The sequence below is a fragment of the Trichocoleus sp. FACHB-90 genome, assembly GCF_014695505.1.
GTDB classification, from domain to species: Bacteria; Cyanobacteriota; Cyanobacteriia; order Cyanobacteriales; family FACHB-T130; genus Funiculus; species Funiculus sociatus.
Window position 1 is genome coordinate 1 of the sequence record NZ_JACJOK010000051.1, and the last position, 115,343, is coordinate 115,343.

General features: G+C 44.8%; 99 protein-coding genes and 1 pseudogene (1 of these 100 running past the window's edge). 47 read left to right on the plus strand and 53 right to left on the minus strand.

Features of this window, described 5'->3' with window-relative positions; all coding sequences use genetic code 11:
* Positions 1-125: 125 nt before the first annotated feature.
* Together H6F74_RS14035 and codB are read right to left on the minus strand one after the other, a co-directional pair.
* A complete protein-coding gene (locus tag H6F74_RS14035; RefSeq protein WP_199301221.1) occupies positions 126-1,085 on the minus strand; it encodes an isopenicillin N synthase family oxygenase in 960 nt (319 codons plus the stop codon).
* A 109-nt stretch (positions 1,086-1,194) separates the two neighbouring features.
* Positions 1,195-2,484 carry a cytosine permease gene (gene codB, locus H6F74_RS14040; RefSeq protein ID WP_190442084.1) on the minus strand — a complete coding sequence of 430 codons (1,290 nt, stop codon included), beginning with the start codon at positions 2,482-2,484 and terminating at the stop codon, positions 1,195-1,197.
* A gap of 284 nt (positions 2,485-2,768) precedes the next feature.
* Here codB and H6F74_RS14045 point away from each other — a divergent pair, with 284 nt between their 5' ends.
* The 5 genes from H6F74_RS14045 to H6F74_RS14065 all read left to right on the plus strand — a co-directional run bounded on the left by H6F74_RS14045 (position 2,769) and on the right by H6F74_RS14065 (position 8,399).
* The gene (locus tag H6F74_RS14045; RefSeq protein WP_190442086.1) at positions 2,769-3,833 is read left to right on the plus strand and encodes a BMP family protein; all 1,065 of its coding nucleotides are present in this window, start codon (positions 2,769-2,771) and stop codon (positions 3,831-3,833) included.
* A gap of 152 nt (positions 3,834-3,985) precedes the next feature.
* Positions 3,986-5,488, plus strand: coding sequence for an ABC transporter ATP-binding protein (locus H6F74_RS14050; RefSeq protein ID WP_190442088.1), 1,503 nt, complete (start codon positions 3,986-3,988; stop codon positions 5,486-5,488).
* A 214-nt stretch (positions 5,489-5,702) separates the two neighbouring features.
* Positions 5,703-6,746 (plus strand): ABC transporter permease, encoded by a 1,044-nt coding sequence (locus tag H6F74_RS14055; RefSeq protein ID WP_190442090.1) that lies wholly within the window; start codon positions 5,703-5,705, stop codon positions 6,744-6,746.
* Positions 6,747-6,807: 61 nt separating this feature from the next.
* Entirely contained in the window at positions 6,808-7,740 is a 933-nt protein-coding gene (locus tag H6F74_RS14060) for an ABC transporter permease (protein ID WP_190442092.1), read from the plus strand.
* On the plus strand, positions 7,737-8,399 hold the full coding sequence (locus H6F74_RS14065) for an HAD family hydrolase (protein WP_190442094.1): 663 nt from the start codon (positions 7,737-7,739) through the stop codon (positions 8,397-8,399). The genes H6F74_RS14060 and H6F74_RS14065 overlap by 4 nt, the downstream gene beginning before the upstream one ends.
* Here H6F74_RS14065 and upp read toward each other — a convergent pair whose 3' ends face one another.
* From upp to uraH, 4 genes are all read right to left on the minus strand, one after another.
* A complete protein-coding gene (gene upp, locus H6F74_RS14070) occupies positions 8,400-9,035 on the minus strand; it encodes a uracil phosphoribosyltransferase (protein ID WP_190442096.1) in 636 nt (211 codons plus the stop codon).
* Between the two features lie 277 nt (positions 9,036-9,312).
* The gene (locus H6F74_RS14075) at positions 9,313-10,521 is read right to left on the minus strand and encodes a URC4/urg3 family protein (RefSeq protein ID WP_190442098.1); all 1,209 of its coding nucleotides are present in this window, start codon (positions 10,519-10,521) and stop codon (positions 9,313-9,315) included.
* Between the two features lie 87 nt (positions 10,522-10,608).
* On the minus strand, positions 10,609-11,874 hold the full coding sequence (locus H6F74_RS14080; protein WP_190442100.1) for a GTP cyclohydrolase II: 1,266 nt from the start codon (positions 11,872-11,874) through the stop codon (positions 10,609-10,611).
* A gap of 335 nt (positions 11,875-12,209) precedes the next feature.
* Complete coding sequence (gene uraH / locus H6F74_RS14085; RefSeq protein ID WP_190418123.1) at positions 12,210-12,572, minus strand: hydroxyisourate hydrolase; 363 nt, start codon at positions 12,570-12,572, stop codon at positions 12,210-12,212.
* A 492-nt stretch (positions 12,573-13,064) separates the two neighbouring features.
* Here uraH and H6F74_RS14090 point away from each other — a divergent pair, with 492 nt between their 5' ends.
* Positions 13,065-13,280: an NAD(P)H-quinone oxidoreductase subunit O gene (locus H6F74_RS14090; RefSeq protein ID WP_190442102.1), complete on the plus strand. Its 216-nt coding sequence runs from the start codon at positions 13,065-13,067 to the stop codon at positions 13,278-13,280.
* 229 nt (positions 13,281-13,509) lie between these two features.
* Here the strand turns inward: H6F74_RS14090 and H6F74_RS14095 are convergent, their stop codons facing one another.
* The 3 genes from H6F74_RS14095 to H6F74_RS14105 form a co-directional block, all read right to left on the minus strand.
* The gene (locus H6F74_RS14095; protein WP_190442104.1) at positions 13,510-13,791 is read right to left on the minus strand and encodes a hypothetical protein; all 282 of its coding nucleotides are present in this window, start codon (positions 13,789-13,791) and stop codon (positions 13,510-13,512) included.
* Positions 13,792-13,895: 104 nt separating this feature from the next.
* Complete coding sequence (locus H6F74_RS14100) at positions 13,896-14,015, minus strand: photosystem II protein Y (RefSeq protein ID WP_190418116.1); 120 nt, start codon at positions 14,013-14,015, stop codon at positions 13,896-13,898.
* Positions 14,016-14,112: 97 nt separating this feature from the next.
* Positions 14,113-14,649: a gamma carbonic anhydrase family protein gene (locus tag H6F74_RS14105; RefSeq protein ID WP_190442283.1), complete on the minus strand. Its 537-nt coding sequence runs from the start codon at positions 14,647-14,649 to the stop codon at positions 14,113-14,115.
* Positions 14,650-14,764: 115 nt separating this feature from the next.
* Here H6F74_RS14105 and H6F74_RS14110 point away from each other — a divergent pair, with 115 nt between their 5' ends.
* Both H6F74_RS14110 and H6F74_RS14115 read left to right on the plus strand, forming a co-directional pair.
* A complete protein-coding gene (locus tag H6F74_RS14110; RefSeq protein WP_190418112.1) occupies positions 14,765-15,274 on the plus strand; it encodes a TIGR02652 family protein in 510 nt (169 codons plus the stop codon).
* Between the two features lie 25 nt (positions 15,275-15,299).
* Positions 15,300-15,740 (plus strand): VOC family protein, encoded by a 441-nt coding sequence (locus H6F74_RS14115; RefSeq protein WP_190442105.1) that lies wholly within the window; start codon positions 15,300-15,302, stop codon positions 15,738-15,740.
* 74 nt (positions 15,741-15,814) lie between these two features.
* Here H6F74_RS14115 and H6F74_RS14120 read toward each other — a convergent pair whose 3' ends face one another.
* Genes H6F74_RS14120 through H6F74_RS14135 form a run of 4 tightly spaced genes read right to left on the minus strand, consistent with a single transcriptional unit; the run spans position 15,815 to position 17,915 of the window.
* Positions 15,815-16,156, minus strand: a complete 342-nt coding sequence (locus H6F74_RS14120) for an AAA family ATPase (RefSeq protein ID WP_190442107.1) — start codon at positions 16,154-16,156, stop codon at positions 15,815-15,817.
* A gap of 26 nt (positions 16,157-16,182) precedes the next feature.
* Positions 16,183-16,917 (minus strand): 2-phosphosulfolactate phosphatase, encoded by a 735-nt coding sequence (locus tag H6F74_RS14125; protein ID WP_242022093.1) that lies wholly within the window; start codon positions 16,915-16,917, stop codon positions 16,183-16,185.
* Positions 16,917-17,666 carry an SDR family oxidoreductase gene (locus tag H6F74_RS14130; RefSeq protein ID WP_190442109.1) on the minus strand — a complete coding sequence of 250 codons (750 nt, stop codon included), beginning with the start codon at positions 17,664-17,666 and terminating at the stop codon, positions 16,917-16,919. The genes H6F74_RS14125 and H6F74_RS14130 overlap by 1 nt, the downstream gene beginning before the upstream one ends.
* A 9-nt stretch (positions 17,667-17,675) precedes the next feature.
* On the minus strand, positions 17,676-17,915 hold the full coding sequence (locus H6F74_RS14135) for a hypothetical protein (RefSeq protein ID WP_190442111.1): 240 nt from the start codon (positions 17,913-17,915) through the stop codon (positions 17,676-17,678).
* Positions 17,916-18,235: 320 nt separating this feature from the next.
* On the opposite strand from H6F74_RS14135, the gene H6F74_RS14140 reads away from it, so the two are divergent.
* From H6F74_RS14140 to H6F74_RS14155, 4 genes are read left to right on the plus strand one after another with little or no spacing between them, the layout of a single operon-like run.
* On the plus strand, positions 18,236-18,937 hold the full coding sequence (locus tag H6F74_RS14140; protein WP_199301223.1) for an energy-coupling factor ABC transporter permease: 702 nt from the start codon (positions 18,236-18,238) through the stop codon (positions 18,935-18,937).
* Positions 18,938-18,940: 3 nt separating this feature from the next.
* Positions 18,941-19,303 (plus strand): PDGLE domain-containing protein, encoded by a 363-nt coding sequence (locus H6F74_RS14145; protein WP_190442116.1) that lies wholly within the window; start codon positions 18,941-18,943, stop codon positions 19,301-19,303.
* A 16-nt stretch (positions 19,304-19,319) separates the two neighbouring features.
* Entirely contained in the window at positions 19,320-20,093 is a 774-nt protein-coding gene (gene cbiQ / locus H6F74_RS14150; protein ID WP_190442118.1) for a cobalt ECF transporter T component CbiQ, read from the plus strand.
* Positions 20,094-20,118: 25 nt separating this feature from the next.
* Positions 20,119-20,928, plus strand: a complete 810-nt coding sequence (locus H6F74_RS14155; protein WP_190442128.1) for an ATP-binding cassette domain-containing protein — start codon at positions 20,119-20,121, stop codon at positions 20,926-20,928.
* A 61-nt stretch (positions 20,929-20,989) separates the two neighbouring features.
* Here H6F74_RS14155 and H6F74_RS14160 read toward each other — a convergent pair whose 3' ends face one another.
* Positions 20,990-21,133, minus strand: coding sequence for a hypothetical protein (locus H6F74_RS14160; protein WP_190442130.1), 144 nt, complete (start codon positions 21,131-21,133; stop codon positions 20,990-20,992).
* Positions 21,134-21,140: 7 nt separating this feature from the next.
* Between H6F74_RS14160 and map the strand changes: the two genes are divergently transcribed.
* The 3 genes from map to H6F74_RS14175 all read left to right on the plus strand — a co-directional run bounded on the left by map (position 21,141) and on the right by H6F74_RS14175 (position 24,276).
* Positions 21,141-21,968, plus strand: a complete 828-nt coding sequence (map, locus tag H6F74_RS14165) for a type I methionyl aminopeptidase (RefSeq protein WP_190418099.1) — start codon at positions 21,141-21,143, stop codon at positions 21,966-21,968.
* A gap of 122 nt (positions 21,969-22,090) precedes the next feature.
* Entirely contained in the window at positions 22,091-22,771 is a 681-nt protein-coding gene (locus H6F74_RS14170) for a Uma2 family endonuclease (protein WP_190442131.1), read from the plus strand.
* 104 nt (positions 22,772-22,875) lie between these two features.
* Positions 22,876-24,276 (plus strand): amidase, encoded by a 1,401-nt coding sequence (locus tag H6F74_RS14175; RefSeq protein ID WP_190442133.1) that lies wholly within the window; start codon positions 22,876-22,878, stop codon positions 24,274-24,276.
* A 98-nt stretch (positions 24,277-24,374) separates the two neighbouring features.
* Here H6F74_RS14175 and H6F74_RS14180 read toward each other — a convergent pair whose 3' ends face one another.
* Entirely contained in the window at positions 24,375-25,463 is a 1,089-nt protein-coding gene (locus tag H6F74_RS14180) for an EndoU domain-containing protein (protein WP_199301225.1), read from the minus strand.
* A 197-nt stretch (positions 25,464-25,660) separates the two neighbouring features.
* On the opposite strand from H6F74_RS14180, the gene H6F74_RS14185 reads away from it, so the two are divergent.
* Positions 25,661-27,457 carry a tetratricopeptide repeat protein gene (locus tag H6F74_RS14185; protein WP_190442135.1) on the plus strand — a complete coding sequence of 599 codons (1,797 nt, stop codon included), beginning with the start codon at positions 25,661-25,663 and terminating at the stop codon, positions 27,455-27,457.
* A gap of 30 nt (positions 27,458-27,487) precedes the next feature.
* On the opposite strand, the gene crtW is transcribed toward H6F74_RS14185, so the two are convergent.
* Together crtW and H6F74_RS14195 are read right to left on the minus strand one after the other, a co-directional pair.
* Positions 27,488-28,261 (minus strand): beta-carotene ketolase CrtW, encoded by a 774-nt coding sequence (gene crtW, locus H6F74_RS14190; RefSeq protein ID WP_190442137.1) that lies wholly within the window; start codon positions 28,259-28,261, stop codon positions 27,488-27,490.
* 369 nt (positions 28,262-28,630) lie between these two features.
* Complete coding sequence (locus H6F74_RS14195) at positions 28,631-28,834, minus strand: chlorophyll a/b-binding protein (RefSeq protein ID WP_190442138.1); 204 nt, start codon at positions 28,832-28,834, stop codon at positions 28,631-28,633.
* 269 nt (positions 28,835-29,103) lie between these two features.
* Here H6F74_RS14195 and H6F74_RS14200 point away from each other — a divergent pair, with 269 nt between their 5' ends.
* The gene (locus H6F74_RS14200) at positions 29,104-29,925 is read left to right on the plus strand and encodes an SDR family oxidoreductase (RefSeq protein WP_190442140.1); all 822 of its coding nucleotides are present in this window, start codon (positions 29,104-29,106) and stop codon (positions 29,923-29,925) included.
* A gap of 324 nt (positions 29,926-30,249) precedes the next feature.
* On the opposite strand, the gene H6F74_RS14205 is transcribed toward H6F74_RS14200, so the two are convergent.
* Complete coding sequence (locus H6F74_RS14205; RefSeq protein WP_190442142.1) at positions 30,250-32,640, minus strand: CHAT domain-containing protein; 2,391 nt, start codon at positions 32,638-32,640, stop codon at positions 30,250-30,252.
* Between the two features lie 123 nt (positions 32,641-32,763).
* Here H6F74_RS14205 and H6F74_RS14210 point away from each other — a divergent pair, with 123 nt between their 5' ends.
* Positions 32,764-32,982, plus strand: coding sequence for a hypothetical protein (locus tag H6F74_RS14210; RefSeq protein ID WP_190442144.1), 219 nt, complete (start codon positions 32,764-32,766; stop codon positions 32,980-32,982).
* Between the two features lie 64 nt (positions 32,983-33,046).
* Here the strand turns inward: H6F74_RS14210 and ilvC are convergent, their stop codons facing one another.
* Positions 33,047-34,174, minus strand: coding sequence for a ketol-acid reductoisomerase (gene ilvC / locus H6F74_RS14215; RefSeq protein WP_277875801.1), 1,128 nt, complete (start codon positions 34,172-34,174; stop codon positions 33,047-33,049).
* Between the two features lie 59 nt (positions 34,175-34,233).
* Here ilvC and H6F74_RS14220 point away from each other — a divergent pair, with 59 nt between their 5' ends.
* The 3 genes from H6F74_RS14220 to H6F74_RS14230 all read left to right on the plus strand — a co-directional run bounded on the left by H6F74_RS14220 (position 34,234) and on the right by H6F74_RS14230 (position 38,450).
* Positions 34,234-35,169, plus strand: a complete 936-nt coding sequence (locus H6F74_RS14220; protein WP_190442146.1) for a DUF4349 domain-containing protein — start codon at positions 34,234-34,236, stop codon at positions 35,167-35,169.
* 832 nt (positions 35,170-36,001) lie between these two features.
* A complete protein-coding gene (locus tag H6F74_RS14225) occupies positions 36,002-37,513 on the plus strand; it encodes a SagB/ThcOx family dehydrogenase (protein WP_190442287.1) in 1,512 nt (503 codons plus the stop codon).
* 550 nt (positions 37,514-38,063) lie between these two features.
* Positions 38,064-38,450 (plus strand): response regulator, encoded by a 387-nt coding sequence (locus H6F74_RS14230; protein WP_190442149.1) that lies wholly within the window; start codon positions 38,064-38,066, stop codon positions 38,448-38,450.
* A gap of 142 nt (positions 38,451-38,592) precedes the next feature.
* Here H6F74_RS14230 and H6F74_RS14235 read toward each other — a convergent pair whose 3' ends face one another.
* Positions 38,593-39,144: a class I SAM-dependent methyltransferase gene (locus H6F74_RS14235; protein WP_190442150.1), complete on the minus strand. Its 552-nt coding sequence runs from the start codon at positions 39,142-39,144 to the stop codon at positions 38,593-38,595.
* 138 nt (positions 39,145-39,282) lie between these two features.
* Positions 39,283-40,674 (minus strand): tRNA uridine-5-carboxymethylaminomethyl(34) synthesis GTPase MnmE, encoded by a 1,392-nt coding sequence (mnmE, locus tag H6F74_RS14240; protein WP_190442152.1) that lies wholly within the window; start codon positions 40,672-40,674, stop codon positions 39,283-39,285.
* A 176-nt stretch (positions 40,675-40,850) separates the two neighbouring features.
* Here mnmE and H6F74_RS14245 point away from each other — a divergent pair, with 176 nt between their 5' ends.
* Positions 40,851-41,819: a mechanosensitive ion channel domain-containing protein gene (locus tag H6F74_RS14245; RefSeq protein WP_190442154.1), complete on the plus strand. Its 969-nt coding sequence runs from the start codon at positions 40,851-40,853 to the stop codon at positions 41,817-41,819.
* Entirely contained in the window at positions 41,794-42,930 is a 1,137-nt protein-coding gene (locus H6F74_RS14250; RefSeq protein ID WP_190442156.1) for a mechanosensitive ion channel domain-containing protein, read from the plus strand. Before H6F74_RS14245 ends, H6F74_RS14250 begins: the two co-directional genes overlap by 26 nt.
* Before the next feature lie 165 nt (positions 42,931-43,095).
* Here H6F74_RS14250 and H6F74_RS14255 read toward each other — a convergent pair whose 3' ends face one another.
* Positions 43,096-43,623: a hypothetical protein gene (locus H6F74_RS14255; protein WP_206756319.1), complete on the minus strand. Its 528-nt coding sequence runs from the start codon at positions 43,621-43,623 to the stop codon at positions 43,096-43,098.
* 719 nt (positions 43,624-44,342) lie between these two features.
* Here H6F74_RS14255 and H6F74_RS30035 point away from each other — a divergent pair.
* Entirely contained in the window at positions 44,343-46,166 is a 1,824-nt protein-coding gene (locus tag H6F74_RS30035; protein WP_190442160.1) for a family 10 glycosylhydrolase, read from the plus strand.
* Positions 46,167-46,213: 47 nt separating this feature from the next.
* Here H6F74_RS30035 and H6F74_RS14265 read toward each other — a convergent pair whose 3' ends face one another.
* From H6F74_RS14265 to H6F74_RS14300, 10 genes are all read right to left on the minus strand, one after another.
* Positions 46,214-46,669 carry a hypothetical protein gene (locus H6F74_RS14265; protein WP_190442162.1) on the minus strand — a complete coding sequence of 152 codons (456 nt, stop codon included), beginning with the start codon at positions 46,667-46,669 and terminating at the stop codon, positions 46,214-46,216.
* 367 nt (positions 46,670-47,036) lie between these two features.
* Entirely contained in the window at positions 47,037-49,646 is a 2,610-nt protein-coding gene (mutS, locus tag H6F74_RS14270; protein ID WP_190442164.1) for a DNA mismatch repair protein MutS, read from the minus strand.
* 113 nt (positions 49,647-49,759) lie between these two features.
* Positions 49,760-49,933, minus strand: a complete 174-nt coding sequence (locus tag H6F74_RS29355) for a hypothetical protein (protein WP_199301227.1) — start codon at positions 49,931-49,933, stop codon at positions 49,760-49,762.
* Complete coding sequence (locus H6F74_RS29360) at positions 49,934-50,275, minus strand: aminotransferase class IV (RefSeq protein ID WP_206756320.1); 342 nt, start codon at positions 50,273-50,275, stop codon at positions 49,934-49,936. It lies immediately after the preceding gene.
* 57 nt (positions 50,276-50,332) lie between these two features.
* The gene (locus tag H6F74_RS29365) at positions 50,333-50,500 is read right to left on the minus strand and encodes a hypothetical protein (protein WP_199301231.1); all 168 of its coding nucleotides are present in this window, start codon (positions 50,498-50,500) and stop codon (positions 50,333-50,335) included.
* A gap of 132 nt (positions 50,501-50,632) precedes the next feature.
* Complete coding sequence (locus H6F74_RS14280) at positions 50,633-51,148, minus strand: hypothetical protein (RefSeq protein ID WP_190442166.1); 516 nt, start codon at positions 51,146-51,148, stop codon at positions 50,633-50,635.
* Positions 51,149-51,155: 7 nt separating this feature from the next.
* Positions 51,156-52,397, minus strand: a complete 1,242-nt coding sequence (locus tag H6F74_RS14285) for an ATP-binding protein (protein WP_190442288.1) — start codon at positions 52,395-52,397, stop codon at positions 51,156-51,158.
* A gap of 107 nt (positions 52,398-52,504) precedes the next feature.
* Positions 52,505-53,629: an AI-2E family transporter gene (locus H6F74_RS14290; RefSeq protein ID WP_190442290.1), complete on the minus strand. Its 1,125-nt coding sequence runs from the start codon at positions 53,627-53,629 to the stop codon at positions 52,505-52,507.
* Positions 53,630-53,727: 98 nt separating this feature from the next.
* A complete protein-coding gene (locus H6F74_RS14295) occupies positions 53,728-54,174 on the minus strand; it encodes an NUDIX hydrolase (RefSeq protein ID WP_190442168.1) in 447 nt (148 codons plus the stop codon).
* Positions 54,161-54,637, minus strand: a complete 477-nt coding sequence (locus tag H6F74_RS14300; RefSeq protein WP_199301234.1) for a hypothetical protein — start codon at positions 54,635-54,637, stop codon at positions 54,161-54,163. The genes H6F74_RS14295 and H6F74_RS14300 overlap by 14 nt, the downstream gene beginning before the upstream one ends.
* 142 nt (positions 54,638-54,779) lie before the next feature.
* Between H6F74_RS14300 and folD the strand changes: the two genes are divergently transcribed.
* The 3 genes from folD (at position 54,780) to H6F74_RS14315 (ending at position 57,332) form a co-directional block, all read left to right on the plus strand.
* Complete coding sequence (gene folD, locus H6F74_RS14305) at positions 54,780-55,652, plus strand: bifunctional methylenetetrahydrofolate dehydrogenase/methenyltetrahydrofolate cyclohydrolase FolD (protein WP_190442170.1); 873 nt, start codon at positions 54,780-54,782, stop codon at positions 55,650-55,652.
* Positions 55,653-55,855: 203 nt separating this feature from the next.
* Entirely contained in the window at positions 55,856-56,785 is a 930-nt protein-coding gene (gene crtE / locus H6F74_RS14310) for a geranylgeranyl diphosphate synthase CrtE (RefSeq protein ID WP_190442172.1), read from the plus strand.
* Positions 56,786-56,876: 91 nt separating this feature from the next.
* The gene (locus tag H6F74_RS14315; protein ID WP_190442174.1) at positions 56,877-57,332 is read left to right on the plus strand and encodes a divergent PAP2 family protein; all 456 of its coding nucleotides are present in this window, start codon (positions 56,877-56,879) and stop codon (positions 57,330-57,332) included.
* 66 nt (positions 57,333-57,398) lie between these two features.
* Here H6F74_RS14315 and H6F74_RS14320 read toward each other — a convergent pair whose 3' ends face one another.
* Positions 57,399-58,001 carry a hypothetical protein gene (locus tag H6F74_RS14320; protein WP_190442176.1) on the minus strand — a complete coding sequence of 201 codons (603 nt, stop codon included), beginning with the start codon at positions 57,999-58,001 and terminating at the stop codon, positions 57,399-57,401.
* A gap of 192 nt (positions 58,002-58,193) precedes the next feature.
* The gene (locus H6F74_RS14325) at positions 58,194-58,523 is read right to left on the minus strand and encodes an MgPME-cyclase complex family protein (protein ID WP_190442184.1); all 330 of its coding nucleotides are present in this window, start codon (positions 58,521-58,523) and stop codon (positions 58,194-58,196) included.
* An 8-nt stretch (positions 58,524-58,531) separates the two neighbouring features.
* Here H6F74_RS14325 and H6F74_RS14330 point away from each other — a divergent pair, with 8 nt between their 5' ends.
* Positions 58,532-58,705: a hypothetical protein gene (locus H6F74_RS14330; protein WP_190442185.1), complete on the plus strand. Its 174-nt coding sequence runs from the start codon at positions 58,532-58,534 to the stop codon at positions 58,703-58,705.
* Positions 58,706-58,757: 52 nt separating this feature from the next.
* Here H6F74_RS14330 and H6F74_RS14335 read toward each other — a convergent pair whose 3' ends face one another.
* Positions 58,758-59,483 carry a pyridoxine 5'-phosphate synthase gene (locus H6F74_RS14335; RefSeq protein ID WP_190442187.1) on the minus strand — a complete coding sequence of 242 codons (726 nt, stop codon included), beginning with the start codon at positions 59,481-59,483 and terminating at the stop codon, positions 58,758-58,760.
* A gap of 139 nt (positions 59,484-59,622) precedes the next feature.
* Complete coding sequence (locus H6F74_RS14340; RefSeq protein ID WP_190442189.1) at positions 59,623-60,099, minus strand: CRR6 family NdhI maturation factor; 477 nt, start codon at positions 60,097-60,099, stop codon at positions 59,623-59,625.
* A 357-nt stretch (positions 60,100-60,456) separates the two neighbouring features.
* Between H6F74_RS14340 and H6F74_RS14345 the strand changes: the two genes are divergently transcribed.
* Together H6F74_RS14345 and H6F74_RS14350 are read left to right on the plus strand one after the other, a co-directional pair.
* Entirely contained in the window at positions 60,457-60,816 is a 360-nt protein-coding gene (locus H6F74_RS14345; RefSeq protein WP_190442191.1) for a LuxR C-terminal-related transcriptional regulator, read from the plus strand.
* A gap of 138 nt (positions 60,817-60,954) precedes the next feature.
* Entirely contained in the window at positions 60,955-61,413 is a 459-nt protein-coding gene (locus H6F74_RS14350) for a Fur family transcriptional regulator (RefSeq protein WP_190442193.1), read from the plus strand.
* Between the two features lie 126 nt (positions 61,414-61,539).
* Here the strand turns inward: H6F74_RS14350 and H6F74_RS30040 are convergent, their stop codons facing one another.
* Entirely contained in the window at positions 61,540-64,773 is a 3,234-nt protein-coding gene (locus H6F74_RS30040; RefSeq protein WP_190442196.1) for a pentapeptide repeat-containing protein, read from the minus strand.
* 549 nt (positions 64,774-65,322) lie between these two features.
* Here H6F74_RS30040 and H6F74_RS14360 point away from each other — a divergent pair.
* Positions 65,323-67,245 (plus strand): hypothetical protein, encoded by a 1,923-nt coding sequence (locus H6F74_RS14360; protein WP_190442198.1) that lies wholly within the window; start codon positions 65,323-65,325, stop codon positions 67,243-67,245.
* A 41-nt stretch (positions 67,246-67,286) separates the two neighbouring features.
* Here H6F74_RS14360 and H6F74_RS14365 read toward each other — a convergent pair whose 3' ends face one another.
* Entirely contained in the window at positions 67,287-67,823 is a 537-nt protein-coding gene (locus H6F74_RS14365; RefSeq protein ID WP_190442200.1) for a peptidoglycan-binding domain-containing protein, read from the minus strand.
* 520 nt (positions 67,824-68,343) lie between these two features.
* Between H6F74_RS14365 and H6F74_RS14370 the strand changes: the two genes are divergently transcribed.
* Together H6F74_RS14370 and H6F74_RS14375 are read left to right on the plus strand one after the other, a co-directional pair.
* A complete protein-coding gene (locus H6F74_RS14370) occupies positions 68,344-70,107 on the plus strand; it encodes a DUF3685 domain-containing protein (RefSeq protein WP_190442201.1) in 1,764 nt (587 codons plus the stop codon).
* A gap of 119 nt (positions 70,108-70,226) precedes the next feature.
* Positions 70,227-73,631 carry an ATP-binding protein gene (locus H6F74_RS14375; RefSeq protein ID WP_190442209.1) on the plus strand — a complete coding sequence of 1,135 codons (3,405 nt, stop codon included), beginning with the start codon at positions 70,227-70,229 and terminating at the stop codon, positions 73,629-73,631.
* A gap of 77 nt (positions 73,632-73,708) precedes the next feature.
* Here H6F74_RS14375 and H6F74_RS14380 read toward each other — a convergent pair whose 3' ends face one another.
* The 5 genes from H6F74_RS14380 to H6F74_RS14400 all read right to left on the minus strand — a co-directional run bounded on the left by H6F74_RS14380 (position 73,709) and on the right by H6F74_RS14400 (position 80,148).
* Positions 73,709-74,653, minus strand: coding sequence for a DUF4351 domain-containing protein (locus H6F74_RS14380; protein ID WP_190442212.1), 945 nt, complete (start codon positions 74,651-74,653; stop codon positions 73,709-73,711).
* A 174-nt stretch (positions 74,654-74,827) separates the two neighbouring features.
* Positions 74,828-75,610 (minus strand): type 1 glutamine amidotransferase, encoded by a 783-nt coding sequence (locus H6F74_RS14385; RefSeq protein ID WP_190442214.1) that lies wholly within the window; start codon positions 75,608-75,610, stop codon positions 74,828-74,830.
* 58 nt (positions 75,611-75,668) lie between these two features.
* Complete coding sequence (locus H6F74_RS14390; RefSeq protein ID WP_190417858.1) at positions 75,669-77,003, minus strand: MurT ligase domain-containing protein; 1,335 nt, start codon at positions 77,001-77,003, stop codon at positions 75,669-75,671.
* 457 nt (positions 77,004-77,460) lie between these two features.
* Positions 77,461-79,230, minus strand: coding sequence for an adenylate/guanylate cyclase domain-containing protein (locus tag H6F74_RS14395; RefSeq protein WP_190442216.1), 1,770 nt, complete (start codon positions 79,228-79,230; stop codon positions 77,461-77,463).
* Between the two features lie 60 nt (positions 79,231-79,290).
* On the minus strand, positions 79,291-80,148 hold the full coding sequence (locus H6F74_RS14400) for a FecR family protein (RefSeq protein WP_190442218.1): 858 nt from the start codon (positions 80,146-80,148) through the stop codon (positions 79,291-79,293).
* Positions 80,149-80,434: 286 nt separating this feature from the next.
* On the opposite strand from H6F74_RS14400, the gene H6F74_RS14405 reads away from it, so the two are divergent.
* From H6F74_RS14405 to H6F74_RS14430, 6 genes are all read left to right on the plus strand, one after another.
* Positions 80,435-81,046, plus strand: coding sequence for a thylakoid membrane photosystem I accumulation factor (locus tag H6F74_RS14405; protein ID WP_190442219.1), 612 nt, complete (start codon positions 80,435-80,437; stop codon positions 81,044-81,046).
* Positions 81,047-81,320: 274 nt separating this feature from the next.
* Positions 81,321-81,932, plus strand: coding sequence for a hypothetical protein (locus H6F74_RS14410; RefSeq protein ID WP_190442221.1), 612 nt, complete (start codon positions 81,321-81,323; stop codon positions 81,930-81,932).
* Positions 81,933-82,459: 527 nt separating this feature from the next.
* The gene (locus H6F74_RS14415) at positions 82,460-84,673 is read left to right on the plus strand and encodes a polysaccharide biosynthesis tyrosine autokinase (RefSeq protein ID WP_190442222.1); all 2,214 of its coding nucleotides are present in this window, start codon (positions 82,460-82,462) and stop codon (positions 84,671-84,673) included.
* 891 nt (positions 84,674-85,564) lie between these two features.
* Complete coding sequence (locus H6F74_RS14420; RefSeq protein ID WP_190442224.1) at positions 85,565-86,812, plus strand: glycosyltransferase family 4 protein; 1,248 nt, start codon at positions 85,565-85,567, stop codon at positions 86,810-86,812.
* Complete coding sequence (locus H6F74_RS14425) at positions 86,809-87,984, plus strand: glycosyltransferase family 4 protein (RefSeq protein ID WP_190442227.1); 1,176 nt, start codon at positions 86,809-86,811, stop codon at positions 87,982-87,984. Before H6F74_RS14420 ends, H6F74_RS14425 begins: the two co-directional genes overlap by 4 nt.
* A 397-nt stretch (positions 87,985-88,381) precedes the next feature.
* Positions 88,382-88,588, plus strand: a complete 207-nt coding sequence (locus tag H6F74_RS14430) for a hypothetical protein (protein WP_190442228.1) — start codon at positions 88,382-88,384, stop codon at positions 88,586-88,588.
* A gap of 35 nt (positions 88,589-88,623) precedes the next feature.
* Here the strand turns inward: H6F74_RS14430 and H6F74_RS14435 are convergent, their stop codons facing one another.
* Positions 88,624-90,840 (minus strand): hypothetical protein, encoded by a 2,217-nt coding sequence (locus H6F74_RS14435; RefSeq protein ID WP_190442230.1) that lies wholly within the window; start codon positions 90,838-90,840, stop codon positions 88,624-88,626.
* Between the two features lie 390 nt (positions 90,841-91,230).
* Between H6F74_RS14435 and H6F74_RS14440 the strand changes: the two genes are divergently transcribed.
* The 7 genes from H6F74_RS14440 (at position 91,231) to H6F74_RS14470 (ending at position 98,445) form a co-directional block, all read left to right on the plus strand.
* On the plus strand, positions 91,231-91,413 hold the full coding sequence (locus tag H6F74_RS14440; protein WP_190442232.1) for a hypothetical protein: 183 nt from the start codon (positions 91,231-91,233) through the stop codon (positions 91,411-91,413).
* The gene (locus tag H6F74_RS14445; RefSeq protein ID WP_190442234.1) at positions 91,410-92,804 is read left to right on the plus strand and encodes an oligosaccharide flippase family protein; all 1,395 of its coding nucleotides are present in this window, start codon (positions 91,410-91,412) and stop codon (positions 92,802-92,804) included. The genes H6F74_RS14440 and H6F74_RS14445 overlap by 4 nt, the downstream gene beginning before the upstream one ends.
* A 249-nt stretch (positions 92,805-93,053) precedes the next feature.
* Positions 93,054-94,295, plus strand: a complete 1,242-nt coding sequence (locus H6F74_RS14450; RefSeq protein ID WP_190442236.1) for an O-antigen ligase — start codon at positions 93,054-93,056, stop codon at positions 94,293-94,295.
* A 206-nt stretch (positions 94,296-94,501) separates the two neighbouring features.
* Positions 94,502-95,470: a methyltransferase domain-containing protein gene (locus H6F74_RS14455; protein ID WP_190442238.1), complete on the plus strand. Its 969-nt coding sequence runs from the start codon at positions 94,502-94,504 to the stop codon at positions 95,468-95,470.
* Between the two features lie 46 nt (positions 95,471-95,516).
* Positions 95,517-96,611, plus strand: coding sequence for a glycosyltransferase (locus tag H6F74_RS14460; RefSeq protein WP_190442240.1), 1,095 nt, complete (start codon positions 95,517-95,519; stop codon positions 96,609-96,611).
* A gap of 183 nt (positions 96,612-96,794) precedes the next feature.
* A complete protein-coding gene (locus H6F74_RS14465) occupies positions 96,795-97,745 on the plus strand; it encodes a glycosyltransferase (protein ID WP_190442241.1) in 951 nt (316 codons plus the stop codon).
* Between the two features lie 160 nt (positions 97,746-97,905).
* Complete coding sequence (locus tag H6F74_RS14470) at positions 97,906-98,445, plus strand: retropepsin-like aspartic protease (protein ID WP_190442243.1); 540 nt, start codon at positions 97,906-97,908, stop codon at positions 98,443-98,445.
* Between the two features lie 22 nt (positions 98,446-98,467).
* Here H6F74_RS14470 and H6F74_RS14475 read toward each other — a convergent pair whose 3' ends face one another.
* From H6F74_RS14475 to H6F74_RS14515, 9 genes and pseudogenes are all read right to left on the minus strand, one after another.
* On the minus strand, positions 98,468-99,703 hold the full coding sequence (locus tag H6F74_RS14475) for an acetate kinase (protein ID WP_190442245.1): 1,236 nt from the start codon (positions 99,701-99,703) through the stop codon (positions 98,468-98,470).
* Between the two features lie 182 nt (positions 99,704-99,885).
* Positions 99,886-102,276, minus strand: a complete 2,391-nt coding sequence (locus H6F74_RS14480; RefSeq protein WP_190442247.1) for a phosphoketolase family protein — start codon at positions 102,274-102,276, stop codon at positions 99,886-99,888.
* Between the two features lie 389 nt (positions 102,277-102,665).
* Positions 102,666-103,832, minus strand: coding sequence for a hybrid sensor histidine kinase/response regulator (locus H6F74_RS14485; RefSeq protein WP_190442250.1), 1,167 nt, complete (start codon positions 103,830-103,832; stop codon positions 102,666-102,668).
* 209 nt (positions 103,833-104,041) lie between these two features.
* Positions 104,042-104,488, minus strand: coding sequence for a response regulator (locus H6F74_RS14490; RefSeq protein ID WP_190442252.1), 447 nt, complete (start codon positions 104,486-104,488; stop codon positions 104,042-104,044).
* A pseudogene (locus tag H6F74_RS14495) lies at positions 104,433-106,739 on the minus strand (ATP-binding protein). The gene H6F74_RS14490 and the pseudogene H6F74_RS14495 overlap by 56 nt, the downstream one beginning before the upstream one ends.
* A 905-nt stretch (positions 106,740-107,644) precedes the next feature.
* Positions 107,645-108,775, minus strand: coding sequence for an ISAs1 family transposase (locus H6F74_RS14500; protein ID WP_190442255.1), 1,131 nt, complete (start codon positions 108,773-108,775; stop codon positions 107,645-107,647).
* A 263-nt stretch (positions 108,776-109,038) separates the two neighbouring features.
* Entirely contained in the window at positions 109,039-110,823 is a 1,785-nt protein-coding gene (modB, locus tag H6F74_RS14505; protein ID WP_190442263.1) for a molybdate ABC transporter permease subunit, read from the minus strand.
* A gap of 338 nt (positions 110,824-111,161) precedes the next feature.
* A complete protein-coding gene (gene modA / locus H6F74_RS14510; RefSeq protein WP_190442265.1) occupies positions 111,162-111,950 on the minus strand; it encodes a molybdate ABC transporter substrate-binding protein in 789 nt (262 codons plus the stop codon).
* A 295-nt stretch (positions 111,951-112,245) separates the two neighbouring features.
* Positions 112,246-114,174 (minus strand): heavy metal translocating P-type ATPase, encoded by a 1,929-nt coding sequence (locus tag H6F74_RS14515; protein WP_190442267.1) that lies wholly within the window; start codon positions 114,172-114,174, stop codon positions 112,246-112,248.
* Positions 114,175-114,431: 257 nt separating this feature from the next.
* On the opposite strand from H6F74_RS14515, the gene H6F74_RS14520 reads away from it, so the two are divergent.
* On the plus strand, positions 114,432-115,343 hold the 5' portion of the coding sequence (locus tag H6F74_RS14520; RefSeq protein ID WP_190442269.1) for a precorrin-8X methylmutase. It continues 195 nt past the right edge of the window; only the first 912 of its 1,107 coding nucleotides appear in the window; its start codon is at positions 114,432-114,434; the stop codon falls past the right edge of the window.

The window sequence follows — 115,343 nt, forward strand, 5'->3', positions numbered from 1 at the left end:
CACGCTATCAATTACTATTACTAATTTGAGTAAGAGCCTCTTTGGCGGTTCGCTGTAAATAATACATCCGTACTATTGAATGGCGCTCGCGTGAGCCAGTTGCGTAAGTCCTGTTTTCAGTTTCTTTAGTAGGTTGCTTGTAATCTACTCAGGAGATAGTCTCCCGCTGAAATGGGTGGATAAAGTGGGGGACGATTTTCTCCTTGACAACTCTCAATACAGGCAATTTCCGCGTCGTTGTTGGGATGGCAGAAAAAAGCAACGGAATAACGCGATCGCTTGACTCTATCATCGCTGGGAACCATTACCCGATGCTTGGTCGAGCAAAATTCGTGATTCGTCCACTGTTGCATCAAATCCCCTGTATTCACGACAACAGTACCCGGAATGTAGGGTGCAGCGATCCACTCGCCATCAGCAGTGCGAACTTCTAAACCGCCAACTTCATCTTGAAATAGTAAGGTGAAACTGCCATAGTCGGAATGTTCGCCAGCACGCACTTGTCCGGGTTTGGCTACTTGCTCCAGTGGGGGATAATGAAGTAGCCGTAGAGTATAATTTTGCTGATCGTGCTTGTCAGCGAAGAAGGACTCTGGTAATTCGAGAGCGATCGCAAATGCTTGACATATCTTATCAGCAGCTTCAGCACAAGCTTGATAAAATTCCAAAACCGTCTGGCGAAACTTTTCTTCTCCAACAGGCCACTGATTCATAATTAAAGAAGACTTATCCTGCGTTGAGATTTCTTCAGGATTAACTTCTTTCCCTACATTAAATGCTTCTTTCAAATCTCCTGGCTTATCCGGATTGAGGCGTTCTCGCTCTACACCAACATAACCGCGATTGCTGAATTTATCAACCCACGCTAGTTTATTTTTTACGTCAAATGGTAGCTCAAAAAATAATTTTGTTTGAGCAAATAAATGGTCTATTAACGTTGCTGGTATTCCCAAATTCAGGTACATAAACCCGATTTCATGGCAAGCATGATAAATCTGTCTGGCAACAGCTTGCCGCGCTTCGGCATCACCGCTGAGAAAAGGTTCAAAATCAATGATAGGAATATTAACCAATGTTTTAGTCATCGTTTTATTTTCTTGCAGATATGATGTTATACGTATAGCGCAGGCGAATGAGAGATTATACAACGGCGTCCAATCGCAATAATTGTTGCAAAAATTCTAACTTCAAGAATCAATAAATTGCCTTTTTTGACGAAGATTGCGGAATAACCTTGCTCAGAACAAAGTAGAGAATTACCGCTGCAATAATGCCGTTAACCGGCTTAACTCCAGGTGCGACGTATGCGATCGTGCTGGCTAACACATAAGCAATAATTCCAGCCCAATTAAACGCGGGTTGCCGTTCTTCTAAAGATGGAAACTCACCCCGATGACGCAACCAATAATCTGCCATCACCACCCCACCAATGGGAGGAATGAAGGTTCCGAGAAGGATTAGGTAAGGAATTAGCATATTATAAATACCACCCCAAGCCAAAACTAGCGCCACCGTCGCCCCACCCAATACGAAAGCAGTCCGCTTGTTGGTGCGAAACATATGAGCGCCTGCTACTGAAAAAGCATAAATAGTATTATCTTGCGTTGTCCACATATTCAAAAACAACAGCACCAAACCCCAAAATAATAATCCTTGTAGTGCCATTACTTGTACAATATCTTCGTTGCCGTAAACCAATGCGCCGAAGGCACCACAAAAGATTAAAAAGCCATTGGCAAAGAAGAAAGCTGCTAGAGTGCTAATCGCGGCTGTTTTACCATTTTTAGCGAAACGACTCCAGTTAGTTGCTTGAGTTCCGCCTGAGACAAAGGTGCCGACAATAATTGTCAAAGCTTCGCCAATTCCTAGCTGTTTTGATGGCACGATAGCTTGCAAACCATTATAACCGCCGACTTTACCGAGTGCGATCGCTAAACTCCAAAACATCAAAATCAGCATCGCGGGAACGGCTATGCGCGAAAGCCAATCCATCGCCCGATAACCAATATAAGCGGTGGAACAGAAAAAATAGGTAAAAAATAGGATAATTAACCAGTTCCATCCTGTCGGAATTCCTAACAGCTTATTTGCTAATTCAGCCATCAGCGCCGACCCCCACGCATACCAGCCAATTTGCGTAAATCCCAAGATAAAATCTACCCAGCGAGAACCAATGCTACCAAAACTAAAACGTGCCATCAGAACTGTAGAAAGTCCTGTATTGGCAGCAATGTAACTGAGTGCGGCGGCGTAGACACCAAGAATTAAGTTACCGATGATAATCAAGCCTACTAAATCGGGAAAAAAGCGGTAGGCGGGGCCAACTAAACCCCCGGCGAATAATGTCCCCGAATATAGTGTAAAACCCATCAGCAGGGGAGCCAACGACCAGAAAGATTTACGCGCCTCCAGGGGAACGGCGCTTAGAGGATAATCTTCATTGGCTTGCGATTGTACTAACTCTGGTTCTGAGGTGGTACTCATATAACTAATAGGTAATGCTTAATTAAGGACTAAAGGCAATTAAGTCATTTTGAAGGCGATCGCGCAGCCGATCCGTATCCTAGTTAACTTCAGCAGTCTCTGACACGGTTAAATGTATATCAGAATACCATCTGTAACTACAGAAGTATTAATTTAACTACATCAATGCTTATTTTGTCTTAACTCAGTCAAATAATGGTGACATACACGATTTTGTTTTAGTGCAATACTCAAATTGCTAAATCTTAGACGCGATCGCTACCAGCTCAGTAGGAGGAAAAAACATGGCTTTCAGGTATAATCGGCGTGACTTTATCATTTATGGTTCAGCTGCTTTTGGCACCAGTTTACTGCTGAAAGCTTGTAGTGCTAATCAAAATTCCACAACACCGACAGCAGAAAATTCTGCCGTCGGTGATGCTAAAAATTTCAAGACAGCTATTGTGCTACCAGGAATTATTACTGATAAAGCTTGGAATCAAACAGGTTATCAAGGCGTGACAACTGCTAAGGAGAAACTAGGAGTTGAAACCGCTTATGTTGAGAAAGTAGAACAAGCAGATCAGGCAGAAGCTTTATCAGATTTTGCGCGACGTGGTTACAACTTAGTGTATGCTCACGGCGGACAATTTGATGCAGCAATTCAACAGGTAGCACCACAATTTCCCAAGACGTTTTTTGTGGGTGTCAATGGTGCGGTGACTGGGGCGAATATGGCATCTTTGCGGATAGATCACTTGCAAGCAAGTTATTTGTGCGGCATCCTGGGAGCTTCGATGTCAAAATCAAATAAAATGGCTTATCTTGCTGCCCAATCTTTTCAAGCAACGGATGAAGAATTGCGGGGATTTGAGTTAGGTGCAAAGTCGGTTAAGCCTGATATTAAAGTAGCTGCAAGTTATACGGGTGACTGGAACGATGCTGCTAAGGCGAAGGAAGCAACGTTGGCGTTAATTTCTTCTGGGGTGGATGTAATTTATCAGTGGTTGGATAATGCTTCGCCAGCGGTGTTGCAAACTGCTGCTGAGAAGGGAGTTTACACCTTTGGCAATACAGCGGATCAGTTGGAGGTTGCGCCGAAATCGGTGTTAACCAGTGCGGTGAAGCGAATTGATTTAGCGATCGCATACTTAGCCGATCTCGCTGTGAAAGGTAATCTCAAAGGGGAAATTTACACTCTTGGTTTGGAAAAACCAGATATTCTTTATATTGGGAAATACAATGAGGCAGTATCAACAGATTTGCAGCAAAAAGTAGCCCAAACGAAAGATGCAATTTTAACTAAAAAAGTCACGTTTGAAGCTTGCAAAGATGGTGGGAAAGATACTCGCTGCCTGAAGCAAGCGTAATCAAGGCGAATATAATTCGCGGCTAAACATTTTCTCGTTCCCAGGCTGGGGACTGGGAACGCATATATAAGAGGCTCTGCCTTTCGTTCTATACTGAAGGCTGGAGTCTGCTGAAAAGCATTACTAGGCGACAGCCCAGTAACGAGGAAAAAATGACTTATTTACGTCTTAATGGCATTACAAAACGTTTTGGCAATTTTATTGCTAATGATAACATTAGCGTGGGTGTTAATCGCGGTTCTATTCATGCGTTACTGGGGGAAAACGGCGCTGGTAAAACTACTTTGATGAATATCCTTTGCGGACTTTACCAGCCTGATTCTGGGGATATTTATCTGCAAGATAAGTTAGTAAAAATTGACTCCGCAAGCGCTGCGATCGCGCACGGTATTGGCATGATTCACCAGCATTTTATGTTGGTGCCGCAGTTGACAGTAACGGAAAATATTATACTGGGAACCAAGTTTGATTGGCGGTTAGATTTAAAGGAGAAAAGTCAAGCGATCGCGCAAATGTCGCGCTTTTACAATCTTGATGTAAACCCCTTAGCCAAAGTCGGAGATTTACCTGTAGGAGTTCAGCAACGGGTTGAAATTCTCAAAGCACTTTACCGTCAAGCAAAACTGCTAATTTTAGATGAACCAACAGCGGTACTAACGCCGCCAGAGGTGAAAGTTTTAGCTGCTATTTTGCGTCAGTTGGCAGTTGATGGACGCACGATTATTTTTATCAGTCACAAATTAGAAGAGGTGATGAATCTTTGCGATACTGTCACCGTATTGCGGCGGGGTGCGGTGGTGGCGACAACAACAACCTCAGATACCAACAGTCAGGAATTAGCCCGATTGATGGTTGGTAGAGAGGTCTTATTTAAACTTGATAAATCTGCGCGTGATTCTGGCGAAGTGGTGTTAGAAGTTGAAAATTTACAGGTGCAGGATGAGCGGAATTTTCCGGTTGTGAAAGATGTATGTTTTCAACTTCGTGCGGGCGAAATTTTGGGAGTTGCTGGCGTTGACGGGAATGGACAGAGGGAGTTGGCGGATGCGATTTCAGGGTTACGTGCTATTACTTCGGGTAGAATAACCAACCACTCTTTAAACTCAAAGAAAAGACGGAAAGAAAGAATTACAGCTTATATTCCAGAGGATAGGCAGAAAATGGGCTTGGTGATGGGATTTAGTATTGCCAAAAATCTCATTCTTAAGACTTTTAAATTTATGCCGTTTTGTCGTCGCTGGTTTCTCCAGTATGAAGCGATTAATCATCGTGCTATGGAGGCGATGCAAAATTTTGATATTCGGGGCGAAAATCACTCTATTAAAGTTAGTCAATTGTCGGGAGGAAATCAACAAAAAGTAGTTTTGGCACGAGAACTTTCTGGTAAACCAAGTTTAATTGTGGCGATGCAACCTACACGCGGCTTGGATGTGGGCGCGACTGAATATGTGCAGCAACGCTTGTTAGCTGAAAGAGAACGAGGTGCGGCAATTCTCTATATTTCCACAGAGTTAGAAGAAATTATGGCGATGAGCGATCGCATTGCTATTATGTATGAAGGTCAATTTGTTGATATTTTAGATGCTGCTACTGCCATGATTGAACAAGTTGGTTACTTAATGACTGGTGGTAATTTAAAAGGTATCTCCAGGTAAAAATTTAAATAGATTGCTGGATATGTAAATTCTGAGCTTTCTATCTTACAATCCTAATCTGCGTTTGCCGAGTGCCGAATATCTTTAGACGGGTTTTCTCGGTTGGATACATACAAAAGTATTATATGTAACTTTCAAAGAAATTCAGACGTAATATCGAGATTTATGCTAAACGAACATACAGTGAATGCAATTACATCCGGCAAATTGTAGCATGACGAAAACTAATCGCATTCAACCCGTTTTGCTACCAATTCTATCGCCCATCATTGCGATCGCATCTGCGCTGATTGTCGGCGCTATCCTCATCTCTCTCTCCAACGCCAACCCGATCACCGCCTACAGTATTCTCTTTCAAGAATCCCTAGCCAATTACTACGGCTTTGGCAATACCATCACCAAAACCGCACCCTTGCTATTAGCCAGCCTGGGAGTTCTGGTGGCGTTGAAAGCGGGTTTGTTCAACATTGGTGCTGAAGGGCAAATTTATATGGGGGGACTTGGTAGCGTCTTGGTGGGTTTATATCTGCAAGGATTACCCGCCTTGATTCACGTACCGCTAGCGTTGCTGGGAGGATTCCTCTTAGGTGCCGTTTGGGGATGGATTCCCGGATATCTTAAAGCGGTGCGGGGTGTGAATGAGGTGATTACCACCCTATTACTCAATTATGTGGCGCTCAACTTTGTGGGATACCTGGTAAACAATCCCCTGAAGCAGCCGGGTGCGCCAAGTGCCTATTCCGCGCTAATTGCCGAATCCGCCCGATTACCCCTGATTTTGCCGCAAACACAGACACACGCCGGGATTTTTATCGGGTTATTCGCTACCGGATTGTTATGGGTATTGTTTGCGCGATCGCCTCTAGGATACCAGATCGAAGCCGTCGGACAAAATCCGACAGCCGCCCGTTACGCGGGAATGTCGGTAAAACGCACCATTATGCTCGTGATGGCGTTAGCCGGAGGATTGGCAGGATTAGCGGGCGCTGGTGAAGTCATGGGGCTAAAATACCGACTATTTGACAGATTTTCACCCGGCTATGGATTTGATGCGATCGCGATCGCTCTCCTGTGTCGTGGTAACTTAATTGGTATCGTCCTCACCTCCCTATTTTTCGGAATCCTCCGCAGCGGCGCAAATGTCATGCAGCGCAGCGCCAACGTTCCCGTCACTGTAGTATACGCCATCCAAGGTTTAACTGTTTTGTTCATTGCCATCAGTTTTGCAATTGAACGTCAAATTAAAATTAAAAATTAAAACTTACCTTTTCCGGGCGATTTCTATTTGCCAGGGTTGCCAAATCTCTAACCCACAATTAATGGACATCAACTTTTTCACCGACTACTTAGTTGCCAGCCTACGCCTCTCAACACCCTTAGCATTTGCCGCCCTTGGGGGACTTTTCTCAGAACGGTCGGGAGTGCTAAATATTGCTTTAGAAGGAATGTTACTAACAGGAGCCTTTTCTGGCGCAGCCGGAGCCTTTTTTACAGGTAATGTTTGGTTAGGCATACTGTTAGCAATAATAATCGGAGGAATTGTCGGATTGCTCCATGCTTATCTGTGTGTTACCCTCCGAGTAGATCAGTTAGTGTCTGGACTCGCCATCAATCTAACCGCCGCTGGATTGACTTCATTTTGGGCGCGGGTTTTATTTAATAGTGGGCAGACGCAACAACTACCAGGTATTCAAACGATTGCCATTCCCGGACTACACAATATTCCCATTATTGGTACTTTACTCTTTAATCAAGACCCTCTAATTTATTTACTATTTCTGTTAGTTCCACTCATAACTTATATACTATTCCGTACAAGTTTAGGCTTATCTCTACGCGCTGTTGGAGAATATCCCCGCGCTGCTGATACAGCCGGAGTTTCTGTCACCTTAGTACGTTATATTGCAGTCGCCCTCAGCGGTTGTCTGGCGGGTTTAGGAGGAGCTTATCTCGCCTTAGTTCACGTAAAATTCTTTGTAGAAGATATGAGTGCTGGCAAAGGATTTATCGCCCTTGCAGCTTTGATTTTTGGCAGGTGGCATCCCGTCAGCACAGTTTTGGCTTGTTTATTATTCGGTGCAACCGAAGCTTTGCAACTAAGAATTCAAGCTTTTAATCTGAATATTCCCTATCAATTTTTGGTAATGTTGCCTTATATTATTGCTTTATTAGCTTTAGTAGGATTAGCTGGCAAGTCCACACCTCCCGCCGCCCTTGGTATTCCTTATATTCCTGAAAGTCGCGAACAATGAGTCGATATCAATTAATTATTTTTGACTTTGATGGCACTTTAGCAATTACGCATCCAGCTATTATATCGTGCGCTATAAAGACCTTCCAGACATTTAATATCAAGCCACCAACTGAAGAACAGATTCAGTCAGTAATAGGTGTCCCGCTTGCCGAAGCTTTCACTATTTTCCATCCAGCGATCGCTACCGAAGAAATTCCTCAATGGATTGAAACTTACAGATTCTTTTATCGGACAGAAGGCTTATTAAAAATCAATTTATTTTCTGGGGTGAACCAAGTCATGAATGCGGCATCTTCTGAGGGTTTGAACTTAGTAATTGTTAGCGTCAAACATACTAAATTTCTTAATTTAGCCTTAAAAGAACTAAAAATTAATAGTTACTTCGATTTGGTTATTGGAGATGATGGACAAACGGCAATAAAACCCGATGCCAGCGTATTTTATTCAGCTATACAGCCGATTTATCCAGACATTCAAAGTAATGAAGTTCTAGTTGTTGGCGATAGTCACGTAGACTTACTGTTTGCTAAAAACGCTGGATTAGATGTTTGTTGGGCTGCTTATGGCTATGGCGATCGCGCAAAATGTTTGGCACTCAATCCAACTTTTGTAGTTAACGATATTTCTGAATTGATTTCAATTATCCAGAAAGAATAACTACTGTGTCCCGTACAAGCGATCACCTGCATCCCCAAGTCCCGGTACGATATAGCCGTGTTCGTCTAACTTTTCGTCAATAGCAGCCGTATAAATGGGAACATCCGGATGTTCAAGTTGGAAGTGTGAAATCCCTTCTGGTGCTGCCAACAAGCACAAAAACTTGATTGACATCGGGCTTACTTCCTTAATTCGATCAATAGCAGCGACGGCTGAGTTTCCCGTTGCCAACATGGGATCGACAACCAAAACATCCCGCTGTTCAATATCACTAGGAACCTTGAAATAATATTCAACAGCAACATGAGTAAGCGGATCGCGGTATAAACCAATATGTCCTACTCTAGCTGAAGGAATTAGTTCTAAAATACCATCCAAAATTCCCTGTCCTGCCCGCATAATTGAGACAATTACCATCTTTTTATCAGCAGCCAGCATCGGTGCCAACATTGGCGCAACAGGGGTTTTAATTTCTTCATATTTCAGCGGCAAATCTCGCGTCACCTCGTAGGCTAATAACATCCCAATTTCTTTGAGGAGGTTACGAAATTTTGCCGTACTGGTTTCTGTTTGGCGCATCAGCGTCAGCTTATGCTGTATCAAGGGATGGTCGATTACAGTAACTTTAGCATTCATTAATAAATTCCTCTCCAAAGATGCCCACAGATTCTCATTATGGGGCTATACAAACAAAGTGTGCTGACGCAGAAAAGAACAAACAAAAAGTGAAATAGCACTGATTTAAGAGCCTTGAATTAAAATTTACTTTTCAAAGCTACAACCTGTTTTAACAAGTTTAAATCCATATATAGCAGGCTTTTAAGCCCGTTAAAACGGGCTTAAGCTTTTAGCCCGTTCGCGTAGCGTTCCCGAAGGGTACTTTAGTTCAGGGCTTGAGTCAGCGCTTACTCTATTAAAACACCGTTCCATCGCTTTCTATCTGAATTGGAGGAACGCCGCCTTCTCGCAATTCTGCGGCAATTTTGCGCCCTGCACTCCAGGTTCCTCCTTGTAAAACTTTCACCAGTGGTAATTCAGCAGCACTCAAATTCAATTTTTGTCTGATAATCTCCGCAATTTTATCTAACAAACAAACAGTTAACGCCCGCCATTCTACAATCACCTCAGAATCAACAGCATGACATTTTTGAAAAACATCTGAATGCGCTTGTAACAAACCCAGGTCTAAACATAAACCACCATTGCGATATTCTGGCAGCCCGGTGAGTTCTTCTAACCCAATAATTTCTAAACCGACTTCCTGAAGTGGTTCTAAAAGAGAATACGTTAACCACTGGGAAAGTTTATGAAACGGAATGTATTGATCATCTTTTGGCAAAGCTGGATGAAACCAAACATCGCCTAAGTTTTCTCCTGCGAACACTATTCGCCCCGACCAGATATCACTTAGTCCCGTCAAAATAGTTTTTAAAACAGTGCTGGCTTTCAGCTTACCATCAAACGATTGACTTAAAAGATAACTCACCAAATTGCCGGGGCGCGGGTTATTGTTGCCAAAAAACTGAGGATGTTGACACAGTACCTGTCCCAACTTTTGTAGCAGATTAACCCGTCCTTCCACACCTACCAGCGAATTTTCAAGACTCACCTGAAAACCCTCTGCTAATGTTTGTTGTGTTAAATTTTGCAATCCATCAGCATCAGCTTGTAATGGCAATTTCAAATTACTAGAAAAAGCGCCTTGACAAAACATCCGGAAACTTGCCACAGCTAACCCTTCCGAACGCCGGAACACCTGTCCCGTTTCCCGTTCGCGATATTGCCAATCTGCACCCGCGCCCGCATCCAGCAACACGCTGGTAATTGCCAAATCAAACTTAACTTGGGCTTTTTCAACTGGGCTTAGTTTCGCCAAAGCATCATCGAGTTCAGCGATGCGCGATACATTCCCTACCTCAAAATGTCGCCAGCGACTGTGAAAAGGAATATTGAAATCCGGATAGTCATCGCGCATCACCTCAATGACATAATCAGCAACTTTATCGAGTTGAGTTAAATCTACTCGAAAGTGACATTTGCCTTCACAGCATAATTGAAAAATGCGATCGCATCTTTCTCGAATCGCCGCCGGACTTTTCAAATACGCAATCAGTTCGCTCATAATAATTTTAAACGCTCTTGTAACCCCCAGGAAAGCGCCGAGGAACGGAAAGTTAACCTTTGCGCTTTCCTGTGCGTACCTTTGGGTTTAATCTCCTAAACCCCTTCCTTTAATTTCCGCAAGAGTTACCGCATCTGGCACTTCTCCCGGCGTATAGTAACCTGCTGCTTGCTTGGCCGCGATTTCCACTCGTGCATCTTCCGGAATCCAATCATCAGGAATGGCTATGCGTTCAATCACCTCAATGCCTGAAGAAATAATTGCGTTATACTTCAGATCACTCATTGAAACTAAACGGTCAATTCGAGTAATTCCTAGCCAATGCAAGACATCTGGCATTAATTCTTGAAAGCGCATATCTTGCAACCCGGCTACACATTCTGTGCGCGTAAAATATGCCTCGGCGCTATCGCCTCCTTCCTGCCGTTTGCGGGCATTATAAACTAGAAACTTAGTTACTTCTCCCAAGGCGCGTCCTTCTTTTCGGAAATAAACAATTACACCCGCACCACCTTCTTGTGCTGTCTGAATACAAACTTCTATGCCGTGTACTAGGTAAGGGCGACAGGTGCAAATATCGGAACCAAACACATCGGAACCATTGCATTCATCGTGTACGCGCACGGCTAGAAGTTTGCTGGGATTGGTAATTGCTTCTACTTCTCCAATTAAATAAACTGTTGTTCCGCCAATTGGTGGTAAGAAGACGTGTAAATCTGGGCGCGTCACCAGTTCGGGAAACATTCCACCCGTTTGTTGGAAAAGAATCCGCCGTAAATCACTTTCATTAATCTTGAGTCGCTGGGCAATTCCTGGCAGATACCAAACTGGATCTATTGCTACTTTAGTTACTACTAAACTGCCATTATTTTTCAGGATTTTACCGTCAACTTGCAAGCGCCCTTTAACTATTGAGTCTTGCAATTCTGGCATATTAATATGCGCTTTGGTAATGGCAATGGTAGGTAAAATATCGTGTCCTTGTTCGTAAAGTGTGGTGTAAGCTCCTCCCACCAAGGCACCAAATGGATCGAGACAAACAATTTTGTTAGCATCAGACCAACTGGGATGCGACCCGATGTGGACAACTGGCGAGGTATTTGTCAAATCAGCGCGGTGATTTGCCTGGAGTGCGCCAGATGCGATCGCTAACGCCCGATACACAGCATAAGATCCAGAATGCGTACCAATTACATTCCGGTGATTTGCGTTTCTTACTGTCCCAATTATTGGCCCCCGTTTAATTGGATCGCTTTCTCCCCAGTTAATGGGAATAGGTTTTTGACCAGATTTACCCGGATGAGATGTTAAAACAATATGCTTGTGCTTAGATACTGCTTTCGGCGTTTCCATAAGGTTCTCAAACTGGCTAAAGATGCAGCCCTAGAAGTGATATTTAACTGCGATCGCAAATAAACTTCGATCATACCAATTATATTTTCGCTCAAAAAATATTTTTTCCAGTAAAATCCCTTTTTGGGTTGCTGCACATTAATTCAGTATGATTAGCTACAAAATGTAACTAATAGTTGATTTTTATAAAGTTGCGTGGTTTGAGTTGAGATCAGGAAACCCAACGCTCTTTTTTACATTTGTTGCTTAAGGCTGGCGCTTAACCCACGGGGATGCGTCTATAATCTACTATTTAAAACTAAAATATGTAAAACAAACAGTAAATTTGGCGGCAGTTAGCTGCCACGATAGGTACTATACGCCCAAGGCGACGCGAGTAGTGGAACATGGTAATGGGCGGTTGGATCGGCGATACCAAACTGTACCGGGACGCGATCCAAAAAAGGTGGCGTAGCGATCGCATCTGACTTTTGAGCAAAGTAGTCTCCGACTGCAAACACCAACTCGTAAACACCTATTGCTAATTCACCTTCAGATAGCAGCGGTCGATCGGTGCGTCCATTAGCATTAGTACATACTTTTTTTAGTAATTTTTTATTTCCACTTTCCGGTTCCAGCAACCATAATTCTATTGCCATATTACTAGCTGCACAGCCCTGAGTGGTATCGAGTACATGAGTCGTGAGACTAGCTGCCATAGCTTTACCAAAAAGTTAATAGTTAGAGATATTTTATCAATTAAAAATAAAATACACGCTTGGTAAACGTAGCCCAGCTTGTATAACACCGTACTGTTTTCTGGCACTAACTTAAGAGCAGTGATATTTATTTCATCTTAAGAAACTTAAACCCGTTGAAACTGTTTTGGAATCAACTTTAGCCGCGTAATCTATTTTAGGGAATATAACAATGATATTTGAGTTGTGAGCCAGCATTTCAGATACCCAACTTCTTAAAGAAGTTGGGTATCTCGCATTCACGAATCATTTAGAACTGCTATAGCTGCGGGTAAGCTTAAGCCTAGCCCAGTGACTATAATACTTTACTGTTTTCTGGCAACCTGCGGATTATAGGAAAAAAATGTGACTTGAAAACTCCATAAATTCCATTTTAAACTTTTAATTCCCTTGTCCGGATGATTCTCGCGTCCTCACAGACCTTAAAATAGTGAAAAACATAGAGAAAAGAGCATGGCAGTAAAGAGTGGCGATTTAGTCCGCGCAGTTCGCGAGAAGTTGGAAAACAGTCTGGAATCTCAAGCTAGCGACTCCCGCTTTCCACCCTATATATTTGACACCAAGGGTGAAGTTGTACAAGTGCGGGGTGACTACGCACTGATAAAGTTTGGTCAGATGCCAGCACCTAACGTCTGGTTGCGTATGGATCAGCTCGAACCGTTCAAGTAAATTTAAATCCTAATCCCATTTTACTTTTGTGAGGCTACACGTTTGATCCCCCCAACCCCCCTTTTTAAGGGGGGCTAAGAAAAAAGGGAGAAGGTGTAGCTTAAAAATATCTCTGTGGATAGATGACTGGTGTAGTAGAAGTGAAACAGGGCTGATAAGAAATTGCTCCAAAGCGATCGCATCTACGGTAAAATCCGCGACGGTCAGACTGTCGAAACGGGTCAAAATATTACAAACTAAACCCGTAGCGATCGCGTGTCACTATATGCCCTTTTCTCCTTTCTCCCCAACTCCGGCGAGTCATTTGCACCGCGTCTCTATCGTCGGCGGTGCTAGTTCCCTGTCGCCTGGGACGTGGCGGTATCGAAAGCAGTTTGGAACTGGGTCTATCTGAAGCTGAACGTGATGCCCTCCATACTTCCGCGAAATCTGTGCGGGAGAGTATTGAGCAAGCGATCGCTATGCTTAAACGGTAGGGTGTCCCTTGGCGTTTGAACGATTGTAACCCCAAGGGTAGGTAGCCTTGTAAGCACCTGAGAAGGTTTCAAGTTGACTCTTAAGTGACCAAACCTGTAGGGTGGGCAATGCCCACCCTACGCAGATGAGTTTTGTTTACTATCTGTTAAGAAACCCTTGGATTTGTTTCAAGGCATACGGAAGAATGTTAAACGCAGCCCAACTAGCAGCCAGGATGACAGGCAGTAGAACCACCGCTATACGCAAATCGATATCCATTCTCAGTTCCCTCGCTTGATGCTTGAAGATTTTTAAAAAATTCTCATTTTTAATTGTTATCCGAACCGGGTCAGTTTTACACACCAACGCCAAACAATTAGTAAAGCGTTGCAAATCCCAGATCCGTACCCTTACCTGCGTGAACTAAGGCTAACTTCTGATAGCTCCTCGCGTGTTCGATAAGTTCTGCCGCCTCCTCTGGAGAGACATCGCGCGATCGCTTCGCAGGGACACCCACCATCAGCGACAAAGGCGACACATCTTTAGTCACCACGCAGCCAGCACCGATAATACTACCAGCACCCACCCGCACACCGTCCAGCACCACAGCACCAATCCCAATCAGGCATCCTCGTTCAATATAAGCCGAATGAATCACAGCGCCATGCCCTACAGTAACCCAATCTTCCAAAATGGTTGGTTTGCCCGGATCTCCATGTAAAATAGCACCATCTTGGATATTCGTTCCTTCTCCAATTTCAATGCGCTCAATATCTGCCCGCACAACCGCCCCGTACCAGATGCTGACCCCAGAGGCAATCTTTACCCAACCCATAACAACAGCATTCGGCGCGACAAAGGCAGCTAAAGAAAGATCCGGACTAGACCAATAAGAGGAAGAGGTTGGAAACATTTGGCGTTCGTTGTTCACAGGCTCAATCAATGGACAGAATGCCCACAAGCACTCCAACAGATATAATAAAGCCACTGCGACTGTTGCATAGAGAATATATGCCGATACGCATTACATGATGAATCCAGGTTTACAGTATCCCATCTTCGGCGCGGAGATTCACTGCCCTCACTGCCGCCAGACAATTCCAGCCTTGACGCTAACTGATACCTATCTGTGTCCGCGTCATGGAGCTTTTGAGGCAGACCCGAAAACTGGTGAACTGGTTCATCTACAGTCCGGGCGTCACTGGCGCAGGTGGAATGATGAATGGTACAGGCAGCATACGCATCCAGACGGAATTCGGTTTGAAATCCACGAAGCGCTAGACCGACTCTATACCCAAGGCTACCGGGCGACGCGGGTTATTATTGCCAGTCGCTATCGGGAGTTGATTAGCGCTTACCTTGAGCGCAGTACGCCTTGGCGGGGTCAGTCAGACCCACCACGACCGAGGCTTTATGGCTTGCCAGTTGAGTTTAGTCCGGAACCAGAAGAGGAACCTTGCTGGGAAGTGATTAATTTCGATTTGGAAAAAGAACCGGGTATCCCTGTGCGATATCCTTATTTTCGGTTGTTTGAGTGATCAAGCGATTTTAGATCCAAAAAAGATGCACCACGCTTCGATCAGGACGGCGAATATTCATCGCGCGATCGCATTCTACGAGCAATTAGGCTTTACAGTATGCGATCGCTTCACTACTGGCTACACCCTCGCCTGCTGGATGGAGGGTAGTCTTGGACGCATCGAACTGATTCAAATTCCGGAACCGAAACCAGCCCCCGACGCTTTTGGAGATGAGCATTACGTCGGTTACTACCACTTATCTTTTGATATTACCAACGCCGCATCTGACCTTCCGGCCTGGTTAATCTCGCTTAAAGAACGCTTTGACGAAGCGGCAAAAAATAATCCAGAACAATTTGAACCACTGAAGGTGCTTTTAGAGCCAACACAGCAAATGATTAGCGATCGCGTCTACGAAGTTGCCTTTATTGCCGATACCGATGGACTCCCCCTCGAATTTATCCGAGTTTTGAGTAACGCTTAGAAGAAAATTTTTAACGCCGAGGTACGCGCCATATTCGCGCAGAGGAACACAAAGGAAATTCGGCGTTGCTGATTTTAGATAGATAAGCTCCCATTAAGAAGAGATAACGCCGTTCGCGATCGCTTGTCAAGAGTTGAATCAATAATCCGCTCTAGTTCGGGAATCACATCAACAACTACTTGAGCATTCTCACCCAATGCTGCCAAGATTTGAGTCTTCCACTGCTCAACTTTAGCGTCAGTTTCCCTCGCTTTGTGAACTTCGTTGACGACAGCAGTTTTGCCAATACCGGAGAAGCCAGTAACGAGCATCATCTCGGCGCTTCCTCCACTAACGCGCTCAAATGCTGCTAGCAGGGCTTGCACTTCAGCTTCGCGTCCGTACAACTTTTTGGGGATAATGAAGCGATCGCTCAATAGTTAGTTCATCGCTGACACTTGAGTTAACCTGCTCGATGTGTATATGCTCTATCTACCAGTGTAGGAATGCGATCGCTCACGTCTAACTCTGCTGCTAAATCGACATCTTGTTCAAATCCTTTCTCAATCAGTTCTCTACCAGAACCACATTGCTTAAGCAGACTTTTTAGATTAGGTTGAACGCTGCGATAAGCTGCGATCGCAGTTTGTGCTTCCGGCGATAGGCTACCTTTGAGATAGCTGGCGATCGCTCCTGCGCCAATCAAGTCTTCAAACGAAGGGCGGAGACTCCCATCCTCCCATTTCTCCCCGGCTGGTATAACAGCGATACGATGTCCATAACTCATCGCCGCTAAAGCAACTGCTCTGCAATTTCTCAAACATCCAGCCAAAGTTGGAGTTTCTCCAGTCGCCAAGCTGAGAGTTGAACCATTGGGTGAAGGAAGCACCAGCCGAGTACCTTTAGGGATCTGGCTCAAGGATAAGGGAGAAAGCGAATAACGACTATTATCACCCCGTCTACCTGCTAATTCTGCATCAACGGACTTCGCAAATTCTTGTGCAGATTCGTTCTTCCATTGGAAGGGAAAGACAATGGCTCCTCGACTATTTGCAATTTCAATGCAAGTCGAAAATGAGAGAATATCTACGATGATAATGACATCGCTAATTGAACTTAATTGCTCAACGCCCTTTTCTCCCCACTCACACCGCACTTCAAAATCAGATTGATTGTAGAAGGTCATTGTGCGGTTCATTACCAGTCTTGGTCGGTGGGTCGAATTAGAATTTCGTTGACATTCACCCGCGGCGGCTGCGTCACGGCATAAATGATCGCCGCTGCAACGTCCTCGCTTTGCAGAGGTACGATCGATTTACGCCGTTCTTCGGTGCGTTGTTTGGCTATTGGATCGGTAATGTGGCTGTCGATTTCTGTATCCACCATGCCTGGTTCGATGATGGTGACGCGAATGTTGTGCTTGCACACTTCCTGCCGCAACGATTCCGAGAAGCCATTGACTCCCCATTTTGTGGCATTGTAGCCACCGATGCCTACCCTTGCTGTTCGACCTGCAACGGATGAAATGTTAACGATATGTCCCCGTCCTTGTGCCTTGAGGATGGGAAGAACTGCATGAGTTGCATACATCAATCCCAAAACGTTGAGATCGATCATGCGTCGCCAGTCAGAGGTATTTGCGCCCTCAATATTGCCTGACAGAGCAATCCCCGCATTGTTGACGAGGATATCGACTCGACCCAATTGAGTGTTTGCTTTCTCCACTAGGTTCTGAACTTGGGTTTCATCGGTGATGTCTGCCACGATTGGCAATGCTTTTCCACCCGTCGTTGCAATACGGTCTGCGATCGCATTCAGTCGGTCAAAACGCCTTGCTGCGATCGCTACCTGTGCGCCTTCCGCTGCTAGCGCGATCGCAGTCGCCTCACCAATGCCAGCCGATGCTCCAGTGACGATTGCCACTTTTCCGTCTAATTTTCCTACCATACATACTCCTTAATTTCTAAGCTTATAGATTTTTTGGCGTTGCATAGTAGTAGTATTTGAGGAAAATCCTGATGCAGTGACCCGAATGTAACTGCGCTCATATCGGTAAGAATGGCAAGACACACGGTAAGCACGCATCATATCACTCGCTCCAATTGTTATTACAATATCTAAGATTTCAGGATTTCCGGTTCCTGTGTAGTTCATACTCTCATTGAGCAACGCCGGAAATTCTTCCTCTGCCAACATGGCACGTACTGCGTTGAAAATTCTTTAATTTAAGCGATCGCGTATACTAAGTTACATTTATTTATCAACACCTACGGTTTGCTCCTCAATCCATCTACCTTTTGAAATAAATTAGAAATTGAAGTAATAAAGCTTAAAATTTTCTTAATTTTAAATGAGAAATTCTTAAGTGAATATGCCCCCCTATAGGATTGAATTTTTACCCAAAGAAAGGTTTTATTAGAGGGCTGTCACTATTAAGATTGTCCTCTAGAGAACATTTATTGATGATATTTTCAGTAGAGCTACTTAGTATTTCCTCCTCAAGTCTGTTGCATTGGATGATACAGCCGCACTTAGCCTTGCACATCCCGGATGGGTTCTTGACCCTACCTGTGATCTTAGTGACATGGCTACTTGCCATCGGATTGATTGCGATCGCCCTAAATCGAGTCCAAGCTGACTACAAAGAACGGGCAGTACCTTTGATGGGAGTTTGTGGCGCTTTTATATTCGCTGCCCAAATGATTAATTTCCCAATTCCCGGCGGTACATCTGGACACCTGCTAGGAGGTACACTAGCCGGAGTTTTGCTGGGCCCGTGGGCTGGATCGCTGGTAATGGCAGCAGTTTTCATCGTCCAGTCTGTCTTATTTCAGGACGGCGGCTTGACAGTGCTGGGAGCCAACATCACCAACATGGGATTGGTTGGTACGTTTTGTGGTTACTATTTATACAAAGCAATTCGGTTTGCTCTAGGTCGGGATACTTGGCGAGGAATGTTAGCTGGCACAGCAGTTGCAGCTTGGGCGAGCGTATTTATTGCGGCAATGTTGACCGCAGTGCAACTCGCTTTTTCCGAGACAGCGCCATTAGGAGTAGCGATATCGGCATTGGCATTTTGGCACGTACTGATCGGCATTGGAGAAGCAATAATCACAGTCATAGCAGTGAGTTTTGTTTGGCGATCGCGTCCCGATCTTTTCTTCGACCCACCCCGCAGAGCTTATTCGTCCGCATCTCGTTCGTATACAACGCGCTAAATTATGAGTAGCCTGTCTCGTGAACGCAACCGTGCTTTTATCATCGCTGGCTTAGGAACTGCCCTGCTAATTGCAATTTTCTTGTCCCCCTTCGCTAGTTCAGATCCAGACGGACTAGATAGGGTAGCTCAAGATCATAAGTTTGACAATAAAGCAGCAGAAGACGCACCAGCCCGAAAACTGCCCTTTTACAGCGTTTTTGAAGAATATGCCGTCAGAGGCGTACCGGAACAAATTGCCACCCCGATTGCAGGTTTAATCGGAACTTTAGCAACGTTTGGCTTGGCTTGGGGAATTGGTAAATTAGTTGTTCGCAACTCTGCACCAACTGATGATTCAGATTATCCCAATCCACCAAGGGAATAAATAGGAAATTAGGTGAATGCTGCTACACCTTGGTGCAGTTCAGTTGGATGTTGATAGCAAGAAGAATACACCCTGGCACTCGTTAGCTCCCCGGACTCGCGTCCTGTGTACCCTACTGCTTGTGTTTGCGATCGCGCTAACGCCAAACGGACGCTGGTGGACTTGGGCAATCTATGGATTAGGCGTTCTAACTATTATCCGGCTTAGTCGCGTAACTGGGACAGTGCTGCTGAAGCGAATAGCCGTTGAATTTGCATTCATCGGCGCTGTGCTTCTAGGCACTTTGTTCCGGGAGGGTGGCGAGGTAATTTGGTCTTGGGGGCCGCTAAGAATTACTACAGTTGGTTTGATGGTTTTGGGTAGCGTGACACTCAAAGCGATGCTATCCCTAATAATACTGAATGTGCTAACTTTAACTACTTCTATTCCCGCACTTTTAAATGCCTTAGTAGCGTTGCGGGTTCCACCATTGTTGGTGGCAATTCTTGCCTCAATGTATCGCTACATCGGTGTTTTAATCGGTGAGTTTAACGCCATGCGTCGGGCAGCAGCATCTCGCAACTTAATGGGTAGCAACCGTTGGCAACGTCTCGTAATTGGCAACATGATGGGATCGCTGTTTATCCGCACTTATGAACGCGGAGATCGGGTTTATCAAGCTATGTTAGCGCGGGGTTATCAGGGGCTACCACCTGTAGAAAAGATGCCGCCTGGAGGACGAAATGACATGATAGCCCTGACTTTGACAATAATTTTGGCGCTAATTGGACAAGCAATATACCTTTTATAAATAAGTTTTATTTTAAATTGTTGCCATGCACCATAATCCTATATCAATTGAAAATCTTACTTATACTTACCCAGACGGAACTCAAGCTTTAAAAGGAATAAATCTGTCTATCAGAGCAAATGAACGAGTAGCATTAATTGGTGCTAATGGTTCCGGAAAGTCTACGTTGCAGTTACATCTGAATGGGATTATCCTGCCCCAAGAAGGAGAGATAAAAATAGGGGAGTGGTCTATAAATTCGGAAAATATGCGACAAATTCGGAATTTTGTCGGGCTGGTATTTCAAAATCCAGATAATCAACTGTTTATGCCCACAGTTTGGGAGGATGTTGCTTTTGGCCCGATGAATCAGGGCCTGCGAGACAAAGAACTGCAAAATCGAGTGCTTCAGTCAATGGCAGCAGTTGACATCGATCCAGAACACTACGGAAATCGCAACACGGAAAATTTGTCGGGGGGGGAAAAAAAACGGATTGCGATCGCAGGCGTGTTGGCAATGAACCCGCAAGTATTAGTATTTGATGAACCCTCAGCGCAGTTAGATCCCCGTTCTCGCCGTCAATTAATTCAGTTGCTGTTAAGCTTACCGCTGACGCAACTAATTGCAACCCACGATTTAGACATGGCTTTGGAAATATGCGATCGCACTATTGTCCTGAGTCAAGGACAAATCGTGTACGATGGCGAAACGGAGCGAGTGATGAACGATTCAGATTTTTTGGTTAAGCACGCGCTAGAATCGCCACTATGCTACAGTCGCCCTTACTGTCAGCTGGAAGATGCTCCTGTGAAACCCCTCAGAAAACCGATATTTCATGCTTCCCATGAAGCTTGACACCCAGAAGCGCCCAATTACAAAAGCAATGCCCATAACCAGCCTCACGGATGGGGATCAATTAAGTTAACTTAAGATATATAGATACCTGAAAAATTAATAAAAATAGGATACCAGCAACGCTAGTTCCCGTAAGTTGAGTATCACCCCCGAATGCAGTCGGGGATGCGATCGCTTTATCTGTCTCTACACCATCACTCGCCATCTGTCAAATGAACATCCTGAACAATCTGCTTTTCCAACCCACCCAGCCCCGAAGCGAGAAAAAACAGCGCCGTGGCATTGAAATCAAGTCACAGCGTGAAATCGAAATCATGCGACAGGCGGCGAAAATTGTGGCGACCGTTCTGAAAGAAATTCAAGAGATGGTGCAGCCTGGCATGACAACAGCGGATTTAGACGCTTATGCCGAAAAGCGCATCCGCGAAATGGGGGCAACACCCAGCTTTAAAGGCTACCACGGATTCACAGGCTCCATCTGCGCTAGCATCAACAACGAAGTCGTGCATGGCATTCCCAACCCGAAAAAAGTGATCCGGACTGGCGATGTCTTGAAAGTGGATACTGGGGCCTACTTCCAGGGTTATCATGGCGACTCCTGCATCACCATCGCCGTTGGTGAAGTGACACCGGAAGCCGCTAAATTAATTCGCGTCGCCGAAGAAGCCCTCTACAAAGGAATTGAGCAAGTCAAAGCCGGGAACTATCTTTTAGACCTTGCGGGTGCCATTCAAGACCATGTGGTAGCCAATGGTTTCAGTATAGTTGAGGACTTCACAGGTCACGGAGTGGGACGGAATCTGCACGAAGAACCGTCAGTCTTCAATTTCCGCACCCGCGAGATGCCAAATGTCAAGCTTCGCGCCGGAATGACTTTGGCAATTGAGCCAATTTTAAATGCTGGTTCCAAGTTTACTCGCATCTTATCCGACAAGTGGACAGCGGTAACGGTAGATAACGCTCTGTCGGCTCAGTTTGAGCATACTGTGTTGGTGACAGAAGACGGATATGAAATTTTGACCGATCGCTCAAAAGTTTAATTCATCGTTGCATAATTGACCCACATCCTCAAGGGTTGATTCTCCACAAACAAAGCCCGCGCAGGCGGGCTTGTCTATTTTTCCATCTGGAATAATTTTAGTAATGTGAGGCAGGTGGCAATATGTATCTAACAGCGCAAGAGTTGGAGGCAAAAATGCCCGATGCCACAAAACTTTTGAGCGATGAACCAGAAATGGAAAGTTCTGTACACTACAAGCAACTAGCTTTATTGGTGAGTTGTTTAGAATGGTTGTGGCGCAATCGCAATGATTTTTTTATTGGCGCTAATCTGACAGTTTATTTTAGTCGGCAGCAATTGCGAAATCGAGACTTTCGGGGGCCTGACTTTTTTCTGGTAAAAAACACGCAAAAAAGAGAGCGCCCTTCTTGGGTGGTGTGGGAAGAAGAAGGCAAATATCCGGATATAATTATCGAATTGCTTTCAACTTCAACAGCTAATATTGACCGAAATTTAAAAAAAGACTTGTATCAAAACCGCTTTCGCACGCCGGAATACTTTTGGTTTGATCCAGAGGATTTTGAGTTTGCCGGTTTCCGGTTAGTAGGAGAACAGTATCACGCGATCGCGCCAAATTCTTCTGGCTGGCTGTGGAGTGAGGTACTGGGTTTATATTTAGGTGTGGCTGGGGGCAAATTACGCTACTTGACTCAAGAAGGTGTTTTGGTTCCCACGCCAGAAGAAGAAGCAGAACAGGAACGGCACCAAAAGGAAATTGCTCAACAACGGGCAGAACGACTAGCAGAACAACTGCGAATCCTCGGTGTTGAGCCGGATAATTAAGCGAAAAGGCGATCGCGTGAAACAATGTCTATGGCAAGCTAAGATTTTATTGCCAAGATGCACCCCGCACCGTTCAAAATAAATAGCGATCGCCCAAAATCACGATGAATCAAATTGATTTAGCCTTTACCCCAGCTGTAGAACAAGCGCAACTCATCCGCAGCAAACAAGTCTCGCCGCTAGAGTTGACGGAACTTTACCTGGAACGCATCCACAGGCTAGATGGCAACCTGGGTAGTTATTTTACGGTGATGACAGATATGGCGCTTGCCGATGCCAAGGCAAAAACGGAAGCTTTAGCTGGCGACACCTCAGAATTACCACCTTTTTTTGGTGTGCCGATTTCTATTAAAGACCTCAATCCAGTTGCTGGGGTTCGCTGTACCTACGGAACACCAGCGCTGAGGGACAAAATAGCCGCTTATGATGATGCTGTGGCGGGGCGGATTAAGATGGCTGGCTTTACTATTCTGGGTAAGACTGCCACTCCTGAGTTGGGTTCTATGCCTTTTACAGAAGCACCAGGCTTTCCCCCAACCCGGAATCCCTGGAATCTGGATTATACGCCGGGGGGGTCGAGTGGCGGTGCATCGGCGGCGACAGCGGCGGGGTTGTGCGCTTTAGCTCAAGGTTCTGATGGTGGCGGTTCAGTGCGCGGCCCTGCTGCCTGTTGTGGTTTAGTAGGACTTAAACCCTCAAGAGGTCGCGTATCTTATGCACCTGTAGGCGATCATCAAAATGGCATTGCCACTAATGGTTCCTTGGCTCGTACTGTAGCAGATGCCGCCGCGCTCCTCGATGTGATGTCTGGCTATATCACTGGCGATCCCTACTGGTTGCCAGATCCAAAAACGACGTTTTTGGCAGCGACAGCACAAAAGTTAAATTCTTTGCGAATTGCTTTCAGCACAGCAATTCCACCAGTGGGCGAAGCTGATGCGGTGCGTCAAGAATCGGTGCTAAAAACGGTGCGCCATTTAGAAGAAATGGGTCATATTGTGGAACCAGGATGTCCCGATTTCAGTAATTTAATTGAACCTTTTACCAAAGTTTTTTTGGCTGGTGTGGCGGCGGCGGGGATTCCCAAAGAGTATCTGCAACCCATGAATCGCTGGATGGTAGAACAATCTGGGTCGGCGGGTGAATATTTACAAGCTGTTGCCCAAATGCAAATTTCGGCGCGGCGAATTGTGGCCTTTTTTGAGAACTATGATGTTTTAGTGTTGCCAACTTATTTGCATCAACCTCTCCGCATTGGCGAGTGGGCAAACTTGCCTCCAGAAGAGATTTTGCAAAGAATTATTCAGTGGGTGGCTCCCTGTCCGCCGTTCAATGCTACTGGACAACCCGCGATCGCACTCCCTACAGGTTTTGACGATATCGGTTTGCCTGTAGGCGTACAATTGGTGGGACGACCTGCTGCTGAAGCTACTCTCATCTCTTTAGCTTCCCAGTTAGAAGCCGCTAAACTTTGGAGCGATTGCCGCCCTGATTTTGCACTTTAAAAAAGGGTTGTCAGACAAAAGGCAAAAAGACAACCTACTTGGATTTCTAACCCTTAGCCCCCTGCTCGTTGACGAGGCAGGGGGTGGGGTTCTAGCAATTAAATTTTGCAAGCTTTCCCGCTAGGAGTAGCATCAGGATATAGAGTAACAATCGTATCTCTGCTCTTGACAAATACAGCTTTATAAGATTTTTTCGTCTCATTATCTTGCACTGTCAAAATGCAAGCTCCTTGAGCATTTCCCTGCATCTTTAATGCTTTAGTTGCATCCAAAAGCATTTCTTTGGCATCACTCACAAGAGAATAGCCTTTGATGTTATCTTTCCAAATTTGCCCATCTTTGTTGATGAGTACACCCAGTGTATAAATTACACCAGGAACTACTTCTTCATTCTGCAAATTATCAGATAACCTTCCCCCAATTTTATCTTCTTGCATCTGCAAATATCTGCCAAAAAAATGCAGCCCGCCAATTTTAGTAGGGCCTTCTAACTCCCCGCAAAAGATATGTTCAAACCCTCCTCTGTCATTCCAAGCAGCCGTTAAATCGTCTAGAAATTCTGCTTCTGTACTTCTAGCTGGACGCAGTTGCCCACCTACTGACTGTTGAATTTCCCGCAGTACGTTTCGATTATCTGACATCAATTTTTTGAAAGCACTTGCCGTCACCTTGCTGCCAATCGGCCCGCAGGTTTTCAGCACAGCTTGATCGAAATTGCTCAGTTTGGGTGCTGGTGGTGTAATATCTGCTTTTTGATTGCGTGGAAAGCGATAAGTCTCCACGTTATTAAGATTATCAAAAAACGGTTGTATAGCTGTTGATGGCTGCTTTACGGTAGGAGAATTAGTTGGAGTCCCACTTACACCTTCAGAAAAAGTGCCACAATCAACACTCACCCAGCGAAGTCCTGGGGTTGCACCAGGTACTTTAATAAATATAAACTTTCGTTGCCTAGAGTTGAAGCCTACTGCTTCGTAACTCTGACCATTGTTAACTCGAATATTTCCCGGATTGGTGCCATTAATTCCCCGTGTTGCTTCACAAGTGCGAGTAGCCCGGAAGGTTCCAGAGGCGGGAACTTGCGCGTAAGCAGCATATATTGATAGCAGCGGCGTGATTAATATTAAAGCTATGATAAATCTAAGCTCTAACTTTACAGCAAGCCTGCACCAAAAACCAAGTTTCATAATTTAAGAAAATAAAAAGATGGCAATCACGATGGTAATTCAGATTGTGCGCGCCTTATTCCGGATATTTATTACATATTCTTGTAAATGCGTTGAGTGGCGTGTTAGTTAATTTTCCTTTACATAAATGCCAACTGTTAAATTTGGCAATAATATGAATCTCCGCAGTTGTGCTATTATAATTATCTTCAATAGTTATGGCAGAAGACGGCAAGTTGAAGAAGGCAAAAGGTAAAAACGCCCTAAATTTAGGTTTAGCTTCGTTTCTGAGATGGGGACAAGACACGCAAAAGGCAAAGCAAAAAGTTCTTCCTTTCAGCTTTTTATTGTTAATTTCTTATTCAATTGTTAATTTTTATTACCCCAAAAGTCTGCTGGCTCAGGAACAGTTAAAGGACTTTAATTATTGGGGGAGTCTGTGCGACTTATTAGCAGACGAAAAAAAATATGCAGAAGCGGTGGCGGCGTGCGATCAGGCGATCGCGCTCAACCCCAACCAGGCAAAAACCTGGACTGACCGGATTGAGGGACTACTAGGACAGGCAAAGTACACGGAAGCGCTGGTTTCAGCGGACAAGGCGCTGGGTATCAAACCTGACTATTCTCTGGCTTTGGCGGATCGGTGTATCGCCTTAGTCAACTTAGGGAAGTACGAGGACGCGATCGCATCTTGCGATAAGGCGCTGATCTCCGATGGAAATTGGGGAAACAACGGTACACCCCTAATAGCGTGGTATAACAAAGGGCTGGCGCAAACAAAGTTAGGACAGTACGCAGAAGCGATCGCCTCTTATGAAAGTGCCTTAGAAATTAAACCAGATTATTCTCTAGCTTTGGTCGATCGGTGCGCCGCATTATCGCAAGCCAGCAAATACACCGAAGCGATCGCAGCTTGCGATCTGGCGCTAAAAAGTGACGGCGACTGGGGAACTGCCACACCAGCGCTGGCATGGTACAACAAAGGTGTAGCGCTCAAGAAGTTGGGACAGTACCAAGAAGCGATCGCCTCTTACGATCAAGCGCTGGCTATTAGTCCTACCGATGCAACCGCTTGGACTGAACATGGAGTTTTGCTGTCTGTAGTAGGTAAACCAGCACTCGCACTAGCATCGCAGCAATTTGCAGTTAAAATTAGTCCGAATTATTCTCAAGCCTTAGCCAACCAATGCGCCGCCTTCAACAAATTGGGGCAATTTAAAGAAGCCCAGGAACCCTGTGAGAAAGCCCTGCAAGGTGATGGCAAATGGGGTGAGACGAGTCCCGCATTTGCTTGGGATCAGCGGGGGAACGCCTTAGCAGGACAAGGTAACTACGAAGAAGCTTTGGCCTCCCACGATCGGGCGATCGGCCTTAACCCTGACTATGCGGAAGCTTGGAACAACCGCAGTGTCACCCTATGGTTTTTGGGAAGATACTCGGAAGCCATTGTTTCTAGCGATCGCTCCACTACTATCAATCCTAACTATGCTCAGGCTTGGTTCAACAAAGGCAGGATACTAAGGACGGTGAAAAAGTATCCCGAAGCACTCGCCGCTTACGACAAAGCCATCAAGAGTGCCGATCCTAACTTTGCTAGTAAACTTCTGGCTGATATTTGGGCGAACCGAACTGTAGTGCTGTGGACTTTGGGAAGATATTCCGAAGCCCTTGCAAGTAGCGATCGCGCTATTAACCTCAATCCGGAATTATCTCAAGCTTGGTACAACCGTGGTGTAGTGCTGGTAGGCTTGAAACGTTATAAAGAGGCACTTACTGCTTACGCCCAAGCTATCCGCATCACTCCCACCGATGCTAATAGTTTGGCAGGTCAAGGTGTCGCCCTGTTGAACTTGGATCGACTAGAAGAAGCGATCGCTGCTTTTGAAGAAGCCTTGAAACTTGACCCCAAAAATTCCCTAGCTTTGGACAACAAAACTTTGGCGATGCAAAAGTTAGAAGAAAAAATGAAAGAAACCGCTCCACTAACTGCACCATTACCACCACTTAAAAAATGAGGAATGAACCGCCTAGCGGTTCATTCCTCATCAAGCAATCTTCCGATTCATCTTATAAACCTCTGGCAACTTCCACCAAGGAACATGAGGAGCTTCGTGATGTTCCTCGTGGTAGCCAAAGTGATAGCAAGTGATAAAAGACCAGAAAATCGGGAGCGCATTCGTTTTTGCGCGATGGTTATTAGTATAACCACCCTCTGGCTCTTGGTGTGGTAAATAGGTGCCAAAAAAGAATAACTGCACCGAACTCAAAATCGAAGGAATCACCCAAAATAAAGTTAAATTGGCTTCTGATATATGAAAGGTGAAACTAATCAGGTTAAATACCACCATTAACCCTATAAGCCGTTTCCAGCTCCAGTACCCCATCATAAAATAAAGATACCAGGCAAAAAAGTTTTTGTGCTTAGTGTTGTGAAAATCTGGATCTAGTACACTGGCTGGATGGTGGTGATGTTCCCAATGCTTTTTTCTTAACTCATCAAAAGAAAAGAGTCCATAAAGAGTTAAAACTAAGGAACCTATAAAGTTATTGATTTTAAGGTTTTGCGGAACTACCACACCGTGCATTGCATCATGAGCGGTAATAAACAATCCTGTATACAGAAATGTCTGCCAAACTAATGCTACTATTTTCCATAGGACAGGAACTTGGGAAAGATCCAGGGAAAATAAGAAAATTAGGCTGCTTGCCCAGATTCCAATAATTGCAAAAGCAATTGCAAGCCCCAGATATGTATCTTCACTTCGCTCTATTCGCTTAATTTGCGTTGCTTGCAGTGGTGGGTGTTCGAGTTGGAGCATACATTTGTTAGTTTTCGAGCTTTTTTGTTGAGCGATTTACAAGATTATACCGATGTCCGTTCACCCTCGATAAATAGGGGTTGCAGACTACTAATCGTTAAAAAAAATGTTCTGCTTTACTAATCTTTCCGATGAGAAAAGTTAATTAATACTTAATGCCTTCTATTAGACACCACTAGCCGGGTATTAAGTACCGTAAAGCTATCTTAACTATTGTAAAGCAATTTTGGTCAGGGCGATACGGTGGAGATAGGTATCAGCCCAGTATCTCTTAGGTAGTAGGGTGTAAGGCGTGGGAGCTTACACTCAGGCTGACAGCTTAGATATTTACCTGCAACCGCCAGGCTGAGTGTAAGGCTAGTTTAATCGTTAGCGGGCGACATGAGGAAGCAGGTGCAGCACGTCACGAACCACGCTATAGCCTGCCAAATCCCAAAGTAGGTAAGCCAAGAAACCGATCATTGCTAAGCGACCGTTCCACAGTTCAGCTTGAGGGTTCCAGCCAAACAGGAACGCATTGCGGTCTTTGCCATTGAAAGCTTGAGCAGTAGGTTGAGTAGTGCGAGTTTCCATCGTTTACATTCCTTAATAAAGTTCTTATGGTTTCATAGTAGCTGTCTACTCAGTCACTGCTCTCTGCCTGTAGTTCCAAACTGCACTTAATTCTCAAGGATGATGAATGGGTTGATGGAACAGAGCAATCTAAGACAAAAGTACAAAAGGGTTATGAAGCTAGATAGCGATCGCAAATACAACTATCAGAAACTCTGACGAAAGCTAGAGGGTATCGTCGCTTGAGTTGCACAAACTTAAGTAAAAAGCAACAATTTTTTAACAAACCTATGGCTCCCACGGTACTGATCACAGGTGCTTCTCAAGGCATCGGCAAAGCAACATCTATATTATTTGCTAGTAAAGGGTATGACATTATAATGGCGGCGCGTACCACAGACCGCTTAGAAGCCGCAGCCCAAGAAGTGCGATCGCATGGTCATCAAGCGCTAACTATTCCCACCGATGTCAGAGATCCCAAACAGGTAGAAGCCCTCGTTCAGAAGGCGCTGGAGCATTTTGGTACTATCGACGTGCTGATTAACAATGCCGGCCTTTACATATCTGGGCCAGTTGAAGAATTTTCCCTAGATGATTGGCACCAAGCAATAGACCTCAACCTTTGGGGGTATATTCACACAATTCACGCCTTGTTGCCCCATTTTCTGGAGCGCAAGAGAGGCACGATAGTTAATGTGAGTTCTATTGGGGGGCAAGTACCCATTGCTTACTTAGTGCCTTATTCTACTAGCAAGTTTGCCGTCACTGGTTTAACGCGATCGCTGCACGCGGAACTAGCACCAAAAGGCATTCATGTTGGTGGAATTTATCCAAATATAATCAAGAGTGATTTTATGGAACGGGCAATCTTTCGAGGCAAGAATGCCGAAGATTTCCAAGCCCGTCGCGATCAGGTAGATCAGGTGCTGAAGGTTCCTGTGGTGGAGAAACCGGAGGATGTGGCAGATGCTATCTGGGATGCGGTGAAGCATCAGCATTCTGAGGTGTTAGTTGGTTCTGCGAACCTATCGAAGGTTTCTTATAATATGTTTCCCGGCTTCATGCAGTGGGTGTTCCGGAAAACTTTTCAGCTGAAGGATAAGCAAGCATAGCGATATATAGCAATTCAAGGGTTAGGTGCGATACATCTGTAGGGACATGGTAATGCCCATTGGTGTCAACTTAACGTTAGCTTGGCGGTTGAAACCGCAGCTACACAAACAAAACCCGCCTGCGCGGGTTTCAAAAGTCTTTATTTTCCGTTAGTCCGCGCAGGCGGACTTGGTTTTTATAGCCGCGAATTCATTCGCCGGGGCTTAAATTGACACCGATGGTAATGCCATGTCCCTACCAAGGGGGCGCGAACCTCAGGAACGCGATATATTCCACCCAACTGAGAAACACTATACTCGTTCCCAGTCTCTGGGAACGAGTTGTTATTTTGGTTCGCCAATTAAGGTAAATGCTGCCCAGTCTTTAGGATTAGGATATTGCTGCTTGATTTTCAGCATCGCATTTCTTAAGGCTTCCGCTTTATCGTTTTTCTGCTTCAGTTGCTTGTAAAACTCACTCATCAAAGCATTCGTGGGAGCATCAGGTGCTGACCACATGGGCATAATTAAAGTGGGAACGCCAACTGTCATCAAGGAAGCGGATAAACCAAGAATTCCATCACCGTTAGTTCTGCCCTTGCCAGTTTCGGCTACGCTGAGGACGACTAATTCCGGACGCAGACGTTGTCCTTTTGGTTGGGCGTACAATTCCAGAATTTCCGCAGTGGTGAGTAAGCCGCTATCTGAACCAAAGGGAGCAAGCGCGATCGCGCCGGGAATGCCCTGTCGTTTAAAATCATCTAGTATCCCGTAAGTTGCCAAATGCACACTCTTGGCTTTCCGCATCTTTTCTAACACAGCTGCCTTGGTTGCCTTATTGCCAATAAACAGGTCTTTAGTATTGAACTGTTTAGCAATTTCTATGGCTTCCTGTTCCGCACTCAAAAGCGGCGGTAACGCTTTCGGTGTCTCTCCGGGTGCGGGTGCAATTCGGGGCATTACAGGATTGCCAACTACTAGGCGGTTTCCTCCGGCAGTTTTTCCGCGTTGTTGGCGAGTTAAAGCTAATAGCTGAATTGATGGGGAAGTCAGAATGGTGTGTTTTTGGATTAAGTAATTGCCATAGATATCCACCAAAGCCGCAAACGGAATCGGGAACATTTCTTTTTGCGGAATAAAGATAACGCGGGCGGTGGGATCTTTTGGTAAAAGGTCAGCAATCGGTTTAATTAACAACTGATGCAGTTGCAATAACGGTTTTGGCTCAAGTGCTGATTTCCCTTCTGAGTTAGGTTTCTGTGAAGAAGGTAGTTTAGCCGAATTTTCTGCTTTCTTCCCTTTCAGTCCTAGAGATTCCGGAATACTAGCAATAACATCCTCTACAGAAGTAATTGGATAAATTGTATTTTTAGCGCTGATTTCAATCCGGCGAAATGTAACTTCTCCTGTAGGCTGAATCACCCAAGCATACACGCCTTCATCCGGAACAATTGAATATTCAACAAATGTAGCTTTTTCCTGTTTAGCTATTTTCTGAATGTCGGCAATTGTTGGGTAAACAAGCTTTTTCGGCGCTGGTTTTAAATTATTCCCTACTGGTTCACTATCTAACCGCAATCGCAGTAAATCTACAATTGTCCTGATGCGTCCTTGTTCTGCCATTTCCAAAGCCGCAACAGGTTGATTTTGAGCAATCAAAACTTGTTGTAGTCGCTGGTAAGTAGCAGTTTGCGCGTCTATATAATTATTGCCGCTGCCTAATTTGGCGCGAATTGCCTCCCATGCTTTAATAGCATTATCCAGAGTTGTTTTCGCTTCTTCTGGTTTACCTGATTTAAGTAAAGCAAATCCCAGATTATTCAGCGCTTTCCCTTCTGCCAAGCGATCGCCTGCTTTTATTGCCTTTTCCAGGGGCTGCTGATATAGCGCGATCGCGCTCTCAAATTGCCCCGCATTCTGATAAGATTTTGCTAAATTATTTAAGGCGAGAAGTTCCTTTGCTGGGTCGCCACTTTTGGATGCGATCGCTAGTTGTTCTCTTCTCACTTCTATCGCCTGCGGATATTGTCCCAGCAACTCGTAAGACTCCGCAATATTATTCAGAAAATACGCTTCTTGTGCCGCATCTTTAGCCTTCCTGGCAATTACTAACTGCTGCTGGTAAAATTCTATAGCCTGCGGATATTGCCCCAAAGTTCGGTAAGCTGCTGCCAGGTTGTTTAAGGCATCACCTACGGCTTCTATATTGCCGCTTTCTCTAGCAGCTGCTAACTGTTCTTGGTACAATGCGATCGCATCTTGATATTCTCCTTCAGACTCGGAAGTTATCCCCACATTGCCTAAGAAAGCTGCTTCTCTTTTGGGATTGCCAATTTCCTTTCTCAGAGTTTCTGCGGCGGTGCGAAATTCCTTAGCTTGCTTTTCATCTCCCAAATAAAAGTAAGCAGTACCAAGATTATCTAAAGTCTTAGCTTCAGTTGCTTGATCGCCAACACTCCGCACAATTTCCAACGTCTGCTGATAGAATGCGATCGCTCGCAGATATTGCCCTACAGTAAAGTAAGTTTCGCCTAGACTCAACAGAGTGTTGGTTTCTCCTGTACGCGAACCAATCTCCTGATACAGCCTCAGCGCCTCCTGCAAAGACTTTAACGACTCTTCAAATTGCCCAGTCTGATGCTGTCGAATTCCTAGCCCTAGCAATTTATCGGCATTGAACTCAATATTATCTTGGGTTTGAGCCAAAACTGGAGGCGTTATCAGACATAAATTCACAAAAATTGGTAAAAAGCAACCAATTAGAAATAAAAAGTAAAATTCAACCTTTGTACCGTTTAACTTTTGTGTAGTTTGAGGGAACAATAAGAGAAGAAACCTTAGCCAAATTTTCATACGGTAATGGATAAAAAAACGACAGGGATATTTGTCATTATTTTAGCCTTGGTCTTCGTTGGTTTTGGCGATAAATTTCTTCCCAAACCCTTAAGCACAGCCAGTTACAACACTCGCACCAGCTTAAATAATTCTTTACTGGGAATATTCCCCACTAAGAAACCCAGAAATCCTTATGAACGCACCGAAAAAGCCATTGAACAAGAGGAAAAAGGAGGAAAGTAGTCATTGACTAATTGCTAATGGTTAAATGTTCATCGCCATTAGCAATTAGCCATTAGCTATTTCTTTAAACCTTCTTCAACCAGCTAAACATTGCCCGTAAATCCTTACCAACTTCCTCAATGGGATGTTCAGATTCCTGACGGCGCATCGCTGTAAATCCAGGCTTTCCAGATTGGTTTTCTAACACGAATTCCCGTGCAAATTGCCCCGATTGGATTTCTTGAAGAATTTTCCGCATCTCAGCGCGAGTTTCGTCATTCACAATCCGAGGGCCGCGTGTATAATCGCCATACTCAGCAGTATTGGAGATGCTGTCGCGCATTTTTGCCAAACCACCTTCTACAACCAAGTCAACAATTAGTTTGACTTCGTGGAGACATTCAAAATAAGCTAATTCCGGCTGATAACCAGCGTTGACGAGAGTTTCAAAGCCTGCTTTAATTAAAGCACTCAAACCGCCACACAGTACGACTTGTTCGCCGAATAAATCAGTTTCAGTTTCTTCCCGGAAGCTTGTCTCTAAGACACCAGCACGAGTGCCACCGATACCTTTAGCGTAAGCCATTGCGCGATCGCGTGCTTGTCCAGAGGCATCCTGATACACCGCAAACAAACAGGGAACGCCTTCCCCTTGTTCGTAAGTCCGCCGCACCAAATGTCCAGGGCCTTTTGGTGCCACCATCACCACATCTACATTAGCAGGGGGGACAACTTGACCAAAATGAATATTGAAGCCGTGAGCAAAAGCTATTACTTTCCCTTCACTCAAATTAGGCTGAATTTCGTTGGTGTAAACCGTTTTTTGCACTTCATCTGGCAGCAAAATCATAATAAAGTCTGCTGCTTTGGCTGCATCAGCTACACTGTGGACAGCTAAACCAGCTTCCTTGGCTTTTTCGGCAGATTTACTACCAGGATACAGTCCAACAATGACGTTCACACCACTATCTTTGAGATTGAGAGCGTGGGCGTGTCCTTGGGAACCGTAGCCGATAATAGCAACTGTTTTTCCGTTTAATAAGTCTAAATTTGCGTCGGTGTCGTAATACATCCGAGCCATAGGGGTGTCTCCTGAGCGTATGCGTCGCAAGTAGTGCAAACTCTTGATTTTATCAGATGATGTGGAGAGAATGAACCACTCAAGGCAAGATAGGGAAGAGATAAGCGATCGCGTTTGTTGCATAAACTGCAACGTTTTAGCGTCCCGGTTTGGAGTGAGCCATACTGGCGTTAATTGATTTGGGTTATGTTATGAGTTCGACGCTTAAACCTTCTTTACTTTTAAGTGCATTCCTGGGAGGCATCGTTTTAAGCAGCTGTGCTTCTGATATTAATACGGCTCAAGTTCCAATTCCAATGATGCTAAGCGATCGCGCACTTCCAAGTCCCCAGGCAATGCCTGCTCCCGCGTCAGAAGCACTAGCTAACAACAATAGTACAGCACAATCTGTAGCCACGGCTCAGGTGCCGAGAGTGCGATCGCAGTTAATTAAAAATGCTGAAATAGCAGTTAGTGTAAATTCGATTGAAAAAACTATTCAAGAAGTTACAAAAATTGTTCAACAACAGCAGGGAGATTTATTAGGCTTTCAGGATCACAAGCCGAAAGATGCTAATCGCCACACCGCATCTATGCAAATTCGGATTCCTCAAAATCAACTGGAAACTACTCTCGACACTCTAGCAAACTTGGGAACTGTACAACGTCGCACTCTAACTGCTGAAGATGTCACCGATCAACTTGTGGATAACGAAGCAAGATTGCGAAACTTGCGGAAACAAGAAAGCACTTTACTCAAGATTATGGAGCGTTCTGGCTCAGTTGGGGACGTTCTGAAAGTTGCCGACCAACTCAGCAAGGTGCGGCAAAACATTGAGCAGATTGATGCTCAGCTCAAAAATCTTCGCAGTCGTGTTGCTTATTCTACAATTACCCTAACTTTAGAGGAAAATATTGCTACTACTCCCCCAGAAATACCTTTAAATTCCCAAGTTAAAGAAACTTGGAATCAGGCGACTCACTCGCTAGGCGAACTCGCAGTTGGTTTAATTCGTTTAAGTATTTGGTTAGCTGTTTTCAGCCCATTTGTATTTCTTTTAGTTGCTGCTACCCTTGGTTATAACCGCTTGAAAAAACAGCAAACTCCGCCCACACCTCGTCACTCTCAACCACCCAAAGCCAGTTAACTTGCTTAAACTATTTTTTTTGAATAGTATATAGCAATCCTATTTGAGTTATTAGATACCAGTCTTTTAGATACCCGACTTCTCAAAGAAGTCGGGTATCTTACCTTCAGGAATTATTTATGACTGCTATAGCAATTCAAGGGTTGGGTGCGATAAATCTGTAGGGACATGGCAATGCCCATTGGTGTCAACTTAACGTTAACTTGGCGGTTGAAACCGCAGCTATACAAACAAAACCCGCCTGCGCGGGTTATAAGAATCTTGATCCGTTAGTCCGCGCAGGCGGACTTGGTTTTTGTAGCCGCGAATTCCATTCGCCAGGGCTTAAGTTGACACCAATGGGTAATGCCATGTCCCTAACCTTGGTTGCCTGAAAGTCAGAATTGCGATATAGTCCACCCAACTGAGAAACGCTATATATAAATATTAGGTAATAACCGCACCATACTTAACTTCTTCAAATTGAAAGAATTTACAAAGAAGGCAGAAGGGGAGAAGATAAAAAGGATTTTAGTTGTGGGTTTAAAGCCCCCGAAAAAAAAGAAAAAAGTTTTATTCAAGAGATGATAATCGTCTATTGTAACTGTGCGCTACTTCCTAACCAGCAGTGCTTCCATAGTGCTTCAGTCGAGGTTTCTCCATCTCGCTATGAGCGTTAGCGCATAAACGGCGAAGGGAAGAAAGAAAAGGAAAGAGCCTGTTTTTGCGTAAGTGGCGACAATCTAGTGCAGTAGGACGGAAAGAAGCCCATCTACAAAATTTAAGCTGCATGACACTTTTGGCTCAGGGAATGGCAAGATGGAAGGCGAAGCCAAAGCGTTCTGAAAATTCTATGCCAGAACTGCAAGTATCAATCGCTCAGCATTACCATGAGCGGACTAAATATGACCCCCAGACTATAGCATCCAAGAGTCAGGGGCTGGATTGGGAACGTCAGCCAATACCTTTTAAAGAATACAAGATTGGGGTATCCCACGACCTCAAGCCGTATTTGGCAGACAAATCAGAGGCGTTGAATCATGAAAATGCCTGGTGGCGGCGTATATCGCGGCTGCTGTTTTGCAGCTATGGTTTGACTGCCAAGGTGCCGACGTTGGGAAATCCGATGTATCTGAGGGCTGCACCTTCTGCTGGTGGTTTGTATCCGGCGGAGGTTTATTTAATTTCTCGCGGGACTCCTTTCCTTGCCCCTGGACTGTATAACTATCAGCCGCAAAGCCATTCTCTAATTCATTTCTGGGACAGTGAGGTTTGGCAAAGCTTGCAAAAAGCTTGTTTCTGGCACCCAGTGTTGGAAAGTACCCAACTGTGCCTGGTGACGACAGCAATATTCTATCGCTCAGCTTGGCGCTATCAAGATCGAGCCTATCGGCGGATTTTTCTGGATACGGGGCATTTGCTGGGCAATATTGAGTTAGCCAGCACGATGAATGATTACCGCCCTCACGTAATTGGGGGATTTGTGGATCGGGAGATTAATGAGTTACTATATCTCGATCCGGAGCAAGAAGGCGCGATCGCTATCCTTCCCCTAGCAGACTTGCTGGATGTGAAACAAAACTTGCCCCTGGCTCAAACTGCTTTGCCCTCCGCTACCCAAACCGACTATCCCAATATCCCCGATGGCGAACTGCTGCACTATTGCCACAAAGCAACGCAGATAGAGGAACAACAACCAGATATTTCCCCACCACAAGATTCAAAAAACGACAAGTACAACTTTCCTTTCTGTCTCAAGGTTTCCACTGTCACACCGCCGATTAATTGCGGAGAAAACCTGCAAGACTTAGAAAACACGATTCTCAAGCGGCGTTCAACTCGTGCCTACAGTGGTGCAGATTTGACTTTTGATGAACTCAAAGCTTTACTAGATTTCACCTACCAACCAGAACATTATATAGAGCAAGGTTTGGATGGTTCCCCAGACTACTTTGATTTGAATTTAATCGAGACGTTTATCGCCGTCTCTGGGGTGACAGGTTTGGAGGAAGGTTGCTACTATTACGCGCCAAAAGCTCAAGAACTGCGACAAATTCGATTCAAAAACTTCCGGCGCGAGTTGCATTACTTGTGTCTGGGGCAAGATTTGGGTAGAGATGCAGGGGCAGTGCTTTTCCACACAGCGGATCTGAAAACAGCTGTGAGACAATATGGCGATCGCGTTTATCGTTATTTACACATGGATGCTGGTCATTTGGGACAACGCCTGAATTTAGCTGCCATTCACCTCGGTTTAGGTGTCAGCGGTATCGGCGGCTTTTTTGACAACCAAGTAAATGAAGTCTTGGGCATCCCTGCTGATGAAGCGGTTCTCTACATTACCACCTTGGGGCAACCAAGATAAAGATAAAAGCTAAAAGGCTCTCATAGAAAAAAAAGTTTATAACGGTGCGTTAGGCTTTTGCTAACGCACTGTTATTGAATGCTAACAGCAACCCTATTGAGAACGGGCGAGGCTTGGGCTGCGGTGATTTATCTCCAGCCTGTAAAAACACTGGTTACAAACCACATATAGCGGCTAGTTAAGCTTTGCGCTTCGGGATCGTACTCTCTACCCAGACTGTGGCGATATTGGCAGGCATTGAACCCTCTTTGGAGCTTCCGCGTTAGTTTATACGATCTTTACAAATTTCCGGAATTGCTTAGGTACATATAGTAGTTTAATTTGAAGATTAAGTAAAGATAGACTTTTCTAATAGTAATATTCCGGATTGAGAGCTTAAAATATAACGAAAGCTATATTGTAAAATTAGGTGCATTTACGCAAACACTTTTTCGTCTAATAGCTGAAAATGAACAAAAGTAGGTAAGTTCCCGCTCAGGAAAAGCAATGCAACTTAGAGTAACCGTATTTTTCGCGTTAACTTTTTAATCCAGTAAATAGGTAAATATTTATGACTACAGTTCTGGTTGTGGAAGACAGTATCACGCAAAGGCAGATGATCTCTAGCCTGCTTAAAGACAGTGGGTTGAGTGTTACTGTGGCTTGTGATGGCGTCGAAGCGCTAGAGCAAATTGCCAGACAATGTCCCGATTTAGTGGTTCTGGACATTGTTCTGCCTCGCATGAACGGTTACGAAGTTTGCCGTAAGATTAAATCTGACTCCAAAACCCACGATGTAGCTGTAGTAATGTGTTCCACTAAAAGAGAAGAATTTGATCGCTACTGGGGGATGAAGCAAGGCGCAGATGCTTACATTGCTAAGCCCTTTGAACCGCACGAGTTAATCGGAACGGTTAAACAACTGCTGCGAGAAACAACTGCTGCAAGGCGAGCCTAGGGAACCTCTCTCTAACCCTCTCCTAAAAGGAGAGGGAAAAGGCAAGGAAGATTTTTTTACCGGAGAGCCGCTTTAGCTTCTTTCCCCTGTCCCATCTCTCCAAAGGAGAGATGGGACAGGGATTGGGAGATTAGGTTTTGCTTTAGCCGAAAAGTATTGCCTTATAGAGACGCGATCGCACTCGGTTAAACATAATCTCGTCCACGAAGTTCCATCCCCATTGAGGTTTCAAGTCAGGACGCTTATGAGGGGTAATAATAACTATTGAGTCGGAAATCAAACTTAACTGGTAGGCCACTACTGGTAAACGTGACTCACTCAACAAATGCAAAGCAAAGCTGCAAACGATTAAACTATAATGTCGGTCATGGAGGACTCCAGAAGCAATGTCCTCAAAGGTATAAGGTTCAGCTTCTTGAAGAGTGCGTTTCAAATAAGCATTGTAGGTGTATGGATCGATGCCATCAATGTTAGTGCAGCCTAAACTTTGCAGTGTCAAAGTAACTTCACCGCTGCCACAAGCTAAATCTAATACCTTCTGTAAATCTAGCTGCCATTTATTAACTGATAGTTGCATAACCTCTTGAACGGCCGCCTCTTGAGGATTTCTATACTCATCACCAAATTGCTCGTAGAAACCTTTGACGCTATATTCTTCGTATCCTTTTCTAATAGATTGTTTCTCATTGCTCATTGCTAATTGCTAATTGCTAATTGCTAATTGCTAATTGCTAATTGCTAATTGGGAAAATCCCCCCAGTCCCAATCCCCAATCCCCAGTCCCCAGTCCCCAGTCCCCAGCCCCCAGTCCCCAGTCCCCAGCCCCCATCCCCTATTTCCCAATACAAAATCTGCTAAAAATTCGGTCAAGAACCGATTCTGTTACTTCCTCTCCGGTGATTTCTCCTAAAGCTTGAATGGCACCCCGTAGGTCAATTGTCCAGAAGTCCAGGGGCAGTTGATCGGCAATTGTTGCTTTTACTTGCTGTAAAGATATTTTAGCCTTTGTTAAAGCTGCGGCTTGTCGCTGATTAATCGCTAAATCCAAATCAGCTGCTTTGAGGTTTCCAGTGTGTACGGCATCTAAAATGGCTTTTTCCAACGCATCAATGCCTTGGTTCTGGGCGGCTGATGTGTATATAATGCGGTTAATATTGTCAGGATATTGCAAAGAAGCAATAAATTTCGTCTCTACAAGATCGGTTTTATTTATAACTAAAATTAACGGGCGATGTTGTACCTGTTCGTAGATTTCTTGCTCAGCTTGCGTCCAACCAAGTTGAGCATCAATGGTAAGCAACACTAGATCAGCTGCTTGGGCAGAAGCAAGACTTCGCTCAACGCCAATCTTCTCCACCCGATCAAGCGTATCCCGAATTCCCGCAGTATCCAGCACTTGCACTGGTATCCCGCCCACCACTAGCTGAGATTCTACAACATCACGGGTGGTGCCAGGGAGGTCGGTGACAATAGCGCGATCGCTCTTACTCCAGGCATTCAGCAAACTCGATTTTCCCACGTTCGGTCGCCCGACAATCGCCACTTTCAACCCAGCGCGTAACAGTTCCCCTTTGTCAGCTGTTGCCAAAATTTTCGTTGTCTCTGCCAAAATTTGCTCAATTTGTGCTGTAATGTGCTTCTCATCCAGCGGTGGCAAATCTTCCTCAAAGTCAATCCTCGCCTCAATTTCTGCCAGAATGTCTAAGCAGGTGGCACGCACAGAGCGAATCGGCTTTTGCAACTTCCCCTGTAAACCAGCTAAAGCAGATTGTGCAGCTTGAGGCGATTTAGCTCCCACCAAATCGGAAATACTCTCCGCCTGAGTCAAATCCAAACGCCCATTCAAAAACGCCCGTAGGGTAAATTCTCCCGGTTGCGCTAATCTCGCCCCCGCCTCTAGACACAGTTGCAATACCTGCTGCACGGGCATAATTCCGCCGTGACAGTGGAACTCTACCACGTCTTCGCGGGTGTAAGAGCGAGGCGCTTGCATGATTAGCAACAACGCTTCATCTACCACTTGTTGCGTTTGGGGATGGCGGATGTAACCGTAGAGGATGCGGTGCGATTCCCATTGCTGTCGCCCTGGTGCGAAAAAGAGCGTATGAGCGATCGCTACCGCCTTTGCACCAGATACCCGCACAATACCGACACTACCCTGTTGCGGAACAACAGCGGTAGCGATCGCGGCGATTGTTTCCCCTTGCACAAACATCTGTGACATCTTGCCTTGAAATCAGGTCTATTCCTATTCTGCTGTAATACAGTAATTTGTAGGGAATGGTTGTAGCTTGCTTGGGCGTAGCGGTACGATAGCGAAACCCAACAACTTACACTTGTTTACTTGTTGTTGGGTTTCGCTATCGTTGGGAACCAACCTATGTTATTGGATTTTTGCCAATGCAGTTAATTTCTCCCCAAGCTCTTGCAGCTTATCAAAAAGTCGTTAAGCCTTACGAGGGTTTATTGGTAGGTGTCATTGGATTAGCTACCCTAGACACTACCATACACTTAATCCCAGGATTTCCTCAGTCGAGTTTGATAGAACTCCCAATCAGTTTATCACTAGCGATCGCAGCCAGTTGGTTAGCTTCGCGGCTGTTCAAGCAGATTTTCGACGTTTATCTTTTAGATGCTGCCATCAACAGCGGACGTAAAGTCAACAGCGAAATCCTTCTTCTAGTTAAACTACTAGCGAACTTAAGCATAATATTTTTTACCACAATCATATTTTCTGAAACTCATAAAATCAATATTTTTGGTTTAGTAGCTTCTTTAGGAATTGGCGGATTAGCAGTTGCTTTTGCTGCCCAAAAAACCTTGGAACAAATATTAGGCGGTATTGTCATTTATTTAGATCGTCCCTTTGTTGTCGATGATTACATTGGCTTACCAGATGGCATCTTTGGCAGAGTTGAGTCAATTGGCTTGCGTTCTACCAAAATTCGCACCTCTGGCAAAGGAACATTGATAATAGTACCCAATAGTTCGCTGACTCAAGTAAATATTGAAAACTTTACCGGAGCCAAAAAAGTAATGGCTCTTGTATACTTAAACTTTCATCGGATAATCGAAAAAGAAGAACAAGCCTTAATTCGACAAATTATTCTGAATAGTACCAGCGATATTTTTGGGATAGACTCCCGGAACACAGATGTCAATTTTAGAGAATTGAATAGTGCAAATGAGGCGAAAACGCAAGCTCAGATTGCTTTCTTTATCCTGGGTTCTAGCGATGTATCAATGGGATTGCGGCGGCAACTATTCGATATTGCTACTGAAAATATTACAGAGAAATTAAAATATTACGATATTGCCTTCGACATTGAAGACCCAACAATTTATGTGGATTCACCCATTACTATCTAATCTTAATCTTGCCGATATCAGTAAACAGGTTTTTCAGATTGATATTTCCAAGCCAGTCATATTCCTGCTGTTTGTTCTCTTATCTCTGCTGCTGGGAAGATATACTCCCGGCATTGCCAAATTAATCTTGCGTCGCTTTTCACCTCAGCGAGTAACAATTATTTATGACCATCTAATTGAGCCAATAAAAAATCAGTTTAAAATAGCTGGAACGTTAATTCTTATTTCTTTTTCTCTAACATGGGTGGAAGAATATAAATTTTTATACCAGTTAATCAAGCCTTTTTTAGATTTAGCTGTAATTGTTAGCGTCGCCTGGTTATTGTCGCGCCTATTTCGGCAATTTATCCGAGTTTATGGAATTGATTTACTCGGCAAGTTTGCGCGTGATTTTGATGAACTGATTCTAGTAATTGAGGCTATAGTAAATGTTGTAATTGGCTTCATTTCTATCTTAGCTTTTGCCCAAAGCCAGCAATTTAATTTGATTGGCTTAATGACAAGTTTGGGGATTGGGGGGTTAGCAGTAGCTTTTGCTGCCCAAAAAACCTTGGAACAGCTTTTGGGTACAATTGTGTTGTATTTAGATCGCCCTTTTGTCCCTGGAGATTATATTCGTTTACCTTCAGTTGGCAACGTACCTGGAGGGTTATTTGGTAGGGTAGAGTCAATTGGTTTGCGTTCCACCAAGATTCGCACTGCGGCTAAAAGTACCTTGTATATCGTGCCAAATTCCACATTAGCAAATCTGGAAATAGAGAATGTGACAATGGGTAAAAAAGTGATGGTTTTGCTAAACCTTGACTTTTTCCGGTTGTTGGAAGACAGCGAAAAGGCACTGGTAGAGCAAGTCATCAGTGAAAGTACAAATTCTGTGTTTGGAATCGATCCAGGTAGTACCAATATTACGTTAGCGAGTAATTCTGAAAAGCAAACAACTAGAGCAAGAGTAACGTTCTTTATCCTGGGTTCGAGTGAAAATTCAATTCAACTGCGGAAGCATTTACTAGAATTAGCAAACGAGAAAATTTCTAAGGAACTAATAACGTATGGAATAGATTTTAAAATGCAGGAACCGACAATTTATGTGGAATCCCCAGTAACTATTTAATTTTGGAGTCCCAAAAACTTCTGCGCTGGGAGCAAAATCCCAACTTGGATGACTAGGGTGAGCATTGCTCACCCATTAGCCAGTGTTACGGCGATTTAATACAGGCTGTGGGCAACTAAAACATAACGAACAAAAGAAACATTTCACTCGCTATGGCTCCTTCAGTCAAGCGCTGATAGCTGTCCTCTCTATTGAGTAGCTTTTAGGAACCTCAAATCGAATTTTAGTAGCCCAGCTTTTAAAATCGGGTGCTAGCCGCATCACCTTTAAGAGTATTTCGTCGCTCACCCACAACACTAGAGGAAAAGTAAATCGTTTGCGGAACTCATTCCGGACGTGGTTCGTCGCAGTTAGTAATTCATTTATCTCCACCACAGAGTCTAAACCATAGACCATTAAGGCTTGCGGCTGCTGGTTCTCCTCAATTGTTGCCTCTATAGTTGTATAAAGTGTCCTTACCGAGGGATACAAAACGATTTCTTGAATTTCTACGACTGAGATTTCTCTGAGTCGTTCCACAACTTGCTCCTGCAACTCTAGATTGTTACAGGCAACCAATATTAAAGAAAAGTCTCCCTGAGAGAAGGCGATCGCCTTCGCAAGTTGGGTGAGCGATTTCTTATTGTCACAGATAACATTTTCCGAGTCGTATAGGTCTGTCATAGGGAACACCAAGTCGAGTTTCAATACCATTTTTCTATCAAAGGGTTTTGCTTTACTTCCTTACATCGGGTGATTTTTTGGTAAGTCGGTAATTTCACCGTGATTTCGGCAGTGACAGCTATCTTACTTTTGGGTGATCTTGCTCACTTAAGGCAGCGATGACAGTAAGCTAACATGGAATCGCCTCTACTTTTTGAATGTTGTCATCTATACCAATAATTTAACCGGGATACTCCACGTCCAATAAACGCTGATAGCTACTACACGTCGGCACTTTGCTTTTCCCGACGAAAAAAAAAATTTTATGAAACCTTAACAAAATTGCTGGGGAATTACGTAATTCACCGGTCAAGGCGGCGACAGCTACCCTACCACAACGCGCTACTTCTTTGGGCTGAGGGAAGGCTATGCCTAAGGTTGACGTACCACCAAAAAATCGCTCCCAACTCTCCAGAACATAGGGCAACGCACAGAAGCAAGCTGCGGCTTATTTCTGAAATCTTGCTAAAATTTGCCGAAATCTGGGTGTCGTTGCACTGTATCATTCAGAGTCTTGATGAGAACGCGGTGTCTGGAAAGCATTCCTGGCAAAATAGGTGATGCCAAAACCACCCCTCCCAATTCTTCCAAGGTTGGTGTACTTGCCGAGAAAGCAACTTATACCGAGATATCCAAGTCATTCCCGAAGAGGGCGTTACACTTTGGCTAATTCTTGCATATCCATATTTAGATAGATGTTCAAATATTCTATGAAAAGCCGTTTTACGAGCCTAGCAGACGGGTTGGTTTTGTTTAGCCGCGCTTTTGGTCATCAGGCTTGGTTAATCTTCCTGGTTGCCTTTAGCTTTGGTGTGGTGCTAATGATACATCCCGCATTTGCACAGGCGAAATTTTCTGATGTGCAAGGATGGACGCGACCGTGTATAGAACAGCTGGCACAAAAGCAGATTATCAGTGGATACCCGGATGGCAGCTTTAAGCCGAGTGCGCCTGTGACAAGGGCTGAGTTTGCGGCGATGGTTGGCAAGGCTTTCCCCAATACAGCTGATGTCAGAAATGCGGTGCCATTTGCTGATGTTCCCGCGAACTATTGGGCTAAAGATGCGATCGCCAAAGCTTATAAAACTGGGTTTCTCTCCGGTTATCCTGGTGGGGTGTTCAAACCGAGTGAAAAAATCCCGCGATCGCAAGCTTTAGTTTCTCTCTCCTCTGGCTTGAAATATTCGCCCTCCTCAGCTGTGGCTAACACATTGAATGGGGCATTTAGCGATGCTGCAACCATTCCTGATTATGCAAAAAGCGCGATCGCAGCTGCCACAGAAAAACAACTCGTTGTCAACTACCCAGATGTCAAGCGACTTAATTCCAACCAACCAGCTACCCGTGCAGATGTGGCAGCTTTCTTGTGTCAGGCGGCGGGAACGGCTGGATTAGTGCCTTCTCAGTACATTGCCAAAGTTGGAACACCGCCAATAGCCCAGTCAAAAGAGATCCGGGGCGTGTGGCTGACTAATATAGACAGCGATGTGCTATTTGAAAAAACGCGCCTCGCCAACGCTATCCAACGCCTCGACGAGTTGAACTTTAACACCCTGTATCCTACAGTTTGGAACTGGGGTTATACACTTTATCCGAGTGCAGTAGCCCAAAAAGAGATTGGGCGATCGCTCGATCCAGAGCCAGGACTTAAAGGGCGAGACATCCTCAAAGAAATTGTAGACCAGGGACATCAAAAAGGCATGGCAGTCATTCCCTGGTTTGAATTTGGCTTCATGGCACCTGCTGACTCCGAACTTGCCAAACGCCACCCAGATTGGATTCTCAAACGCCGCGACGGTTCCCAAATTTGGAAAGAAGGGACACACAATCGAGTTTGGTTGAATCCTTTTCGCCCAGAAGTGCAGAAATTTATCCAAGATTTAGTTGTTGAAATTGTTGGCAACTATGATGTTGACGGCATTCAATTTGACGACCATTTCGGCTTTCCTGCTGAGTTTGGATATGATCCCTTTACTGTCGAACTTTACAAAAAAGAAAACGGTGGCAAATCTCCCCCTGCGAATGCTCAAGAGCCAGCCTGGATCAAGTGGCGGGCTAACAAAATTACCGCCTATCTAAAGCAGGTATTTCAAGCCGTCAAAGACCGCAAAAAAAACGTCTTGGTTTCCGTCTCTCCCAACCCTCAAGAGTTCTCCTACAATTTCTTTTTAGCAGACTGGCAAACCTGGGAACGACAGGGGTTAATTGAGGAACTGATTATCCAAGTTTATCGAGATGACCTCGGTCGTTTTATTGAAGAATTAGAGCGTCCAGAAGTCAAAGCAGCCAAGCGTCACATTCCCGTTGGCATCGGCATTTTAAGCGGGGTAAAACCCAGACCTATTGGACTGGCACAGGTTCAAAATCAAGTCGCAGCCGTCCGTCAGAGAGGGTTTGCGGGGATGTCGTTCTTCTTCTATGAAACCTTGTGGAATAATGCGCCAGAAAAGCCAGAAATCAGACAGAATGCCTTGAAAGCCATCTTTCCCTCTGACTTAGAAAGACCGAATATTGTCGCAGGTGGAAAGCCATAAAATTAAACTCTCGTTCCCAGTCTCTGACTAGGAACGAGAAACACTATTTACTTTGCACTTTTTTGAACAAGTGAATCGACACCCTGAGCCAGCTTCACCACAGATCCAGAAGCATTTGTGCGGTAAACCCAGCGTGTTTGTCCACTTGCCACAATTACTTGCCAGCCTGGAACTCGCATCTCGGTGCAAAGAATGCCTAAGTTATTGACACCCAGACAATCATCCGACCAAGTTTGTTGTTTGGTTGTGACAATGCGAAACTTAGACACAGGCAAGCCGGAATCCTGGGAAACGTCTTGCAAAACCGCATTAGTAACTGATTTTAATAAACTCTGCTGAGGTAGGGGAGCTTTGGAAACAGCAACTTTGGTAGTGGGGAGCGTCAGCCTAGCCGTCAACGACAAGATACCCGTCAACACCAAAGTCTGGATAATTAAACTAAACTGGTTAGTCTTTTGCTCGATATTCCCGGCGGTCGAGCCAGAGGTAGTAATTTGTTCCATAGCAAGTGAAGCTAAGTTGGTGCTGGATTACAAAGGGTACTAATTGGTAGAATTTGCAACCCGATGCTTACAGGCTCCGGAAACACTTAAAACTTTTATCTTGAGTTGAGTTTTAATGTGCTTGCAAAAAGCTTTTCTCTGGGCTTTGGAGCGGTATTTCAATATTAGACTACAAAACTTAGGCATCTAGTTCCGCAATTTTTCTGGTTTTACTATAACTTCATTAATTACTTATAAATACTGAGTCTTGTACTTAAGTTAGGTAATTATAATTAAGTATGCCCGGAGTCCCAAAATTTTAAAAACCAGCTTTATAAAAAAACTGGTTTTTAAAAACGGTATTGTTCACTTACTATTCAACTTTCTCTTATTCTTCAAACTGCCCGCGTTTACGAAGTCCAATCGCAATTTTGCTGTGCTTTTCAATTTGGCTCATCACCTGCTTGGCGCGTTGAATCACGGGGGCTGGCAAACCCGCCAAACGCCCTGCCTCAATGCCATACGACCTGTCAGCGCCTCCCGGCTGAACTTGATGCAAAAAGATAATTTGGTCAGGTAACTCCTTCACCGTCACCTGATAATTAGCAACATTGGGCAAAATCGAAGCCAACTCATTAAGTTCGTGATAGTGAGTAGCAAAAATTGTCCGCGATTGAATTTCACTTGCTAAATATTCAGCCACCGCCCAAGCAATCGAAAGACCGTCAAAGGTAGCCGTTCCCCGGCCAATTTCATCCAGAAGAACCAGAGACTTTGCAGTAGCATGATTGAGAATATTCGCCGTCTCATTCATCTCTACCATAAAAGTAGATTGACCCGTCGCCAGATCGTCCACCGCACCAACACGAGTAAAAATGCGATCGCATATTCCCAAAATAGCCGACTTCGCAGGCACAAAACTCCCAGTCTGCGCCATCAACTGAATCAAACCCACCTGACGCAAATAACAACTTTTCCCACTCGCATTCGGCCCCGTCAAAATCACTAAATCCGGTTTTTCCTCCTCTGCGTTCTCTGCGCCTCTGGGGTTCGTATCCCCCCTTCTCCCCAACCCAGTCGAATTTGGCACAAAAAACCCCGAAGGCAAAGACTGCTCAACCACTGGATGACGACCATCAATAATCCGAATTTCCCGACTTTCCACCATCTTAGGACAGCAATAACCCTGATAAACCGCCACCTCAGCCAAACCGCACAACACATCAGCCGCCGCCACAGCACGAGAAATAGTGCGAATTTGTTCCGCGTATTGCCCCACCTCTTCCCTTAAAGAAGCGAAAATCTCATATTCCAGGCGATTTAAATCATCCCGCGCCGTCAGAATCCGCGCCTCTCGCTCCTTCAGCTCCGGAGTAATGTAGCGTTCCTCATTCGTCAGAGTTTGCTTGCGAATGTAATTATCCGGAACTTGGTCAGCTTTCGTGCGGGAAATACTGATGTAATAGCCAAAAGTCTTATTAAAGCCCACCTTCAGCGTAGAAATCCCAGTCCGCGCTTTCTCTGTCACCTCCAAATTCGCCACCCATTGCTGATCCTCTACCGCAAGGCTTCGCATTTCATCTAACTGGGCATTAACTCCGGGGCGAATCAAACCGCCTTCCTTAATATGTATAGGAGGCGATTCTACCAAGTGAGCGCTGAGTCTGTTTGCCAGATGTTCCAATTCCTTCGGCACCTTCTGCAAGGCTCTCAGAAAGGGAGAGGAAGTATCAGCTACCAATTCGGATAAATCCGGCAATTTTGCCAAAGAATCAGCCAAAGCCACCAAATCTCTAGCACTAGCTGTACCAGAACCAGCGCGTCCTGTCAAGCGTTCTATATCATAAATTTGCCGCAACAGCTGCCGCAAATCTTGGCGGAGAAAGCTATTTTCAAATAATTCTTGAATCGTATCTTGTCGCGCCCGAATGCCTTTAATATCTAACAGAGGTTGCAGCAACCATCGCCGCAAAGCACGTCCACCCATCGCCGTGCTAGTTTTATCCAACGCCCACAACAAAGAACCGTGAAAGGTTCCATCCCGCACCGTTTGCGTAATTTCCAGGTTGCGGCGACTTTGGTGGTCGAGAATCAGATAATCGGTGAGGGTGTAGGTGCGGAGAAACTGGAGAGGTACGAGGTTTTCTTTTTGCGTGTCTTCTAGGTATTCCAGCAAACCACCAGCAGCGCGGACGGCTAGGGGGAGATGTTCGCAACCCAAACCTTCAAGACTCCGCACTTTAAACCGTTGCAACAATCTATGTCTAGCTTCACCGGAACTAAAAGGAATTTGCGATCGCAACGCATAACAAAACGACGGCGGTAAATATTCCGGTAAATGCTCGGATTTCTCCCCAGGTCGCAGTAAACTACCCAAATCTGGCGCATTAGTAGGAATCAGCACTTCTGACGGCTGTAAGCGCATCAATTCCTGCGTTAAATGCTCCAATTGACTCGACTGAGTAGTTACAAATTCCCCGGTGGAAATATCTGCATAAGCCAAACCCCAGTGATTTCCCGCAATTACTATCGCTGCTAGGTAATTATTGCGACGAGCATTTAGCATCCCTTCTTCCAGCAACGTACCTGGGGTAATAACTCGCGTTACTTCCCGCTTCACCAGCTTTCCGGGATCGGTATCAGCGGAGTCTTCTACTTGATCGCAGATAACCACCGCGTACCCTTTTTCCACCAGTTGAGTAGTGTAGCGTTCCCAAGCATGGTGCGGTACGCCAGTCATCGGGACTCTACCAATTTCTCCCGCTTGCTTGCTGGTAAGTACCAGTTCTAATTCTCTTGAGACTGCGATCGCATCCTGAAAAAAAGTTTCAAAAAAATCTCCCACCCGATACAGCAATAGCGCATGAGGATACTTATCCTTGATTTCCACGTAGTGCTGATACATCTTACTCAGCTTGCTTCGATCTACCTCTTTCGTGTCAGCATTACGGATTTTAGGTTGATCGGGATCGGTGGGGGTAGACGCAGAGTAACTCATAGAGACGCTGACGATATGCTTGAACCTTTATAGACTTTACCGCAAAGAGTTGATTACAGTTGCTTGCAGTTTGTTTACATAGTTGAGCGAACCGCCGAATCATCGCGCCGTCATTAGTGGCTAATCTCCCGAAATTCCGGCAAAAAACGGCAAAATAGCGGCTGGCTTGCCGAATCATACCAATGGGGATGAATACTTGCCAATGGTTTCCATTCCATCACCGTCGCCGCTAGGAAAGCGCCGTCAAAATTCCCTAGTTTCTCCACTCGAACATCGCGTTCAACCACCTAGATTCCCAATTCTTGTGCAATATCAAGCAGAGTAGCGCGAGTGATTCCGGGGAAAATATTTGATGTTAGCGCAGGCATAATTACCTGGTCTTTTTGTAGTGGAAAGAGGTTAGCTACCGCCGCTTCCGTAATTCTACCTTCAGAGTCTAGCAAAATGGCATCATTAAATCCTGCTACTTCCGTAGCGCGACGAGCTAAGTAACTGTTTACATAAGTTCCCCATAGCTTCCATGCAAGGGGGATGGCGTTACCAGAAACACGCTCAAATGTACAAATGTGGCAAGTTAAAGATTTATGTACATCGCGGGGAATTGTAACTGCCAAGATTGTCACATCCACAGGCATTGTATTGTTAAAATTCAGTTGCCGTACTGAACGCTAAACAATCGGTCTGATCTAATAATTAGTTGCAGGAACTTCTTCTAAAAGTGCCAAAATACCTACTTTAAAATCTGCATTAGACCACGAAAATTTCAGACCTAAGTGTGTGGAACCATTGCGAAGGCGGTCTAGATGTGAATCTAAACGATGAATATAATAGCGATCGCTATTCCAATAAGCCATGATCAAAAACGCCGATACCTAAATGCAGAGAATGGCTAGCAATTGAAGGTGCAGCATTTTCCCGTTCAACTAATTTTCTGTTATGCCAAACTATCGGTGTTGTTTCAAGAAACATTTTTTAGTCTTGCCTGCTCAAGTTTGATTTCTCCTACGTCTGGGCGCTGGCGGTGGCGTAGTTGGCTGGTATGCCTTTAGACCTTGATCACCCGTTAGAATTTCGACTTCAAAACCCATTTTGTTATAGTATTCAGCCACTGTCTTGATGGTGGCATCGCCGATAGAAATCTTTTGCGTTGCTAGATAGGGCCATTCCGAAGCTAAATTTTTTAATCCTTCTGCTTCCCAAAGAACTGACTGGTCAGTAAAAGCAGCCCAAGGTGATTTTTCATCTGCTGCTTCTATCATAATTTTTGCTAAATCTTGGGCTGTTTCATAGCGTCTAGAGCCAGCTTGAGCAATGTGATTACCTGTTTCCAGAATTGTTGCTAGAGGAAGTACCAATGTTGTACTTTTACTCTTTTCTTCTTCTATGAGCTTATCAATACGCTCAAAATCCCACTGATTAGGAATCGCTCCACAAGTTTCCATTTTAGGAATTTTCAACCAAACGCAGAGAATCGATGTGTCAATTATCAGAACCTTTCTCATACCTAAACTACTTAGTACCAGAAAGGCTTCTTTCAATAGCACCTTTTGTTGCCAGTTTACCCAATGGCCCGGATGCCATTAACTTAGGAAGATTTTCAATATCTTCCAGAAGTGTTAGCTTGCTTTCCCCAGTTTCTGTATCCCGGTGCGCCACAACTAAAAAAGGAACCATTTCTGGCCCTAAAGCATCGAGTAAAGCTGGATTATGGGTAGTAACTAATATATCAATTTTTCTCTTTGCACCGATTTCTCTCAGCATTTTTAAAAGCAGACCTGCACGGGATGGATGAAGTCCATTGTCCACCTCTTCGATTACTAATTGGCTCCCTTCGGGGCGTGTGAGAAGTGCTGTGAGAATCGCCAAAAATCTTAGCGTTCCATCTGACATTCCTCTCGCATCAATTTCTGTCGTTTCACCAGGTTTCCATAGTTCCTCACAATAGAGCATTGCATCTGTTTTAAACCTTCCAACTGGTTCTGCCCACACTCTTTGAATATCTCTTTCTGGTAAATGCTTCACGTAGGTAGATAATGTAGATTCCACCTCAGCTTTGTGTTTATCAGGTAATGCTGCTAGCACACCCGCAATATTAGAGGCATCACTTTCAAGGCTGTCAGAAAGCGGCGAGTAATCCCGCATTAGAAAAGGAATAGGGTTAAGAATAAAGATGTTCTGTAATACTTGAGAAACTATCCTAGCTCCCTCAACAGTTTCTTGTGGTAATAAAAGAAAATTATTTAACTGGCTTAGGATTGAATTTGAGCGTCTAAAATCTTTATATATTTCACCCTGTTTTCTATAAAATTGCACAAAAATACCCGGTTTATCAGCCAATAGTTCTTCCGTTTGGAATAAGTATATTTTCTCAGCTTTTTCTTGCTCATTATGATGATGTAGGCTTATCAAAGATTCAGACCAGAGCTGAAGACGCTGAACAGTTCGCACCATGATACTGTAAAGGTAATCTATTTTACCATCCTCTCCCTGAACCAAAACCGACAATCTAAAGTAGTTTTCAGGTTTAAATGCTGCCCACTCTATGCCTCCTCGAATAGAGGGAAGCATTGCATCACCTGACAAAGCAGCTTGAATCTCTTTGCCTCTTACTGTTCTTGTTAAAAATTCCAAGGCATCAAGTGCATTAGATTTTCCACTAGCATTAGTACCAATTAAAACAGTCAGTGGGTCAATTGGAAGCACCGCACTACGGTAACTTTTCCAGTTTTCAAAGCTAATTTGCTTAAGCATTGGTTGCTCCAAAACTATGCTAAATATGATTATTTTTGCTTCTGCTGCTGCTTCTACAAGCTGGTGCGATCGCCACTTCAATAAATCACATTGGGTAGCGATCGCTATCAATTCCCCGACTCCCCGGCTAAGCTTTTAGGTGCTATTACAGGAGGGGTATTTAGAGATGTAGATTCGGACTCAATAGCATCTAAATTGTCAAATTTTGCATCGCGCAAGTTATCGGCGGTACTCTTGATAAAACTGGCTAAAGGTACCGCCGTCAAAACGCCTAGCAGCCCTCCAAACTTGCCGCCTAGTAGCAAAGAAATAACCACCCAAACCGGATTTAAACCCGTCAAATTACCTAAAATGCGGGGAGCAACAAAATTAGCATTTATTTGGTCGATAGCAAAGGCTACAGCTAAAACTTCTACCCCCAGCCAAAAGTTTTGTAAGGCTACCAAAAGACTAACTATAGCGATACCTATCCCAGTACCGAAAGGGAAGAGAGCAAAAAATCCAATGATAATGCCAAAAAGTAGTCCTAAAGGCACTTTTAAAGCTACAAATGCTAGCGTTAAAGCCGATCCCACTATAGTTGCTAATGTCACCTGACCGATGAAATAATTGTGGAAATCTTCCCGGAGGGATTGTCGCACTTGCACTCCAAAGCTAGGAGGAAACCATCGGAAAACTCCGTCCCAAAGACGCTCTCCGTTTAATATCAGGTAAAAAGTTAATACTACTGTGAGCAGCACATTAAAGACACTGCCAATAGTATCAAAAGCGAAATTAACAACTCTACCTGTTATGCTTTGAAGTTGGCTAGATAATCGGTCTGTCAGTTGAGTAACTAACCCACTTAAATTAATCGGCAATTGTTGTTCCAAAGCCCAATTTTGGAAAGTTTGAAGTTGTTGTCTACCAGAATCAATCCAACTGGGTAAAATGTTAGCCAGTTCGTTTAGCTGTTGCAGAATCAGCGGCACTAAAGTTATACCCAATCCCACTAAAATTACCGCAGCCAGTAAGGAAACTACAACAACGGCGGTGTTTCTTTTTACTTGCCGTTTTTGTAAAAATTGAATCGGATAGTCCAAAACAAAAGCCAGCAACAGGGCGGCAACTAAAACGCTTACTAATGGTTGAAGATAGTTCAAAACTAGCAGCAATAGCCAACCATTAAGAACAGCGAGGGGAAATGCCAATCCTAATACAACCCATCGCGGTAATTTGTTTTGTGATTGCATCATCGTAACTTTCGGAACTTTTGTCATTGCTAATTGAAGGATTGCTAATTTCTAATTGTTGAACAGGCATTAGCTATTAGCAAAATATTAAAACCCGGCTAATAGGTTAAGTTTGGAAACTTCTCGATAAAATCTAGTAAAATTTTTTGGTGAGGAGTGCCTAAAGGTCGGACTTGGTTGGCTTTTTCAGAGTAACGTTCGCCCAGGCGAATTTCTTCAGGTGTTAATAAATCCATATCCCAACCTTCTCCTAACACCAACTGGTCAAGCTCTACCTCTAGTGGTGCATAAAAAACGTGGCGAACAGCATAGTCGTCGGGATAGTAGTCAAACAAGGTCGGGTTAGGCGGAACATAGGCAATTTCTTCGACTAATTCCCGTTTTAATGCTTCTTCCGGGGTTTCCCCAGGTTCCATGTGTCCGCCAAAAAATGCCCAGTGTCCGGGGTAGAGAATGTTGGGGATGTTGTCGCGCAGTTGCAGGAGAAACTTGTTTTGGCGATATAAGATAGCGATCGCTACCTCGGCTGGTTTATTGTTGTTCATAGCTCCCTTCTGGTAATATAGGCGATCCTTTCTTCGCTGGTGTCCGTTCTAGCTGTTGAAGCTGCTGAAGGTAAACTTCTCCTAAATCTTTCCCAGCTACGGGAATGCTTTGATACTGCACTTTACCCTGAATTAAAACTTCATCCCCCGCCACCGGGAGCATTTCGCTACTTAAAACCCAAATTTTCCCAGTAGTATCTTGCAACTCGTAAGCACCGCTTCCTAACATTGGAGCTGGAGATCCCACCTTACCTTGCAGGTAAACCGTTGAGTCACCCTGCTGGTTTTGCTGGATATCGCCGATTTTGGTGACAGGGACGCGGTTACTAAATATACCGAATCCTGACTGAGGTAATTTACCACAGCTAAACAATCCCCCCAACAGCAGCGTAGCCGTGGTTAATTGCAATACCCTTGTTTTTAATGGCATCATCTCCATGCTCTTGAGTAACGTCTTTTCCATGCTAAGTGCCAAATGGTTTTAACACACATCCTCAATCATTTCGCATCTTGTAGATTGAAATCTGGGAAACTATCGTAGAGGACGCAGTAACCGTATTACAATTTCATCCGCAAATACTACATAGATTTCTCACCGAACCTCAATGGATGCCAAAACTGCCCAGTTGCTAGATGGTAAAGCTCTAGCCGAACAAATTTACACGCAACTACAACAGCAAATTCAGCAAATGCAGCCGACTGTGGGACGCGCTCCGGGATTAGCAGTGCTGATGGTTGGTGACAATCCAGCCAGTGCTGCTTATGTGCAGAATAAAGAGCGTGCTTGCGCCAAAGTGGGTATCGCCTCCTATGGGCAGCATTTCCCTACTGAAACCAGCTTTTCAGAACTAGAAAAAGTAATCCAAGCCCTGAATCAAGATGACCGAGTTGATGGCATTTTAGTTCAGCTGCCGCTACCGGATCATCTAGATGCTGTGGGGCTACTGCACCAAATTAATCCAGATAAAGACGCTGATGGACTGCACCCGCTAAATCTGGGACGACTGGTGCGCTCTGAACCGGGTTTACGCAGTTGTACGCCAGCGGGGGTGATGCGGCTGTTGCAAGAATACCAGATTGATGTAAAGGGGAAGCAGGCTGTGGTGGTGGGGCGCAGCATCCTAGTAGGGAAGCCTTTGGCTATGATGCTCTTGGAAGCGGATGCCACTGTAACGATCGCCCATTCGCGATCGCAGGATCTCCCAACCATTACCCGCAATGCTGATATTCTAGTGGCAGCAGTGGGACGGCCGGGATTAATTACCGCCGAGATGGTCAAACCCGGTGCTGTCGTGATAGATGTTGGCATCAATCGCGTCAGCAACGATGCTGGGAAATCTCGCTTGGTGGGGGATGTTGACTTTGATTCTGTTCAAAGAGTCGCCCAGTTTATCACCCCAGTTCCCGGCGGTGTTGGCGCGATGACCGTGGCCATGCTGTTGCAAAATACAGTCTGGAGCTACAGTCAGCGGCAATAAAGTGCTTCGGTTTTAGTGCTGAGCTAATCCCAACTCAATACTTTCAGGGATACCCCTTTCCAACCAGAAGACGGAATCATTAGGTTTGTCTTATCCCTGGAAGTATTGAATCCCAACTCCCAACTCATAACTCTTAACTCTTTGTGTCCCAAAGCCCCGTAGAATAATTACGGAAAAGATACCAGCACTCAAGGAATCAAGGGATGGTTGCGACGGATGACCTTCATGCCCCAAAAGGGGAAGCCCCGGCTTTTGACCTATCGGCTTACCTGAGCGAGCGGCAGGGCTTTGTCGAAGCCGCTCTAGACAGTTCCCTGCCTGTCACGTATCCAACGCAGATTTATGAGGCAATGCGCTACTCGCTTTTGGCGGGAGGAAAGCGCCTGCGTCCAATTCTTTGCCTTGCCACCTGCGAACTGGCAGGAGGTACTGTAGAAATGGCGATGCCTACTGCCTGCGCCCTGGAAATGATCCACACCATGTCATTGATTCACGATGACTTACCCGCGATGGATAATGACGACTATCGTCGGGGAAAACTGACAAACCATAAAGTATATGGTGAGGATATCGCTATTCTGGCAGGGGATGGATTGTTAGCTTATGCCTTTGAATTTATTGCCTCCCAGAGCGATAATGTACCCGCCCAGCGGCTGTTACAGGTAATTTCCCGTTTAGGCAAAGCCGTTGGCGCTGCTGGCTTAGTTGGCGGTCAAGTTGTTGACTTGGAATCAGAGGGAAAGCCGGATATTCAAGAGGAAACGCTTAATTTCATTCATACCCACAAAACAGGTGCGCTTTTAGAAGCTTGTGTGGTTTGTGGAGCGATTTTAGCGGGAGCCGAGTCGGAGGACTTGCAAAGATTGTCTCGCTATGCTCAGAATATTGGGCTGGCGTTTCAGATTGTGGATGACATTTTGGATATCACGGCGACTCAGGAGGAGTTGGGAAAAACTGCCGGGAAAGACCTCCAGGCACAAAAAGCAACTTATCCTAGCCTTTGGGGAATTGAGGAATCTGCCAGTAGAGCTAAACAACTGGTTAAAGCTGCCAAGGACGAACTAGCACCTTTTGGGAAAAAAGCCGAACCCCTGATAGCGATCGCAGATTTTATTACTACTCGCACTCACTAACAAAAATGAAGGATGAATCAAATTCTCTTCATCCTTCATCGGTAAACTCAATCCTTCCTATGCCAATCTTTCCTACCCAACGCAAAACACAATGCAGGACTTTGCCCATATCCTAGAAAACCATGTGCTAGTGGTTGCTACCCTGGCTTGTTTAATCGCTCAAGCATCCAAGATAATCGTTGAATTAGTCCAACATGGCAAGGTAAATGTGCGCGTCTTAGTAACCACTGGTGGAATGCCTAGCGCTCATTCAGCATTAGTAACAGCCTTGGCTACCGGAATTGGGCAAACGCTGGGATGGGCTAGCACTGAATTTGCTCTCGCCACCATTTTTGCGGTCATCGTCATGTATGATGCCGCAGGTGTCCGTCAAGCTGCGGGTAAGCAAGCTCGTATTCTTAACCAAATCATCGACGAACTCTTCCAAGAACACCCTAAATTTAACGAAGACCGACTCAAGGAGTTGTTAGGACATACACCGTTTCAGGTGATTGTTGGTTCAGCATTAGGTATTGCCGTCTCCTGTATAGCTGGGCCTGCTTATTAGTCAGTTGTTAGGGAATTGGAAAGTTATTAAAACCTTTTAACTCTCCAACTTCCCAACGCCAACAAACTACTGACTAACAACTGACTTGAGTAGCGTGACTCGGCGACTATCTACAAGCATTGTTAAAAAACCGCGATCGCTTAGTTTCTGCAATGTCGAACTCGCCTCTTGAGGGCTATTTGTATAAACTGCCAATAAGTAGGGACGTTGCCCATAAGAAACTAAGCCCACACTGTTTCCCAACACTTGCCGCATCTGCGTAGCTACTTCCGGTTTATTGAAGTAATCTACCAACACCGCATAACCAGAACCTAAAGCTTGTGGTCTATATGTTGGTAGGTTCGGATTTAACGGTATCTCTGGCGGTCGCAGAACAAAGGCAGACAAACCCACAATTTCATTAACATATCGCGCCCAACTATTGGCATCATCAAGGGTTTTGAAACCACCAATGCGCGTCATCATGTCTTCAAAATATCTACACGTTGAAGTATTGATATTTGGGGGCAAGGTGCGTTGAATTTGTTCTTGACTTGTGCTTGTCTGGTTCACCAACACCAAATACTCGCCCTGTCGCGGCGGCTGGCAAGTTGGAGAAGGCGATTGAGCCGATGCAATTTTTAAAGGCAAAAAGCAAAAGGCAAGAGGTAAAAGAAATATTTTTTTCATGATTTAGCTGGCACAAGGTAAAAAGAAAAAGGCTTTCATGCAAAAGAAACGTTTTTTCATGGATGAGCTTTTTTCTCTTTTTATTCACTTTTTGCTTTTTCTTTGTTACTAATTGGTGAGGAAGCGATCGCATTAGGCTGGAATTCTTACCCAGTCCCTAATCCCTAGCCCTTAGCCTCCAGTCCCTTCAATTCAAGATACTGGTGAAAGGGAAGCCAACGGATCGGGAATAGACTCGTTGGGTGCTTGAAATTCCCCAGCAAGTACAAACTCTAACCGCAGCTTTAACCAGGTAATAAATTGGGAATTTGTAGAAATCACAGCAGCGGCAGGTTGGGGACACTTAGCTTTGATTGTTGCCATTTCTGGTGCCTCCAGAAATGCAGGTTGTTTAACTAACCAAAAATCAATTTCTTTTTCTTGTTCCTTGTAGTTGCGGATGCGCTCTTTCAACACTTCGTCAAAGGGTTCTTCTTCTAGTAAAAAGCGTTGACTTGCCAAAACGTAGTAGTAAGTTTGCATTTTTATTGATGGGGATTGGGGATTGGGGATTGGGGATTGGGGGATTGGGGATTGGGGATTGGGGAATTGGGGATTGGGGAATTGGGGATTGGGGAATTGGGGATTGGGGATTGGGGGATTGGGGATTGGGGATTGGGGATTGGGGATTGGGGAATTGGGGAAGAGGAAAAAGTTTTACTTAGTCCCTAGTTCCTAGTCCCTAGCGCCTAGTTCCTAGTCCCCAGTCCCTAGTCCCTAACCCCCAGCCCCTCGAATTGCTTGTTTCATCTCTCGCACTGCTCGTTCCATGCCTACGAGTGCTGCGCGACTGATGATGGTATGACCTATATTGAGTTCTTCCATACCCTCAAGGCAAGCTACGGGGTAAACGTTCCAGTAGGTGAGTCCGTGTCCCGCGTTGACTCGAATGCCAGCTGCGATCGCAATTTCGCATCCTTTGGCTAAGGCGGCTAATTCCTTCTCCCTACTGGCTTCATCTTTCGCCTCAGCGTAGCAACCCGTGTGCAGTTCGATAAACTTTGCCTTCATCGTTGCAGCTGCCTCGATTTGGGCTTTTTCGGCATCGATAAATAGGCTGACAGGAATTAAAGCATTTTGCAAGCTTGTCACTATCTCGCCTATCCTGTCGATTGAGGATGCGACATCTAATCCGCCTTCTGTCGTTACTTCTTCCCGTTTTTCGGGAACGAGGGTGACATAATCAGGTTTGATGTCGAGAGCGATCGCTACCATTTCCGACGTAGGGGCGCACTCCAAATTCAAATGAGTCCGCACTGTCTGCCGCAATAATCGCACATCCCGGTCTTGGATGTGCCGTCGATCTTCGCGCAGATGCACGGTAATGCCATCAGCACCCCCAAGTTCCGCCAGCACCGCAGCTGCTACGGGATCTGGTTCTACTGTCCGCCGTGCCTGCCGAATAGTGGCAATATGATCGATATTCACGCCAAGTGTAGGCAAGAAAAGAACCCCTCCCTCTCAGAGTCTTCCGCAATTCATATTATCAGAAGTCGTTTGTGGCTAGGGGAGAAGCATTCGTGCAAAAAACCTTATGGCTTCGCCACAAATTCTCGCCACCAATTGCTTCTCCCATACTGATTTAGCGCACCAGTTCAAAAAAAGCATCATCCAACTCGTAACCCAGCATTTTAGCCATTGACTTCAGCCGCGATTGGCTGGGTATTCCCATCTGCTGCATCCAATCGGACAAAACAAAGATTTTTTGCATCACAAAAATCTCTAGGGCTTCTGGGTTGTACTGAATCCCTTCTGTACGATGGAACTGGTGTGGTATCAGCATGGCGGCATAGCGGGCAAATTCGCCAGATTTCCAATCCAGCAGAAACGGTATCCAGGGATAGCGACTATCCAGGCGAAGAAACCAAAGTCGCACTTCTGGGATTTCTGAAAGTTCCCGTGGATCTTCCGGTTCGCGAGGGTAGTCGATTTCAAAAAGCAGCTGCTGTTCCCCAGATGCGATCGCCTCTTCTTGCAACAGCTTTTCGATTACCGTTTGCACTGGCGACAGATCCAAACCGTGAATGATGTTAGAATTTAGCGCGATTGTCGTCGTCATTTAACCATGTTTGGGTGAGACATTCCAAATACTGACAACAGCGCTATCTAGCGCTGGCTTCTCTCTCCATTGTTACAGCATCGTTACGCTCTCACCTGTTAGCTTTTTGTTATCGCCGCTGTTAGAAATGCGTTAACAGTTACTTTTTTTTATTAACGCCCAGCTTGGTTATTACAATATCAGCCAAGCTCCGAAATCTGCTTTCGGTTCAGTGTAGCAATAAAGTGTTAGCAATCTAGTATTTTCCCTAAATTTTATGAAGATTACATACATATTTTGCCTTTATTCCCGATAAGTTGCGTAAATTCACGAATTTTAACTGTTAAATAGAAACTAAGTATAAGACGAGGATAGGTAATGATTCCGCAAGAAATGCTGAAACACCTCGTAGAGCAAGTAGATGGTTCTTCTCCATCGAAAGTGCTTCAGAAATCTGAGCAGACGGTGAATGAGGTAATATTTGAGTCTGATGTTGACGGAATACGCTATTATGTGGTAAGGTGCAGCCCTAATTTTAGGAATCAGATTACTTTAAGCCCGCGTGAAGTGGCGATCGCGCGTTTGGTCGCACAGGGTCTACCTAACAAGTGCATTGGGAACCACCTTGGCATCACCCATTGGACTGTCGCTACTTATTTGCGGCGAATTTTTAGCAAACTAGGTGTAACTTCTAGAACAGCTATGATTGCGCGGCTTATAGAAAAAAATTTGCTCTAAGAATAAAATCGCCTGAGTAGTCTATTGTATAGGGTGCTTTACTTTCCCTCAACTTATAAACAGTGGACATTCACAGAAAAACTAGGTTAAAGTTGAAATGAGTTTGTCTTAGCAGATAAAAGTGTAAAAGTCCAAAGTATGCAAAAAGAAGCGGCACCTGTCAAACCTATACGCTCCTTGGAGGATGCCTTAAATCGGTGTCAGACGCTGGGTATGCGCGTCAGCCGTCAACGCCGCTTCGTTCTGGAATTGCTCTGGCAAGCCAAAGAACACCTTTCGGCTAGAGAAATCTATGACCGCTTAAATCAGGAAGGCAAGGATATCGGTCATACGTCTGTGTATCAAAATTTAGAGGCGCTATCGGCCCAAGGCATTATTGAGTGTATTGAGCGTGCAGATGGTCGCTTGTACGGTAATATCAGCGATGCTCACAGCCATGTAAACTGTTTGGATACCAATCAGATTTTAGATGTTTACGTGGAACTACCGGAATCCGTGCTTAAAGAAATTGAACAACAGACAGGAGTTCGGATTACTGACTATTGTATTAACTTCTACGGGTACAAAGGTAAGGAATCAGACTCGCAGCCTGTATAGTCATTTGTAATTATTTTCAACTCAATACTAAACTCTTGGTAGGGAATAGTTGAGGCACCTCACACAACTGGCTCAAACAAAAGTTGGGTTTGGCAGTAGCTCAAGCATTCCCAACCCTGTGAGTACCTAGTTGCGATTCAGGGGATTTTCTGCGATCGCTGTCTCATCATGGTACTCGTAATCTGCGTCTGTAGGATCTTCCTTCGGCAGAGTCGATCCCTCCAGCCCATAAGTGTCTGCTACTACTGTCTCATCTTCTTCGCTCTCCTGATCATCAGGCAAGAACGGTTCTCCTTCGGCACTCTCTATCGGAAAAGCTGTAGAGTCTGTTTCCACTTTAGTTTGATTGCTGCCCATCGATGGGAAGTAAGCTAAACTTTGACGGTATGCCTGAAACTCCTCTAAGGAAAATATTGCTCCATTTTTCCTGGCATAGTGATGGTTTTGGTCATCTAGTAAAGCTTCAAACAGACAAGCATGGTTAACATTCGCTTGGGTAAGATTAGTTTTTAGCAGGTTAGCACCTGACAAGTCAGCCCCTTCTAGCTTAGCTCCTGATAGGTTAGCTCCTGATAAGTTAGCTCCTGTCAAGTTAGCCCAAGATAAATTCGCTTGCTGAAGGTTCGCAGCTGCTAAATTTGTTCCAGTTAAATCAGCCCAGGACAAATTTGCTTGTTGCAAGTTAGCATCTGCAAACCAGGCATGATTTAAGTAGGCAGCAGTAAGTTGCACTTGCAAAAGGTTGTGTCGCGCCCGTTCCCAGAAAGCTGTAGGAGACAGGACAGCAGTCCGACCGATGAAACTCAGCAAGGCGTCAGGGTCAAAATCCAGAGGCTGGTTAGGATCGCCGCAAGGCAAAAAGGGCATTCGACTTTGGCGGGCGATCGCGCACAGCAACAAAAATACATTCACCCCAACCGCAGCATCGATTTGCAGCACTTTTAGGGGGTTGTGCAGTGCTTGCAACTGGGCATAAACCTGATGGGCAATTCCTTCATCTAGCCAGCGACCCCGACAGTAAGCGCGATAGAAGCGATAAAGGCGTTTAAACAGCGTACCAAAACTAAAGTGTACTTCTTTGCGTTCTTGCTGTCGCCGCAGCCGCTCAACCACCATTTGTTCTATTTCAAATGACAACAAGCCATAACCTAGTAATTGGTAGAGATGCTGGGCTACAGCAAGCGAGGATTTGATTGTAAAGTTGAGTTCACCGTAGGTATCTTGAAATTGATCGGTGAGGGCTTGCAACTGGAGGGCAATTTCTTCTGCACAGAGGTATTCTCCCAGGTTAGGATGGGAAAACTCAATGCTGGGGATTTGAGATTGGGAACTAGGAATTTGGAAGAAAAATATTGGTAAGTTGTCTTCTAAGTGCTTCGACTTTAGCGCTGATTTCGTCACCTTGTTTTTACAGGTTTGCACAATCGAAAGTGCTGTAACTTGCATTACTTGGCGCACGTCTTCGGGGCGACGGTTGGCTAAGAGATTAGCGATCGCATCCGTGCTGCGGTAGGCATGGGCTAGACCTTCTTTTACTACAAAAGGTATCGTGGTACTACCAGCATCCGGGTATGCTAACAGCCAACAATAAATCCGGTCGTAAATTTCAAATTTGACCTCGGATAATGCCCGATGAAAAATGCTGTCGTCAAGCAAACCATCTCGATGTAAAACACCCATCAGATAAAGCATTAAAGGCTGTCCGACAAGGGTGTTAGCTACTGAACTAGCACCGCCTGGGGTTCTTTCTGGAGTTGGAGTAAAAGCACTTCTTTGTTTTAAAAAAGAAAAATATCCCTGTGCGATCGCTTTTGATTGTAGTTTCGCCCAATTCTTGAACCACTGGCGAAATTCATCTTGTTCTAGCGGCTGGATGCTTATTCGCCGCATCAATGGGAATAGAGAGTAGGGAATTTCTTCGCTTCCCCTACCCCATTCCCCGATTCCCCGGCGACTGGTGAGAATAATTTTGTGGCGAGGAGTACCTTTGGTTGAGGAGAGCGATCGCGCCTGAAATGAAGTTACCTGGTTCAGGAAGGCAGCGAAATGATATCCTGTGCGATCTGAGCGGGGCAGTTCATCCAAGCCATCCAGAATCAACAAGCAGGGAGGATGTAGAACTGAAAACCAACCATCTGCATCTTTGAATCTGCCCAAGGGGAAGGCGGAATTCAATGTTTCTTCTAGAGTTTTCCCCAAAGTGGCATCCTTGAGGCGGATTAACACTGGCATCCACTTGGGATAGAGTTGCTGGGCAACGTGTGTTGCGAATATCTGGCAGAAACTGGTTTTGCCCATACCCGGATCGGCTTCGATCACGGTAATAGTTTTCTTCTCCTCCAGTTGCAGCGTCACCCACTCCATTAAATCAACTGGTGGCGAAGCGTCATTAGTAATCGCAGCCTTACCCAAAGGCTGCTTAGTTGTAACTAATACCTCTTTGCCTTTTAGCGGCACGTATAAATCTTTTAAAGAAAAGGGTTCTGCCAGTAACGGGTTTGAGAGAGATTGGAGTAGCGCCGCCCGATAACTTTCCCGGTGTCGGTTGAGAGGAAAGTGTTGAGGGGGGAAATTTAATTCCGGTTCTTCAGAATTAAGAGTTGTTGAGAACCGAGAATGCTCATTGCTTCCTGAAACTGGGATGTTATCATAGCCAGTTACTAAACTTCCCAACTGGACAAACTTTTGCAGTTGTGCTAGTGGGAGAGCATTTTGGGCGATCGCTTCTAGCAGATAACCAGGCAGTCCATTAACCAAGCGTTGGGTAATAAGTTTAGCTTCTGTTTCCTCGGCACCATTGGCAATCAACCAGGCGATGCAGGTGCTGTTCATCTGCTGCACTAGAAACGAGTTGCCAATTTGCAACAGGGCTTGTTCTGCTTGAGTATCGCTCAAGCGTCCGGGGCGCAGGGTTTTTAGAAAAGCTTGCAAATGGACATCAGCCAGAGGTGAATCCCACACCTGCCCATACAAATCTTCCGATCCCGCTGGTATCCCTGCACGGGATAGCCACGGCCTTCTAAGTAAAGATTCTTGCTCTAAAATTCCTTGTAAAGCATTGATATAGGCAATTTGGAAGGTGAGCCAAGTGCCTTCATTGCGCTTGAGGGGCTTTTTCTGACTTAGAATGTGCAGCAACCCAACACTCAGCTGGGAGACTACTCCTGCCACTAGACTCGCGGTTCTCAGGGGCAGTTCTAGGACTTCCGCCAAGGCGCTGATATCAAAAGGTGTCAGGCTCTTAACTTCCATGTCCTGTGCAATCCGAAAGGCAATTCCGGCGATTTGCGTGCCGGGGTGCCTCAAGGTCGCCAGTTCAATCTGGCGCTCCGCCAGCCAATGCCGAATGCTCAGGCTCATGGCACCTCTATCAAAGGAAATAAATCAATATGCCTCTTCTTAGTTATGTTATAGGGCAGCAGCGATCGCTGCTGTGGCGATCGCTTGAGTGGAAGTTTTGTCGGGAGATTGGAGGAAGGCATAAGTGAAAGCGCCCCCGATGGGGCTAGACAGGCAAAAGGCAAAAATAAAGAATTCGTTTTAAAACTTTTTGCCGCCCCCCACGCCCTCCATCTGGTTCGCCAGGGGAGGAAAGATAAGGAAATTTTATTGCTGGGAGGTTGGGAGGATCGCCTTTTTCCTGTTTTAGGGGGAGAGTGGGTAAAAGGGTTCAGGAGGGACATTCGTTAAATTGAAATTAGAGATGGCTTCAAGCGGGGGAGAGGCATTCAAGGGGAAAATCTGTGGCTCTAATCCTAAATTCCAGCATAAAGGCTTAGGCTCTACAATCTCAAAACTTTTATTATCAGTCTTAGACCTTTACAGTAGCGACGATTGAAATCCAGATAAAGTTGGCATCGCTTTTTGTTGCAGAACGCAGAATAAGGACAGGATTCAAGGGTAGTGGTTGTGAGAAGACAGTTACAAGAACTTCAAGTACGAGCAGCTAATAGGTTGCGCTCTGGGCAAGGGCGTAAACTGGTGATCAAAGTTGTCCCGAATGCCAAAGCATCTGCCACAAGCGTTACGGATGACGATTCTCAAGAAATTGAATCTACTGCTGAGGTTATCCAAACCTCTATGGCACCGCCTAAAAAACGTGGCGGCTTATCACGTTTATGGCTGTTTTGGTTGACTCTGTTGTTAGGTTTGGGAGGGACGGTAGCAGGGGCGTTCTTTTGGCTGGCAACGATACCGCCGCAGGCTAACTGCAAAAATATCTCGCCTATAGCGCCGGAAACGGATCGGCTGTTTTGCGCTCAGGAGGCGGCCGAGACTGGTAAGTTAGATAAGTTGCTCGAAGCAATAACGTTTGTTCAAAATTTACCGCCGGATCACCCGCTATACTCTCAAGCGCGGGGAATGATGGAGGAGTGGTCGAAATCAATTTTAGGGTTTGGCCAGGCAAAATTTGACGAGGGAGATTTAGCCGGAGCGATCGCTATTGCTCGCAAGATTCCTTCTTCAAGTCCTTTTCATCCCCAGGTGAAAGAGAGGATGCAACAATGGCAACTGGAATGGCGGCGGGGCGAGGAAATTAGTAAAGCATTCCATGTTGCTTTAAAAGAGCAAAAATGGTTTGAGGCTTCCCAACTAATACAAAATCTATCTGCGTTAAATAGCCCTTACTGGGATGACGAACTCATCGATCGACACGTCGATCGGATGGCGTTAGAAAAAGCCGCTTGGCAGCAGTTGGAAGAGGCGCGAAAATTTGCCGATAGAAAGACGAGTGAGAATCTGGCACAAGCGATCGCTTTGGCGGGAAAAGTAGACGCTAAAAGCTACGTCAAACCCAAGGCGCAAGCTGATAGAAATCTCTGGAGTCAGGAACTGCTGAAAATTGCAGCCGAACGCTTTCAGGAAGAAAATTATGACGGCGCGTTAACGGCTGCCAAGCTGGTTCCCTCTGATGCTTCAGTTTATACAGAAGCTCAAGATTGGATTAAACTCGGTCGCTCTTATGTTATTGCCCAACAAGATAATATTTTCAGCTTTTTAGAAGCGAAAGCGGGTGTGCGCGAGATTTCGCCAAAAAGTCCCCTTTATCAGAATGCAAAAGATACAGCCAAAACTTGGGCTAATAATTTGCAAGATCGCGTCCATATGCACTATGCCGAAACCATAGCCAATTTCGATCAACCGTTGGCGTTCCAACTGGCAATTAACCAAGCTTCTGCGATCGCGCCTCAGCGTCCCGGACGTTTACAAGCCCAAACTTTAATTGCTCATTGGCGCAAGCAAATTCAACAGATTGAAGACAGAACGGCTTTGTTGAGCGCTAGACAACTGGCGACACCAGGAACGCTGGAAAGTTTAAAGGCTGCTGTTACCGAGGCGAGTAAAATTAAACAGGGTCAGCCTTTGCGGATAGAAGCACAAACCTACATCGCTCAATGGACTAAAAAAGTTCAAACGATGGAAGATCAGCCGATCTTGGATTTGGCAAAGGGTTTGGCGACTCAGGGAAATCTCAAAGCTGCTGTTGAAGCTGCCCAAAAAATTAGTCCCGGACGCGCTTTATATCCAGAAGCACAGGCGGCGCTGACTGAATGGGTGACACAAATTCAAACTACTGAAGATATGCCCATTCTCGACGCGGCAGTTGCTCTGGCGGCTGAGGGACGGTTGACTGGTGCGATTAATAAGGCTTCTGAGATTCGTTACGGTAGGGCGTTGTATGGGGAAGCTCAAGGCGCGATCGCTCGCTGGGAAGCGGAACGAAATGCGATTTGGGAGACAAGACGAAGGGCTGCTGAGGCTGCTGAAGCTGAGGCTTCACAAACAGAAGACTTTTCTGAAAGTGATTCCCAACCCCAGGATAATAACTGAAAATATCCATCTTCAGTCCAAAGATGGATATTTTCTACAGCTTAACCCTGCTGCAATCTCCTGATCATAGCGTCCCAAGTCCCACGTCCCATTACGCCATCAGGAGTTATGTTTACTGACTCCTGAAAGACTTTGACGGCGGCTTGCGTCTCTGGCCCATAGATGCCATCAATCGGGCCATTATAGAGTCCCTGTTGTGTCAATACACTTTGAACTTCAATAACTGTTGCTCCTCGGCTACCATAGCTCAGCAGTGGAGCTGTTTTAGGAATATAACCTGTGAGCGGACTAGATGTAGTGGGTGTAGCGCTTTCAAGAGGCGCAGTTGGCCCCTCATTTCGCCCAGTGGGATCTTGTGGATTTTGAGCATAAGGAGTTGAGTTTCGATTCAACTCCATTGGTCTTTGATTATTACTACGATTAATATCAGTTGGAGCCTCATTCATCATCCCTGGATTTATCTCCGGGTAAGGTGTCTGAGCATTTGCACGTCCACCGTTAAATAATAGCGGTGATAGAGAAATGGCAGAAAAAATACCCAGTGCCATGAGACTTGATTTGACAATTTTGATTGCCATAATCTGAATATCTCCTTGAGAGAATACAACGGAACAAATTCGGTTTCGGCTTTCTATATGTATTTCAGATTACGAGAAATATCGCATCTAAACGTGGCTCTCAAGTTATAAATTACACTGAGAATAAATATAACCATAGATATACATTAGGAGAAGTAATTTACGCTCTCTGCTTTTTTTAGGTGCTACCGCTCTTAGCTGAAATCAAGACTCCATCAAGGTTCTCAGCTTTGAACAACATTTATTTACTAGATGATGTTGTTGTAGAAAAAGCACTATTGAATATTATTTCAATAATTTAGGTATAAACAACAACTTTTTTAATAAATAGCGATAAATTTCCCTTAAATATAGGAATCATGTTTAAATTAGGAAAATTCTAGGACAGAAACCTAATTTCGGGTATTCCCGGTAAATTTATATTGATTTGCCTCGATCCGCTTAGCACTTTAGCCGATTCTCCCTGTAAATGAGTAATCTGTTATAGCAGGGGATTGTGGCGTGAATAAGGAGGTTTTTGATGAGCGATCGCCAATTGGATGCCCAACGAGCGGCTCGCCCGTTTAAACTGCTCTTGATCGATAATGACCCAATCTTCCGGCTTGGTCTACGGATAGCGCTGGAGCCGTTTCCCGCCCTGCAAGTCGTCGCCCAAGCAGATTCTGGCGCAGCCGCCTTGGAGACGCTGCTCAGTTGCACTGGGACAGAAAACGCCCCGGACTTGGTAGTTTTAGAACTAGGTTTAGGTTCCCCTGGGTCGGATCGGTCGCCTGCGTTGCAGCTGTGTGGAGAATTAAAGGCGCAGTATCCCAACTTGCCAGTGTTTCTCCTGACTTGGGTTCAGGAACCAGCCCAGCTTACAGCAGCAAAAGCTACAGGTGCGGATGGCTATTGCCTCAAAGGAACCGACATCTCGGTAATAGCACAAGCTTTGTGCCAGGTAGCCTCTGGGGAAGCATATTGGTCAGAACTTGTACAGACGCAAAATATCCCTTCTGTAAGGGGTTCAGGTGTCACACAGAAAAATCGTTCATTATTGTTGCTGCAAATGCGGCAGTCTGGACTGGGGCAAATTGAGGAAGCGATCGCTCAAGTAGCAGCCGAAATCCAAAATCCTAATCTTTCCAATCTAGACTGGTTGATTTTAACAGGAAGGCTGCGAGAACTCCGAGCATCGCGTTGGCTAGTAAATCAGCTATTGCCAGTGGTAGGAAGTCCAGAGGCGACCAGGAAGACCAAGGAAAATCTTTTTTTCACTCCCGCCCCAGCCCGTAGCACAGATGTCCCGCCTGTGAATCCCCAGTCCTCAGCACTCAGTCCTCAGCCTTCAGCACTCAGCGCTACTTTAAGCAAGATCCAGTATGGCGTGCAGAACTTGACTGGCGCTCCCTTGGAAATTGATATCCTCCAAGATGAGAAAAAACGGGAATTGCTTTATCTGATTTTGGATAAATTGCAGGATGTCTTAGATGAACTGCGATCTTCTCAGGTGCCGCCGGAAGCGATCGCGCAAAAGCGTTCTCTTATTTTACGAGATTTGTGGCAGCAGTCTACTACTGATTTCTTTGGCAAATACTACACGCTGCCAATTGGCAATTTAGAAGTAGACATTGTTAATACTTTGCTGCGAGACGTACTAATTGTTCAATCATCTATTTTGGATAAAATTCCTTTCCTAGGGGAGATGATTACGCATTTACTGTTTCAGACTCCACTTACAATCGAGAATGCTGTTTATCCCTATGGAACACCAGAAGCAAGGCAACATATAGAATTTATCTTAGAGAATTTAGTAATTCAAGTTGCAAACAGCGTAGTGCAACCACTTCTAAATTATTTTGCCGATGTGGAAGCGATTAAACAAGGTTTTTATACCCGTCGCTTGATTTCATCACGGGAAATAGCCCGGTTTCGTAATGAGTTGAGTTGGAAGTATCGTCGAGAAATTTATATTGAGGAGCCAAAGGCAATTTTTGAAAGCCGATATATTTTATTGACTTTGAATGGTATCGGCATCAGAAAAATCTCTATTTATGCGCCTCGCGCATTTGAGTTAGAACAACTAACAGGCTTGCAACTAGCAGTTACGCTGCTGCTAGAAACACGGGATGCGATCGCGCCTCGTATCCGAGCAACCGTTGCTTTTTTAGGCAGCGGCGTAGTCTATATTTTAACACAAGTAATTGGGCGAGCCATTGGTTTAGTAGGTCGCGGTGTTATCCAAGGGATAGGCACTACTTTGCAGGAAACCCGCTTTGGAAAAAATAGTCAAAAACAAAAGTAGGAATAGCTTAAAGAATGTAAAGTTAAATGCCACAAGCAGGTAATTCCTCCTTTTGGTGTGCTTCACAGAAAAATAGGCGCTGTAAACTGTAACGATGTTGAGTAAATAAGTTGCGGGAGATGCCACTATTTCCCTTTTTAAAAAAATCCGTCCTGCCACTGGTAATTTTGCTAACAGCAGGTTACGTAGGTAATTATTTCAGCCTACCACTCTTTTTTGGAGTAGATTTTCTATTTGGTAGCATTGCCGTTTTGATTGTGGTGCGTCTGTTTGGAACCCTGTGGGGTACCATAGCCGCTATCATTGCTGGATCTTACACAATTTTATTTTGGAATCATCCTTATGGAGCAATTATTGCTACTGGCGAAGCTTTATTTGTAGGCTTGCTGTTGCGGCGCAAGAACCAGAATATGGTTCTACTGGATGGGATTTATTGGGTGTTAATTGGAATGCCTTTAGTATGGATATTCTATGGCACCATCATGGATATGCCTGCCATACCAACCAGTTTAATTATGTTAAAGCAGGCTGTAAACGGTATTTTTAATGCTTTAGTCTCCAGCCTAATTATTACCTGCTTGCCAATTCATAAATGGGTAAAAAGTCGTAAAGTAAAACAGGCTCTTTCCCTGAGACAGATTTTATTGAATTTATTGGTAGCGTTTGTTTTTTTTCCAACAATTCTGCTGATGGTTTTGGAAAACCAGCGCGTAATTGACAGCAGAACCCATATAATTCAAGCTGAACTAACAGCAACTTCTCAACAGGTAGCTGCTGAATTGATATTTTGGCACGAGGAAAATCTGAATGCACTTAGCGCTTTAGCAAAGTTCGCTGCTAAGTCAGATATGGCACCTTCAGACCGATTGCAGGAAAATACAGAAATTCTACAGCAAACATCTCCAAATTTTAACAACATATATTTGGTTAATGAGGCAGGTAGCATCATTGCTGCTTCCCCAACCACAAATAAAGAGAAAACTTTAAAGATTGGCGTAAATGTCAGCGATAATTACATCTTTAACGCCATAAAAACAGCTTTGCAACCTGTAATGAGCGAAGTTCAGGTTAATAGTGATTTGTTGATTCCTCAGATTGATTTAGGCGTACCCGTGCTTGGAGAAAATCGCTTTCGGGGCATTGCCTTTGGTTCGCTGGATTTGCCAGACATCAGCCAATTGCTCAAAAACAATATTATTGCTCAGGATATGCAAGTTACTCTAGTTGATACTAGAGGTTTTATTATTGCCAGCACTCAGTCGGAACGAGTGGTAATGGAACGCTTTGACCGCAGGAGAGGTGGAGAGATAAAGGAAATTAATGGCGCTATATATCAGTGGCTACCACCTAAAGGAAACTCACCTCCTATAATGCAGCGGAGAAACTCTTTTTACGTCGAAGAGATTCCCATTGGCGGCAATATTCCCTGGACTTTGGTGGTGGAAATACCCGCCGCCAAACAAGTAAATTACCTGGAGAGCATTTATATTATTGCTCTAGCGCTCATGATATTAATTGCGATGGTGGCGCTGATCCTGGCGATTTTTCTAAGTCGCGGATTAGTTAGCCCATTGTTGCAATTGGCAGGAGTGACTACTGACTTGCCAAATCGGCTCTGGGAGCGAGAAGCAATTAATTGGCCCAACAGCCAAGTGGCGGAGATAAGTTCTCTGGTTCGCAACTTCAAGTTTATGGCGATCGCACTCCAAGAAAAATTTCAAGAAATCAAACAAGCTAACGAAACTTTAGAACAACGGGTTCAAAAACGTACCCGGCAACTGTTAGAAACTAACGGAAAGCTGGAAAATGAAATCGTAGAGCGCAAGCAAGCACAGGAGGAGCTTTATCGTCGCCAGCAGGAATTCAAAGCACTGCTGGAAAATGCGCCGGATGCGATTATGCGTCTAGATAGAGAAATGCGTTATGTTTACGTCAATCCAGCAGTGGAGCGGATCAGTGGAATGCCATCAAACGCATTTATCGGCAAGTCTCCCCCGGAACTAGGCTCGCCGGAAGAGTTGTCGCAATTGTGGGAGAAAACGCTGCGAAAAGTCTTTGAAACAGGTGAAGAACAAGCAATTGAATTCGAGACTGAGACGGTAAACGGACTCTGCACTTTTCAATCCCGTGTGGTGCCAGAGTTAAATAAGGAAGGCGCGATCGCATCTGCTTTAGTCGTAAGTCGCAACATTACAGACCGTAAGCAGGCGGAAGAAAAAATCCGTACCATGAACGCCGAACTAGAACAGCGAGTCATCGAACGCACGGCGCAACTGGAAGCTGCTAACCAAATCAAGGATGATTTGCTCTTTCGCGAACAAGCTGCACGCGCCGACGCAGAGGCGGCGAACCGCATGAAGGACGATTTCCTGGCAACAGTTTCCCACGAACTCCGCACGCCGCTCAACTCAATGCTGGGCTGGGCTAAATTGCTCCGTTCTCGCAAGTTTGACGAAGTAACCACGGCTAAGGCTTTGGAGACTATCGAACGCAATGCTAAATCTCAGGCGCAACTGATTGACGATATTCTGGATGTCTCGCGAATTATTCGGGGTAAGTTTAGCCTGAATATTCGCCGGATTGAACTGATACCAATGATTAATCTGGCGCTTGATACCGTGCGTCCCGCTGCTGAGTCCAAATCGGTTCAGCTTGAGAGTGTACTCGATCCCGCGGTGGGTGCAGTGTTGGGCGATAGCGATCGCTTACAGCAAATAATCTGGAATTTACTCTCTAATGCGATTAAGTTCACCCCTGAAGGCGGGAAGGTGGAGATTCGGTTGTCAGTTGTCAGAGAAGAGTTGTCAGGTTCTAACAGCGTTTCAACGCCAACGAACAACTATGCTCAAATCGCAGTCAGCGACACGGGGAAAGGTATTAGCCCTGACTTTTTACCCTACGTTTTTGAGCGGTTCCGCCAAGCCGATAGTTCAATTACAAGATCCCACGGCGGGCTAGGTTTAGGTCTTGCTATTGTCCGCCACTTGGTGGAATTGCACGGTGGAACCGTTCACGCCAATAGTCCCGGCGAAGGCAAAGGATCGAGTTTCACGGTGATATTGCCACTCATCAATAGGGGATTAGAGACGCAGAAAGACTCACGCCCTACCCCAATCACCAATCCCCAATCTTCAATCTCCCTCAAAGGTTTGCGGGTGCTGCTTGTGGATGACGAGGCGGACACTCGCGAAGTTATTAAGGTAGGGCTGGAGGAGTGGGGAGCCGAGGTGACAGCAGTGGAATCAGCGATCGCAGCCTTCCAGACGCTAGAAGATTGGCAGCCAGATGTCTTGGTGAGCGACATTGGGATGCCGGAAGAGGATGGTTATGCTCTAATTCGTAAAATCAGGATGCGCGACTCCCAGGCTGGGGGTGAAATTCCCGCTGTGGCGCTGACGGCTTACGCCAGCGATCGCGATCGCGCTTTTGCTATGGCAGCTGGCTTTCAGAGGCATATCCCTAAGCCTGTTGAGCCATCTAAGTTGGCGGATGCGATCGCGCAACTTGCCAGACGAAGTTCATAGGTAAAATGCAAAACAAATAATTGCTAATTGTTTTTTCTTACTATTAGGAATTAGCCTTCTTCTGTCTTGCCATTTGCCTAATTATTACTCAGCCAATTACGCAAATCATCGATAGTTGAAAAATCCAGTAAAGCCTCTGCCAAATTTTCCAATTGTGCCACTGGTAACTGAGAAATCTGTTGTTGTAATTCCGGGTCAAGTGTACCAAACCGACGAGTCAGCAGACGCAGGACAAGTTCCTGTTTTCCCCGCTCAATTCCTTGCTCGATTCCCTGCTCGATTCCTTGCTCGATTCCTTGCTCGATTCCTTGCTCCATCCAACTTGTGACAATTTCCATAACTTCCTCCCGTTCGACTGGTTCAATCCTAACAATCTCGGCTTGAAACTGCCTTTCTTCCTCTGCATTCAGCCGCAGATAGGTGTCCACAAACCCAGAAATCAACTGCATCCGCGCTGGATCTAAACGCAGTGTCGCCAGCAAACGCAGACATTCTAACTTGACTCTAATTCTATCTTTCCGGGCGATTCGCATCTTAGACATTAATGCAGCGGCTACTGGGTTAGGTTGCTGCAAAAAATCTCGCCAGTTGAGTCGATTTAGCTGGATGACGGCGTGGTTAAAATCTAACACTACTTTGTCAGGAAACTCGACTCGATGAAAATTTGGCTGCTCCTCCAGAGGGTAATCGAAAGAAAATATTACCACTGGGTACACAGGTAAGCGATGTTTTTCATACAAACGAGCGAAGTAAAAAAACATCCGTTCGCTAAAATCGGTTTGTGACTGAGATTGGTTCTCGACATGAATTAGAAAACATGACTCTTTACCCCTAAATTGGCATTTTGCCACTAAATCGACTTCGCGGCGATCGCCTGATGTCACATCTGTAAATATTTCCTGCGGCAAAAAGGTGATGGGTTCTCGTTCTAAGTATGCAGCGACTTCCGGGAAGAATAACTCGATAAATTCCCAGAAAAAGGTAGAAATTAATTCTTTGAATAAGCGATCGTGGTCTATCATAAAATTAAACTAATGGCTAATCGTAACCAAAAACCATTATTTAAAAATTATTGTATTTGAGGCACCTCAACCAACATAACATAAGCATTTGTTGGGTTTCGCTATTGCACAGTCCCAACCTACTCTTACTAATTGCTAATGGTAATCAAACCCCATCAACCATTAGCAATTATTTTATTTTTTGATTGCAGTTAATTTTTTAAACATTGCTTCTCGTGCCTGGGTTGCTAAAGTATCATCCAGCGGTTCCAAAGAGACTGGCGTTTGATACTTCTCTAACAATGCTGTCTGAATCAACCAATCAGCGATGAAGGGATTTTTAGGTAAAAGCGGGCCGTGAGAGTAGGTAGCGATCGCATTCCGATAAAACGCCCCTTCCATCCCATCTTCCCCATTGTTACCGTAACCGCTAACCACACGTCCCAACGGTTCCACCTTTCCCAGATAAGTTCTACCGCCGTGATTTTCAAACCCAATTATTACTGGCGCAGCGCCCAGCATCTTTTGCAAATCCTGCGCCAACCGCGTCGCCGTCACCTCAAAAACCACATTACCGATACAGCGACGCGCGTCTGGGCCTGGATGCTTGCTTTCCATATCCAACAAACCCAATCCCTCAATCCGCTGACCTAAAGCTGGTTCATAGTAGTGTCCCAACAACTGCGGCGATCCACAAGTAAACACCCCTGGTGTCCCAGCTTCAATCTTCTTGCGGATAGCCTCCGCCTTCGCCCCCCGCAAATCCCGCATCACGATTTCTTGCTGTCGGTCTTGTGCGCCGCCACCAACCAACACATCCACCTTGTGAAATTCTTCTGGCGGCGTATCCTGCGCCAAAGACAACACATTCACCCGAATTCCCCGCCATTCGGCGCGTTGGCGCAAGCATATCACATTGCCGCGATCGCCATAGGTACTCATCAACGACGGATAAAGCCAACCAATAGTTAATTCCATCTACTCCCTCTGTTCCCTCTCTTTCTCTGCGTCCTCTGCGCCACTGCGGTTTTTAAAATCACAAAATCTGCCGCCCAGTCAAAATCCCGCGCACTTCCAACATCGCCGAATAAGTAGGTAAAATGTGCAAAGTTTCCCCTGTCGGAGTGTGTTCTAAAGCTGTAGCGATCGCATCCTGCAAATCTTCCTTTACAATCAACTTGCAGACATTCCCCTCAGCTTGACTATAGCGGATACGCAGCGCCATATCATAGACGCGATCGCCACTCACCACCACAGTTCCCCCTTTCTCCACCAACTTTTCCGTATCCACATCCCAAATCCACGATACATCTGTACCGTCGGGCGTGCGATCGTTCAACACCATCAGTGTTGTAGAGGAACCACCATTACTTCTTTGCTGATTAACTGCGCGAATAGTTTCATTCAACGCCACGGGATTTTTTGATAACAAAATCCGCACCTTTTTCCCCGCAACTTCTAATTCCTCAGACCGTCCGAAAGCCGCGTGGAAGTTTTTAATTGTATCTAGAAGAGTATCTGCATCAACCCCAATTTCTTGAGCTGCTAATACAGCTGCCAGCGTATTATATTTGTTGTAAATGCCGATTAAAATTTGAGGCCATTTTCGGCTGTCAATTGCCAGCTTGCTTTTCTCAAAGCCACAACTGGGACAGTGAAAATCGCCTTGATGAGATAAGTAGACACCCTGATAATCGAGAGAATGACCGCACCGAGGACAATAAATAGAATCTACCGCGTGAGGAATTTCGTCAAGATAGGCTTCTGGTTCGCTTAGCCCAAAAGATAAAACCCGTTGCGGCAACTGCTGACCCAAATAAGATAACGTCGGGTCATCACCATTTAAGATTACCACAGTTTCTTTTGGAAGTTGCGCGATCGCATCTTTCCAACGTTGGCTTATCGTATCAACTTCACCGTACCTATCCAGCTGATCCCGAAACAGATTTAAACATAAAATAAATTTCGGTTGAATAGAAGGCAGAACCTTGGGCAGAATATTTTCATCCACCTCCAAAATCGCATAATCAGCGCTCAACTGACCGATTAAGTTAGTGTTGGCCAACAGTGCTGTCATTAATCCATTTACCAGATTAGCACCAGCAGCATTGTGGGCAATGCGCCATCCTTGACGTTCCAGCATCGTCCGCAACAGCAGCGATGTCGTCGTCTTCCCATTCGTCCCCGCAATGAAAATAACGCCGTGTTTCACCTGACGAGACAGCAGCTGCAACAGATTCGGATGCAGGCGACGGGCAATTTCCCCAGGTAATACACTAGCAGCCCCCAGCCGCAGCGATCGCACCAGCGCCGTCACCGTCTTCGCCACCGCCACCGCCACGCCTAGCCGAAATCTATCGAAAAATGATATCCTCACACCACACTCCTACCAAGACGCGATTTATCAAGTTTCTACAAGCGTCTTTACTGCTTATTTACTGAGCTGTTGTTGGCTCGTCAGCATTTTACCTTAACAAGAGCCTACATCCACTTATTTTCTAGAACAAGCTTCTGTGTTTGGATTCCGTAGTAGCAAGATTTCTTCGGTAAAGTCTGGCTAAAAATCGCTCTTCGTCGCTTTTAAATTTAAGTGTTTTTCACCCATTTTTATGAAAATTTCTTTTTTAAACCCCTAGACTTATCTTGGTTTTTCCTGATATAATTTATCTTGATAAGGAAGAACTACGCTGCAATATTATTTATAAAAATATTTTCATTATTGAACTAACAGTCCGAAGGGAGAAGCCGTATAGCAACGAGTGATACCTTTTACCTTTTTTTCAAACACTAGACGACTCAAGCCTGTGGGCTTATATATGCGCGATCGCTTATTTTTTACCCAGAATTGCACAAATCAAAGTCTCTCGTTCTCGACCTCTCAATTGAAGGTTTTTGACAGGTCGGGCGTAATAGCGATCGCGCACATATCCATAAGTTTCGCCAGTAACTAACAGGCGATACGGATTGCCTTCTTTGACATCTTTATTCATCGCTTCCAGTCGGGCAGCAATATTAACAGTATCTCCCAGCACTGAGTAATTTAAACGTCGAGAACCGCCCACACTACCAGCGATAATTAGACCAGTGTGAATGCCAATGCCAAATTCAATTTTCGGCTTGTTTTGCGCCAGCAGGCTTTCGTTAAGCTGTTGCAGTCGTTCGTGCATCGCTAAACTAGCAGCGATCGCATTCAAAGCATCTTGCTGAATTTCTTCCGGCTTCGTGTGAGGAAAGGGAATACCAAAAACTGCCATAATTGCATCCCCAATATATTTATCTATAACGCCGCCGTTGTTCATAATGCAATCGCTCATTGCATCCAAATACTCGTTTAGCCAAATTAGCAACTCGCGGGGTGTTAGTTTCTCTGAAATGGTAGTGAAACCTCGAATATCCATAAATAAAACGGTTGCCACCATTTCTTGAGCTTTTAACTCACCTTTATGAAAAATTTCAGCTTTCCGCTGCCAAATTAAACTAGCAGTTTCCGGAGCCATGTATTTTTCAAACAGGCTCATTAGCTGTTGCTTTTCCTGCTGTTCTCGCAATTGTAAAATCACCCCAGATAACATCATTGTCCCAATTGGTGCGGCGATGGAAATCCAGACATTAGCGAAGGTGAATAATAATAGCGCAGTTGCATACCAAACTATCAATAATAAAAACGCGATCGCAATTCTTCCTTTTGACCCTTGGATGGAAAATAACCAACTGGAAACAGGGCCAACCAACAGCAACAACAGTACCATTCCCCAGTTGGGTACAGTAGAAAGCAGCCTGTTATTCAGCAAATTATCGATTACAGCTGCATGAATATAGACTCCAGCAGTCGGAGGATTTTGATTTAAAGGTGTCAGCAGGGGATCGGAAGCTGTAGCGGTGATACCAACTAAAACCAACTTACCTGCAAAAGCATTTTTAGGAAATCTCCCAGCCACAACATCCACAAAGGAATAAGTTGGTAAAGATTGGGTTTTTTGGGCCCAATTAATTAAGACAGGCTGAAATTCAACGGAGCGATCGCTTACGGGTATTGCGCTATTGTTATTATAAACTTGCAGCATTGCCACCCCTAGCGATGGAATCTCACGGACAAATAGCGTCGCCTGACGACTGATACCATCTGTATCAGGTTTGTGTAAAATATGCCCTTGTGCAGCAGCAGCTTCTACTAAATTTGGTACGATTGGTAAAGGTTTACCTTTGTCATCCCAAACCCTCGCCAAAACTACATTTCCCTTAGCAAACATAGCGTCAGCAAATTGGGTATCTTCGGGACTTTCTTCTGCAAATAAAATATCAAAACCAATTACAGCTGGTGGAGATGCTGATAACGCTTGCAATAGCTGTGCATAGCGATCGCGTTTCCAGGGAAATCCCCCATACTCCTGTAAACTGGTTTCATCAATTGCAATTACCGCTACCCGTTCATCCCACTTTGGCGATAGCAAAATTCCCCTATCGCGAATTTGAAACAGTGTATTGTACCCCAGATTTTCTAGCGGTTTCCATCCCTCCAGTTGCCACATCGTCACGGAAATTACACCAGCAATAACTCCCGGCAATAAAGAATTTAACACCGAAATTTTAATAGTCATTAGTTATTAATCATTAGCCAGTTGCTAAGTGCTAATTCTTCAAAACCCATTAGCCAAGGACTACTGACTATTGACTCCTGATTCCCGAAGTTTTGCACCTAAGTTATAATATTTCTCTTCCCCCAAGGGGCTACGAACCACTAGCCGCAAATTAGAATTGGCTGGCGCAGGAAGTATTGCATCAATTTTACCCTTTTGATTTATCTCTATGGGACGGTTATTAAGGAATGCCAAATTGAGCGGATCGACTATACAAATCAACCGGATTTTGTTGTTGCCGATTGCTGACAAACTTTCCAATTTGTATTTTAATTTATCCTTCGTCAACCGGGGTGAGGTTGGCGGGGAACCAGGAAAAACAACAGAAGAGTAACCACCATTTATTATCACAGTTTGCCCTTTAGCTGTGGTGGCTACGGCACCTTCAAGCGTAGAAATTCCTGTTTTCCCTTTGGGATCAACCGCAACGCCAAACACGGTGCCGCGAACGCCAGCAACACCAGATGGAGAGCTAATTTCCAAGCGCGAATTAGGGTTTTTTAAGGTTCGTGCTTGTATCCTTGCCTGCCCTTTAGGCACCCCCAGGACAGTCACCCTGCCGCCCTTGGCAGCCAGAGAAAGATTTTTAATTTGTAGAATGGAATTTTCTGAAACATTGATAGTAGCGATCGCAGTGTCTACAGCTAAAACAGCGCTGGAGTTTGCTCCCGTAGCGATTTGCTGCCCAGATGTTGTTAAGCGATCGCCTACTTTTGCCTGTCTTCCTTGGTAAGTTACTGTCCCGCGAATCTGCCTCACTTCCACAAAGCGGCTCGAAGGCAATTGAAGATCCTTAGCCAGCAAGGGTAAGGCTACTAATAAAATACCCGTTAATACCAATGCTAACAGTCGGAAAGTTCTAGCTGGGTGGAATTTCATAGGGCAGAAGATTATTAAATCCAAAATAATTTGGCTATGTAGCTATATTATTTATCGCCTTTTAGTGGGGAATTTATGCAAAAATATTATTGTTTAGACTAGATATTATATGCCTAATAAGTTCCGCTTTAGATTTGGATGCGGAGATCATGCGTTTAAATAGCACAAGCATTTAATCAAGATATCTTTTTACCCTGAATGCAGTAAATTATAATAGCCTGTTTTCGTTTCCGCAGTTGAATGGTACGGACGGCGCGACCATGATAGTTTCCACAGCAACGTTGATATGAATATTCGTCTTTTACATTTTCGATTCGGTATTCTGGCAGCTTATCGCCGTTCGTGGCGGCATCTTTTTGACCGCTACTTGTTGAGGCTAATTGCTTGTTTTGGTTTGCTGCTGCTGCTGGGAACCCCCTCAGCCTTAGCAGGCATCAACGACGATTACTTTGACGGCAATATCTTTGCTCTCTACGCTGGCAATGGCTCACTGGTGCCGCCGAAAGCGACTTTGGCAGAATCTTTCGCCCGGAAAAAACCTGCGCTGCTGGTGTTCTTCGTAGACGATAGCAGCGATTGCAAGCAGTATGCGATTGTCGTTAACCGCTTACAAGCTTTTTATGGTCGGGCGGCAGATATTATGCCCATCAACGTAGATGCTATTCCAGAAAAATCCAACTTTACAGCCACCGAACCCGGCTATTACTATGAAGGTGTCGTCCCTCAGACAGTCTTGCTCAACCAGAAAGGTGAGGTCGTGCTGAACGAGAAGGGCAAGGTCGAATATGAGAAGGTAGATGATGTCTTGCGGGAGGTGTTTGACTTGTTGCCTCGTTCCGAATCAGCAGAACTGAAGCGGCGAACATTCAATGAGTTTAATACCGAATTAACCAAATAATTGTATTTTGGGCCGCTCGCATTAGTGTCAACTTCAGCTCTGGCGAATAGAATTCGCAGCTATACAAACTCTCGTCCGTCTGCGCGGAGTATCAGAATATCAAGGCTTTTGAACTCCGCCTGCGCGGGTTGAGCAAAGCCGCATAGGCTTCGCCTCCGGTCTGTGTAGCTGCGGTTTTAACCGCCCAGCTGACGTTAATTTGATACTGACTTGTTGACCTATTTCAAGGCAAGCGACGCTAAACTATCTGTAACCGCGACCAGATGGTGTTCTGATGCCAAAAGTCTACACCACCGAGGAGCTAATCAAAATCTTGGCTACGGAGCGCCGCGCCTGTCTCAATGGGCAGCGCCTTAATTTAGCTGCCAAGACTTCTGGAGTTAACCCATTGATTGACAAGTTTCTCAAGCCGGAGGGCATCCAAAAATTCACAGCTTATCAAGACTTTAAAGCCGCAGTTCATCGCTATCAGAGGGAACACAACGTTTCCGGCATTGTCTGGCGACAGCTAACACTCAAGGACAAGACTCTACGAATTCCAGAAGTAGATGCTCAGCTAATTGCTCTTCCGAGTGATATAGAGACGCTGAAAGCTGCTAAAAATTCAATAATGTTATTTTGGCATGAAGCAACAGCCGAGATGGAGTTGTACCTGAGCGTTAATAACGGCAAAGACCACCGGATGATTATGGCACCAGATGTAGACAGAATTTCTTGTGGCACCGAATGGGCAAGCCTTTGGAAGTGGGAGAAGTCAGATTTTTTAGAAATAGTCTTGCAACTCGGTTGGGGAAAGCCAGAGGAAGCTGCTTATAAACGGGGATGGCCTCATTCAGGAAGCGAGTATATTCATGCAGTGAATCCTGGGAATAGTCCTATTTGTTAAGGCTGGTGGCAATACCGTTCGCTAAAGAATAATTTTTCGACCTGTTTCTACACATATATCAACATTTGTGCAGCGATCGCATAAGTCAGAAATATGTTCCCAAATATTTTTTACTCAATTCTCTGGGTGATTATATAGCGATCGCGCGCCCAATCCTGTTCTAAACTATAAGCTTATAGGGTGCTTTGACCGAATGCGATCGCGTTTCTACTCTTTTCCATAGTGCTATTGTCCGTCAGTCTCAACAAATTTCAAAAGCCAGCTCTTGTTAATCCATCTTCTCTAGACCTGCCAGTCGGATGCTACTGCATACAGCTTTAAGCTCATCGTTTACTTGATTAACAGTTTTAATTGCTCCAACTTTCACTAGCCTTGTTAGGATACAATTGTCGGCTGAGTAAGAACTGCAAGATGCTGCCTCTTGATAAGCGAGGAAACAGTCTACACTCCAAAGACTCGCTTCTGGGGGCGGCTAATACACCTGCCTCGATAACAACCTTATTACCACCCTCCTACACGAGCCTCTTATGGAAACTAGAGAATACACAGAAGATATAGATTTTAAAAAATACTGGCTTATCCTCAAACGGCGTTGGCTACCCGCCACCACCGTTTTTGTATTTACAGTTACACTAGCTACCGCATTTGCGTTCTTAAAAAAGCCCACCTATGAAGCCGAAGGTAGGCTTTTGTTTAAGAAGCAAAATACGACTTCTGCCTTAGTCACAGAGGCAGGAGCAAAAATCGGGCAGTTGGAACCGCTAAACGTTCTGAATACCCCTCTCGATACTGAAGCAGAGATAGTCCGTTCTGAACCTCTAATACAAGAGACGATAAATTCCCTAAAGCTGAAAGACAAAAAGGGAGACCCCCTCAAAACTATCGATTTCCTAAAACAGCTTACGGTAAAAGGTATCAAAGGGACCGATGTTTTGCAGATATCCTTTAAAAGCAAAGATCCCCAAGAAGCTGCAAAGATAGTCAACAAAGTTATGAGTCTTTATCGCGAGAAGAACATACTTAATAACCGCGCTCAAGCAGCTGCGGCTCGCGAATTTATTACTAAGCAGCTACCCAAAACTGAAGCTAATGTTCGTAAAGCAGAAGCAGATTTGCGTAATTTCAAAGAACAGAATAACATTGTAGCTTTAGAAGAAGAAGGAAGCTCAGCTGTAAAAGCGATCGCAGAGCTAGACAGCAAAAAAGCTCAAACTCAGGCTGAACTTGAAGATGCAAGTGCTAGAGTTGCCGCCTTCCAAAATAAGATAGGTCTGAATTCACAGCGGGCTATGAGACTAAACTCGCTCAGTCAATCTCCCGCAGTTCAGCAAGTGTTGATAGAACTCCAAAAAATTGAAGGCGAGTTGACAGTCGAGCGCACCCGTCTTCAGGATGAAAACCCCAGAATAATTAATCTGGAAAGTAAACAAGCAGCATTAAAAGCTTTACTACAGGAACGGGTAGGTCAAGTTGTTGGCAGTAACCAACAAGTATCCGGGGAAAATTTACAAATTGGTGAACTTGAACAAAAACTAACCGCAGAATTAGTCAATGCAGAGGTGCAACGCTTAGGCTTGGCTAATCAAGTCAGTTTTCTATCTCGCGCTCAGTCGGCCTACAGGCAAAGGGCTAACATTTTACCCAGATTGCAACAGGGTCAGCGGGATTTACAACGACAAGTAGAAGCCGCGCAATCAACCTATCAAATTCTCTTGAAAAATCTTCAAGAGGTACAAATTGCAGAAAATCAAAATGTAGGCAACGCTAGTTTAATTGCCGCCGCTACAGTTCCAGAAAAGCCCGTAGGTACTCGCAAGATAATAATCCTGGCTGCCGGAATTGTCGCAGGCAGTCTACTTTATGTAATCACTGCTTTCCTTGTAGACCTGAAAGATCCAACCATCAAAACCGCCAAAGAGGTGCGGGAGTTATTTAAGTATACCGTCCTGGGAATGGTTCCTTCTTTGAAGAAAAAAGTAACTTTTCGCAGTAAGAAGCTAGAAAGAATTGTTCCGCAGCTTCCCGTTAGAGATAATCCACATTCGGTTATCAGTGAAGCTTACAGAATGCTTCAGGCAAATTTGAAGTTTCTCAGTCCAGATCAAGAGCTGAAAGTCATTGCGGTGACAAGTTCTGTTTCTAAGGAAGGCAAGTCTACGGTTTGTGCCAACTTGGCTATGGCTATGGCTCAACTGGGAAGACGAGTTTTATTAATAGATGCGGATCTGCACCATCCCATGCAGCATCACATCTGGGACTTGACTAATGCAATTGGTCTGAGCGATGTCATCGTTAATCAAGCTGAGTTTGGAATGGCTGTGCGAGAAGTGATGGATAACCTCGATGTGCTTCCTTCTGGGGTGATTCCTCCTAATCCATTGGCTCTTGTTGACTCAAAGCGGATGGCTGCATTAATTGACAATTCTTCTAAAAACTACGATTTTATAATCCTTGATACGCCTCCAATCGTTCTGGTGGCGGATGCTCTAGCAGTGGGCAAAATGACTGATGGTATTTTATTGGTAGTCCGGCCAGGCGTGGTTGATACTGTCAGTGCTGCTGCTTGTAAGCAATTTTTGGTGCAATCAGGTCAGAAGATTTTAGGTTTGGTAGTCAATGGTGTGATTGTGGAGAACGAACCTGATAGTTATTTCCACCATGCCAAGGCATACTACAAGGAAGATGCCAGTACGCCAAAAATGCTGACAGCTAAGGCTCCCAAAAATAGCGATCGCTTTTAAATCGGCATTCGTCCATACTTCTAGATCGAACCATAAGCGTACCGTTGTAGAAACGTTCTATACGCTTATGGCAAATCATCTTATCCTAACCGTATTAGGCTAGGGGCAGTGGAAACCTTTTTTACAGGAGAGGGGCGGCTCCCCTTTCTTGGCGGCGAAGGCAGCTAACTTATACAGTTGCTTAAATGCCCTTACGTACATAGCCTCTCCTGATAGGGAAAGTAAGCAAATTCGCTTTTGCAGGCTGCTACTGCGGATAAACAAAAACACAATTATTTTTTCATCAGGAAGATGAAAAAATAATTGTGTTTTTGTATTGGGTATGTCAAATTACATTTTTAAATACAGACTTCATTAGCAGTTTATATCCGTTGCCTCGGGAAATTCATTGTAAAGTAAGAAAGTAAAACTTATACAAAAATATACTTTTTAAGTGGTTGTACGCAGTAACAAAGTCAGCCAACAACTGTCTTAAGGAGTATTTTATAATTTCCTACTTTTGATAGTAGTAACGGGTTCAATTTTAAGATACAAGCAGGCTGCCTATGAGCCTAGGAATGGCTAGGCTAGGGTTTTTCGGCTTGGGGACGAAATTATTGCCTAGTGCTATATGAAGTAGATATTTTGGATAAAAAAAATATTAAAACTCATTATTATGAAGTTGCCATGAAGTCAAGTATGGGATTTGAGAATTCTCTGTGAACTCTGGCAAATTCAATTTACTTGAGTAGTGTTTTACAGTAATCTACGTAATAACGCTGAAGAGAATCTCAGATTCTCAAGTAAGCTAAGCAATAATGCTGAAGGGAATTTACTAACAGGCTGCTAAATTAACCTTTGTTGCTACGAAAAAACTACCAGCACACCTAGCTATATATAGGTTTTATAGTTATGCGTAAACCTGTTTTGACTATCTTCTACCAGTTCAATCCCAGTGGCATTAGCATCGGGGGTATTCAAACAGTCATACGCACCTTTGTCAAATACGCTCCTAGCGAGTTTGAAATCCGACTGGTAGGAACGGAAAACGATTCATCCCAACCCATAGGAGTATGGCGAGACGCCCAAGTGGCAGGCAGAGAAATCCGCTTTATGCCTTTGTTTTTTATAGAAAACGATAACTTTAAAAAATTAGTGCCAACCTCTATTAAATATACGGCTGCGCTTTTGGGTCGTAATTTGAGTTCAGATTTTATGCACTTTCACAGGCTGGAACCGACCCTAGCAACTCTTAAATGGGCTGGTGAGAAAACTCTTTTTATTCACAACGATATTCAAAAGCAGGTAAATTCTACAGACAAGAAAAATGCTATTTTATGGCAACGTTTTCCAGCAGCATATTTTGCGGTCGAACACTATCTTATAAGTCAGTTTTCCCAAATCTTGTCGTGCAACACCGATTCGGTGAAACATTACCAGCAGCGTTACCCAGACATAGCAGAGCGCGTTTCCTACGTCAAAAACACAGTAGATAACGAAATTTGCTACCCATTAACCGAGGATGAACGCGAAGAAGCTAGGCGAAGCTTAGCACAGCAAATGGGTTTAGCTCAGGATACGCGCTTTATTTTATTTGCTGGTCGCCTTCACGCCCAAAAAGATCCCGTACTGCTAATCCGCTCCATTGCCGCCCTGAACGATGCAAATGTTCATCTGCTCATAGCGGGCGATGGAGACTTAAAAGATGAGCTAAATTCTGAGATTTCCCGCTTGGGATTGTCCGAACAGGTAACGCTGCTGGGACCATTAGCCCAGACAGAACTTGCACAGTTGCAGCGCATATGTAGTGTTTTTGTACTAACTAGCGTCTATGAGGGTCTTCCTATGGTTGCTCTGGAAGCACTTGCCAGCGGTACGCCAGTGGTGACAACCAAATGCGGCGAAACTCCCAACCTGCTGACTGCTGACAGTGGAGTGGTATGCGAGGAGCGAACGCCAGCCGCAGTTGCAGATGCGTTCCGTAAGGTACTGCACAATAGCGGAGATTATCCAATTGAGGCGTGCGTTAAAGCTGCCAAACCTTACAGTGCCAAGACTGTTGTGGGTGATATCTACAGCGATATGCTAAGCCGCTGGGAACAGGGGAATTTATCTACTAGCCAGATTAATCATAAAAGCTTTACCGGGGTTTCACAATGAAAATTGCCGTAATTGGAGCGAAAGGGTTGCCTGCCAAACAAGGTGGCATCGAGCATCACTGTGAAGAAATTTACTCGCGGGTAGTTGAACAGGGTCACAAAGTAGATTTGTTTGCTCGTTCCTCATATACCGGAAATGTTTCACTGAGTCACTATAACGTTCATGGTGTGAAGGTTGTTTCCATACCCAGCTTGAATGTCAAGGGAATGGATGCTCTGTTGAGTTCGGCGCTGGGAGCGATCGCTTCTAATGCAAAGCGTTATGATATCGTTCACTTCCACGCTTTAGGGCCATCCCTCTTTACCTGGCTACCAAAATTTGCCTCTTCAGCAAAAGTCGTTGTCACCTGTCATGGCTTAGATTGGCAACGTGCCAAATGGAACAAAGCATCTAGCGACCTAATCCGTCGTGGGGAACGCGCTGCTGTCCGCTTCTCTGATGAAATGATCGTCGTTTCAGAGGAACTGCGCTCCTACTTTAAGCAAACTTACGGTAAAGAGACAATTTATATTCCTAACGCACCCTCAAATATGGGTGATTCAGACCCTAATTTTACTTATGGAACTTCGCTAGGTCTGGAACAGGGACGCTATATTCTATTTTTAGGTAGACTGGTGCCGGAAAAGTGTCCCGACTTACTCATCAAAGCCTTTCAAAACCTTCAGCAAGAAGGATGGAAACTCGTCATGGTCGGCGGTACCAGCGATACCAATGACTTCACCTCAGAGATAACCGAGATGGCGGCGAATAACAAAAACATAATATTCACAGGTGAACTTAGAGGGCCTCGTCTAGCAGAAATCCTTAGGGGCGCGGGATTGTTTGTACTTCCTTCTGAGTTGGAGGGATTACCTCTATCGATGTTGGAAGCAATGCAGGAAGGTGTACCCGTACTCGGTAGTGACATTCCTGTGCATCAGCAATTGATCGGCAAAGAACGGGGGATGCTTTTCCAGGTGAAAAATGTAGACTCCTGCCTCCGCAGCTTGGAATGGGCAATCAATCACCAGCAGGAATTGGCGGTAATGGCTAAAAACGCCCAGAATTATGTACAAACAAACTATACCTGGAACCAGATTACTGCCGAAACCTTGAAGTTGTACAACACACTCACCGCCCCTGTTCCAAAACCAAACCCATTTGCAGTTTCAGACCGTCCTGTCAAGGTTTAAGAGTGCTGTTGCATCTCTAAATTGTCAATATAACTATAATATTTCCCGTTAGAGGATAGGAGCGCACAAATAGTTGTGCGCCCCTACTATTTTTTGTCTTTAAATTTCTTTTACCGAAAAATAGCCAGTTACACTCACTGCACCAATGTTATAACCGCGACACCCATACTTAAACTCAATTACGCATATACTATCATTATTAATTTACAAATCTTAGCTTTCGGGACAAATTAATAACGAAGCTTAGAATTTTGCTGTAGAAAATTATACTTACAAATTCCTCCGTATGGTTTCAAATTTATAAAGGCGTCCTTTACAATTAATTCACAGAATTCACTGATGCCAACGCCACGTACTGTTTCATATGCTGGAGAGGTAAAGAAAGCTACTCAGAAAAATGAACACCTTTATCAATAAACTAATTTCTACGAGCGTAATGTTGATCTTCACGGCTGCTGGTTTCGTAGTGTTAGGATTTTCGGTAGTCTTGATGATGGTTGAATCCCTCGTCTCGCAAGTGTTGTCAGCAGTAAAAGCACTACAAAATAATTCTTTAACAGAAGGTGTGGCTAGGGCGCAACAACCGTCTTCGGTTAAAGGCTAATGCCTTGGTACGTGGCGGATAAATTTGGCAAGTATTCAGGGGCGAATTGCGTGTATGGGCGCGAAAGATAAAGCAGCCTGCTCCTTGGAATCCTCTGGAGTTCCGTAGTAGATTCCCCTGCCATTGGTGCCAATGAAGACTAAGCCAAACTTCTGCCAACTCGCCTCCATCACATTGGGCTCGCCACCGATGGGATTTTGCTTAGAACCGATGCTTATCCAAGTTTTGCCTTTGTCGAGAGAACGGAAGATTCCCTCGCCCATACCAGAAATTTTTCCATACAAATAAAGCGCCGGAGTTGTACTTCCTGTCTGCGGTTTCCCGAAAGTAAACAAATGCGCCTTTTCTACTGAAGGTAGCTTAGCGAACGTTTTTCCACCGTCTGTGGAGTGGAATAAACCTTCCCAGTCTAAGCTGAGCCAGACTTCATCTTTCGCATCTGGAACTGTTTTCAGCGCATAGGAATAATAGTCACTATTAATATTGGGAATCGATGAGTTGATAACGCTGAAGGATGCACCTCCGTCAGTGCTGCGGTAAACTTTGCCGTCGCTGTAATAGTAAAAAGTATTGCCATCTACTTTATCCGCCACCAAGGGCTGACCCCAATACCACGGGCCTTCTGGGCCATTAGGTAGTCCTGACACTACACTCCATGAAGCGCCGCCATCAGTGGTGCGTAGGGGTGGAGCTTTACTGACAGCTACAACGAACAAATTTGGGTTAGTTGCGGATATAGCTACGCGCAGTGGCATTGATGCCGGAAATGACCCAAACTTCTTCCATGTTAATCCGCCATCTGTTGAAGTTGCTCCTGTATAAGTTGAGTTCCACCTCGAACCGCCAACGCGGACGAGGCGCATAGGGTTGCTTTGGGAGTAGGCGATCGCATAGGTGTCGCGATTGGCGTTACTTATGGGAGAAATACCTTCAAACCTTTTGGCGGGAAAGGCGTTCAGCCCATTGTTGTGATAGAAACCGTCTACATCGGCTACCCCACTCAACAAGACAGCGCCTTTGGGAGGTGCAGCGATCGCAAAAGCAACTACTTCTTCGTGTCCTTGCTCATAGTTAGTCCAAACGGGCGGATTGGCGTTAATATTCTCTGTCTGCCAAATTCCAAACCCATCAGTTAACCATACTTTCCCTGGAACTTTTGGGTCAAATTCAATAGCGGAAGTCCACAAGGAAAACATGGAGTCATCCCACCAAGGAACGGTATGCTTTAGCGATGCCTTTTTCTCTGTCCAAGTGGCACCACCATCTGAGGTTCTGTAAATTTTAGTAGAGGTAGATTGACCCAAGGCTACCAGTACGTCGTTGGGATTATTCGGGTTAACACCCAAGGCATTAAAAGCTGCTGGTTTGTTTTCTGGGGTGATGTTGCTCCAAGTTCCCTTTTCATACTTGCTAACCCCTGCCATGTGGGTTACGTACAGAATACTGTTGTTAGCAACAGCCATTCGCTGTGCTTGTGCTGGACTTCCCGCTATTTTGCTCCACGTAACACCCGTGTCAGTAGATTGGTAAATGCCGTCTCCGTAAATATTGGCATAGACTAAACCTGGTACTTGGTTGTCAAACACAATGCCCAAGACACCAACACCTTTGGTAAAAGTTGGAGATAAAGTTGTGACTTTTGCCCATGTCGCGCCTGCATTCTCTGACTTCCACAGGCCATCGTGCCGCGAACCAAAGAAAATAATGTTGGAGTTCGCTGGATTGACAGCTAGCCTTTTTCCCGCCCAACGATGCTCGTCGTTGCTGTCCATCCCTAAGTCTATGTTTAGTTTAGTCCAGTTTTTACCTTGATCTGTGGACTTAAAGATTGACCCTTTGGGCTGCCACTGGGAGTATTTACCTGCGGCCATGTAGACGATATTTGGGTTGTTGGGATCTGGTGCGATCGCTTCTCCCCCGTAATATGTTTTCTCTTGCATTGAGAAGCTGTCATTTAATGGAATCCAGGTTTTATCTTTGGCATTCCAGCGATAAAAGCCACCAACGTCGGTTCTGATATAAACCAGATCCTTTTGCGCGTTGTGGGTGTAGACACCTGTAACAAACCCTCCCCCTCCTATCGACACGTTAGCCCAGCGATACCCATTTGCCCCGACGTAGGAAGTTGGCGCTATCGGTGCGGACGCCAGGTCTGCTCTTACAATCGGCTGTTGGTTGCTACTTGCAGTACACCCAAGCATAATGCCAATAAAAACAGGAGCCACAGCCCGATGGAGAAGTTGTAATATCATGATTGACTAAATACTGGTAAGATTACAGCCATTTTGCAGAGAATAATTGAGTTATCTACTCATACATTTCAAGTTTTAACGAAAAATCATCAAGCCTTCCATAGCTCAATGCCAAATCTGTAAATATTTAAGTGTCTTTATAAAAGCTTTAAACTTCTAGGGAAAATTCTCACAAACGCACACTATTGTCTGTGGTAAATTAATTTTGTTTGCGTAGCAAGAGATTGGCACCCAATTACAATAACTTTAACTGCTGCTGAGATATTTTTGCCAGTCTGTACTAGCATTATTGGCAATTGACTAATTTATTCAATGAAATATGCTGACGGTCTGTAGAAGGCAGTCTGCTGATGCACTAGCGATGAACCAAGGCAAACTGAGGAGAAAAATGTGCTGGAGCTGAGCCCCCTGCTCAAAAAAATGATGAGCATTGTACCTATCCCTAATCTTCCGCCGCTAAAGACTCCCAAACTGCGATCGCTATCTATAAATCTCTTTTTCTGGAAGTCTTCATTGGTAGAGCCTCAAGGTTTTTCTCGTAATATTTGCTACTTCGAGGGACGACAAGCATGAGTTTAAAAACTCAAGTCATGCGGGGAGGAATCTACCTGGTACTCCGTCAGGGTCTGGGAGTATTCATCAGTCTGGCGGGAGTGATGCTTGTTACCAAGGTCATCGGCCCACAAAACTACGGACTGTACGCTGCCGCTGTCAGTATATTTTTGTACCTACAGATGCTCAGCCAGCTAGGTATTGAAGTTTATCTGGTGCGGCGGGAAGGGGAAGAAGAACTAGGAGTATACCACCAAGCTTTCACCCTGCTGCTATTGCAAGCGTTGGCGGGAATGCTTTTAGCTTTTTTAGCGCTTCCCTTAATAGAAAGCTGGGTGAACATCAAAGGGTTTCGCCCGGTAGCGCAAGTCTTGTTTCTGGGGCTTCCTGTCGTTCTCCTCAATCAAGTCCCGATGGCTCGGCTAGAGCGCAACTTGGACTACAAGCGGGTAGCTTTAATTGAACTTCTCGGTCAGTTACTTTACTACGTAATAGCCTTTCCATTGGCTTTTCGGGGAGCCGGAGTGTGGGCGCTGGTGGCTGGATGGTGGCTACAGCAAGCTCAAACTCTAGCACTACTGTACTGGAGTGCAGGCTATCGTCCCCGCTTTGCCTGGAACTGGGATTTAGTTAAGCAGATGTGGGGGTACGGCATGAGCTTCTCCGCGTCAATTTGGGTCTGGCAATTGCGTACCCTAATCAACCCCTTGCTAGTAGGTAGGTTCGCTGGGGCGGAAGCAGTGGGATACGTTGCTTTAGCCATCCGCATTATCGAGATTCTTGGTTTTGTTAAAGCAGCAACCTGGCGAATTTCTATCGCTACCCTCTCTCGCTTACAGGGGGACAAAGAACGCCTAGTAAGAGCTGTAACTGAAGGCATGGGTTTACAGATATTAGCAGTGGGGCCCCTGTTAGTCGGAGTTAGTTGGGTTAGTCCTTGGCTAATTCCTCTAGTATTTGGCGATCGCTGGCTTCCCGTAGTACAAGTTTATCCCTTTATCGCCTTGGGCTACCTGACCAACTCCCTGTTTAATATGCACTCCTCCGCCCTCTACGTTCTGCGGCGAAACTGGGAAGTTACAGCCTTTCACATCGTACACATGGCTCTTTTTGCGGGAGCAGCATTTTTGCTTTTACCCCGCCTGGGATTAATCGGATACGGTTGGGCTGAGATAGTGGCTCTGACGAGTTACGTTGTAATTCACTTCTATTTGGTGCGGGATATTGGCAACCCAGACTATCGGCTGACCGGCTTGTGGTGGGGTGCTTTTGCTGCGGCTCTGTTTGCTTATCAGTTAGGATGGTGGGCGGCGCTGGGATTAGTAGTGGTGGCTTTGTTGCCCAGTACGCACAAAAAGCTGAGAGATTACATTAAAAGTATCAAGGGAGCAAAGTCTGAAGGCGCGTCTTGAAGTTAGTGCGATCATAGCTACGGACTCTCAATGTTAAAAGTTATACCATTGGATTTTGGAATTGCAACACCTAAAGTTCTGAAATCCTTTACAGGCAAGGGTTTCCCAATCGGAAATGGTATTAGCGGCTCATCAGAAAATTCAGATTAATTTTCCTTCCCTATGTCACCAGCTCAAACTGTAAGTCCCCTCCTAAACTTCTTTGAAAAAAGATTCGCCATTCTTACCCTGGTAGCCTTCACAGGTGTTTTGAATTTTGCCAGCTATTACAATGTGTCTGAGGGCGTACCAGGATACGGCTTTTACGTCTCGTCATTTTTTGACCGTCTGGTGTCGCTGCTGCAATATGGGATTTATGCGACAACTTTATTCTTTATTGTTGCCCGGTTCAAAAGTGTTGTTCGCCCTGCTCTAAGAGACCCATTCTTATTAGTTTTAATAGGAATTATCGTCACTTCATTCTTTTGGTCTGATTTCCCAAGTATATCGAGAAAAGCTGGTATATTTGCATTAACAACAACCTTATTTGGATTGTATCTTGCTTCCCGTTTTAGCTTAAAAGAGCAGTTAAGAATAATAGCGTGGGCGTTGGGTATAGTCGCAGTATTTAGCTTATTGTATACGCTAGGTTTGCGGGGATCGGGAATAGAAAATGGGACTCATTCGGGAGCTTGGCGAGGGCCATTGTTACACAAAAATCTCTTTGCTCGGCTGATGCTTGTATGTGCGTTTCCTCCATTACTAGCTGCTCTGGATATTCGCAACAAGTACCGCTACCTCGTGTTTGGTGTTTCTGGTCTGGCAATTGCTCTAATTATACTTTCAACTTCTAAAACTGCTCTGGTTATCTTTCTTACTTTGATACTTCTGTTACCTCTGTATAGAGCTTTGCGATGGAGCGATAACCTGGCAATTCCCTTCTTCATCACTGCGATATTAATAGGTGGAAGTATGGCTACATTTACTGTAGCTAGTTGGGACAATTTGCTGTTTAGTTTAGGGAAAGATCCTACCCTCAGCGGTCGTACAGAGATTTGGGAAGCTGTCATGCATAAAATTTGGGAGCGTCCTTGGTTAGGTTACGGATATCAGGCGTTTTGGATAGAGGGAGGAGAGTCAGATTATGTTTGGCGCGTACTTCGCTATAGGGTGTATCAGGCTCACAATGGTTTTTACAATATAGGAGTAGAAATTGGTTTATTAGGAGCGTTGTTTTTTGTGCTTAGTATGGCTTTTGCTTATATACGAGCAATCAGATACGTCCGTTCAAGTACAACTTCAGAATCTCTATGGCCTCTAATTTACTTAACGTTCTTGCCTATGTATAATTACACCGAGAGTACGATTGTCGAACCGAACTCTATTTATTGGGTTTTGTTTGTCTCAATTACTTTCTCTTTAAGAAATGTCCAAGGGGTAAAGGTTAGGAAAGAAAGCGAAAGATTAAGCGAAAAAACTGTTAGTCAAACAGGTATAGAAAGCTTTCCTTAATGTTTTACCGTACCCAGGCTGAATCTGGGTACGGTCGAGAGGGAGGCTAACCAAAAAACTTGCGGAGAATGTGAGGCAGAGCCTCGCAGCAAGTATTACCAGACCGCAGTCGAGTAAGGGATAACAAGATATCAGGGTAAGTTTGTTACGTAATTCGTCCGATAAATTACTTTGCACTACCTATCAAAACCTAAAGGAATGATTTCATGAATACTCAGATGAAGCTATCAGAAAATACGCAACAATTGCTCAATTGTCCAGCTTGCCAGTCAAAGTTAGAATTGGTCAAAGAGGAATTTGAATGTACAAATTCTGACTGTAAAGCTCATTTCCCTGTGGTTGATGGGATACCTGTTTTAATTAATGAGTCTTCGAGTATCTTTTCTTTTAGCGATTTCTTAAATCGCCAAGATACAACTTTCAATTTTCAATCCCAGTCAAAATTGAAAAAGATTGTTGCAAATCTGCTCCCGGATATTCATGCCAATATCAAGGGGAAAGCCAATTATAACCAGTTTTTAAAGCTGGTAATGCAGCTGAATAAAAAGCCTAAGATATTGGTGGTTGGTGGGGGTATAGTGGGAGATGGAATGGAAGCTGTTTTTTCCAATCCAGATTTGGAAATTGTTAGCACTGATGTTTCTTTTGGCCCTTGTACAGCATTAATCTGTGACGCTCACGACATACCCTTTGCTGATAACTCGTTTGATGGGGTAATTGTACAAGCTGTACTCGAACACGTTCTAGATCCCAACCGATGTGTAGAAGAAATTTATCGGGTACTTAAAAAAGGTGGAGTAGTTTACGCAGAAACTCCCTTTATGCAACAAGTACACATGGGACGATATGATTTTACTCGCTTCACCCATTTAGGACATCGCCGTTTGTTCCGCAAGTTTGAAGAAGCTTCTAGTGGTGCAGTGTGTGGCCCAGGAATGGCATTAGCTTGGTCATATCAATACTTTCTTTTGAGTTTTGTAAAGTCTGATGCGGCAAAATCTGCGGTAAAAGCTTTTACCAGGTTGACATCCTTCTGGTTAAAATATTTAGATTATTTCTTGATTGATAAGCCTGGTACATTTGATGCAGCATCAGGATATTATTTTATCGGGACAAAGAGCGATCGCGTTCTTTCTGACCGAGAATTGCTTAAGCTCTACAAAGGTATACAATAGAGTTTTTGCTCATTAAGATTGTTAAAAATTTATTGCCGGATTTAAGATGTCTAATGTGGCAATTTTTCTCACCTCCCTCGAAGGTGGTGGCGTTGAGAGAGTGCTAGTTAACTTGACTCGTGGTTTTATCGAGCAAGGTTTAAGCGTAGACTTAGTTTTAGTTAAGGTCGAAGGGCCTTTCCTACCTCTGGTTCCGCCAGAAGTAAACATCATAGACTTGCAGGGTAAGCGGCTAATAACCAGTCTTCCCGCGCTGGTACGCTATCTAAAAGAAAACAAACCGCAAGCTTTACTTTCGGCTTTGGAAGATACGAACTTAGTGGCTTTGTGGAGCCGAAAAATAGGTGGCGTATCTACTCGAACGGTAGTTAGCGTGCATAATACTCTTTCCATAGAGTCCCAAAATTCAACTCAACTTAAAAGGCGAATTTCACCTTATTTGGCACGCTGGTTCTACCCGTGGGCTGATGCAGTTGTTACAGTATCTCAAGGGGCGGCGGATGATTTAATAAAATTGGGTTTGTCTAAGGAACTGGTTAAAGTAATCTACAACCCAGTTGTTACCCCAGAACTTTTTAAAAAAGTTGCTGAACCTGTGGAGCATCCTTGGTTTACACCGGGTTCGCCTCCGGTGATTTTGGGTGTGGGACGCTTGGAAAAGCAGAAAGATTTTCCAATGCTAATTCGCGCTTTTGCACAAGTGCAGCAGCAGCGTCCGGCAAAGTTGATGATTTTGGGTGAGGGAAAAGAACGTCCACAACTTGAGGCTTTGGTGCAGGAACTAGGTTTAACAGAAGTTGTAGCTTTACCTGGTTTTGTAGCGAATCCCTATGCTTATATGGCTGCATCGGATGTGTTCGTTCTTTCATCTTTATTTGAGGGGTTGCCTACTGTATTAATTGAGGCGATGGCTGGAGGAACCAGGGTGGTTTCTACCGATTGCGAGAGTGGCCCTGCTGAGATTTTAGAACACGGTCGCTATGGAAAATTAGTACCTGTGGGAGATGTTAAGGGTATGGCAGAGGCTATTATTAAGAGTTTACAGGAGCCTCGAAATTCTGAAGCTTTACGGCAAAAGGCTGCGGAATATTCCCTAGAAAATGCTTTAACAGGGTATCGGCAGGTATTGAATGTTAGCTAACGCTATTTTCTTCCTTTGCTTCTGCTTTAATTAGAGGAATTTATTAGGTTGGGTTGAGGAACAAGCCGTAGTAAAGAACGTTGGGTTTCCTTCCTCAACCCAACCTACAGATTCAGTAATTTTTGAGCGGGAAGAAAGTAAGATAACGACTGGTGAAATTTAAAAAGTTTGAAGAGATAAAGCATGAACGGTAATCCTAAAGTTAGCATTCTCATTAATAACTACAACTATGCTCGTTTCCTGTCGGAGGCGATTGATAGCGCTCTTAATCAAAGTTATTCTCACACTGAAGTAATTGTAGTAGATGACGGTTCTACCGATAATTCACGGGAAATTATTGCCAGTTACGGAGATAAGATTACCCCAGTGCTAAAGGAAAATGGGGGACAAGCTTCGGCTTTTAATGCTGGTTTTGCAGCGAGTAGTGGGGATATTATTTGCTTTTTAGACGCTGATGATGTCTATGTGCCGGAAAAAGCGACAGAAGTTGTAGAGGCGTTTAGCGATCGCGCAGATTTAGAATGGTGTTTTCACTCGCTTAAGTGGGTGGATGCTGAGGGTAAACCTACTGTTACTGAAAATGGCACTGAAGGTGGATCTATTAGCAAGAATGGGGCTGAAAATCCCAAACGCGAGTACGATCTGAGAGAATATATCAAAAAGGGGAAGCTGAAGGATAAATTAGACAATCTTCCTTCTACCACAGGACTTTGCTTTAGGCGATCGCTTCTACAACAAATTTTACCAATGCCTGAAGCTAAGAGAATTGGTCTTAATGATGGTTATTTAGAATTTACGGCAATAGGACTGGGTAAAGGTCTGATTTTTGATAAAGAATTAGCTCTTTATAGAGTACACGGTTCCAACGCTTATTCTATGAGGAAGGATAAGCAAAAGGTGCAAGCGCGAATAATTGTTCTTACAGCCTATTGGATCAAAAAGAAATTCCCATCGTTTTCAAAATTTACCAATAATTTGTTAGCAACAGGTTTGGGTATGTATGGGCGTTCTGGAGGAGTTGAAGAGGAATGTCAGGAATTTGTCAAAAGTTATTTATCTTCGGTGACGCTACCAGAAAAAATGGAAATTTATATGAGGGCGCTTTACAATTATCTGAAAAATACTAAATTTTAAAAAATTAATAATAATAGATATAGCAGCATCCGGTAAGTCGCTCTCATGACGGGAGTGCGATAAGCGAAAAAATATTCGTTTAGGACTGCTGTATAACAAAAATTGATAATTGAGCAAGAGTCAATCTACCAAGCTCAATTAATAAGACAGGGAAAGCAAGATGAAACGATTTATAACAGTGCTAGTTTCTCTAACCGGGCTGGTTTTTTATGCAGTCCTGGCGGAGGTGCCAAGGGCGGCTGAAGCCCAGGATGACCCGTGCTTTATGGTTGCTCCGGGAGGCAGAACCGTCAACTTAGGCCATCTGTGCGGCGGCGACTCGACTAGCAAACGGGCGTTTCAAGCCCCAATCAAACGCCGACTAGGTGGTACACCCGTAATTGATGTGACATTTAATGGCGGGCAAACTTACGAGATGATTCTAGATACCGGGGCTAGCGGGACGATGATTACCCGCCGAATGGCATCGGCCTTGCGGGTAGTGCCAGTGACAACGGTTAAAGCTGATACTGCCAGTGCGGTAGGAGTAGAATTTCCTGTAGGATACGTGCAATCGATGTCTGTAGATGGTGCCGTTGCCAATAAAGTGCTAGTAGCGATCGCAGGTGCAGATCAAGACATTGGACTTTTGGGGCATGACTTCTTTGGCAATTACGATGTCACCGTGAAACGGGATGTGGTGGTGTTTCAACTGCGCTGAGGTTGTCGGGGAAAAAAAATACTCACCCTGTGGCGGAAGCGGCGCTAAATCCTAACTGCCAGCATGACACCGCGATCGCCCAATCTTCCTGAGTGTGAACAATTAGCACTCGGATTTTTGATTCAAAAGTGGCGATATCGCGATCGCGCGGGGATGCGGCATTTTCTTGGGGATCTAGTTGCAAACCAAGAAATTCAAAAGCTGTACAGGCTTGCTCTCTTACCGCCGCCGCATTTTCACCGACACCGCCAGTAAACACCAGTGCATCTAAGCCGCCTAAACTTGCAAGCATGGCACCAATGTGCTTGCGAAGTGAATGCACGTAAATATCAAACGCTAAAGTTGCGCGTGGGTTTTCTTGAGCGATCGCACTCAGTATATGGCGCATATCCCCCGATAAGCCGGAAATACCCTTTAATCCGGAAAGCGAATTGAGCATTTTGTCAAGCTTTTCGGCATCCATCCCTGACTGGCGCAATAAATGAATTAAAATCCCAGGATCGACAGAACCTGATCGACTGCCCATCATCAACCCTTCCAGAGGAGTAAACCCCATCGTAGTATCGATGCTGTAACCGTTGAGAATTGCCGCCAGGGAACAACCATTCCCCAGATGACAGGTAATCAGGCGCAGAGAGTCGAGGTTTCTCCCCAGAATTTGTGCAGCGCGTTGAGCGCAGTATTGATGGCTGATCCCGTGGAAACCATACCGCCGGATACCTTGTTCTAACCACTCGTAAAGACCAGGATATACATAAGCTGCGGGCGGTAGTTGGCTGTGAAAGGCGGTGTCAAACACAGCAACTTGGGGAACGGAAGCACCGAGAATTTGCTCTATGGCTTCAATTCCCTCAAGATTGACTGGGTTATGGATGGGGGCATATTCCGCAAGACGAGCGATCGCGTCTTTGACTTCGGCTGTAATCAAAGTGGGGAGGCGATATTCTTCTCCCCCATGCACCACCCGATGACCGACAATATCAATATCTGTAGGTTTTTCCAGCACCTGAGTATCGCCACACCAGAGAGTTTCCAGCATAGAAGCGATCGCTTTTAACCGATCATCTAAGGGTAACTTGTCCTCAAAAACTGCACCTCCTCCAGTTTTTACCTCAATTAAAGCCATCCCAGGCTGCTTCGTCCAGTCAATTTCCGCCTCCCACAAAGGAGTTAAGGGTTCCTGTGGTAAAGAGTCCCCTAACTCATACAAGCAACTCTTCTGGCTGCTAGATCCCGCATTCAAAACTAATATCTTCATTTTCTCGTTCCCAGGCTCAGCCTGGGAATGCGTATTTGGAGGCTCAGCCTCCTGTATCTAAACAAGAGGCTGAGCCTCTTGGAAGGCGTTCCCAGGTTGAACCTGGGAACGAGCCTAAACGCGCTAAAGCTTCTCTTAGCCCCCTCTCCGCTTGCGGGGAGGGGGTTGGGGGTGGGGTTCCTCTAATAAGGCCATTTCCAATCACGAATTTCCGGCATATCCTCGCCGTGTGTGGTGATGTAATGCTTGTGTTCAATCAACTTATCGCGCAGCATTTGTTTCACATAAGCCGCCGCATATCCCAGTTCTGGCACCCGATCGATTACATCCCCCGCCAGGTGGAAGCGATCCAAATCGTTGAGAACCACCATATCAAACGGCGTAGTCGTCGTGCCTTCTTCCTTGTAACCCCGGACGTGGAGGTTATTGTGATTCGTCCGGCGGTAGGTGAGACGATGGATCAGCCAAGGATAGCCGTGATAGGCAAAGATGACAGGCTTATCAGTAGTGAAGATGGTGTCAAAGTCTTTATCAGACAAACCGTGAGGATGCTCACTTTTTGGCTGAAGCGTCATCAAGTCAACCACATTCACCACCCGCACCTTCAGATCGGGGCAGTGCTGACGGAGAATGTCAACTGCTGCCAGAGTTTCTAAAGTGGGAACATCTCCAGCGCACGCCATCACTACATCTGGTTGGCTACCTTTATCGTTACTCGCCCATTCCCAGATACCAATACCTACCGTACAGTGCTTGATTGCCGCATCCATATCAAGATACTGCAAGGCGGGCTGTTTCCCGGCAACGATGACATTGACATAGTTGCGACTGCGTAAACAATGGTCTGTCACCGACAGCAGGGTATTAGCATCGGGGGGTAGGTAAACCCGGATGATTTCTGCCTTCTTATTGACAACGTGATCGATAAAGCCGGGGTCTTGGTGGGAAAAACCATTGTGATCCTGCCGCCAGACGTGGCTTGTTAGCAGGTAGTTGAGGGAAGCGATGGGTCGCCGCCAGGGAATGTGGCGAGTAGTTTTGAGCCACTTGGCGTGTTGATTGAACATCGAGTCGATGATGTGAATGAACGCCTCGTAGCAGGAGAATAACCCGTGGCGACCAGTTAGGAGATATCCTTCCAACCAGCCTTGGCACATATGTTCGCTTAAGACTTCCATCACGCGACCATCGGGGGAAATGTTGCCGTCGATGGGGAGAATTTCGGCGGTAGATACTCGGTCTGTGACTTCAAATACAGAACTGAGGCGGTTTGATGCCGTCTCGTCTGGCCCGAATAACCGAAAGTTCTGGCGTTCGCCGTTGAGTGTCATGATGTCCCGCAAAAACATTCCCATGATGCGGGTAGCTTCACTGATAACGGTGCCGGGTTTGGGGACATCGACGGCGTAATTGCGGAAGTCTGGCATCTTCAGGTCTTTTAGCAACAAGCCACCGTTAGCGTGGGGGTTCGCACCCATGCGGCGATCGCCTAATGGTGCCAGTTCTTTAAGTTCGGGAATTAACGTTCCGTTTTCATCGAAGAGTTCTTCGGGTTTGTAACTCTTCATCCAGTCTTCGAGCATTTTCAGCTGCTCTGGCTTGTTCACCAAGTCTGATAATGGGACTTGATGCGATCGCCAGTAATTTTCTACGGGTTTACCATCTACTTCTTTTGGCCCCGTCCAGCCTTTAGGCGTCCGCATGACAATCATCGGCCATTGGGGGCGCTTGCTGAACCCATTGCTTCGGGCATCTTGTTGGATGTCTTTAATTTCTGCGATCGCACTCTCCAGGGTTTGCGCCATCAACTGGTGAACATCTTCAACAGGATAAGACCCCTCAACGAAATAAGGCTTGTAGCCGTAGCCAACGAACAGGTGTTCCAGTTCCTCATCACTCAGCCGCGCTAACACTGTTGGCCCAGCGATTTTATAGCCATTCAGGTGTAAAATCGGCAGCACAGCCCCATCGTGGACTGGGTTAAGAAACTTGTTACTGTGCCAACTGGTAGCCAGGGCTCCAGTTTCCGCTTCCCCGTCCCCAACAACGGCACAGACAATCAGATCCGGGTTGTCGAAGGCAGCACCGTAGGCGTGGACGAGTGCGTAACCGAGTTCTCCGCCTTCGTGAATTGAGCCGGGAGTTTCGGGTGCAACGTGGCTAGGGATACCACCGGGGAAAGAAAACTGTTTGAACAGCGACTTCATGCCCTGAGCATCCTGAGATATGTTGGGGTAGAATTCGCTGTAAGTACCTTCTAAGTATGTGTTGGCGACTAAACCGGGCCCGCCATGACCAGGCCCAGCAATGTAGATTACCTGAAGGTCATACTTTTTAATCAGGCGATTGAAATGGACGTAGATGAAGTTCAGACCCGGAGTTGTCCCCCAGTGTCCAAGTAGCCTGGGTTTGACCTGTTCTATCGTCAGTGGTTCTTTGAGTAGCGGATTGTCTAATAAATAGATTTGTCCGACGGAAAGGTAGTTAGCAGCACGCCAGTAAGCGTTGATCTTGTGCAGTTCTTCGGCGGTCAGCAGACCTTTTTGCAGTGTGGGAGCGATCGCTTGAACCATAATGATTTTCTACCTTCTGGATCGTGGGAATTAGTTGGTAGCAGTACGAAATGCAACTGACAGCTTCAAATTATTAAACGAAGTTGTCTTGTTGCCATAATTATGGGTGCCACATCCAGCTCCGGCCCAATTTGTTAAGAATTGCTTTAACAAGTTGCAAAATTTTATTGATTTTGTTTCATAACTATTTCTCTTGGTGGATGCAAATAAAGAATATAGCAATCCTAAATAATTCCTGACACCCTGTAGGGAGATGGGATTGCTGTATCCTTACACCAGGGCGAATACTCGTTAACAATTTAAATAGGATTTCTATATTCCATTCGGAATAACTTGATAGTATCGACGGATGAATTTGTCAGCGCCAGAGGCAAGTCCTGAATCAGACTTCACTTTTGCGGACTGGCAAGTGGCAGGATGACGGTAAACGTTGTCCCTATTCCAGCTTCACTTTGTACGGAAATCTGACCCCCATGTGCCTCTACGCACTTTTTGACAATCGCTAGACCAAGACCATTGCCAGGAATTGTGCTGACATTTCTAGCGCGATTGAAAGGTTGAAACAGTCTTTTTTGGTCTTCTAAAGGAATACCAATGCCCCGATCTTGAATCCGAAAAATGACTGTTTTCTCCTGACCAATCAGTTCAAACCAAACTGTGCCGTCTTCGGGTGAATACTTAATGGCGTTGGCGAGTAAATTTCCTAATATGTGCCGTAGCAAATTTTCATCCCATAACGCCTCACCCAATTCTCCTTGACAGGTGAAAACAATAGTAAAATGCTTTTCACCTGTACTAAGTTGTAACTCTTCGACCAGTTGGCGGCAAAACGGTTCTAAAGCTAACTGAGTAGGTTGATACTGAAGTTTACCTAAATCGGCTTTACCGATTAATAAAACCTCATTCAATAGCTGATCCATGTTTTTGATCGCCGAACGCATCCGCAAGAAGTGAGTAAGTTTTGTCTCCTTGGTTAATTTGTCGTCATGGTTTTGGAGAAATCCAGTAGAGAGGAGAATAGTAGTTAGTGGATTGCGGAAATCGTGAGAGAGCATCGAAACAAATTCAGATTTCATCTGGCTGACTTCTTTAGCTTTAACCAGTTCAGCCGTTCGTTCCTGAACCCGAATTTCTAACGCTTCATTCGCTTCTCGTAATGCTTCCATAACTTGCGATCGCTCAATTGCATAGCGTATGGAGCGAACCAGCAGGTCTACATTGAGCTGCCGCTTAACTATATAATCTTGCGCCCCCTGCCGAACCGCCTCAATTGCTAATTTCTCATCGTTCGTATTCGTTAGCACCACAATCGGTAAGCTAGGGGCGTGGCTGTTTAAGGGAGCCAGGGATTCTAATCCTTGACTATCTGGTAGGGTCAGATCCAACAAGATGATATCAAAACAATCTTCCTTGAGTCGGTTGAGGGCTTCCCCCAATCGCTTGACATGAACCAGACTAAACTGATTGCCGTTGGCTTGCTTCAGATACTCTTGCAAAAGTCTGGCTTCTGCCAGGTTGTCCTCAATTAACAAGATTTTTATTGAGGTTGCAGGCATAGTCTTTTAGTTTTTCTCCCTGCGCTCCCCAATGTTTGAGTTTTGAGTTTTGAGTTTTGAGCCAAAAGTGAGGAGTCAGAAGTTTTAAGTGTAAATAAATTTTGAATTTAAAACCATTCCCTGACCTAAGCCAAGGGATCAAAATTCCTAACTTCTCACTTATAACTTCTAATTCCTAAATTCTCATTTTTAACTCAGAACTCAAAATTTTATTCTGACGGTAGGGTGACGGTTTCTAGCCAAAACTCTTCAATCCCTTTGACAATTTTGAAAAGCTGGCTGAGATTGCGGGATTTAGTGATGTAGCAATTTACGTGCAACTCATAGCTTTGGGAAATGTCATCCTCGTTTTTTGAAGTTGTCAGCACTACCACCGGAATGCGTTTTAGCTTAGGGTCGGCTTTAATTTCCGCCAGAACCTCTCGACCATCCTTCTTCGGCAAGTTCAAATCCAAGAGAATCAAGTCTGGGCGAGGTGCATCAGCATACTCGCCTTCCGGACGTAAATAAGCCATAGCATCCATGCCATCCCTGACAATCATTACTTGATGCGGCACCGAGCTATTTTTCAACGCTTCTTGAATTAAGCGGATATCAGCTTTATTGTCCTCCACCAAAAAGATTGTTTTGAGCTTTTCGTCCGTTTCTACGCTCACGATCGCGTCCCCCTACTGGAATCGTAAAGTAGAATGTCGCACCCTGACCAAGTTGCGACTCTACCCAGATGTTGCCTCGGTGGCACTCTACAATCTTCTTACAAATAGCCAGACCCATGCCTGTGCCAGCATACTCATCCCGCGTGTGCAGGCGTTGAAAGATGACGAAAATGCGATCGCTAAACTGCGGATCGATGCCAATCCCGTTATCCCGCACTGAAAATAGCCACGCATCCTCTTGGCGAGAAACTCCCACATGAATTTCTGGCTGCTGGTTACTCCGGAACTTGATAGCGTTGCCAATCAGGTTCTGGAACAACTGCATCAGCTGCGCACTATCAGCCATGACGCTTGGCAAAGGATCGTGGGTAATAACAGCTTTGCTTTCCGCGATGCGTCCCCGCAAATTGCCTAAGGCTCGGTCTAATGGTGTCTCTACCTCCGTCAGTTCAAACTCGATACCCTGCACATCCACCCGCGAGTATGCCAGCACATCATCTATCAGCGTCTGCATCAGGCTGACTCCCTCGACGGCAAAGGTAATAAACTCTTTGGCATCTTGGTCAAGTTGCTCTTCATAGCGCATCTCTAACAGTTGCACATAGTTCGCTACTTGATTTAGCGGTTCTTGCAAATCATGGGAGGCGACGTAGGCAAACTTTTTTAGCTCAGCGTTGGAACGTTCTAGATCGTGAGCTAACTGAGCCAGTTCATCGGCTTGACGCAGCACAATATTAATAATTGCCTTTCGCAGTTCAAGCGCTGCTTTAATTTCCACCTGTTTCCAGGGTAAAGATGTTAAACGAACCGTTTCTTTCCACAATTCAAATGATTTCCGAGGGGACAGATGTACCCTTCCCTCTGGGTGAGTTGCTTCAAACGCTTTATTGGGATCGCCTCCCCAATTGACAGTTTAAATTACTTCTGGTCGAAGCCACAAAACATAGTTTTTCTTGGAAATTGGAATAGCTAGTAAACCACTGGCGACGTTTTTGAATTTTTCTGCATCTGGGTAAGTTTGAGCCAAGGAATTTGTGTAGAAGACTTCTTGATTTACATTATTTTTTAGCCATTGAACTAAAAAATTCAAGTCTTCTTCTTTAGGAGTCTACCCGACAGTTGTGCAAGTCCCACCAAAACACACGGCTGCTCCTTGAGCGCTGGCAAGATCGAGGAGATTCGGCTGGTGTTTAAGTAAACCATCAATAAAGTTTTCTTCTTGGGACATATATTCAATCAAAGCTGATTGGATATATGTCAACTTCATCCGATAGTCGTAATCTTCTGTCTCTTCTCTAACTGAAACTTCCGAAAAGATTACTCTTCCTAGAAATTCGCAAGCTTTACGCAACTCATAAGAAACATACTTTGGTGACTGATGATGACAAGCAATAAGTCCCCAAAGTTTTTGATCTTTAATCAAAGAGATAGTCAGACTTGCACCAACACCCATGTTGTGCAAATACTGTATATGACAGGGAGAGGCGCTTCTCAGAATGGAGTTCGTTAAATCTAGCGATCGCTGATTTATCGGATTATTCACAGGGAAGATTTGAACAGGCTGAGAATTGGCATCTGGTATTAATCTGATCCAATTGGAAGCGAATAATCTTCTCGCTGGTTTAGGAATATCTGACTCTGGGTAGTGAAGACCTAAATAAGGCTCCATACTTTCCAGTTTTTCTTCAGCAATGACAGAGCCATGCCCATCATCAAATTTATATAACATCACTCTGTCAAATCCAGTGACTTTTCTCACCTCTTTGACAATGATTTTACAAAAGTCTCGGAGACTTGATGTTTCTTCTAGCTGATTGATAGAAGCTCTAGCTAGATGATAAAAGCTTAAAAATGGAATATTTTCTTGGGAAACTGCTGGTTCCAGTTCCAGAATCAAAAATCCGTCTGAATTACGGTGAAAAACTGCATCAAATACTAAGAAGTCGTCACCTTTTTTTCTAATCCAAATCTTTGTAGGGTTGATGTAATCAAGAGTTTCCTCGGCTAGTCCGGCTTTAATTCTTTCTACTTGAAATGGATCGATAACTTCATCCAGTTGTTTTCCAAGTATATTTTCGGGGGTAATTCCAAAAATAGTGGATGTATTACTGCTAAGTTGTAATATTTTTAGCTCAGGTTCTTCTAAAACGAAGATTAACCCGTGAGGCTGAATTTGACCACAATTATGGATTGATTTTTGTTCCAAACTAGCCAAACTAACATCTTGTATTTGTAAATCTATTTCCGCCATGATTCTCCTTTATTATCCGGCGTAGCAAAAATTAGAACACTGATAGTAGATGAAATCCTATCGTGGTTACAAATTTACCTGAATGTAACTTCCGTACCAGTTAAAAATTTACTTGGTTGATGCCGCAGACGGACAGGGGCTGAAAAATTTTGTTCTTGACTCTAATTAGCCGTCTTTCGCAGTGTTTCCCTGACCTGCTTGCGTTCATCAGCATAGCACAGGTATCTCTTTAGCATTCCTATAGTAAATGTTAAAAATTGTGCGGCGATAAGACACTTTTTTACTTGTTTTATTTTTCCTATACAGACGACAGGATAACGATTTCTAGCCTAAATTATGTGATTCTACTAACAATATTACCCAAGTAATCAAGGTTGCGTGTCTTACAATGTAACAATTTATTCGTAATTTGCAACTATTAAAAATATCCTCTTGATATTTTGAAATCTTTAGCTGCACTACCGGAATGTGTTTTATCATCTTTCTACCGCTGCTTTCGGGGGTAGCGGAGGCGGGGAGAGTTTCTGGAAAACAATATCTTTGAGTACAAATCTCGTTCTGCAAAAATTGCCTAAACAACAATACGTTCAATTAGAGTTAAAAATTTAGAATCTGGGATTTGCAGGGCAAACGCATCTAAAATAATTTGACAACCACAGAATGTTATGCATCTCATGTTTTGTCAAAAAAAACTTCACATCAACAAATATTTTGTGTTTAGCTGACTCAAATCTGCTGCCCAAAGTAACTCCAAAATTGCCTAAAAACTTTGTGTAATTTAGTAGAAACTAGCTAGAATCGAGATGGATAAATATTATGTAAATACATGCAGCATCAGCTAAGCTAATTGCTCACTCCCTGACTCCAAAAGGGGTAAAATTTACTCAACTGATGCTTTGAGCTGTTTAATTAGTAATCACTCGCCTCAAATAGTCATTATCTAGGGCTGCTCGATATCGTTTTTGGGCAAGGCTGCTGTTAACAGTTTTTTCTTGGCGGAGAAGATTAATTGCTAAATGCCTGAGTAGGGCAAAGTTCTGAGGAGCATAGTCCTTACGAATCCGACTTTTATCTTCAGCAAACGTCACATCCAATACCCAATGCAGTGAATTCTCAACCCCCCAATGACTGCGTACAGCCTCACCCAATATTTTGGCTTCACTGGTAAGACTACTGATGTAGTAACGGACTTCATAGGTAGTTTTGTTCCACAACCGACGTTCAGAGACAATCATCCCAATAGTGCGTATCCCTGCCCACTGCTGTGCATAGTTTCCCTCTAACAAACAAACTGGAACCGTCCAACATTTGCGGATTTCAATCCGGTCGTGATTAGCTTCTATGGTTTCGTAGTAACTGTAGTCAATCCCCTCAAACTCCTGTATCCTTGCTTGCTCAAACCATTCCTTTACTGCCTTATGTAGGCGACCTTGATTTCCTTTAAGAGCCAGGATGTAATCAGCTTTTTTTTCAATAATGGTTTGGGCAATGCTCTGCTGGCATCCAATTGCATCAATTGTAATGATGCATCCAGCAATTTCGAGCAGATTCAGCAGGACAGGAATTGCTGTAATTTCATTGGAGTTCTCCTCCACCTTCACCTGTCCTAGAACTAGACGATGCTGACTAGCCCAAGCGCTGACCAAGTGAAGAGCACTGTGTTCTCCATTTCGGTCGAAAGAACCCCGCATGACCTTGCCATCAATGGCAACTACTTGCCCACCTAGGCTAGTAGTCAAACTATTCATCCACTCCTGGAAGCTTTGCTGTAATTGCTTTGGGTCTAGGCGAGCAAATACCCTAGCAAACGTATCGTGGGAAGGAGTGCCATTCGGCAGGGGCAGAAATTGTTCCAGCCAGTCTCGCTTTGAACAGGCATAGGTTTCAATTGCTACCCAGCTATCAGCCCCACATATGACGGCTAGGATGGCGATCGCAACGATACTAATCAATGGATGGTGTTTGGTACGCTCGATTCTGGGGTCTTTCAGCTTCCCAAAATACTTAAGGATGCTTGCTTCCAGGCTGAAGCTCATGGTGGCAGGAAAATCGTCAAACGGTCAGCCTCGAATAGTATCACAAGTCTGACCCACATTTAGATGCGTTTACCCTGCTGGGATTTGTTAGTTCAGGTTACTCAAACGCCACGCCCGCGCATAACCGTGGCTCCCATTCCCTACAGTTGCTTTGAACAAAAGCAAATTTTTGGTTTTATATTAAATAAAAAGATATTCTAATTATGTATTACAAACTTTCGTAAATAATATTATATATTTCTATAAAGAATTCTACAGCAACTTTACTCCTCCAACAACATTAGCCGCATTGGGTCTAACTGGACGTACCAAGGGAAAGATTGGTCTTTGAGAACGACCCATTTTTCCTTAAAAACTTCTGCTTGCAGATGGTAATCCTGGAGAGTAGTGGGGGAAGAGTTGAGCTTGAGATATAAAGTCATTCGGTGTGGCGTTTCACTGCTTCTCACCAACCAACAGGGGAAAGTATTCTCTTGATTCGGGTCTTTAGTAAAGGTTACTTGATGGGCGCGAATTCCGACGTGGGAGAGCAAATCTGAGACAGGTTCGATAACTCGGAGAGTGCAACTCCAATCTATTGCTTCTACTTCTTGGGATGCACTAATTCGGGCGCGAGAAAAGTTTTTGCAACCTGTTAATTTAGCAACGCTTACAACCTTTGGGCGCTCAAAAATATTCTGCTTTGAACTGTAAGCGATCGCATTCCCTTTTTCCAGCACCAGCAAATCTTGACAAACCCGATAAGCTTCTTCCAAATTGTGCGTCACAAATAAAGTCACGCCCTGATAATTTCCCAAACTGGCGATTAATTGCTGTTCTATCTGGCTTCGCAAGTGGGTATCGAGTGCGGAAAAAGGTTCGTCCAACAGTAGCGCTTCAGGTTGACTTGCTAAAGCCCTTGCTAAAGCAACTCGCTGCTGTTGACCGCCAGAAAGTTCGCGGGGATATCGGTGAGAATATCCCTGCAACTGCACCGCAGCAAGTTGGGCTTCCACCTGCTGCTTAATTTTGGCAACTGATGTCTTTTTTGGTAAGCCGAAAACAATATTTTCAGCAACAGTTAGGTGAGGGAATAAGGCGTAATTTTGGACTAAATAACCGATACAGCGATCGCGACTTGGAATATTTATCCCTCGTTCTGAGTCAAACAGCACTCGCCCATTTAAAACAATCCGTCCTTGGGCGGGTGTTTCGATTCCAGCAATACAGCGCAATATCATACTTTTACCAGCACCAGAAGCGCCCAGCAATCCCAAAGGCTGTTCATTGCTGCTGAAGGAAACTTTTAAGGTAAAGTCAGAAAGTTGCTTTTGAATATCTACAAAAAGTCCAGAATGGGGAATTGGGAATGGGGAATGGGAAATGGGGGATTGGGATAAGTCTTTTTTTTGCCTTTTTCGGTCATCTTGCCAGAAATTAACAGATGCGATCGCTAATAAAGAAATACCCATAATCGCCAGCGCCCAAAACCAAGCTTCATTCATCGCGCCCGCTTCCACCGCAAAATAAATCGCCATAGGAATCGTTTGCGTTTGTCCCGGAATATTGCCAGCTAACATCAAAGTAGCGCCAAATTCTCCCAAAGCACGGGCAAAAGCCAACGTTGTTCCCGCGATAATTCCTTTACTAGCTAAAGGTAAACTAATTCTCAAAAAAATTGACCATTCAGAAGCGCCAAGAGTTCTAGCTACTGCTAATAAATTCGCGTCAATTTGTGCAAATGCTCCTAATGCTGTTTTGTACATTAACGGGAAAGCAACTACTGTAGCAGTTATTACAGCGGCGTACCAAGTGAATACAATGCTAAAATTTAGAGGCAGTAGCATTCCCACAAAACCATTTTTTCCGAACAACAGCAGTAATAAAAAGCCTACGACTGTTGGCGGCAAAATCAGGGGTAAAATAAAAATTGCCTCAATTAGCGATTTCCATTTTCCTCGATATCCTAGCATCCAGTAAGCAGCTATAATGCCAATAAAGAAGGTAATAAAGGTGGCGATTGAAGCAATTTTAAGAGAAATCCCTAGAGGAGATATATCAAGTGGCATTGGCAATTTTTTAAATGCAAAGCAAAAATACCAGGCGATTGGAAATCGCGGCTACACAAACTAAGTCCGCCTGCGCGGACTCATCAGCCTGGGTCGGCAGGCTTTGGTTGTGGAGCATCGAGACTTCTAGTTTGTGGGCGATTTGCAAATACGGTATGCTCCCAGGTTTTATACTTACTTGACACTCCTTCTCTCGTTTCCATGCTCCAGAAAACGAGATTATAATCGAAGATATTACGCTATAGCAATCCTAACTTATTTAGAAACTTCTCCCTTTCCTCCTCCTCTGCGCCCTCTGCGCCTCAGCGGTTCGTTTTTCACAACTCTGCCGAAGATTGCTATATCCCAAATCCATATTTTTGAAATAGTGTTTTAGCTTGATTACTAAATAGAAACTGGATATACTCTTTAGCCGCAGGTATATTTTTGCTATTTTTAAGCACTGCTACGGGATAAACAATCGGGGAATGTAAGTTTTCTGCTGCTGTTGCTACCTGTTTTACCTGCTGTGATGTTCTCGCGTCAGTAGCGTAAACAACACCTGCATCGACGTTGCCACTTTCTACTGCTGCTAAAACTTGACGAACGTTGTTTCCTAGCACGAATTTTGGTTTAATTTGCTGTAAAATCCCTAAATTTATGAAGACTTGTTCAGCGTATTGTCCTGCTGGTACGCTTCGTGGTTCTCCAACAGCAATTTTTTTCACTTTAGCGTTTGTCAGTTGGCGGAAATTGCTAATTCCTGACGAATTTCTTGGCACAATCAAAACTAGACGATTAGTTAGCAGGTTGCGGCAAGTATCGGGGAGGATAAGTCCCTTTTCTTGTAAGGCATCTATTTGCTTTTTCCCAGCAGAAATAAATACATCTGCTGGCGCACCATTTTCAATTTGTTGTTGCAAGGCACCGGAAGCACCAAAGTTGTAAGTAACGTTGGTATTTTGTTTGGTTTGTGGGTACACAAGCTGAATTTCTTGGAGTGATTCTCTTAAACTAGCGGCGGCAGATATGAGCAATTTATTATTTTTCTGTGCCACGAAGGGAATGTCGAGATTCGCTCCGATGGTTAAGATGATTAATATGGCTAGGAGGAAGGAAAGAAATATAATAATGCGTCTTTTTGTCATGGATTATTTGAGTTATGAAGATAAATTTATTTTGAAATGTGGCAAAATACGCCTGCCCCACGGGAGACTCCGGCGCTATATAGTAAGAAAGATTTTACAATTAATATGATATCTTGCACCAACCCGATAGCCCGCCCGGAACTCAAGTTCCGGGCTAATAGCGGAAGTCCTCTGAAGAGGACTAAAAAAGAGTTTCAGTCCATTTTAATGGAGTTCAGCTATTAGCCAGTGATTTGAATCGCTGGCAGGCTAACAGTGTAGGTGCAAGAAATGAGTTAACGTATTGCCACATAGCTTAATTTCTTAGCAATCTTAGACCACTTAGCGTCACTAGTACAGTAGATCCTTCATGGCCAATTACGCCTAGAGGTAGAGTGATATTAGCCGTAAAGTTGGCGATTAACAGCAATACAATGGCGCTGAGTGCAAAAACGATGTTTTGTTTGACAATTTTATCCGCACGACGGCCTAAATTAATTGCCTGAGACAATTTTTCTAAACGGTCTGCCATTAAAACAATATCAGCTGTTTCTAAAGCTACATCGCTGCCAGCTGCTCCCATTGCAATTCCCACTGATGCTGTAGCAAGTGCGGGTGCATCGTTAATGCCATCTCCCACCATCGCCACCGTTTGATATTGCTGTTGTAGGCGGTGAATTACGGATACTTTGTCTTCGGGGAGAAGTTCGGCATAAACTTGGTCTATTCCTAACTGTTGGGCAACGCTTTTGGCGGTGCGTTCGTTATCACCAGTGAGCATGATAATCTTTTCTATGCCTAGCTGTTTTAAGCGTTTCAGTGTTGCAGCAGCAGCAGGACGCAGGGTGTCAGCAATGGCAATGATTCCCAGAATTTGATTGTCAGCAGCTACCCAAACAACGGTTTTGCCTTCCGATTCTAAGCGATCGCATTCTTTAATCAAATCTTCGGCAAAGTCAGAATTTTCCGATTTCACAAATGCAGCTTTACCTAGTTTTACCTGCTTTGTGTCCACTTCACCGATAATCCCAAAACCTGTTTGCGATCGCACGTTAGTAGCAGTTGGGACACTCAGATGATGATCTTGGGCAGTTTGCGCGATCGCATTTCCGATAGGATGTTCTGAAAATGCTTCTATGGCACCTGCTATCTGCAATACGCTACTTTCGGATTGTCCGGAAGCTGGGATAATTTCGACAACTTGCGGTTTACCTGTGGTGAGAGTGCCAGTTTTGTCAAAAGCGATCGCTCTGACTTTTCCCATTATCTCCAACTGGGTGCCACTTTTAAATAAAATACCTTGTCGCGCCCCGTTTGCGACTCCTGATAGCAATGCTGGCATAATCGCCGCCATCAATGCACAGGGAGAAGCTACCACCAGAAAAATCAACGCCCGATAAATTGTAGTTTCCCAATCCCAATTCAATAATACTCGCGGCAAAATTGCTAAAAGTATCCCCACCAACACAATTACTTTCGCATATCCACGCTCAAAGCGTTCAATAAATAGCTGCGACGGAGGTGCTTCAGTTTGGGCTTGCTGTACCAAACGAATCACCCGCTGAATTAAACTACTTTCTGGGGGTTGATGCACTTTCAGGGTAATAGCGCCAGTCCCGTTAATTGTCCCGGCGAACACTTCATCGCCGACAGTTTTCTCTACTGGTAGCGACTCGCCTGTGATTGATGCTTCGTTGAGGTTACTTTCGCCTTCGATGATGATGCTGTCAGTGGGAATCAATTCTCCGGGTTTGACTAAGACGCGATCGCCCACTTTTAATTTATCAATGGAAACCTCATGTTCCTGACCGTTTAACATCACTCTGGCAGTATCCGGTGTCAAACTCATTAAACTGCGGATCGCCCGGTTAGTTCTCTGCATAGCGTAGCCTTCGAGTGCGCCACTGATGGCAAAAATCAAAATCAGCACCGCACCATCAACAAGCAGGTGATACTCCTGTCGCCAAAATCCCAGCCCCGCAGCCCCTAGCGCCGCCACGATCATTAATAAATCGACATCGAGTTCTTTTTCTGCAAAAAGAGTCGTTAGTCCCTCCTTGGCGCTTTCGTAGCCGCCAATTACATAGGCTGCTGGCAGCAGAAATAAACTAAGTCCAACCCAGCTAAATTGCAGGCAAAGCCACCCCAGGAAGACGAGTAGACCGCACAAAGTAGCCGCTATAGCATCTGGATGTTCTTTGAGGAGTTGCTTGAAGTTTGGAGTGGTAAGGGAATAGGAAGTCATTGGGGTGCTAGAAATCGCCTTTCTAGACCACGGTAAACGTTGACATTAATGTAAATGTCAACTTCTATAGGTGGGCATTGAGAAGGTAAAAGAAAAAAGCGCCCCAAAGAAAGGGACTAGCATGGCGATAATAAATACGGCAGGCGACGGCATTACCCGGATATTGAGACAAAATAAACAAAAAGAACAAAATAATGCTTTTATTTTTCCTTTTTGCTCTTATCCTTGGTATTGCCCACCTTACTTAGACTAAAGGTATGACAAATAACCCCCTGACGATTAAAAATCTCATCAAGGCGGTAGGCGGTGGTCTTACGCCCAGGATGGTGAGGCATTATCACACTTTGGGGTTGTTGCCACCTGCTAAGCGATCGCATGGGAATTACCGACTCTACACCGATCACGATGTACAACACTTGCGGCGGATCGTGGCGTTGAAGCAACAAGGATTTCAGCTGTCCCACATCCAAAAGTTGTTGGCAACCGACAGCATGACGGCGACAAATGACTCGCTGATGACTCAACTGCAACAGCAATATCGGTCTGTGATGCAATATCTCGGAAGGTTGCGGCAAACAGCGTCGGCGTTGGAAGGATTGTTAGGACGCGATCGCGAATGTCTTAATATCCAATTAGAAGCAATCGACCAACTGCGACAACTGGAAGTAGAAACGATCACCGGATTCGCACAACTAGAAAAACTTTGGGACGGCTTGGATGCTGCGACACACACCCATCCAGAAGAATTTCAAGAATCGTTAGAACACCTGTTACCGGATTTGAGCGATCGCTCGGAAATTGAAGTAGATTTACTTAAGAAACTGGTGTTAGCCTGTGGCGATGTCAGTTTAGTGGATATTGTGCGACTGAGTGAGAATGCGATTGCAGCTGCCCGTGATGCCCTAAACGCTGGTTGCCAAATCGTCGCTGATGTAAAACCAGTTTTTGCCAGCCTCGACCAAACCAGATTAGCGCATCTGGGCTGTGAGGTTGTCACCTTAATTGATGACCCCCACATTACCAGTGTCACCGAAGCAGAACACGAATTTTGGCAACATCGCCAATGGCGGGAACGATTGCAGCAGCTAAATCCTAACTGTGTTCTCGTAGTAGGTTATGCCCCATCAGTATTGATGGCAGCTTCCGAAGCAATTGAAAACGGTAAGCTG

Bases quoted from the DNA above. Each gene is read 5' to 3' on its own strand.
- H6F74_RS14075 (WP_190442098.1), bottom strand. From the start codon at position 10,521: ATGAGCGAACTGATTGCGTATTTGAAAAGTCCGGCGGCGATTCGAGAA.
- H6F74_RS14380 (WP_190442212.1), bottom strand. From the start codon at position 74,653: ATGATAGACCACGATCGCTTATTCAAAGAATTAATTTCTACCTTTTTC.
- H6F74_RS14185 (WP_190442135.1), top strand. From the start codon at position 25,661: ATGGCAGAAGACGGCAAGTTGAAGAAGGCAAAAGGTAAAAACGCCCTA.
- H6F74_RS14460 (WP_190442240.1), top strand. From the start codon at position 95,517: ATGTCTAATGTGGCAATTTTTCTCACCTCCCTCGAAGGTGGTGGCGTT.
- crtW (WP_190442137.1), bottom strand. From the start codon at position 28,261: ATGCTCCAACTCGAACACCCACCACTGCAAGCAACGCAAATTAAGCGA.
- H6F74_RS30040 (WP_190442196.1), bottom strand. From the start codon at position 64,773: ATGAGCCTGAGCATTCGGCATTGGCTGGCGGAGCGCCAGATTGAACTG.
- H6F74_RS14500 (WP_190442255.1), bottom strand. From the start codon at position 108,775: ATGAGCTTCAGCCTGGAAGCAAGCATCCTTAAGTATTTTGGGAAGCTG.
- H6F74_RS14210 (WP_190442144.1), top strand. From the start codon at position 32,764: ATGGATAAAAAAACGACAGGGATATTTGTCATTATTTTAGCCTTGGTC.
- H6F74_RS14340 (WP_190442189.1), bottom strand. From the start codon at position 60,099: ATGACGACGACAATCGCGCTAAATTCTAACATCATTCACGGTTTGGAT.
- map (WP_190418099.1), top strand. From the start codon at position 21,141: ATGAACATCCTGAACAATCTGCTTTTCCAACCCACCCAGCCCCGAAGC.
- H6F74_RS14345 (WP_190442191.1), top strand. From the start codon at position 60,457: ATGATTCCGCAAGAAATGCTGAAACACCTCGTAGAGCAAGTAGATGGT.
- H6F74_RS14420 (WP_190442224.1), top strand. From the start codon at position 85,565: ATGCGTAAACCTGTTTTGACTATCTTCTACCAGTTCAATCCCAGTGGC.
- cbiQ (WP_190442118.1), top strand. From the start codon at position 19,320: ATGCTGCTACACCTTGGTGCAGTTCAGTTGGATGTTGATAGCAAGAAG.
- H6F74_RS14385 (WP_190442214.1), bottom strand. From the start codon at position 75,610: ATGGAATTAACTATTGGTTGGCTTTATCCGTCGTTGATGAGTACCTAT.
- H6F74_RS14155 (WP_190442128.1), top strand. From the start codon at position 20,119: ATGCACCATAATCCTATATCAATTGAAAATCTTACTTATACTTACCCA.
- H6F74_RS14060 (WP_190442092.1), top strand. From the start codon at position 6,808: ATGGACATCAACTTTTTCACCGACTACTTAGTTGCCAGCCTACGCCTC.
- H6F74_RS14315 (WP_190442174.1), top strand. From the start codon at position 56,877: ATGCAGGACTTTGCCCATATCCTAGAAAACCATGTGCTAGTGGTTGCT.
- H6F74_RS14110 (WP_190418112.1), top strand. From the start codon at position 14,765: ATGATGAATCCAGGTTTACAGTATCCCATCTTCGGCGCGGAGATTCAC.
- H6F74_RS14125 (WP_242022093.1), bottom strand. From the start codon at position 16,917: ATGAACCGCACAATGACCTTCTACAATCAATCTGATTTTGAAGTGCGG.
- H6F74_RS14230 (WP_190442149.1), top strand. From the start codon at position 38,064: ATGACTACAGTTCTGGTTGTGGAAGACAGTATCACGCAAAGGCAGATG.
- H6F74_RS14475 (WP_190442245.1), bottom strand. From the start codon at position 99,703: ATGAAGATATTAGTTTTGAATGCGGGATCTAGCAGCCAGAAGAGTTGC.
- H6F74_RS14225 (WP_190442287.1), top strand. From the start codon at position 36,002: ATGCCAGAACTGCAAGTATCAATCGCTCAGCATTACCATGAGCGGACT.
- H6F74_RS14410 (WP_190442221.1), top strand. From the start codon at position 81,321: ATGCCAAAAGTCTACACCACCGAGGAGCTAATCAAAATCTTGGCTACG.
- H6F74_RS14455 (WP_190442238.1), top strand. From the start codon at position 94,502: ATGAATACTCAGATGAAGCTATCAGAAAATACGCAACAATTGCTCAAT.
- modA (WP_190442265.1), bottom strand. From the start codon at position 111,950: ATGACAAAAAGACGCATTATTATATTTCTTTCCTTCCTCCTAGCCATA.
- H6F74_RS14375 (WP_190442209.1), top strand. From the start codon at position 70,227: ATGCCACTATTTCCCTTTTTAAAAAAATCCGTCCTGCCACTGGTAATT.
- H6F74_RS14170 (WP_190442131.1), top strand. From the start codon at position 22,091: ATGTATCTAACAGCGCAAGAGTTGGAGGCAAAAATGCCCGATGCCACA.
- H6F74_RS14290 (WP_190442290.1), bottom strand. From the start codon at position 53,629: ATGCAATCACAAAACAAATTACCGCGATGGGTTGTATTAGGATTGGCA.
- H6F74_RS14395 (WP_190442216.1), bottom strand. From the start codon at position 79,230: ATGACTATTAAAATTTCGGTGTTAAATTCTTTATTGCCGGGAGTTATT.
- upp (WP_190442096.1), bottom strand. From the start codon at position 9,035: ATGAATGCTAAAGTTACTGTAATCGACCATCCCTTGATACAGCATAAG.
- H6F74_RS14080 (WP_190442100.1), bottom strand. From the start codon at position 11,874: ATGGAAACGCCGAAAGCAGTATCTAAGCACAAGCATATTGTTTTAACA.
- mnmE (WP_190442152.1), bottom strand. From the start codon at position 40,674: ATGTCACAGATGTTTGTGCAAGGGGAAACAATCGCCGCGATCGCTACC.
- H6F74_RS14245 (WP_190442154.1), top strand. From the start codon at position 40,851: ATGCAGTTAATTTCTCCCCAAGCTCTTGCAGCTTATCAAAAAGTCGTT.
- H6F74_RS14300 (WP_199301234.1), bottom strand. From the start codon at position 54,637: ATGGAAAAGACGTTACTCAAGAGCATGGAGATGATGCCATTAAAAACA.
- H6F74_RS14350 (WP_190442193.1), top strand. From the start codon at position 60,955: ATGCAAAAAGAAGCGGCACCTGTCAAACCTATACGCTCCTTGGAGGAT.
- H6F74_RS14100 (WP_190418116.1), bottom strand. From the start codon at position 14,015: ATGGATATCGATTTGCGTATAGCGGTGGTTCTACTGCCTGTCATCCTG.
- H6F74_RS14320 (WP_190442176.1), bottom strand. From the start codon at position 58,001: ATGAAAAAAATATTTCTTTTACCTCTTGCCTTTTGCTTTTTGCCTTTA.
- uraH (WP_190418123.1), bottom strand. From the start codon at position 12,572: ATGGCAGCTAGTCTCACGACTCATGTACTCGATACCACTCAGGGCTGT.
- H6F74_RS14465 (WP_190442241.1), top strand. From the start codon at position 96,795: ATGAACGGTAATCCTAAAGTTAGCATTCTCATTAATAACTACAACTAT.
- H6F74_RS14045 (WP_190442086.1), top strand. From the start codon at position 2,769: ATGGCTTTCAGGTATAATCGGCGTGACTTTATCATTTATGGTTCAGCT.
- H6F74_RS14160 (WP_190442130.1), bottom strand. From the start codon at position 21,133: ATGGCGAGTGATGGTGTAGAGACAGATAAAGCGATCGCATCCCCGACT.
- H6F74_RS14325 (WP_190442184.1), bottom strand. From the start codon at position 58,523: ATGCAAACTTACTACTACGTTTTGGCAAGTCAACGCTTTTTACTAGAA.
- H6F74_RS30035 (WP_190442160.1), top strand. From the start codon at position 44,343: ATGAAAAGCCGTTTTACGAGCCTAGCAGACGGGTTGGTTTTGTTTAGC.
- H6F74_RS14065 (WP_190442094.1), top strand. From the start codon at position 7,737: ATGAGTCGATATCAATTAATTATTTTTGACTTTGATGGCACTTTAGCA.
- H6F74_RS14200 (WP_190442140.1), top strand. From the start codon at position 29,104: ATGGCTCCCACGGTACTGATCACAGGTGCTTCTCAAGGCATCGGCAAA.
- H6F74_RS14370 (WP_190442201.1), top strand. From the start codon at position 68,344: ATGAGCGATCGCCAATTGGATGCCCAACGAGCGGCTCGCCCGTTTAAA.
- H6F74_RS14090 (WP_190442102.1), top strand. From the start codon at position 13,065: ATGGCAGTAAAGAGTGGCGATTTAGTCCGCGCAGTTCGCGAGAAGTTG.
- H6F74_RS14330 (WP_190442185.1), top strand. From the start codon at position 58,532: ATGGGGATTGGGGATTGGGGATTGGGGATTGGGGGATTGGGGATTGGG.
- H6F74_RS14250 (WP_190442156.1), top strand. From the start codon at position 41,794: ATGTGGATTCACCCATTACTATCTAATCTTAATCTTGCCGATATCAGT.
- H6F74_RS14235 (WP_190442150.1), bottom strand. From the start codon at position 39,144: ATGAGCAATGAGAAACAATCTATTAGAAAAGGATACGAAGAATATAGC.
- H6F74_RS14255 (WP_206756319.1), bottom strand. From the start codon at position 43,623: ATGGTATTGAAACTCGACTTGGTGTTCCCTATGACAGACCTATACGAC.
- H6F74_RS14195 (WP_190442138.1), bottom strand. From the start codon at position 28,834: ATGGAAACTCGCACTACTCAACCTACTGCTCAAGCTTTCAATGGCAAA.
- H6F74_RS14405 (WP_190442219.1), top strand. From the start codon at position 80,435: ATGAATATTCGTCTTTTACATTTTCGATTCGGTATTCTGGCAGCTTAT.
- H6F74_RS14220 (WP_190442146.1), top strand. From the start codon at position 34,234: ATGAGTTCGACGCTTAAACCTTCTTTACTTTTAAGTGCATTCCTGGGA.
- H6F74_RS14400 (WP_190442218.1), bottom strand. From the start codon at position 80,148: ATGAAATTCCACCCAGCTAGAACTTTCCGACTGTTAGCATTGGTATTA.
- H6F74_RS14285 (WP_190442288.1), bottom strand. From the start codon at position 52,397: ATGCTTAAGCAAATTAGCTTTGAAAACTGGAAAAGTTACCGTAGTGCG.
- H6F74_RS14470 (WP_190442243.1), top strand. From the start codon at position 97,906: ATGAAACGATTTATAACAGTGCTAGTTTCTCTAACCGGGCTGGTTTTT.
- H6F74_RS14105 (WP_190442283.1), bottom strand. From the start codon at position 14,649: ATGTTTCCAACCTCTTCCTCTTATTGGTCTAGTCCGGATCTTTCTTTA.
- H6F74_RS14180 (WP_199301225.1), bottom strand. From the start codon at position 25,463: ATGAAACTTGGTTTTTGGTGCAGGCTTGCTGTAAAGTTAGAGCTTAGA.
- H6F74_RS14175 (WP_190442133.1), top strand. From the start codon at position 22,876: ATGAATCAAATTGATTTAGCCTTTACCCCAGCTGTAGAACAAGCGCAA.
- H6F74_RS14140 (WP_199301223.1), top strand. From the start codon at position 18,236: ATGATACAGCCGCACTTAGCCTTGCACATCCCGGATGGGTTCTTGACC.
- modB (WP_190442263.1), bottom strand. From the start codon at position 110,823: ATGCCACTTGATATATCTCCTCTAGGGATTTCTCTTAAAATTGCTTCA.
- H6F74_RS14145 (WP_190442116.1), top strand. From the start codon at position 18,941: ATGAGTAGCCTGTCTCGTGAACGCAACCGTGCTTTTATCATCGCTGGC.
- H6F74_RS14485 (WP_190442250.1), bottom strand. From the start codon at position 103,832: ATGCCTGCAACCTCAATAAAAATCTTGTTAATTGAGGACAACCTGGCA.
- H6F74_RS14445 (WP_190442234.1), top strand. From the start codon at position 91,410: ATGAGTTTAAAAACTCAAGTCATGCGGGGAGGAATCTACCTGGTACTC.
- H6F74_RS14430 (WP_190442228.1), top strand. From the start codon at position 88,382: ATGAACACCTTTATCAATAAACTAATTTCTACGAGCGTAATGTTGATC.
- codB (WP_190442084.1), bottom strand. From the start codon at position 2,484: ATGAGTACCACCTCAGAACCAGAGTTAGTACAATCGCAAGCCAATGAA.
- crtE (WP_190442172.1), top strand. From the start codon at position 55,856: ATGGTTGCGACGGATGACCTTCATGCCCCAAAAGGGGAAGCCCCGGCT.
- H6F74_RS14050 (WP_190442088.1), top strand. From the start codon at position 3,986: ATGACTTATTTACGTCTTAATGGCATTACAAAACGTTTTGGCAATTTT.
- H6F74_RS14435 (WP_190442230.1), bottom strand. From the start codon at position 90,840: ATGATATTACAACTTCTCCATCGGGCTGTGGCTCCTGTTTTTATTGGC.
- H6F74_RS14055 (WP_190442090.1), top strand. From the start codon at position 5,703: ATGACGAAAACTAATCGCATTCAACCCGTTTTGCTACCAATTCTATCG.
- H6F74_RS14135 (WP_190442111.1), bottom strand. From the start codon at position 17,915: ATGTTGGCAGAGGAAGAATTTCCGGCGTTGCTCAATGAGAGTATGAAC.
- H6F74_RS14265 (WP_190442162.1), bottom strand. From the start codon at position 46,669: ATGGAACAAATTACTACCTCTGGCTCGACCGCCGGGAATATCGAGCAA.
- H6F74_RS14425 (WP_190442227.1), top strand. From the start codon at position 86,809: ATGAAAATTGCCGTAATTGGAGCGAAAGGGTTGCCTGCCAAACAAGGT.
- mutS (WP_190442164.1), bottom strand. From the start codon at position 49,646: ATGAGTTACTCTGCGTCTACCCCCACCGATCCCGATCAACCTAAAATC.
- H6F74_RS14415 (WP_190442222.1), top strand. From the start codon at position 82,460: ATGGAAACTAGAGAATACACAGAAGATATAGATTTTAAAAAATACTGG.
- H6F74_RS14035 (WP_199301221.1), bottom strand. From the start codon at position 1,085: ATGACTAAAACATTGGTTAATATTCCTATCATTGATTTTGAACCTTTT.
- H6F74_RS14130 (WP_190442109.1), bottom strand. From the start codon at position 17,666: ATGGTAGGAAAATTAGACGGAAAAGTGGCAATCGTCACTGGAGCATCG.
- H6F74_RS14515 (WP_190442267.1), bottom strand. From the start codon at position 114,174: ATGACTTCCTATTCCCTTACCACTCCAAACTTCAAGCAACTCCTCAAA.
- H6F74_RS29365 (WP_199301231.1), bottom strand. From the start codon at position 50,500: ATGGCTTATTGGAATAGCGATCGCTATTATATTCATCGTTTAGATTCA.
- H6F74_RS14365 (WP_190442200.1), bottom strand. From the start codon at position 67,823: ATGGCAATCAAAATTGTCAAATCAAGTCTCATGGCACTGGGTATTTTT.
- H6F74_RS14480 (WP_190442247.1), bottom strand. From the start codon at position 102,276: ATGGTTCAAGCGATCGCTCCCACACTGCAAAAAGGTCTGCTGACCGCC.
- folD (WP_190442170.1), top strand. From the start codon at position 54,780: ATGGATGCCAAAACTGCCCAGTTGCTAGATGGTAAAGCTCTAGCCGAA.
- H6F74_RS14280 (WP_190442166.1), bottom strand. From the start codon at position 51,148: ATGAGAAAGGTTCTGATAATTGACACATCGATTCTCTGCGTTTGGTTG.
- H6F74_RS14295 (WP_190442168.1), bottom strand. From the start codon at position 54,174: ATGAACAACAATAAACCAGCCGAGGTAGCGATCGCTATCTTATATCGC.
- H6F74_RS14115 (WP_190442105.1), top strand. From the start codon at position 15,300: ATGCACCACGCTTCGATCAGGACGGCGAATATTCATCGCGCGATCGCA.